Raw genomic sequence first — 93,575 nt, 5'->3', positions numbered from 1 at the left:
AAGACCTTTTAGTCTAACACTCTGATTCTATTGATTCGGTCCCTTCAAAATCGGCTCAATCGGCGAAGACGGGTTAGCGCCACCGAAACGCCTGCCGTCATGTTGGACAGGAGTGGCAACGTATTCCGGTCCAATGCTTCGGCGGAAAGGCTTCTGGGGCGAGGCCTGCAGATCACGCGCCGGCGTTTGGTTTCCTTTGACCGAACCGCGACCGATGCTCTCGACCGATCGCTGAAAGCGCTGCTGTGTTCGCCGGACACGGCCGCATCGATGCCACCCGTGCCCCTGCCCAGACTCCAAGGGCGGCCGCTCCTTGCCTATCCGTTGCGACTGCCGAAAGTCTCCCACAACGCGCTGGCGCCGTGCCAGGCAATCGTCATCCTCATTGATCCTGACGCGAGACCTGCTCCTCCTGAAGCCGTGCTGCAGTCCTGCTTCAGGCTGACAGCGTCCGAAGCAAGGCTGGCGAGAAAGATTTGCTCGGGACACGGCGTTGAAGCGGCAGCCGACGAACTTGGCGTTTCCTATGAGACCGGGCGCAACCAGCTGAAATCGGGATTCGCGAAGACGCAGACGCATCGGCAGTCGGAGCTGGTCGCGCTTCTCACAAGGCTCTCGAACGGCCGATAGTTCGCGCATGAGTAACGGCCTTCACGCGAGCGAACCCGCCGCGCAGGCCACACCATCACATACGCCGGCCGGTTTTCGCGTCGAACAGGTGGGCGCAGGCGCGATCGACTTCGATCCGTATCGGCGCGCCCTGCTTGAGCGGCAGCCGCTCGCGGAACAGGCAGGCAATTTCCTCGCCGGCGCAGTCGACCTTGGCGAAGATTTCCGAACCCGTGGCTTCCAGAAGCGTGACCGTGCCCGGCATGCCCTGGGCAGTTGCGCGGATGTGCTCGGGACGGATGCCGTAGACAAGTTCGCGTCCTGCAGCGTCGGTCGGACGGGCGCCTTCCGGCAGCGGCAGGATCAGCCCGCCGGCGCTGCGGAACACGCCTTCCTCGATGCGGCCGGCAATAAAATTCATGGCGGGCGAGCCGATAAAGCCGGCAACGAAGAGATTGGCCGGCTGGTCGTAGAGGTCGAGCGGCGCGCCGATCTGCTCGACCAGGCCGTCATGCAGCACGACGATCTTGTCGGCCATCGTCATGGCTTCGATCTGGTCATGCGTGACGTAGATGGTTGTGGTGCCGAGCCGCTGGTGCAGCGCCTTGATCTCGCCGCGCATCTGGACGCGCAGCTTGGCGTCGAGATTGGAGAGCGGCTCGTCGAACAGGAAAACCTGCGGGTCGCGCACGATGGCGCGGCCCATGGCAACGCGCTGGCGCTGGCCGCCGGAGAGCTGACGCGGGTAGCGCTCAAGCAGTTTTTCCAGGCCGAGGATGCTGGCGGCATTCCTGACGCGGCCAGCGGCATCGGCCGGATCGGCTTTCTTGATCTTGAGGGCAAAGCCCATATTGTCGGCCACGGTCATATGCGGATAGAGCGCGTAATTCTGGAACACCATGGCGATGTTGCGGTCCCGCGCCCGCAGATTGTTGACCATACGCTCACCGATGGTGATCTTGCCGCCCGAGATCGTTTCAAGGCCGGCGATCATGCGCAGCAGCGTCGACTTTCCGCATCCCGACGGGCCGACCAGGATGACGAATTCGCCGTCGGCGATATCGACACTGACGTCGTGAATGATCTTGGTGGCTCCGAAAGCCTTCTGCACGTTGTTGATGGTTACCGATGCCATTGGATTTCTCCGGGAGAAGAGTGATGTCGAGCTGGAATGCGTCTTCAGCCGCCCTTGACCGCGCCGGCGGTCAGTCCTGCGACGATCTGCTTTTGCGCGAACATGGTCAGCACCAGCACCGGCAGCGTCACCACCAGTGCGGCGGCGGCGAGCGGCCCCCAGCTCACCTGCTCATAGGAAAGCATGTTGTAGACGGCGACCGGCAATGTGCGCGTCTCGCGGCTGGCGAGCACCACGCCGAAGACGAAATTGTTCCACGAAAAGATGACCGACAGGATGAAGGCGACAACGATGCCCGGCTTGGCGATGGGCAGCGCGACCAGCCGGAACACCTGCCAGGAGCTGGCGCCGTCGATGTTGGCCGCCTCTTCCAGTTCCATCGGCGTGGTCTCGAAGTAGCCGATCATCACCCAGACCACGATCGGCACCGTCACCACCAGATGGATGATGATCTGCGGCCAGAGCGTTCCGAGGATCCCGATCCATTGGAACAGCAGAAACAGCGGGATGAGATAGGACAGCCCCGGCGTCATGCGGGCGATCATGATGACGACCGCCGATCTTTCAGCCTTGAGCCGCGCTATGCCATAGCCGGCCGGTACGCCGATCAGCAGCGCCAGCAGCGTCGCCGTGCCGGTCACCAGAACCGAATTCCAGAGATAGAGCAGGAAATTGTTCTCCTCGAACACTTTTACATAGTTCGACCAGGCGAAGCGTTCGGGGATCAGGATCGGCGGATAGGCGCCGTTGTCGATCTCGAATTTCAGCGACAGCGAGATCATCCAGAGGAAGAAAAGAATCGCCGGCGAGACGATAACCAGGGCCGCGAAAAACAGGCCGATCTGGTTGAGCAGACGTGAGCTCATCTATTTGCCCTCCGCGTCGTTCCACTGCGAGCGCTGGCGCAGCATCAGGAGAATGAAGGACAGCGCCACGATGACGATGAAGAACACCACGGCCATGGCCGAGCCATAGCCGATGTCGTAATAGGAGAAGGCGGTGTTGTAGAGATAGATATTGATGGTTTCGGACGCCGTGCCCGGCCCGCCCTGGGTCATCGCATAGATGATGTCAAAACTCTTCAGCGCATCGATGGTGCGGATGATCAACGCAATCATCAGGAACGGCGCGATCATCGGCAAAGTGAGGTAGCGGAATTGCTGCCAGGCATTGGCGCCGTCGATCTCGGCGCTCTCGAACGGCTCGCGCGGCACGGAGGCCAGCCCGCCCAGCACGATCAGCATCACCAGCGGCGTCCACTGCCAGGTCTCGACCGCGACCAGCGAAGGGATGACCGTGTTGGCGTTGAATATCCATTCCTGCGCCGGGATGCCGACCAGCGACAGAAGGTAGTTGAGCACACCGAGCTGGGGATGGAACATCATCGTCCAGACCAGCGCCACGGCAACCGGCGTTGCCATCATCGGCATGACGAAGACGCCGCGCAGCACGCCGCGCAGCGGAAACCTGGCGTCGAAGATCAGGGCGGCGACAGTGCCCAGGAACATCGGCGCTGCCACCGACAGTGAGGTGTAGGTCAACGTATGAACAAGCGATTCCCAGAATCGCGGGTCGCTGGCCAGACGGAGATAGTTTTCCATCCCGGCAAAGCTCCGCGACTGGCCGAGCGTCCAGCGGTTGACGCTCATCCAGAGCGTGAAAGCCCAGGGAAAGACGATCACGGCGCTAACGACGACGAGCGCCGGAACGACGAAGGGCCAGTAGTTGGGAGCTAGCCGGACCGACTGGCTCTCCTCGATGGCTTGCGTCGTCACCTCGGTGCGACCTGTCGTCACCCCGGTGCGTTCTGGGGCGATGGCGGACATCAGCCCTGCTCGCTCCTGTCGAGAACCGGCTGGAACTGCGCGGTGGCCTTCTTCAGTTCTTCGGCAGGATCGGCGCCGGCAATCATGTTGGTCAACGCCACGCCGTAGATGTCGCGGAACTCGGTGACCGGGATGATCACCGGCAGCGCCAGCCTGCTGATATTGCCGGACTGAACCACCGCATCGAGCCAGCTTGCAGGCATGGTGACGCCTTCGCGCACCTTGGGATCTTCCAGCACCGACTTGCGGAACGGCACGCCGGCGCCGGCCTGGAGCAGGCGTGCGCCCATCGCCGGGGAAACCGCCCACTGACAGAACAGATAGGCGGCCTCCTTCTTTTCACTGGAGGCGGTCACGCCGAGGCCGTCGCCAAACGTCCCGGAGGCATGCGCCTTGGGCCCCTTGGGCATGACGCCGTAGCCGACCTTGCCGACCACGCGCGACTTTTCGGGATTTTCCATCGGCGGGGCAAAACCGACGCCATCGAACCACATGCCGATCTTGCCTTGCAGGAAGGCGGACTGCGCTTCCGCCCAATTGAAGCCGGTGACGCCCGGAGGGGCGGACTTGGTCATCAGCCTCTGGTAGAGGGCAGCGGCCTCGATCGCCTCGGGCGTTTCGGTGCGCAGCTTTCCCTTGTCGTCGAGCGCCGTCATGTCGTAGCCGAGCATCAGCGACGTCCACACCGGCGTGTTGGCATTCTTCAGGCCGCGGGCGACGAAACCAAACGTATTGGTCGATGGATCGGTCAGCGCTTCGGCGGCGGCCACCAGCTGGTCGAACGATTCCGGGTATTTGAGGCCCTTGGCCTCGAACAGCTCCTTGTTCCAGTAGACGATCCAGTAGTCCACCGAGAACGGCAGCGAACGCAGCACGCCCTGGTTGTCCTTGGCGAAAAGCATGCCGGCCTCGGCGAAATCGCTTTCGACCAGGCCGGGATCGGTCAGGGTCGGATCGGCGAGATAGCCGGCAATGTCGGCCAGCCAGCCACCCTTTTCGAACTGGCGCTTCTGCACGTGATAGCTCAAATGCACGACATCGAAGCTCGGTCTGCCGGAACTGAGCTCGATCACTGTCTTCTGCCGCTGCTGCTGTTCCGGCGTCGCCTCGGCATTGACCTTGATGCCGGTCAGTTCCTCGAATTCGGCGATGTATTTCAGGATGGTGTCGCTGCGCGGGCTTTTCACCAGATTGACGTCGAGCGTGGTGCCGGAAAAGCGCTTCCAGTCGACGCTGGCGGAAAAGCTCGGGCGAAGGCCGGCCAGGCCCGCGGCGGCGAGCGCCGTGGTTCCTGCAAGGACTTGCCTTCTCGTTGGCTTGAACGGATTGGACGACATTTCTTCCTCCCTTGGGTTGCTGTCGTTGTGAATAGCGTCGCGGCTGCCGCGAACCATACGTCCTCAGATCTGGAGCGCCAACCGGCGCGCATTGTCGATATGCCGGCTGATCGCCTCGACCGCCTTTTGCGGATCGCGGCTCTCGAGCGCTTCGATCACCGTCAGGTGCTCCTGCATCACCGGCACGACGCGCCCATCAATGCGGAAACGCTCCTGGTGGATCAGCCTGATTTTTACCGAATTGACCAGATACGCCTTGGCGATGATCTCGTTGCCCAGCGCATCGATGAAGGTGTCGTGCATGGCCCAGTCGATGTTCTGGGCCCTGGCTTCCATTTCCGGCGTCGGCGTCTGCGACAAGGCTTGAGCCAGCATGTCCTCATGTTCGCGCCGCAGGCCGGCGATTACGGCGTCGGAGGCGTTGACGGTGAACAGCGCCACCGCCTCGCGCTCCATGAACAGGCGAAACTGGAAGGCCTCGCGGATCAGGTTGATGTCGATATGGGCGATCTGCATGCCGCGCTGCGGGATGGTCGTCAAAAGCCCTTCGGCCTCGAGACGCGGCACGATCTCGCGGATGGCGCCAAGCGGCAGCCCGGTAAAGGCAACCAGTTCGCGCTGCGACACGAACTGTCCCGGCCGCAGATCGCGGGCCAGCAAATGCCGCGTGAAGCTGGCATAAGCTCTTTCCCTGAGGGTTGCCGGTTCGCTGCTGTCGTCCATTTCAGCGCGCTTCCCTTTGCCGGTCAGGCCGGCTCTGTTGCAAACAGCGTGTCATAGGCGGCGGCAAGCTGTTGCCGCCCCTGCAAAGCGATCGGCTCCAGCGGCGGACGGACCGCCAGCCAGCGCTCGTCGCCGGTTTTGCGCGCCACCATGACCTTCACCGCCGGGATAACCGGAAATTTGAGCAATTCGAGCACGAAGCTCTCGACACGGGCATCATCGCGGCCGTCCTCGGCCATGGCGCGGATTTCGCCGCTGACGAAATTGGCCATGCCGGAAATGGCGCCCTGCCCGCCCTGGCGCACGCTTCTGGCCAGGTGCCGCTCGTCGCCGATCAGGATCACCATGTCGCCATGGGCCCTCAGCAGCGCCTCGCTGTAACTCCAGTCGCCACCCGAATCCTTGACACCGGCGACCACGCCGGGGAAGGCCGCACACAGCCGGCCGATCAGGGCAAGCGGCAGCGGCACCATGGTGACAGAGGGGATGTTGTAGAGGAGGATGCCGCGAGCCAGCGGGCCGAGCGCAGCGAAAACGGCAGAAAACCATCCGAACAGCCCGTCCTCGCCGACATTCTTGAAGTAGCTCGGCGGAGCCAGCAGGACGTTGCGGACGCCGCACTGCAAGGCATGTCGCGCCTGTTCGGCGGCGTCTTCGGCCGCATCGACCAGAACGCCGGCGACGAGCTGATGGGCCGGAATGCCGGAGGCCAGCATGGCCTCGGTAACAATCCGCCGCTCTGCCGTGCCTATGGAAGCGCCTTCCCCGGTGGTGCCGAACAGCGTGGCGCTGCTGCAGCCGGCGCCAAGACAAGCCCGGGCCTGCGCGATCATGGGAAGTATGGCGATTTGCCCGGACGCATCGAAAGGCGTGGCGAGGGCAACCGAAAGACCAAAACGCGAGACCACTATTCTCTCCAGATGTCGATGTGCAAGCAGTACTAGCACACTAACATGTTAGTTGTAAATTGCGGCGGCGCCCTTTTCGAAACGACGTCGACATCGCACGCATTTAAGAGGCGGATTTGGGCGAATGCCGACTTTCCGGCAGCGCGATCCCTATTGTCCCGTCGCGTCCGCGTAGCTATCGAGAACCCGGGTGACGCTGCCGATCAGAAGCTCGTGCGCGAGGGGCTTGACCCGGCCTGCCGCAATTTCGGCGTCGAGGTATCCGAGATGCTGGCTGATCAGAGGCCGGGGAATATCCTTGTCGGCCAACACGTCCAGCAGCGTCCGTGTTGCGCGCTGCGCCTCCGGCGTCGGCCAGTAATAGCGGATGCGGTCGCTCAACGAGAAATGCCGCTGCACGCGCTGCTCGTCCGGCGTGCCCGGATAGTATTGCTGCCAATTGTCGGGCGACGCCAGCATGATGCGTTCCATCGCGGCAGGCAGGCTCTCGCGCGAAAAGTCCGGCGCCAGGATATCGGCGATATGGCTGAGCCCATACAGCGCTTGGCGAAGCGCGAAGGTCAGCCAGGGGCCGACCTTGAGGATGGCAAAACCATCGCGAACCAGAGCATTGAGCGCCTCAGTCGGCTGGTAGTCGGTCGAATGCGCCTCAAAAACAAATTGCGGCATACGGTCGAGCACAGCCACCAGTTCAGTCGCCTTGGCCGGTGCATAGGGCACGATCTCGGTGTTGCCGAATTCGACGCCGGGTTGGACGACGACGCCGACCGCCCGGCCAAAAGCGGCTTCGAGGCCGGCGCGGGAAAACGCTCGCGCGTGGATCTCTATGGTGCGCAAGGCATCGCCGGGCGCCGTCACATGCAGGTGATCGAGCGCCTCCAGCGCCCCGCCCGGCACCGGCACTTCGGTGCCGATGACGTAGACCGGTTTTTCGCCGCCTGCCCGCTCGACCGCCGCCTCGGCGATTTCCGCAAGTTCGGCCGCGCGCGCGGCGATCGTTTCATCGGCAAGCACGGCTGGATCGTCGGCGCAGGCCATGCTCGTATCCAGATGCATCTTGGTGAAGCCGGCGCTCGCATAGGCATCGATCATCGCCGCAGCCTTCTGCATCGCGGCGGCGGCAGCCATGTGCTTCCACGGATTCGGCCCGAGATGATCGCCGCCGAGCATCAGGCGTTCAACGGGGAAGCCGACTTTGTGCGCATGCGCCTCGACAAAGCTGCGGAAGCCCGCAGGCGTCATCCCGGTGTAGCCGCCCTCGTGGTTGACCTGGTTGCAGGTGGCCTCGATCAGGGCATCCGCGCGCCGTGACACGCCGTGGCGCAGGGCGGCCTCGATGACCAGCGGATGCGCCGAGCAGACCGAGGCGATGCCGCTTTTCTCGCCTGCGGCGCGCCTGGCCGCAATGTTCGCAAACCTTCGCGTCGCGTCACTCACGGCGTGTTCCCCGTGGCAATGAAGGCCTCGACCGTTTTAAGCGCGAAAATGCCCTCCATCGGCCCCTTGCGGGTGACGGCGAGCGCACCGCAGGCATTGGCGATCCGCAGGGCTTCGGCAGGAGCCGCCTCGCGCAGCCAGAACGAGACGAAAGCAGCACCGAAACAATCCCCCGCGCCGGTCGGATCGACCTCGTTGACGACAAAGCCTGACGAGGCGACCGCACCGTGATGATCATGATAAACGGCGCCGGCGGCGCCCTTCTTCAGGACGATGCAGCACAGGCCGCGGCCCAACAGTTCATCGACTGCACCCTTCTCGTCCTTGGCTGATGAAAACAGGAAGAGCTCCTCGCCGCTCGGCAGGAAGATGTCGGCTTGCGCCAGCACCTGGTCGAGTGCTGCACGCATGCCGGATGCCTGCATGATCTCGCGGCGGATGTTCGGATCGAAGGACACGGTTCCACCCCGGGCCTTGACCGTCTCGATCGCCGATAGCGCCACCGCGATGGCGCGGTCGGAAAACAGCGACGAGCCCATGACATGGACATGATCGGCGCCGGCGAGCAGCTTTGTCGCCGCCGCGTCGGTCTCGATCAGGCCGGCGGCGCTGTTGCGGATGTTGAAGACGAAATGCCGGCTGGCGTCGGCCCGGTAGGTGACAAAGGCCGTGCCCGTCGCATGCCCCTTGTGAACCGCGACCGCCGACACGTCGGCGCCAAGCGTCCGCAGCCGCTCGATATTCAGCCTGCCAAAATCGTCGTCACCGACGGCGCCGATGAGGCCGGCCGGCTGGCCGAGCGCCGTCGCCTGGCCGATGAAGATGGCGGGCGCGCCGGACGGGTAGGGTCCAAGCAGCGGACCAGGCTCGAGAAAGCTCTGGCCGATCCGCTCGGCCATGATCTCGACCAGAATCTCGCCGGCACAGACCAGCTTCTTCATTCGCAGAATCCCTCCCGGCACGCCCCCTGCAAGTGAATACGGCTTGTGCTTTTTCGCGTCAATTAATAAATTTACGCATGGAAAATAAGCATTTTGCCTGTAAAGTTTCGCCTTGCATTGGAGGGCTTTGATGTCGATGACGCACAAGACGATGGAGGATTTTGCTCGCTCTTGCGGCGTCTCCAGGCCAACACTGTCGAAATTTTTCGACGATCCGACCAGCGTCAAGCCGGCGACACGTCAGCGGATCGAAGTGGCGCTGCGCGCGTCCGACTACCAGCCCAATCTCTTTGCGCGCAACCTCAACCGCAAGCGGACCCGCAGCATCGGCATTGTCGTGCCGACGCTCGCCGATCCCTTCTATTCGGAAATGGTCAGCCGCATCGAGCTCAGGCTGCGCGACGAGGGCTATTGGCCGATCGTGATCTCCTCGCACGGCTCGCGCGAGCTCGAAATGGAAGCGACGCGAACCATTCTTTCGCTAAAAGTTTCCGGCGCGCTGATCGCGCCGCTCGGCCTGCGCTCCGACCAACGGACGCTGGAGAAGCTGACACAGACCATACCGATCGTCTATTTCGACACTTATCTTGAGGGCGACACGCCATTCGTCGGCAACAACAACAGCCAAAGCGTCTCGACCATCGTCGACTATCTCTGCCGCTCCGGCGATGCCCCGGTCTATTTCGACATCCCGCACGTCAACCACAATTCGCGTGAGCGCCTGAGCAGCTACGTCGTCGCCATGCAGCGGCTTGGGCACGAGCCGGTGGTCATCGGCAACCCTTATGACTACAGCTGGGATTTCGAACGGATCGGCTTTGAGCAGATGGAATCAATGCTCGCCCGTGGCGGCCTGCCGGGCAAGACCATTCTTTGCGCCAACGACCGCCTCGCCTTCGGCGTGATGGCTGCCGCCTACGCGCAAGGCCGAAAGATCGGCCGCAAGGGCGATTGCGACCTGCGGGTCGCAGCCCATGACGACCATCCCCTGAGCCGCTACACCTGCCCTGCCCTCACCACCATGGCGCAGGACTTCGCTTCGATGGCCGGACGCAGCGTCGAGACGCTGCTGGCCTTGCTGGACGAGGACGACGCGACAGTTGCAGCCAAAGTCAAACTCGACGCGACGCTGGTCATGCGTCAGTCGGCCTGAGTCTTTCCAAAGACAGGATCGAAGCCGCGCCATGCGGCAACCGCCGCGCCGACCGCTTGCCGTGCCGCCGGGCCATGGCGGCCCATCGAAACGAAGCCGTGGATCTGGCCGGGCCAGCGCCGCAGGACGACCGGCACCCCGTCGTCTTCCAGACGCTTGGCGTAGGCCTCGCCTTCGTCGGCGAGAATGTCATGACCGGCGATTGCGACAAAAGCCGGCCCTGCGCCGGCAAGGCTTGCGGCCTTGAGCGGCGACACGCGCCAGTCATCGATATCGCCGGCATGGTTGACATAGTGGTCGCGGAACCAGGCCATGGTCGCCGAAGTCAGGCCATAACCGTCGGCAAAGCGGCGATAGCTGTCCGCCGCCTGCGAGGCGTCCGTGTTCGGATAGAACAGCAGCTGCGCCACCGGCGGCTTCTTGTCGCCGCGCGCAAGCAGGCAAAGCACGGTAGCGAGATTGCCGCCGGCGCTGTCGCCGGCGACAGCGATCCGTTTGGCGTCGATGCCGAGATCGCCCGCGCCGTCCTGCAAGAAGGAAAGTACGGCGCGGCAATCTTCGATGGCCGCCGGAAATTTGTGTTCCGGCGCCAGCCGGTAGCCGGGAGAGACGACGACGCAGGCCGCCATATTCGCAAGCCAGCGGCAGATCTCGTCATGCGACTCGAGATTGCCGATCACCCAGCCGCCGCCATGCAGATAGAGCAGCGCCGGGGCGGCGGCCCCGACCGCGCCCTGTCCGCGATAGATTCTGAGCGTCAACGGGCCGCCGGGTCCGGTGATGGTGCGCTCGGTCAATGAGCCGACCGGCTCGCGCTCGCCCTGGAGTGCCGGAAAGCCCTGCTCATAGGCGCGGCGCGCCTCTTCAGGCGTGCCGGCTTCGAATGGCGGGGCGGCCGCCTGCCGGTCAAGGTCGAGCATATGCCGGGCCTCCGGATCGAGCAAGGGTGAAAGCAATGTCGTCATCGTAAGCGCTCCGGTATCAGGCGAGCAGGCTCGCTGCTTCGTCGTCCTGGAAGAGCGGCGGCTGATCGACAGTTGCGTTGACGGCGACGGACTCGCGGCTCTCACCCGAAGCGAGGATCGCCTCCATGATCTCCAGCACATGAAGCGCAAGGTCGCCGGACGCCCGCGGCTTTCTTCCTGTTGCCAGCGCGCGCGAAAGATCGGCAACGCCGAGCATGCGGTAATTCGCCCGGTCGGGCGCGGCGAAGGGCCAATTGCGCGCGCCATAGAGTTCGCTCTCACTGTGGAAGTCGGCCCAGTCGGCCCCGCGTTCCGACAGCGAGACGGTGCCGCCGAACGTGTCCGGATCGGGCAGCCTAAGCGAGCCTTCGGTCCCGTGAAGCTCGATCGGGTGGTTGGAGTGCCTGAAGACATCCCACGAGGCACCGAAGGTGACGGTGGCACCGGAATGGAACTCCAGCAGCGACAGGATGTTGGTCGGCGTGCCGACCTTGAAGCTGGTGTTCTGGTAGGGGCCTTCGGCGGTGATCAGCCGCTCCTCCTGGCCCCGTGTCGCCATCGCCATGACGCGCTCAACCGGTCCGAGCAAATTGACCAGCATCGTCAGGTAGTAAGGCCCCATGTCGAAGACCGGACCGCCGCCGGGCTGATAGTAGAACTGCGGATTGGGATGCCAGTGCTCCATGCCGCGCCCCATCATGAAGGCGGTGCCGGTCACCGTGCGGCCGATGGCGCCGTCGTCCATCAGGCGGCGGGCGCGGCGTCCAGCGGCCCCAAGGAAGGTATCCGGAGCCGAGCCGAGCAGCAGCCCGCGCTTCGCAGCCTCGGCGACAAGGCGGCGGCCGTCGGCAGCCGAGGTCGCCAGCGGCTTTTCGGTAAAGACATGTTTGCCCGCCGAAAGTGCGGAAAGCGAAATGTCGAAATGCGCCGCCGGTATGGTCAGGTTGAGGACAAGGTCGATGTCGGGATCGGCCAGCAGCGCATCGACGCCAAGCGTGCGGATGCCATATTCCTTGGAGCGGAGCGCGGCGATGTCGGCCGAAATGTCGGCACAGGCTCGCAGCTCGACCCCGCCGAACAGAGCCGCATTGCGCAGGTAGGTCATCGAGATGTTGCCGCAGCCGATGACACCGATGCCGAGCTTCGTCTTTGATTTTCCGTGCATTTTCGATCGTACCTCCCAATGCGGCAATGTCTCGCTGAGCCATTGCGCCGGCAACGGATCACAGTCGAAAGCCCCTATACAACATTTTAAATATTGACGCGCGTAAAATTATTATAGAACATGCGAAAATGCTGGCGCAAGATCGGGAGGCTGCCAGCCTTAGGAGGAGAAAATGACAGACATGAAAAAACGGCCGACCGCCGCTACCGAGCCTGTGGGTCATGCGCGCATTGGATCTTTCCGTCGCGGTCAGGGACCGAGACGGGTTCAGGCATAGATCACCTTGGCCCCGATCCTATCAAGCTCGCTGCGTATTGGAACGGGCAGGCCATCGTCGGTGATCACCACATCGACGGCCGACAGCGAAAATGCCTTGGAGGTCCCGCTGACGCCCCATTTGCTCGAATCGGCGAGGAGGACAACGCACCGGGCCATGCGAACGAGGTTTCGCTTCGTTCGCGCCATGTCTTCGTTCACGTCGACCACATCCAGTGACGAGTCTATCGCATGCGCTCCAACAAAGACCTGATGCGCCACCAAGCCGCCGAGAGCCGTATCGGCATCGGTGATCAGCGTGCTCACCGTGTCGGGATAGACCCGGCCGCCGATCATATGAACGTCGAGCCCGGGACGATGCATAAGATGCTGCACGATATTCATGGCCGTGGCCGCGACCACGACATTGCTGAGCGGCGGTAACTGCATGGCAACCTGCATCAACGTCGAGCCGCCGTCGAAGATGACCGATTGGTTGTCCTCGAACAGGTCTCCCGCCGCCCGGGCGATGCGCTTCTTTGCGTCGAGGTTCGTTTGCATCCGCCGGGCGAACGCGGCCGTGGTCGAATCGGCGGTCCGGGTCACCGCCCCTCCACGGGTCTTGGTCAGCAGTCCCTTGCGGTCCAGTATCTCGAGGTCGGAGCGCACCGTGACTTCCGACACGCCAAACCCGTCTGACAGGTCCTTCGTGCGAACCTGTCCGCTGCGTTGCACCTCACCCAGGATCGATTGGCGTCTCTGCTCCGACAACATTGCCCTGCCCTTGCCTCCCTGCGCCAAGCAACCGCTCTGGCCTCGGCTCACCTTATCAAAAATACGCAGATTCGAAAGCTTTCGAAAGATTGTATTTCACATTTCTTTCGGAAACACTGGGTCCAGGATTTCGAAATCAAACGATTGGGGAATTTTGCACTCATGAGCCTAGGAACCAAGGTGCGTCTTGCGCGCCTCTTCTCGCATCCATCGGGGAAACTTTTTGGCGGCGCGGTCGACCACTTCGTCGGCTATGGCGACGTGCGCAAAGGCGGCCTTGCCGACCTGCCGGGTGCGCTCGCACGCGTTATGGTGGGCAAACCCGACTACGTCAGCATCCAGCCTGGCACCGCGCGCCATCTGTGGCCGCAATATGCGGGCAAAGCTTCCCTGGTGATTCAGGCGGGCTGCTTCACTCCGGACGATCGCATCAGCGAGTTGATCGCAACGCCCGAGGATGCGGTGCGCGCGGGGGCCGATGCGTTGGCCGTGGCCATTCCGGTACGCGGCGCGACCGAGGGCAAATACATACGCTGGCTGACCGATTCGGTAAATGCAGCGGCCCGCTACGGCATGCCTGTGGTGGCGCATATCTACCCTCGCGATTTCACCGACGGAGCAAAAATCGTCTTCACCCCCGACGAGATCGCCTATGCGGCGCGCATCGGCTACGAGTCCGGCGTCGACGTGATCAAGATCGGCTACACGGGCGATTTCGAGTCGTTCCGAGAGACCGTCCGGACCTGCCCGGTGCCGGTTGTGATCGCGGGCGGTCCAAAGACCGATACGCTGCTCGGCGCGCTTCAGCAGACGGCGGACGCCATCCGTGCCGGCGCACGCGGCGCTGTGGTAGGCCGCAATCTCTGGGGGCATGGCGATCCGGAGAAGGCAGCGCTTGCCTTTCGGGGCGTCATCCATGACGGCCTTTCAGCGCAAGACGCCCTGGCGAAGGCGGGTGCCTGAACGATGCCCACCGTCCCCGCGATCCTCGGCTTCGGCGCTATTGCGATCGACGACATCGTCTACGTCGATCAGCCGTTGTCGGCGGGCAAGGGGAAGGTTCTGCAAAGTGCCCGCGCTTTCGGGGGAAATGTTGCGACGGCGCTGGCCGCCGTCGTGCGACTCGGCGGAACCGCCGGGTTCGCCGGATGGCTGGGCAGTGCCGCGGACGACGCCGTGCTGCGCGATCTCGTTGCGAGCGGTGTTGAAACCGCATTCGCGCCGCGCCATCCCGACGCGCGCCCGGTGCGCTCGCGGATCACCGTCGGCTCGGATGGGGAACGGTTCATCGCGTATGACGACGATGTGATGCTGGGCACCGCTCCGGACTTTCCGGACGATATCCTCAGCCGCGCGACCGTTCTGATCGTCGATAGCTACGCGATCCGGTCGCTGGATGTCGTGGCTCGGGCTCGCGATCTCGGCCTTGCGATCCTCGGCGATATCGAATGGAGCAGCGGCCCAGCCACGGAGCGGCTGATCGCGCTCTGCGACCATCTCATTCTTCCGCTCGGCTTTGCGCGGACTGCCACGGGGTGCCGATCGCCCTCCGAGATGCTCGATGCATTGTGGTTGCCGTCGCGGTCTGCCGTGGTTCTGACCGATGGTGGCAGAGGCGTGTACTATCGCGGGCGTGAAGAGACAGGTCTCTGGCACCTGCCCCCGCACCGGGTCGTGGTCGTCGACTCGACCGGCGCGGGTGACTGCTTTCATGGCGCCTACGCCCATGCGTTGACGCGTGGAGCCGACACCGCAGGCCGGGTGGCATTCGCGGCCGCGGCGGCTGCCCTTTCGATAACGGGGCGTGGCGGGCGCGAGGCGCTTCCGACCGACGACCAGGTCACGGAACTCCTGGCATCGACGAACGCGCCGTCAGCAGTCGAACTCAAAAATTCTCATGCCGATACTGTAACATAGGCTGAAACTATCTGAGGAAATATTTCGCAGGCCAACATAAGTCGAGGATAATTAATAAGAATCAGTGACTTATACTTGTGGAGGGAGGAAGATGGCAGAAGTCATTCTTGAGAATATCTGCAAAACCTACGGGAACAATTTTCGCGCAATCGACCAATTGAACCTATCGGTCGAGGACGGCGAGTTCCTGATTCTCGTCGGGCCATCCGGCTGCGGCAAATCCACCGCGTTGCGAATGATCGCGGGATTGGAGGACATCACCAGCGGCAGCCTTCGGATCGGCGGAGTCGACGTCGTCGACATGCCGCCCAAGGACCGCGACATCGCGATGGTCTTCCAGAGCTACGCGCTCTACCCGCATATGACCGTGTCCGAAAACATCGCCTTTTCGATGCGGCTGGCAGGCAAGCCGAAGGCCGAGCGCAAGAAGCGCGTGGACGAGATCGCCAAAACCCTTCAGCTGACGTCTTTGCTGGACAGCAAACCCGCGAACCTTTCAGGCGGACAGCGTCAACGGGTTGCCATGGGCCGAGCCATGGTGCGCGAGCCGGCCGCCTTTCTCATGGACGAACCCCTTTCCAACCTGGATGCGAAACTGCGTGTTCAAATGCGCGCCGAAATCACCAGCCTGCAAAAGCAGCTCGGCGTAACGACCATATACGTGACCCACGACCAAATCGAAGCGATGACGATGGGGGACAGGGTCGCGGTGTTGAAAGGCGGCGTGCTGCAGCAGGTCGACACACCCAAGAGGCTCTATGAATCGCCGGTGAACGCCTTCGTTGCCGGCTTCATCGGCTCTCCTTCGATGAACCTTTTCGAGGCGACCCTGAGGGGCGAGGAACTGATGTCCGGCAGCTTCGCCATCCGGCTGCAGGATGCAGCCTTCGTGCGCAGGCCGGGCTTGCGGTCGTATGCGGGGCGCAAGATCGTGTTCGGGATCCGACCGGAGGATCTTTATGACAGCAGCCTCGAATCCGGTCGCAAGTATCAGACGATACCCGCAAAGGTGACTTCGATCGAAGAACTCGGCTCTGAACATATCGTCCACCTGAACATCGACGCGGTCCGGGTGGACTCCGGCGACCCGGACGCGGTGGACGATTTTGGCCTGGCATCGAACGCGGTGGCGAGATTCGAGCCGGTCAGCGCCGTCCACTCCGGCTCGGAAATCCGGTTGGCCGTGGATGATGCCAAGTTCCATTTCTTCGATCCCGAGACGCATCTGGCGATCTGAGGCAGACCGCAGGCGAGAGCGAGGCGCCTGCGAAAGATACTCGCAAGAAGGCTTCTGAATAAAGCAGACGATCGTCCGCATTGTGCGGTCGATCTTAAAGAAGGAGGAGAAAATGATGTTTCGGATACAACCCGCGATGCTGAAAATAGCCGCGGCCGCATGGTTACTTGGCGCAACCGGCGCCATGGCGGACACGACGCTGGAATTCACCCAATGGTGGGAGCCCGAATTGCCGGCCGGTTCGCTCAGGGCAATCATGAATGACTTCGAGGCTGCAAACCCCGGAATCAAGGTGACGCTGGTCAGCGGCCCCTATGCGACCACGCGAGACCAGATCTCGGTTGGTGCTGCAACTGGAACGCTTAGCGACGTCGTCGGTCTCGACGGCGCCTGGGTGAACAATCTGAACGCGCAGAATGCGCTGGCCGACATGAACCCGATGATGGATGCGAGCGGGTTCGACAAGACCCAGGTCGCGGATATCATCAAGGTGGACGGCAAGGCGGTGATGTTTCCCGTGGCTTCGTTCGTCTATCCGGTCTTCGTCAACATGGACCTCGCCGCCCAGGCCGGCGTGACCAAGCTGCCGTCGACCCGCGCGGAGTTTCTCGAAGCCGCCAAGAAGATGACCCATGCCGACAAGAACCAGTATGGCTGGGTGCTTCCCTTGTCGCTGCAAACGCCGTCCGGTGTCCAGAACGACCTGATGTCGTGGGTCTGGGCCTCGGGTCAATCGATGATGGCTGACGGCAAGCCGGCTCTCGAGGGCAAGCCGGTCGTCGATATGCTCACCTTCGTCAAATCGCTGAACGACGCCGGCGTCATCTCGCCCGGCATTGCCACCAAGACCGAACAGGAAAAGGTCGAGGAATTCGTCAACGACCGGGTCGGGATGATGATCGACTCGCTCGCGCATGTGAACCTCATCCGCGAACGCAATCCCAAGCTGAACTTCGACCTCATCCCGGTCCCGGTCGTGGAGAACTACAAGGGCAAGCGCGGCCTTCCCTACGCCTCTTGGGGCATCGGCATCTCTGCGGCCTCGAAACATCAGGAGGAAGCCTGGAAGCTCGTCCAATATCTGATGAGTGAAAAGGTGAACGCCAAGCTCGTGTCGCTTGCAAACGCCTTCCCGGGCAACGTCAACGCCAAGCCCGATTTCGTGACCTCGGACAAGGCTTTCGCCAAGGCTTTCGAAATCTACAAGACCGGCTATCTCGCCAACGAGTTCACCGGTCTGCCGGTGGCTGAAGACTTGATGACCAAGTTCGACGTGGAAGCCCAGAAGATGCTCGCCGGCGAGCAGTCTCCGGAACAAGCCGCAGCAAACGCTCAAAAGGGCTGGATGGCGAAATTCTGAACGGCCTGTTCCCCGTTTGCTATCTTCCACCGGGTGGCCTGACTTCGGGCAGGCCACCCGTCAACAACGGATCGGCAATTGAGATGGACCTGTTTCCGAAGCGCACCTTCCTCTTGAAGGCGTATCCCAAGGGTGGCACATGACTCGGCAGAAGCGCTCCCACCATAGACTGAAACGAGCGGTCGCACCCTATCTCTATCTGTCACCCTCGCTCCTCATAATCGGCCTCCTGATGCTGCTGCCGATGGTGACGGTGATTGGCTATTCGTTCCAGAACAGCGCGGTGCTGCGTCGCGACCCGACCTTTGCCGGACTGAAACACTACCAGGCGATCTTTGCCGATCCGGTGTTCTGGGCTTCGCTGTGGCACACGCTCTACTTCACATGCATGAGTGTCGTCTTCCACATGACCATCGGCATGGTCTTTGCACTCATGCTGAACAGCGACCGCATCAATCCGACGCTGCGCAATATTCTGCGCGTGCTCTACATACTGCCATGGCTGTTCACCGCGGTGATTATCGCCGTGATCTGGCGCCTCCTGCTCGAGCCGAACGGTGTCGTGAACAGCGTTCTCATGCAGATGGGCATCATCGGTTCCAAGGTCGAGTGGTTTTCCTCGCCCGCGACCGCGCTGCACGCCGTCACCTTCGCCAATATCTGGGCGGGCTACCCGCTTTTCATGGTCAGCCTGCTCGCAGGCTTGCAGGGCATTCCCAGGGATTTCTACGAGGCCGCCGATATCGACGGGGCGAAGGCCTACCAGAAGCTGATCTTCATCACCATCCCGCAGCTGATGCCGATCATCATCAGCATCTCGCTGCTCGACTTCATCTGGACCATGCAGGTCTTTCCATTGATCTGGATAACGACGGGCGGCGGTCCGATCTACTCGACCGAGGTCCTCAGCACCTACACGTATAAGCTGGCGTTTTCGAGTTACAACCTGTCGCAGGCGTCGGCGAGCGCCGTGGTCATCCTGCTGATCTCGCTCGGCCTGACGCTGCTCTACATCCGCTATCAAAAGGCTCGGTAGTCACCATGAGGAAAAGGCACACACCGAAAGACAGGCTGATCACCGTCGCGCTCCATGTCGCGCTTGCCGCAGGGCTCTTTTTCGCGGCCTTCCCGATCTACTGGATGCTGAGCAGCTCGTTCAAGTCGAATACCGAAATCTTTGCCCTGCCACCAACCGTCCTGCCGAAGGCCTTCACGCTGGAAGCGTATGCGGCCATCCTTGGCGACCCGGTAAAGCTGCGCTTCTTCTTCAACAGCTACTTCGTGGCCGGAGCGGTGACCGTGCTGACGGTGCTGATCGCCTTGCTGGCCGCCTACGGGTTCAGCCGTTTCAATTTCCGCGGCAAGGGCAGCCTCAACACACTCATCATCAGCACGCAGACGATCCCGCCGATCACGCTTTTGATCCCCTTCTTCGGGCTTGTCGTCTCGTATGGCATCTTCGACACCTACGTCGCACTGATCCTGACTTACCTAGTGTTTACGCTGCCCTACGCGATCCTGCTGATGACGGGATATCTGAACACCTTGCCCCGCGATCTCGATGAAGCGGTGGCTGTCGACGGCGGCACCAGCTGGACCGCACTCTGGCGGGTGATCGTCCCGATTTCACTGCCTGGTATCGTGGCGACGTCGGTCTACACTTTCCTGTTGTGCTGGAACGAATTTCTCTTTGCGCTGACGCTGACGAAGTCAACGTCCATGCGCACCGTCCCCATCGGCATCCAGCTGTTGATGGGGCAGCACGCCTTCGAATGGAACCAGATGATGGCGATGAGCGTGCTCGGCTCGCTACCGCTCTTGATCATCTACCTCGTTGCCCAGAGGTTCTTCCTCGCCGGCATGACCGCGGGCTCGGTCAAGTAGGATGTCCCTCCCACGGAGAACAGATGGAGTAGGCCGCGCATCGAAATCGATGGATTGGACCTTCTCTGCTGGCAGGCGATATCGCTGCGGCCTCGGCCGTTGTCACCGTACCCTTGATCGTGCCGGTGCTGTTCTTCCAGCGCCATATCATCGAAGGCCTGACCCAAGGTGGCATTAAAGAATGAGCGGCATCAAGGAATGAAAGGATGAACGTGAAAGACCTGAAAGTCGGTTGCCAGACCTTTACCTGGGAAATGCTTGGAGACCGGTTCACCGGCGGCCCCGACGATCTTCTGAAGGCGATCGCCGACGGCGGCTATGCCGGCATCGAGATCACCGACACGATGATCGGCCGCTATGCCGGCAGACCGGCGGAGTTCGCGACCGCGCTGAAGGCGTCCGGGCTGACGCTCGTTTCCTTCGCCTTCGGCTCGAAGAGCGGTTTTACGCTGAAGGACGAGATCGGCGCCGACCTCGAAACCGCGCAGCGCTGGATCGATTTCGCCGCTGCATTCCCCGGCGCCATCGTCTCCATGGGTTCGGCCACCGTCGTGTCCGACGGCCCGCGCGACGACAAGTTTGCCATCGCTGCGGAGTTCTACAACAAGGCCGGCGAACTCGGGCGCAAGGCCGGCGTCGACATTGCTGTCCATCCCAGTTCCCACCACAACACGCTGCTCTTCGACCGTGCCGACTATGACCGGATTTTCGCACTGATCGATCCCTCGCTTGTCGGCTGGGTGCCCGACACCGGCCACATATTGCGCGGCCATCAAGACATGATCGACACGCTCACCGCCTACCGCGACCGCATCCGCTACGTGCATCTGAAAGATGTCGACGCCAGCGGCACCTGGGCTGTGCTCGGCAAGGGCGTCTGCGACACCCAAGCGGTGATCGATATCGCCAGCGCCGCACCTCGTTTCAACGGCTGGCTGGTGCTGGAAGAAGAATCCGAAATCGCCGCCGCCGATCCGGCCGCCGCGGTCAAGACCAACCGCCAGACGATGCGCGACTACGGCGCGTGAGGAAGAGACCATGATCCGGAAGCAAGACCGTCGCCTTCGTGTCGGCGTGCTCGGCTGCGGGCCGATCGCCCAATTCGCCCATCTCGAATCCTGCGTGAAGGCCGGGAATGCCGATCTCTATGCGATCTGCGATGCCGCCCCCGATCTTCTGGCACGCATGGGCGCGACCTATGAACCCGAAAATATGTTTGCCGATTACGATGAGATGCTCGCCGACCCGCAACTGGAGGCGGTGATCGTGGCGACCTCCGACGCCTATCACGTGCCGATGTCGATCAAGGCGCTCGAGGCCGGCAAGCACGTGCTGTGTGAAAAGCCGATCGGCGTCTCGGTCGAGGAAGGCGAGATGCTCGCCGATGCGGTCCGGCGCTCCGGCAAGGTGCTGCAGGTCGGCCATATGAAGCGTTTCGACCCGGCGCTGGAAGCGGCGCGCGATTTCGTCCGCGACGAGATCGGCGAGATCCTGGCGCTGAAAGCCTGGTATTGCGATTCCACTCACCGCTACACCAACACCGACGCGGTCCAAGCGCTGCCGGTCACCAGCAAGCTGGCGCGCAAGCCGGGCGGCAATCCGAAGGCCGATCTCAAGCAGTATTTCATGCTCGCGCACGGCTCGCACCTCGTCGACACCGCGCGCTTCCTGTGCGGCGAGGTCGTTGCCGTGCGCGCCCGCCTCAACCAACGTTTCGGCGCCTATTGCTGGTTCGTCGAAACCGAGTTCGCCAATGGCGCGCTCGGCCATCTCGACCTCACCGTGGCTGTCCGCATGGACTGGCACGAGGGTTTTCAGCTCTATGGCGAAAACGGCTCGGTAATCGCGAAGACCTTCAACCCCTGGTATTTCCGGGCGAGTGAGGTCGATATCTTTCACGAGAAGGATGCAACGTCGCGAAGGCCGCTTGGCGCCGACGGGCATTTCTTCAGGCGCCAGCTCGAAGGCCTCGCCGAGACAGTCCTTGACGGCAAGCCGATGCGCGGCGCCAATGTCGAGGACGGCCTTGCCTCGATCCGTGCCATGGTGGCGATTGCCCGTTCGGTCGAAACCGGTGATCGCGTCGAGATCGCTTCCGTCACGGGAGCGGTCTGATGCAGATCGGGGTGTTCGCCAAGACCTTCCCGGGCAGCGAGCCGGCTGGCGTGCTGGCAGCGGTCCGCGACGCGGGATTTGCCGTCACCCAGTTCAACCTTGGCTGCGCCGGGCTGCCGTCGATGCCGGATGCCGTGCAAAAAGACGCCATTGATGCCATCGCGGCCGCGTCGAAGGCTTGCGGTGTCGCCCTGGCAGCGCTCTCGGGCACCTACAACATGGCCCATCCCGACAGAGCTGTGCGCGACGACGGCCTGCGTCGGCTTGGCGTAGTCATCAAGACCGCGGCAGAGCTTTCCGTCCCGCTGGTCACCTTGTGCACGGGAACGCGCAACGCCGACGATCAGTGGGCATATCATCCCGACAATAGCGAGCCCTCGGCATGGGACGACATGGCGAGCGAGATGGAAAAGGCGCTTCAACTCGCGGAGCGTCACGGCGTTGATCTCGGCATCGAACCCGAACAGGCCAACATCGTCACCTCGGCGTCGGACGCGATGCGCCTCGTCGCCGAGATGGGCTCGAAACGGCTGCGCATCGTGCTCGATCCGGCGAACCTGTTCGAGCAGGCGAGCCCCGACGAAGCACGCGCCATCGTGGCCGCTGCGGTCGAAACCACGGCGGGCCACGTCGCCATGGCCCACGCCAAGGACCGTTTCGCTGACGGCCGCTTCACCACCGCCGGTCGGGGTGTTGTCGACTTTGCGGATTTCGTCGCCAGGCTGAAAGCATCGGGCTTTGACGGGCCGCTGGTCACGCATGGCCTCTCGGCCGAAGAGGCACCCAGCGTTGCCGGCTTCCTCAAAGGGCTGGTGTGATGGCGCGCCTGGCCACGCTGCTTCGCGATGACGCCACGCTGCAAGTCTGCGACCGTGGCGACGGGCTTGCGGTCGTCTTTCAGCACGGGCTGGGCGGTGGCGAGGCGCAGGTCGCCCAGGCTTTCCCTTCCGGGCCCGAGTTGCGGCGCATCACGCTGGAATGCCGCGGGCACGGCGCCTCCGGACTGGGCAGCCGCCGGCCGTTCTCCCTGGGCATGTTCGCGCACGATGTTGTTGCCGCCGCCGATCAGGCCGGCCTCGACCGTTTCGTCGCCGGCGGCATTTCCATGGGCGCCGCGATCGCCATGCGCCTGGCCTGCCGTCATCCGGACCGCGTCGCGGGTCTTCTCCTGGTGCGGCCGGCCTGGATTTTCGACAGCGCGCCGGTGAACCTGCGGCCGATCGCCGAGGTTGCCAGGCTTATCCTCGATCACGGCCCCGACGATGCCAGGGCGATCTTCGCGCAATCGGAAACCGCCGCGCGCCTGCAGCGTGAAGCACTCGACAACCTTGCCTCGCTGTTCGGCTATTTCGACCGGCCCGACGCCGCGCCATTCGCGCAGGTCCTCGCCGACATTGCCGCCGACGGCCCGGGCGTTTCGGCGAGTGACGCCGCGGTGCTTGGCATTCCCACGCTGGTCATCGGCAATGCCATGGATGCGGTGCATCCGCTCTCGGCGGCCCATACGCTCACCGCAGCCATTCCCGGCGCGACCTTTGCCGAAATCCATCCCAAGGCGCTCGACAGCGTCAGGCATTTCGCCGAGCTGCAGGCCGAGATCACGACCTTCCTTCAGACCTGTTCGAACTCCCGGAGTCTTGTTCCGTCATGACCACCAAATCCCTGTCCGGCCCCGCTGCCATCGCCGCCCTGCCGCGCAACCGGCTGCTCGGCGAGTTTTCGCTGTGGTCGGCCGACCTTGCCAATATGGAGCGCGACCTGAAGCGCATAGAACCTCATGTCGACCTCCACCACATCGATGTCGCGGACGCCCGCTTCACTCCCGGCTTCCTGTTCTTTCCGGACCTGGTAGCGCGGATCGCCAGGCTGACGGCAAGGCCTATCCATGTCCACCTGATGGTCGAAGCCGAGATCGTCGAGGAGCAGACGCGACAGTTCATCGAGGCCGGCGCCGATCTGGTCAGTGTCCACGCCGAAAACGGCGAAGCCGGCCTGCGCGCCGTCCGGCTGGCGCATGCGCTCGGTGCCGAGGCCGGCGTGGTGCTCAGGCTGGAAACGCCGGTGGCCGCGGTCACGCCTTTCCTGTCGCAAGTGGCGTTTGTGACGCTTCTCGGCACATCCATCGGCGTCAAGGGCCAGAGCCTTTCCGAGCAGGCCTGCCCACGTTTGATCGACGCGCGCGCACTGATGAGAAAAGCCGGTCGCGAAACCGACGTCATCCTGGCTGCCGACGGCGGCATCCGGCACGAGACGGTGCCCCGCCTGCGCGCCGTTGGCGCCGAGACGGTGGTGCTCGGATCGCTGGCGTTCGGCGACCCCGACCTTGCGCAGCGCATGGCCTGGCTGCATGGGCTGAAGGTCGCCGCCTGATGACAAGACTGGCCCTCGCTTTCGATCTCGGCGGAACGGAGCTGCGCGGTGCGCTGGTCGAGAGCGGCGGCCGCGTCGTCGCGCAGGTTTCGGCGCCGACGATGGCGATCGCGGGATCGGATGCGGTGATCGGCCAGATCATCGCACTGGCCGGGGATCTTCTGGCACAGCGCCCACAAGCGGATGTCGTCGGCATCGGCATCGGCGCGCCGGGACCGCTCGATCCCAAGGCCGGGATCGTGATTGCCCCACCGACGCTGGCCGGCTGGCACGACGTGCCGTTGATCGACATTCTCGGCAAGCATTTCGGCCTGCCGGTGCGTCTGGAAAACGACGCCAACGCGGCCGCGCTAGGCGAATGGCGCTTCGGCGCCGGCCAGGGTACCGGATCCCTGGTGTTCGTCACCGTGTCGACCGGCATTGGCGGCGGCGTCGTTGCCGACGGCCACATCTATCACGGCCGGCGCGGGCTGGCGGCCGAGATCGGCCACATGACCATCACCGGCGAGGGCGACCGCTGTTTTTGCGGCGCCGTCGGCTGTTTCGAGGCGGTCGCCTCCGGAACCGCACTCGGGCGGCGTGCCACGGCGCTGACAGCACCGGGCGACGGCTCCCTGCTCAGGCGCCTTTCGGCCAACGGCGCCGTTTCGGCCAGGCACGTCGTCGAGGCCGCACGTGCCGGCGATATCAGCGCGCTCTCATTGATCGAGGCGGAGGCGAAATGGCTCGGCATCGGCTTCACCAACCTGCTTCACCTCTATTCGCCGGATCTGATCGTCATGGGCGGCGGCCTCGCCAATGGCTTCGACCTGTTGGTTCCGACCATCCGGGCGACCGTCGAGCAGCGGGCGATGCCGGCCTACCAGGATGTGCCAATCGTGCCGGCACAGCTTGGCGACCGCGCAGGACTGGTCGGCGCGGCCAGCCTGATTCTGTGGGAAGGCGAACCGGGCGCGCCATTGGCGATGGCACAGGACAGGGATAGCAAAGACGGCCCGACCGAACGTGCCGCCGGCAGGGAGGCAAGCCATCGCTGAGCCAAACTACGCGGCGCCGGTCACCGATGGCCCAGCACTGGCGTCTCTGCAATCGGCGTGAGCGGTGGGCTCGTAGTTTGAAACCGGACAACCACGAGGCCGGCATCAAGCCTGCTTCGACATCCCTGCAGTTGTCGATTTCTGTTGCACCGCAGCACATCAAAAACCACTGCACACCATTTTAAATCTTGACGCGTGTTAAATTTTTCTAAAACATGCGGAAATGCTGGCAGGCATCGGTCAGCGCTCTCGGAGGAGACATGCCTGACACGAAAAGTGGCCCGAACCGGGCGCGGAACCCGCAAGCCGTTTGGCAATCGCTGATCGGTCGGCAGCCTGGCATCGCAATCGCCGGGCAGGCCTTCGCCGGCACAGGCATTAGTTCGCAGAACAACGGGTCAATTGCGACACCAGCAACAAATTAGGAGGAGGAAGAGCATGCGTATGTTCAATTGCCTGACGCTTGGGGCAGGCCTGTTTGCAACCGTTATTTCAATGCCGGCCCAAGCCGAGGACGCGGCCCGCGTTGCGGCTATCGTCAAGGGTCTCGACAATCCCTTCTTCCAGTACATGCACCAGGGCATCGAAGAGCAGGCCAAGGCCGACGGCGTGGCGGTCACTATCCAGGCAGCCGCCAATATGGGCGACGCCACCGGGCAGGCCGATCGTTTGACCGCCATGGCCATGCAGGATTTCGATTGCTATCTGGTCAATCCGATCAGCGTCAGCAACCTCGTCCAGGCACTTGTGCCTGTCGCCCAGAAGAACAAGCCGATCGTAAACATCGACAGCACCATCGACCCCGAGCAGGCCAAGGCCGCGGGCTTCACCACCTCAACCTATATCGGCACCGACAACGTTGCCGCCGGCGTGCTGGCAGGCGAGGAGATGCTGAAGCTGGTTCCTGCAGGCTCCAAGGTTGCGCTGGTGGCCGGCATCGTCGGCGATGTCGGCAGCAACGCCCGCATCAAGGGCTTCAAGCAGGCTGTCGAAGGCAAACTCGAAGTCGTGGTGATGGTCAGTGCCGACTGGGATCGCGAGAAGGCGCTGACCGCGGCCACCGACATCCTGGCCGCGCATCCCGATCTCGCCGGCTTCTTCGCCGCCAACGACATCATGGCGCTCGGCGTCCAGCGCGCCGTCCAGACCTCGGGCAAGGACGTCAAGGTGATCGGCCTCGACGGCATCGTCGACGCGTTGAAATCGGTCGCGGCCGGCGACCTCGCCGCGACCGTCGCCCAATATCCCTATGTCGTCGGCGCCATGGGCGTGGAAGCCTGCAAGGCAGCGGCCATGGGCAAGCAACTGCCCGCCAACGTGCCGGCGCCGGTTCTATTGATCAACAAGGACAATGCCGAAGCCTCGCTGAAGAACTTCCCGCGTCCGGGCGGCGACTATCCCGATCCCTTCCGCGAGATGTTGAAGTGACCATTCCTGAACAAAACGCGCCCGTGCATACCGCGGGCGCGGCGGAGGAGTGCCGCCCCTCCCTGTCGGCTCTCCTCCTGGATCCTTCCTTCTGGGCCGACTGGGCATCGGTCGTCGGCCTTGTCGGCCTCGTCATCGTCTTCGGCATTAGTCAGCCGGTCTTTCTCAGCATCGCCAATTTGCAGGCCCTGCTGCTGGCCGCGGCGATCCTGGTCGTGCTGTCGATCGGACAGACCTTCGTCGTCGCGACCGCCGGCATCGATCTCTCCTTGGCGGCAGCCGTCATGCTGGGCGCCATCATCCTCGGCCTCGTCGATGCCGCGGGCTATGGCATCTTTCTCGCCTGCGTGCTCGCCGTAGCTGCCACGAGCGCGGTCGGTTTCCTTAACGGCGCGCTCATCACAGCCGGGCGAATACCCGACTTCGTGGTAACGCTCGGCACGCTTTCGGGCGTCACCGGGCTCGGCCTGATCTTGTCGGGCGGCGAGCCGATAATGGTCGGCTCGACTTTCCTGCTGCGGCTGGCCTCGGGCTCCTTTGGACCGTTCGGCTATCCCGTCTGGGTGGCGATATCAGCCGTTCTGGTGGCGCATATCGCGCTCTACCACACCCGCTTCGGCGTACATCTGCTGGCGACCGGCGGCCAGGTCGAAAGCGCCAGCGCGCTCGGCATCCGCACCAACCGGGTCAAGATCGCCGCCTATACGATTTCAGGCTTCTGCGCCGGCATCGCCGCACTGCTTCTGGTCGCGCGCATCGGCTCGGCCGAACCGCAGATCAATACCAGCCTTCTGCTCAATTCGGTGGCGGCAGTCGTCTTGGGAGGCGTCAGCCTGTTTGGTGGACGCGCCAGCATTCTCGGCCCGGCGATCGGAGCGCTGATGCTCACCGCTCTCGTCAACGGGCTGACGCTGCTCAGCGTTTCGGCCTTCTACCAGCCCTTGGCCGTTGGCGCCATCGTGGTGCTGGCGGCACTGATCATGCGGTATCAGAAATGAGCGCCGTCAATCACTCCCCGTCGGCCGACGCGATCCTCGCCTGCGAAGGACTGAGCAAGCATTTCGGCGGCATCCGCGCCTTCACCGATGTCGCCTTCCAGGCCCGCCGTGGCGAGGTCACCGCGGTGATCGGCGACAATGGCGCCGGCAAGTCGACGCTGATACGCTGCCTGGTCGGCGTGCATGTGCCGGACGCTGGAGACATTTTCTTCGACGGCCGGCTGCACCCCTTCGCCAATCCCGACGAGGCGCGCAAGGCCGGCATCGAGACGGTGCACCAGAACCTCGCGCTGATCGACGAATTGACAGTCGCTCAGAACCTGTTCCTCAACCGTGAGATCGTGCGCCGGATCGGCCCGCTCGCCCTGCTCGACCGCAAGGCGATGAAGCAGCAGGCGCGCGCCATGCTGTCGCGCCTGTCGATCAACATGCCTTCGGTCAGCCAGCGCGTGCGGCGCCTGTCGGGCGGACAGCGACAGGCGATCTCGATCTGCCGCGCCGCAGGTTCCGGCGCCAAGGTGGTGGTGATGGACGAGCCAACCGCAGCGCTCGGCGTGCAGGAGACGGCCAATGTCGAAGCCCTGATCCGGCGGCTGCGCGAACAGGCCGTCAGCGTCATCCTGGTCAGCCATAATTTCGATCAGGTGCGGCGCCTGTCCGACCAGATCTGGGTGATGCGAGCGGGACGGATGGTGGCGACCGTCCGTTCATCCGAGACCACCGGCAACGAACTCGTCGCGCTCGTCACCGGCGCTGCATGACGGACGGCCGGGTCGAGCCGCACCTGTAGCTATAACGAGCTGTTGGCTGAAACAATTGGTTTGCAAAGGGAGTGTGCCGTGGCGGTGATCCGTGTCGGGCTAGTGGGTCTTGGAGAGGTCGCGCAATCGATCCATCTGCCGGTGCTAAGCGATCAGCGCGACAGCTGGCTGGTATCAGGCATCTATGATGTGTCGCCGAGCCTAATGGCGCTGTGCACATCCGAATACCCGACCGCCAAAGCCTTCGAAACGGCAGAGGCGCTAATCGATTCGCCGGATATCGACGCGGTTTTCATCCTCTCGTCAGACGAGACCCACAGCCGTTTCGTCCGTGCCGCCGTCCAGGCGAACAAGCATGTTCTCTTGGAAAAGCCCGCCTGCCTGACGGTGCGCGAGATCGACGAGCTTCTGGCTCTGACGCCAAACTACGCCAAAACGATCTTCGTCGGCTACATGCGCCGCTACGCTCCGGCCTATCTGGCAGCGATAGAGGAACTGCCTGACTCCGCCGACATCACCCATGTCCGCATCTTCGACCTGATCTCCGAGGGCCGGCATTTCCTGAAGAAGAGCCAGAACGTCCTCTATCCCACCGACATCGATCCGGCCCTTTTGGCACGCGGCGCCGGGGAGCGCGAGGCGCTGATTCGCGAAGTGGTGGGCAGCGATGCGCCCGCCGATCTCGTACGCGCCTATCGCGGCCTGACGGCGCTGAGCTCGCACCATATTTCGGCGATGCGCGGGCTGCTCGGCGAACCAGCCCGTGTGCTGGCGGCGCACCGCACCAATGGCGGCGCCAACACCAGCGTGACCTTCGACTACGGCCACTTCGCCTGCTGCTACGATGCGGTCGTTGACGATCTCGGCCTATTCGATGCCATGATCGAGGTGCGCTCGAACACCAAACGGGTCCGCATCATTTACGACACGCCCTACATCCGCAGCCTACCGACGCGGCTCGAAGTGACGGAAGCCGGAGCAGCCGGCCCAGTGACGCGGACATTCGGGCCGCTGTATGGCGACGCCTTCTCCAACGAACTGGAAACCTTCCACCGCCACATCACCGACGGGACGAAGCCGCTGACCGACCTAGCGGACTCCCGCCGCGACCTGGCGCTGATGGCAGAGATCATCGAGCAGATGAAGAAGACTGTCAGGCGCTGAAGGCTGCTTACTTCCCGCAATGGTGATCGTTGATCTTGTTCAACGCATTCGCGTCGGGTCCGACCCTGTCGTAGGAGCAGGCTCCTGCGGCTGTCGTGAACAACTGCTGGTCATAGTAGCGCGGGCCGCCGAACAGAATGTCGATGATATTGCCTTCGGCGGGAACGTAGCGCTCGGGATCAGCCCGTTGGTCACGATTTCCAGCGAAGGCCGAGGCGGACATGCTGCAGCCCATCGCGAAAGCGAGAGCAAGAATCGCAAAGCGTTTTGTTGTCATTGGCAATCCCCTTCTGGCCGTTCGGCTTCTCACCATACATCCAAAATCGCGAGGCGGACAAAAGTTCCTCACCCTGGCCAGATCAGCTCAACCATATGGCCTGTCACAATAGCTTTATCCTGCAGCGCTGCGCGGCAATCTATCCCGCAATCTCCAGCAAGGACGATACCAGCAACCGACGTTCGTCCTGTGAGAGGACGTCCGAGTCGAAGAGATTCATGCTGCGAAGTCCTTCGATGGCGAGGTAGCAGACCAGCAGCGCCTTGAGGTCCGGCGTCTCTCCCTTGAGCCGTTCGAAAACCTGCCGCCTGAACGCTTTTATCGGCGTCAGGAAATCGGGATCCTCGGCGATCGCCGAAAATATCCAGGAAGCTGACGGTTTCGATTCCGCGGCATGTTCGGCCGAAAGCTTGATGTAGGTCGCAAGCGGGCTCTCGCCGCTAACGCCGGCAGTGCGAGCGGCGTCCAGCGCCTGCTCGAAGGCGCGCAGGTACTCCTCAACCAGCGCCTGCATCAGTTTCGCCTTGGTCGGAAAATTGTACAGCAAGCCGCCTTTCGACACGCCGGCCCGGCTGGCGACGGCGTCCAGCGACAGGCTGCCGGGCCCTGTCTCGCGTGCCACATCGGCGGCGGCGGCGAGAATTTTATCACGCGAATTTGCTCTGCGGGCTTTCATCAATCGCTCCCCATACATTAGCCTATGCGGAATTGACAAGACCGTCCAGACGGTACAGTAAAGTCGCCGTCATTTGAAATCGGGACCAGTCACAGGTATGTGTTTGGCTCATCCGACTGTTGTGCCGGGCCATGGCCAAGGGGACTGTTCGTGATCAAGCGTTTCATCATTGCCTTCATTCTGCTCGTGCTGGTCTGCGGCGGCATCGTCGGTTTCAACTTGTTCCGCGACAATGCAATGCAGCAATTCTTCGCCACCATGAAGCCGCCGGCCACGACCGTGTCGACGATGATCGTCAAGCCGACGGAATGGACGCCGGGCGTCGAGGCGATCGGCACTGTCAGTGCGGTCCGCGGCGTCGATCTGACCGTCGAAACCGCCGGCATCGTCAAGGACATCCTGTTTCACGCCAATCAGAAGGTTGAAGCCAACGCGGGTCTCCTTCAGCTTGACGATGCCGCCGAGCGCGCCGATCTCGAGGCGACGAAGGCGCAAGCTGCACTCGACCAGACGGCGTTGACACGCGCCCTTGAATTGCAGAAACGCGGTGTCGGCTCGGATTCGACGCTCGATACGGCGCGGGCAGCCGCATTGGCTTCCGCTTCGCGGGTCAACAGGCTGCAGGCGGTGCTCGAGCAGAAGCTGCTGACCGCGCCCTTCAGCGGCACCGTGGGTATCCCCAGGATCGATCTCGGCCAGTATCTCTCACCCGGCACTTCCGTAGCGACCCTGCAGGATCTGGAGACGATGCGGGCCGATTTCTCGGTTCCCGAACAGCAGCTTCCGCTGCTGAAGATCGGCCAGACGGTGCGGCTGGGCGTTGGTGACGGCGAGTTGCCTTTCACCGGCACTATTCGGGGCATCGACCCCAAAATCGACCCGGCCAGCCGGCTGGTGACGGTCAGGGCCGAGGTCGCCAACCCCGAAGGCAAGCTGACCCCTGGCCAATTCGTGCAGGTGCGCGTCGAACTGCCCGAGGAAAACAACGTGCTGACGGTGCCGCAGACTGCGCTGACCTCCAGCCTCTACGGTGACTTCGTCTTTGTGGTGCGTCCGGCAAAGCCCGCCGCGGCCAATGGCGCCGCCCCTGCCGCCGCGGCCAACGCGGAAGAAAAGCCGGCCACGGATAGTGCGAAGCCCGCGACTGAAGCGCCCGCGGCAAAACCCGAGGAACAACCGGCTGCTGCGCCAGCCGAGCCGACGGCGCAAGAGCAGAAGCCGCAGCTCGTGCTTGCCCAGGTGTTCGTCAAGCCAGGCCGCCGTAATGCCGGCCTGGTTGAGATCCTGGAAGGCATCGCGCCCGGCGACGAAGTGGTTACCGCCGGCCAGAACCGCCTTTCCAACGGCATGTCCGTTGCCGTCGACAACACCATCGATCCGACCAAGCCGGCAAACCAGCAGGCAGCCCAGAAATGAGCTTCTCCGACATCTTCATTCGCCGTCCGGTCCTTTCGACCGTGCTCGCCTTGATGATCCTGCTTCTGGGTTTCCAGGGCATCTTCAGCCTCTCGATCCGGCAGTATCCGGAGGTCGAAGAAACGGCCATCACGATCACCACGGCCTATCCCGGCGCCAGCGCCGACCTGATCCAGGGGTTCATTTCCGCGCCGATCGCCCGTGCCGTCGCTTCGACCGAAAACATCGATTATGTCACGTCGGCGAGCCGGCCGTCCTCAAGCACCGTGACGGTGCAGATGAAACTCGGCTCCAACCCCGACGTCGCGCTGAACGAAGTCTTGTCGAAGGTACAAAGCGTGCGCGGCGACCTGCCGGACGAGTCCGAAGACCCGGTGATGGTCAAGGGCACCGGCGAGCAGTTCGCGATGATGTATATCTCGATGCAGAATCCGAACATGACGCCGGAACAGCTCACCGAATATATCGAGCGCGTCGTGCGGCCGCGCATGTCGACGGTCGAGGGTGTCGCCGACGTGCAGATCTTCGGGGCCGCAGAATATTCGATGCGCGTCTGGATCGACCCGATCAAACTGGCGGCGCGCGGCGTGACGGCGTCGGAAGTGCTGACCGCCATCAACGAATCGAATTTCCTGTCAGCACCCGGCAACACCGAAAACGAATACGTCGCCTCCTCGATCACCGTTCGTTCGACGCTGCAGACGCCGGAGGCTTTCGCTGCTCTTCCGCTCCGTTCGAAAGACGGCAATGTGGTGCGATTGCGCGACGTGGCGCGCGTCGAGCTCGCCGCGGCGAGCACCGACACCAGGGTCACTTTCAACGGCAAGCCCGGCATCTTTCTCGCCATCTTCCCGACTCCGGCTGCCAATCCGCTGACGACAGCGCAGGCGATCCACGAAATCGTGCCGACGATCCAGGAGACGCTGCCGCAAGGCATGACGATCGAGATCGTCTACGATTCGACCGAGCAGATCAGCGCATCGATCGAGGAGGTGTTCAAGACCATCGGCGAGGCAGTCATCATCGTCATCGTCGTCATCCTGCTCTTCCTCGGCTCGTTCCGCTCGGTGCTGATGCCGATCGTAACCATTCCGCTGTCGCTGATCGGCGTCTGCTTCCTGCTGTTTTCGCTGGGCTATTCGATCAACCTTTTGTCGTTGCTGGCCATGGTCCTGGCGATCGGCCTCGTCGTCGACGATGCCATCGTGGTGGTGGAAAACATCCACCGCCATATGGAGGAAGACGGTTTGTCGCCGATGCAGGCGGCCTTCAACGGCATGCGGGAGATCTCGTCCGCCGTCATCGCCATGACGATAACGCTGGCCGCCGTGTTCGCGCCGCTGGCCTTCACCGGCGGCCTGACCGGCGCACTGTTTCGCGAATTCGCGGTGACGCTTGCCGGCTCGGTGGTGCTTTCGGGTGTCGTTGCCCTCACCGTCACGCCGATGATGTCGGCACGCATCCTCAGGCCAGGCTCGCACAGCCGCTTCCAGCGTATTGTCGACAACACGTTCGGGCGCGTCGAAAACATCTATGAGCGGTTGGTCAGCGGCTCGTTGAAATATCGCCCGGTGACGCTGATGATCGTCATCGCACTGATCGCCACGACCGGCTTCATGTTCACCAAGACCGCGAGCGAACTGGCGCCCGAAGAAGACCAGGGCTTCCTGCTGTCTATTGTGAATGCGCCGCGCTATGCGACGTCGGACTACACCGAGACCTATGTGAACCAGATTCTCGGGCTGATGAATGACATCCCCGAAACCAGGGCGCGGTTCTCCGCCGTTGCGTTCCAAGGCCCGACGAACAACGCCTTCGTCGGCTTCGCATTCAAGGACTGGGCCGAGCGCGCGCGCAGCTCGAAGGAGCTTCAGGAAGACATCACCGCCCGCCTTGCCAAGGTGGCGGGCGTCGAGGCTTTCGTCTTCGCCCCACCGACGCTGCCCGGCTCCGGCGGCGGCCTGCCGATCACAATGGTGGTGCGCTCGACCGGCGATGCCTCCCAGGTGTACGAGGCGGCCGAGGACATCAAGAACAAGGCGCAGGCCTCCGGCCGCTTCCTCGCCGTGCAGAATTCGATGTCCTTTGACGCACCGCAAGTGACGGTGACGATCGACCGCGACCGCGCCGCGGCGCTCAACCTGCCGATCGCCGACATCGGCCGGACGCTGACCCTCCTGGTCGGTGGCGCCGAAGTGGCGCAATTCGACCGCGAGTCCAACAGCTACGACATCATCCCGCAAGTGCCGCAGCAATTTCGCGACAACCCTGAAAAGCTGGCCGAGTATTTCGTGCGCAGCGCTTCGGGCGACATGGTGCCGCTCTCGGCGGTGGTAAAGATCTCGACCAACGCCTCGCCAGCCGTGATCGAGCAGTTCAACCAATTGAACTCCGCCACGATTTCTGCTCTGCCATTGCCCACCGTCACCACCGGCGACGGGCTGAGGACCATCGAGGATATCGCCAGGGAAAGCCTGCCCGACACGTTCTTCATCGACTATACCGGCCAGTCGCGACAGGAGAAGGAACAGGGCTATACGATCATCATCGCCTTCGCGGCAGCCGTTCTCGTCATCTATCTGGTGCTGGCGGCGCAGTTCGAAAGCTTCCGCGATCCGCTGATCATCATGATGTCGGTGCCGCTGTCGATCTTCGGCGCGATCGTGCCGCTCAATCTGGGGCTGGGAACGCTCAACATCTACACGCAGGTCGGACTGATCACGCTGATCGGCCTGATCACCAAGCACGGCATTCTTCTGGTCGAGTTCGCCAACCAGCAGCGCGAGCTCCACGGGATGCGGCGGCGCGATGCGATCGTCGCCTCGGCCAGGGTGCGGCTAAGACCGATCCTGATGACGACGGCGGCGATGGCGCTCGGCGTGGTGCCGCTGATCATCTCCAGCGGCGCCGGCGCCGCGGCGCGCTATTCGATGGGCCTGGTGATCTTCACCGGCATTCTGGTGGGAACCATGTTCACCCTGTTCGTGGTGCCGATGTTCTACACCTTCATCGCCAGCAAGGACCTGCCGCATCACGCCGAGAAGCCGGACCCGAAGCTGATGCCGGTGCCGGTCGATTGATTGACAAAAAAGGCCGGAAATCTCCGGCCTTTTTCTTGGGCAGTGATGTCCGACCGCAACGCATTTATGAAAGCGGATCGTCTTGCTTATCTATTTGACGATGACGATTTTGGTGTTGGTCGGACCGAAAATTTCGACAAGCTGGTAGAAGTCGGCGGCGTTGTCCGGATGCAGCCGCACGCAGCCATGCGAGGCCGGCTGGCCGAGGCGCTTGACGAAATTGGTCGCATGCACGGCGTAGCCACCCTTGAAGAAGACCGAATGCGGCATCGGCGCATTGTCGTACTTCCTGAGAATACCACATCTGGTGCATGCGGGTCGGCTTGAACGAGCCGGTCGGGGTGACATGCCCCTTGCCGCCGGTCGAGACTTTCCACGCGAAGGTCGGCCGGCCGTCGACGAGGACTTCCATCGTCTGCTGCGAAAGCGAAATCCGCGCCACGATCTGATTGGCGGCCCGATTGGCGGCATGGGCAACGCCGTTGCCGACGCCGAACAGAAGAACCGTGCCCGCGGTGACGGCGGCGGCGATGTTGATGAGCTTGGCGGAAATGGCAGTGTACATGATGTCCCCCTGTCTGCCGGGTATGGCCGGCTCCAATTCAATGAATGGCTTGTCATTGGATCACGTTTCGAATTGATTTCGCACGGCGGATTTTTCTGTTTCGAATCTGTTTCCTCTGGTTAACGGCCGGAGGCCCATCCGAGGCATTTGCAGGGGTGAAACCAAGGACAGGACGGTTTGCCTGGTCGAGCCCGGACCCGCGAAAGGTACTGCCGTCTCCCGGGAAAGTGCGGTATTCTCTCACATGAAAGAAACTTGACTTGGCTCGAAACCAATCGGCAACAAAGCGCGGACTCGAGCGGCATGATCTCGATACAGGCCACCCGCAAAGTTGACCCAACGAAACAGCCGGCACAAACGAAGATGAACATGCAGTCGAACGCGATCTCCTGGCTGTTCAGGATAAGCATAGAAGCAGCGTTGATTGGCATGCCGCACTGTTTTCGCCACGGTCTGGATCGTGTCCAGCCTGCGCATAACCGGCTCAAGGCCCTCTGGCGGGTCGGTTTTGGGCTGAAGAAGATGCGCGGCACCTCCGGCAACTTGCAGCCGAGAGGACCGAAGGCCCGCGCCGCAACGGGGGGCTCCGCTGGCGGCGCGGGCACTTCGGGGTTTTCCCTGAAGCGAACCTGAAACCAAATTTGGGGGACGAAAACGATGAACACGAAATTTGCAGCTTCGGTGCTTACCGCACTGCTCTACGCACAGGGCCTGCTCGGCTTTGCCGGCCTCGCCACCGTGCTTCTTAGGGATCGTGCTCATGCGAGCGAATTCGTCACGGCCAGCGAAATGCCGTCAGGTCCATCGCTTCTTGTGGTGCGCTGAGCGCCTGTGCCTGTGGACTGTACGGTGAGGGGCTCGAAGGTGAGGGACTGGGCCTCAGTCGGCGAACTGCGTCGGCGGATCGAACCGGTAGCCGGCACCCCTTATCGTGGTGATGGTTTCGGTGTCGAGCTTGCGGCGCAGTCGCACGATGCGCGAATCGATCGAGCGATCGAAGGCATCGGCATTTTCGGCGGGCGCGGCGGCAATGATGTCGTCGCGCGTCAAGACCTTGCGCGGACTGGCCAGGAACAATCTGAGCAGCGCCACCTGACCCGGCGACAATTGTTCTTCCGTACCGGAGCGATGCATGACCATGGCCGACCGGAGGTCGACCGTCGCGTTCTCCAGCACGACCAATTCCCCGGCGTTCCTGCCGCGCCGTGCCAGCAAGCCGCCGATACGGGCGGCGAGTTCCCTGACATTGAGCGGGCTCTCGACGACGTCGGCGGCGCCGAGCTCGAGCGCCAGCACCTTGTCGATGAGATCGGCCGGCCGGCAGATCAGGATGAAATCCGGCCCGCCCTCGCCGCCATGGCGCTTGAGCAGATCACGCCCTTCCGCCTGGCTGAGGCTGTCGCCGACGACGACGACATCGATGCCGTTTCCGGAAAGCAGGGATTCGGCCTCCCACGGCTGCCGCACTGCGCGCACGTCGTGACCGCGCCGTTCGAGATGATCGGCGAGATCGGTTGCGACCACTTCGGCGACGGAAACAAGCGCGATGATGGATCGTGCAGCCATTTTTTTCCCACCCTGCAACCGGCAACCCAAGATGAGTGCTGGACATGATGTTTATACCCAATCTACTTTCCGCTGAAAGTGGGAGCGAAAGCATCGTGCGGGCACGAATTGTCGTCGTCGAGGACGAGCCGGATCTGAGGGACGCGGTTGCCGAGTATCTCGGCGCCAGCGGCTACGATGTCGCCACGGCCGAGAGTGCCAGCGCTGCGCGAACTTTGCTGGAAACGCAGTCGTTTCACCTGGCCATCCTCGACATCGCCATGCCGGGCGAGGACGGCCTGTCGCTTGGCCGCTGGATGCGCTCGAAAACGCCGATCGGCATCATCTATGCCACTGCCGCCGGCACCGCGCTCGACCGCATCGTCGGGCTAGAACTCGGCGCCGACGACTACATCGTCAAGCCTTACGAATTGCGCGAGGTGCTGGCTCGGGTCCGCAGCGTGCTGCGCCGTGTGCCGCAGCCGGCCGAGCCGCAGGCGGCCAAGGCCGAAACAACTGCCAACCGCCGTTTCATGAGCTTCGGCCCTTTCCATGCCGATCTCGACGGTCGGTTCGTCACCGGCACCAATGGGACGGTCATCGACCTGGCCAAGAGCGAGTTCGACGTGCTGGAGGTCTTCCTGACGCGTGCCAACCGCTTGCTGACACGTGCGGCGATCTCCGAGGCGATCGGCTTCGTGGAAGATCCGGAATCCTCACGTGCAGTCGATATCCGCATCATGCGGCTGAGGAAGAAGATCGAGGCGGACCCGGCCAATCCGAAATTCCTGCGCACAGTCCGCGGCGAAGGCTATATCTTCTCGCTGCCGACCGGCGAAGGCAACTGAGCGGCACGACCACTGGTAACCACTCCCGGTGGCGCGACTGTGAAATGACGGCTGACCATGACGGCTGAAGCAGCACGCAGCGATAGGCACGGCGTCAGGCATGGCGCGGCGATGGCCGCTGTTCACGTCGTGCGCCGGCTTCGCGAAGCTGGCGACTGGCAGCGCGAGATGGGCAGCATCCTTGAAACGCTGTGCGGGCCCATGGATTGCCAGCGCGGCATCCTGTTCCGGCTGCGCGAGCTGCCCGGCCAGGGCTTTGCCCAGTCGGTGGCCGCCTACTGGATCGACCCCCGATATGGTGGCGAACTGGCATCGCCGACGGTGATCCTGCAGTCGGTTGTCAATTCGGACCCACTGCTGGAACGGTTGGCGGAGGACGAGCGGCAAGGCAAGATCTTCGCGGGACACACGCGCGACCTCGAAGGCTTTCTGAGAACCGACTTCGAAAAGCAGCACATCAAGTCGTTCCTGTCGGTGTCGGTCTTTGCGCACGGCCATCTGTGGGGCACGCTGGCGGTCAACGACTGCCTGAACGAGCGCGAATGGACCGACGAGGAAGAGGCAACGCTGCACATCGTGGCACTGGCCATCGGCGACGCCATCGAACGATCGCTTTCCGATGCCCACGCCAGCGAAGTCATCCGCCGCACCATGCTGCAGGCCTCGCTCGACGCCATCATCGTCATCGACGAGACCGGTTCGATCATTGAATTCAATCCCGCCGCCGAAAAGATGTTCGGCTACCAGCGCAGCGACATCCTCGGCAAGGACCTGCGCGACACTGTCGTTCCGGAATATTATCGCAAGGGCTATGTGTCGGGCGCCGAATACATGTCGGGCCGCGGCGCGCCGATGGTCGGCCAGCGGATCGAGACCGTCACCCAGAACGCGGCCGGCGAGGTCTTTCCGATCGAACTGACGGCGACCGAGATGCGGGTCGCCGACCGCCGCCTGATCTTCGGCTCGATCCGTGACCTGCGCGACAAATTGCGCGCCGAGGAAGAGATCGGCCGCCAGCGCGAAAAGCTGCACCAGAACGAGAAGATGGCGGCGATGGGCTCGCTGCTTGCCGGCGTGTCACACGAGCTCAACAACCCGCTTGCCGTGGTCGTCGCCCAATCGACTTTGTTGCACGAGTTCGCCTCTGACCCGCAGACCAAGGTGCGCGCCGAAAAGGTGCGCGCCGCCGCAGAGCGCTGCGGCCGCATTGTCAAGAGTTTCCTGTCGATGGTCCGCCTGCATCCGGCGACTCACGCCGAGACCGACCTCAACCAGGTGGTCCGCGCGGCACTCGAAGTGACCGCCTACGGCGCCAGGTCGACCGGCATCATTATCGACACCGAATTCGCCAGCGGCCCGCTGCTGGCCATGGCCGACGCCGACCATGTGACGCAAGTGGCCGCCAACTTCCTCATCAACAGCCAGCACGCTCTGGCCGGCATCGGTGGCGACCGGCTGATCAAGGTTCGCACGTTTCGCAGCGATCGCGGCAATCCCTGTTTCTCGGTCGAGGACAACGGGGCGGGCGTACCGGAAGCGATACGCTCTCGCATCTTCGAATCGTATTTCACCACCAAGCCGGTCGGCGTCGGCACCGGCATCGGCCTGTCGATCTCGAAATCGATCATCGAACGGCACAATGGCAGTGTCTGGTTCGAGGAAGCTGTGCCGAGAGGCGCCCGTTTCGTCGTCCAGTTGCCAGCGATCTCCGGCGGCGCGGCCGCCGCCGGCGAAAGCCCGTCGCGCTCGAGCGGATTGCGTCACGCGCTGATCATCGACGACGAGCCGGATGTCGCCGCCTCGCTGTCGGACATTCTGGAGTTGATGGGCATCAAGTCGCGGATCGTGCCGGCCTGGGCATCGGCCGCCGCGACCTTGTCGGGCCATATGCCGCCGGACATCGTCTTTTCCGATCTGCGCATGCCCGGCACCAGCGGCATATCGATCTATCGCGAACTGCTCGCCGAAAAGCCTGATCTGGCGCGGCGCTTCGTTCTGGTCACCGGCGACCTGATCGGCGCGAAGGCCGAAATCGAGGCATTGCCGGCGCCGCAGCGGCCGCAGATCCTGGAAAAGCCGTTCAGCACGCTGGACGTGCGCGGCGTGCTGTCGGCCATTGCCGAGCAGGCCGCATTGGGCAGCTAGAAATCCGATGCTCAAACAAAAGGGCTAGAGTCCAGAGAAAAAAGACTCCCGACCGATGCGGCGGGAGCCTGCTTGGAGCGCTGGAGGGGTCGCTCGGGCATCAAAAAACGTTCGGGGTATCGGTCAGCGGCGCGGCATTGGCGATCACGCGAACCGCGCGGGCCTTGTGACTGCCGGATTGCTCGGCAATGACGCGCAGGCAGTCCGCACTCTCGGCGCCCCAGGCCTGCCCCTTGCAGACAAAATCGATCTCCGGCATCGGCAGCCGCGCGGTCTTGGTCGTGGTCGGCGCGCCCTTGACGATATTTGCCGGCGGGTTCAGTGAAGCAAAGGCGGGACCAACTGTCGGCGCGAACGCCATGCCGGCGAACGCGGCGGCGCCCAGCACCACGAACAGCGCCATCGGATGGTTATTAGCGCGCTGGCGCAGCGCCAGCTTCGGCCGCCGATCGTTGCGCTCCGGCGCTTGCAAACGACGGTCATTGCAGGCAGTCCGGATTTTCGTATACATCGCGCTTCCCTTCGTCGATCTTCTTTTTCTGTTAAAGCGAACTTAGTCGCACGTTGTAACGGACGAACGACGCAGGCAAACTGGCCGTGTAACAGCTTTGAAACGGGAATTCGGCGGGCGGATCCGGTCATCGCCGGCGCGAGGCAGTTCGTTGCCGAACTGTTTTCGTCCAGTCGCATGTTCTACGGGATCAAATCACGCCGCCGCTCTGGCCCGGCGGCATCCGGTCGCCGGCTCGAGCGCCTCGCCTGCGACCATGAGGCGCTTGTGACTACTGCGGATTAAGTTCCGAGAGTATTTTCTGTGCCGCAATGCGCCCAGCCACGATTGCGCCTTCGACATAGCCCGGAAACGACGGCGACAATTCCGAGGATGCGAAATACACTGGCGGCGCGCCGGCCAGGATGGTTTGTTCGGCCTCGGTGGCACTCGTATCGATGATGAGATCGGCGTAGCCGCCGCCGCTCCAGCGATCATCGGTCCAGTCGCGATAGCTGAAATCGGTGAACTTGCCTGCATCGGTGCCGAGCGCCTGCTGCAGCCGCGCCGTAACCTCTGTGCGCAACGCGGCATCTCCCAGTTCCCGCCAGCGGAGGGCAAGCGGCCCGCCGACGAAGACGACCAACGCAGGGTGGCCGTCGTCCTTGCTGACGTCACAGGCAAAAAGTGCCGGCGGATCGCGCCACATCACCATGCCGCTCAAGCCCTTGGCGCGCCAAAAGGCTGTGGCATAGCGCACCTGTATTTTGATCACCACGCCGCTTTGCCAGACGCCGAGGGCCTTTTGCAAGGCAGCCGGCAGCGGCGGCGCGAAGTCCAGCTTCGAAGCCATCATCGGCGGCATGGCGATCAGCGATATTCGAGCCGTGATTGAGCCCGTCGTCGACGCCAGACGAACGCCTCCCGGTCCGCGCCCGATCCTTCTGACCGGCGCGTTCAATCGCAGACGGCCGCCGAGATCGCCAGCCAGATCATCCGCCAGCGACTGCATGGTCTCGTGCACGAAATACTGCAGCTCCGACACCTCATTGGTGATACGGCGGTCATTGTCGATGAGGTGCCAAAGCGGCAGTTTTTCGAGCGCCTGGCACCACAAGCCCTCGATCATCGAGCGGAAAGCCGCCTTGGCCTCGCCGGGATCGTTCTGGCGATCGAGCCATGTGGCGACGGTCAGACCGGCGATAGTCGGATCGCCCGGTGCGATCGCATTCATACGGTCGCGGATCGACCTCGAGGCGTGGTAGATTCGCTCGGCTTGCTTTGCGCCGATCAGCGGCTGGGCAATGACTTCGCCCTTGGCATAGGTCTCGACCAACGTCTTGCCGCGCGTTCGCACCAGGGCCATCAGTTCCGGCATGTCCTCGCACAGGAACTGACCGCCGCTGTCGATCCGCTCGCCAAGCCCGTTCCACTGGGACTCGACCCGCCCGCCAACCCGGTGGCGCGCCTCGAGCAGTGCAAAATCGATGCCGGCCTTGCTCAATTCATGCGCGGCTGACAGGCCGGTAAAGCCGGCCCCGACGATGGCGACATCGGTTGGTGCGGTCTGGCGCTTCAAGAGGCAGCCTTGAAGTTCTCGAAGCCCGCGATCATCCGCGGCTTCAGCTTCGGAGACAACGGTCCTGTCGAGATCATCGAAACCCCGCCCGATCGATATATTGCAGGTCGCCGGCTACTCTGCCGGGCGACCCGCTTTAGCCAATGGTCTTTTCCAGCATGCTTATCCAGTTGCGGTAGGCGATTTTCTCGATCAGCGCGCGACCGAAGCCGCGCGCGGCGAACGCGTCGAGCAGCTTCGGCAGGCCGGTGACGTCGCCGACCACAGCCGGGATCATGGCGCCGTCGAAGTCGGACCCGAGCCCGACGCCGTCTTCGCCCAGCGCCTGCAGCAGTGATTCGACGTGGCGCACCAGGACGTCGAGACTGGTATCGGCATTCATCCTGCCGTCTTCGCGCAAGAACCCGGTCGCGAAATTCAGCCCGACCATGCCGCCCGAGTCGCGGATCGCGCCGAGCTGCCATTCGGTGAGGTTACGCGAATGACCGCAGATCGCATGGACATTGGAATGGGTCGCGACCAGTGGTGCGTCGCTGATCTCGGCGACGTCGCGAAACCCCTTCTCGTTGAGGTGCGAAAGATCGACCATGACGCCGAGCTGGTTGCAGGCCTTGACCAGCGCCTTGCCGGCATCGGTCAGGCCAGGTCCGGTGTCGGGTGTCGACGGGAAACGGAACGGCACGCCATGGCCGAAAGCGTTCGGGCGGCTCCAGACGATGCCGAGCGAGCGCAAGCCGGCCGCATGCAGCACGTCAAGCATGGTCAGTTGGGGGTCGATCGCCTCGACGCCTTCGATATGGAACACCGCTGCGATCGAGCCTTGCGCCATCGCGTTTCGCACATCGCCGGCGCTGCGGCAGACGGTGAGCGCCGACGCTCGTTCCAGCCTGAACAGGATCGAGGCCATGGCGATGGTGGAAGCAAGCGCGTCGGCGCGCGGAATTTCGGGCGGCAAGGGCTCGATATCGCTCGGCGCCGGAGGAACCGCACTGCGCTTGGATTTCTCGACCGGCGGCGGAAAGATCGCGAACATGCCGCCGGCAAAGCCGCCCTGTTTCGCACGCGGCAAGTCGATGTGGCCACCCGATGTTCCCTCGATGAACAGCTTTTCGACATCCGCGTCTTTCGACTGATAGAGCCTGAGCAGCGTATCGTTGTGGCCGTCGAAGACGGGAACAAGATCGGTTTCGGTCATCAGGGGATCATTTCGGTTCGATTGGTCGGGCGGGCACCATACCTACTTAGGCAAGGCAATACCCACTAGGCAAGACAACCCATCAGGCAAGGCAGGTGATCTGCGCAAATGCCACAGCGACCCGGGCGATTGTGGCTGCCCGCCCTCAACCGTCATCGTGCGCCGAGACCTGTCGCTAGGACCGGCGCTATTGCTTCAGCACGTCGGCCCATTCCGGGTGACGATGGAACTGGGCGTTGGCGAACGGACAGAGCGGGATGATCTTCTTGCCCGCCGCGCGCGCGTCCTCGACGGCGCGGGTAACGAGCCTAAGCCCCGCACCCTGGCCGCGAAACGCATCCGGCACTTCGGTGTGGTCGATGATGATCTGGTGCTCGCCGATCTTGGTAAAAGTCATCTCCGCCTTGGCGCCGTCAGGCCCGCGCAGGAGATAACGGCCCTTGGAACCGCGATCCTCCAGTTCGATCTCCGGCAATTGGTCAGGCATTGCTTACGCTCCTTCTGCCGGCGCAGCGGACAGGAACCGCTGCGCCGCCTCGATCTCGTTCGACTGCACCTCATGGCCGCCATCGTGCCACTCCACTGTGACATCGGCGCCATCGGCGCGCAAATAGGCTTCGAGCCGCGACGTCAGGTTGGGCGGACAGATCGGATCGCGCCTGCCTGCGGTGACCAGGATGCGGCGGCCGGCGAGACTGCCCTTCACCTCCGGCTCGAATGGGATCAGGGGATGCATCAGCACCGCCGCCTCGAACAGAGAGGGTGCGGCGAACACCACCGAGGTCAGGATGTTGGCGCCGTTGGAATAGCCGAGGGCAAGCACCGACGCGGGCTTTGCCGCCTCGATATGCGCCTTGACGAAGCCAACCATCTTGTCCGTCGCCCGCGCCAGATCGGCCATGTCGTAGACGCCCTCGCCGGTGCGGCGAAAGAAGCGCGCCGCTCCGTGTTCCGAGACATCGCCGCGCGGCGAGACGATGGTCGCCTGCGGCGCGAGATCACGCCCGAGCGACAGAAGCTGGCTCTCGTCGGCCCCGGTGCCATGGAAGACGAAGAGCAGCGATCCATCAGGCGAACCAGGCAGTGTCTTGTAGGAGTAAGCGTCCTTGCTCATGGCCTTGTCCTTAATCTTCCAGCTTTTGCAGATGTTGCTCGATATAGGGCCGCAGGTGCTGGTGCTGCGACGGCAGCTTCAGCGCCTCGCCGAGATGGGCGGTATCCTCGTCGCGGTCGAAGCCCGGCTCGTTGGTGGCGACTTCGAACAGCACGCCGCCCGGCGTGCGAAAATAGATCGCCCAGAAATAATCGCGGTCGATCACCGGCGTCACCTGGTAGCCGGTGTCCATCAGCGCCTTGCGCACTTCGAGCTGCTTGGCGCGGTTTTCGACAGCGAAGGCGACGTGGTGGACCGAGCCGGCGCCGAGGTCGGCAAAAGCGGCGCCCGGCAGCGATTCGATATCGACGATGTTGGCGCCGTTGCCGTCCTTCACCGCCAGCCTTTTTACAGTGCCGGACGTGTCGACTTCCTCATAGCCCATGAATTTCAGCAGCTCTTCCGTGGCGCCGCCATCCTTCAGCCTGAGCGACACCGAGTGAAAGCCGCGGATCGCCTCGTCGGAGGGAACATTGCCCTTCGCCCATGGCGTACGGGTGTCGGCCTTGTTCTCGACCAGCGCAAACCCGTCGCCATCGGGACCGGCGAAGGCAAGACGCTTCTCGCCGAAGTTCTCTTCGCGCGACAGCCCCGTGACGCCCTCATCGGCAAAACGCTTTTCCCAATAGGCAAGCGTGCCTTCGGGCACCGAATAGACCGTGGTGCCGACCTCGCCAACGCCGTGGCGGCCCCTGCCGATATTGGGGAACGGAAAATAGGTCATCACGGAACCGGGCGTGCCGAGCTCGTCGGCATAGTAGAGATGGTAGACATCCGGCGCGTCGAAATTGACGGTTTTCTTGACCCGGCGCAGGCCGAGCTCTTTTGTGAAGAACGCGTTGTTCTGGCGCGCATCCCTGGCCATTGAGGTGACGTGATGTAGACCCTTGATCTGGTCGAGCATTTTCCTGCTCCTTCGCGTGTCCTGTGCGGCCCGTGCCGCGGTCCACGCCAATATGAGGACCCGCCAGCCGGCGGCAAAGGCCGCAAACACAGAATAGACTGTGCTCTATAAGTGAACAATAAAGCGACTTTTGTTCACCATTTAGCGAACATCTAAGGCTTGTGTCGCCACAAAAATTCGGCTCCCGTGACCGGCAGGTATTTGCGGCAGGTTTTCAATGAAGGACACTCGCATTGGTCAGAAAAGACAGACGCCCGAATGTTCTCCTGATCACCTGTGACCAGTGGCGGGGCGATTGCCTGTCGGCGGCAGGCCACAAGGTGGTGCGAACGCCGAATGCCGACGCGCTCGCCGCCGAGGGTGTGCTGTTTCGACAGCACTTCGGCGGGGCGGCGCCCTGCTCGCCGGCACGCGCCTGCCTCTACACCGGCCTTTACCAGATGAACAACCGCGTCTGCCGCAACGGCACGCCGCTCGACGCCCGCCATGGCAACATCGCGCTCTCGGCACGCAGTCTCGGCTATGATCCAACGCTGTTCGGCTATACCGACGTGTCGCCCGATCCGCGCACGCTGGCGCCAGGCGACCCGCGGCTGAAAAGCTATGAAGGCGTCCTGCCCGGCTTCACCGTGCGCCAACTCCTGCCGGAGCACCAGAAACCGTGGCTGTCATGGCTCAAGGCGCGCGGCATCGACAGCAGCGCCGGTTTTCCCGATATCCATCGCCCCGTCGACAAGCTTGGAGGCAGGGCCGACAGCGCGGTGACAGGCGCGCCGCCCGTCTACTCGAAGGACGAGACCCCAGCCGCTTTCCTGACCGGCGAATTCGCCCGCTGGCTCGGCGAGCAGGAGCGCGATACACCGTGGTTCGCGCATCTTTCCTTCCTCAGCCCGCATCCGCCCTTCATCGTGCCGGAGCCTTACAACAGCATGTATGATCCGGCCGACGGAACAGCCTTCCGCCGCGCCGCGAGCTGGCAGGCCGAGGCGCAGAGCCACCCCTACCTCGCCTATGAACTTGGCCAGCGGCAGCGGGCAAATTTCCGCCCCGGCGCCGAGGGCAAGGTGCGCGACTGGGGCGACGACAATTTTCGCCCCATCCGCGCGCTCTATTACGGCATGATCTCGGAAGTCGACGCGCAGCTTGGCCGCATCTGGCAGGCGGTCAAGGCGGCGGATGCCTGGGACAACACCATCGTCGTGCTGACCTCTGACCATGCCGAGATGATGGGCGACCATTTCATGCTGGGCAAGGGCGGCTTCTTCGACGGCAGTTATCATATTCCGCTGATCATCCGCGACCCGCGTCGCCGCAAGGCGGCCGGCGCCAGCGTCGACCGCTTCACCGAAGCGGTGGACATAGCGCCAACATTGCTCGATCTGCTTGGCGAGGTATCCCCGCCGCATCTCGACGGACAATCGCTGAAGCCGTTCCTGGATGCCCGGGAGCCGGGCAACTGGCGCGAGGCCGCGCATTGGGAGTTCGATTTCCGCTCGGTCGCCGACGGTGAAGCCGAGCGCCATTTCGGCATCGGTCCGCGCCAGTGCAATCTGGCCGTGATCCGCACGAAACAATTCAAATATGTACAGTTCGGCGGCGGCCTGCCGCCGCTGCTGTTCGACCTGGAGCAGGATCGGGACGAACTGACCAATGTCGCTGCCGACCAGGCCTATCTGCCGGTCCGGCTGGAGCTTGCCGAAAGGCTGCTTGCCTGGCGGGCCGAACATCTCGATCAGTCGCTGGCGCTTGCCGAACTGACCGAGGATGGGGTTGCCGGCCACGTCGCGGGCCTGCCACGTTTCCAGTCATGAAAAGAAAAAGGCCCGCGCCGTTGCCGGCACGGGCCTCTTTCGTCGTTAGAGCAAACTAGCGCATCATCATGCGCTGGGTGTCTCGGTTTTGCGTATATGTGGCCTTGTCATAGGGGGCCTGCGCCTCGAGCTGCTCCTTGGTGAAGTTCGTGTAGAGATAGCGCTTGCCATCCTTGTCGGTCATGAATTTAAGGTTTTCCATGCCGATCGCCACTTCCTTCTCGCCAACCCCGAGGAAACCGCCGACGTCGATGATAACGGCATCGACCTTCTTGTCGCCCGTCAGCACGACGTCACCAATCTCACCGAGGTTGACATCGTTGGCGCCATAGACGGTGGTTCCAACCAGGTCCTCGGAGCGGATTTTGTCGACCGGCATTTCGGTCAGCGCCGACTTGTCGATCGCCGCGGTCTGTGTCTGGTCGGGGGTTGCATCAGGCGTTGCTGCAGCCGGAGCCTCGGCTGTCTTGTCCATTGGAGCCGGAGCAGCGGTGTCAGGCGTTGCCGCCGGGGCCTCGGCCGTCTTGTCTGCCGGTGCCGGAGCAGCGGGTTCAGGCGTTGCCGCGGGAGCTTCCGCGGTCTTCTCCGCCGGGGCTGGAGTGACAGCAGGGGCGGTGGTCACCGGCGCAGGCGTCGCCGCGTCAGTCGATGCGGTTGTCGCCGGGGCGGGATCATAGGCCTCCCGGTCGAACTCCGGCAACGCCTCGAGGTCTTCCTTCGTGGTCTCGGCGACCAGCCAGCGGTCGCCGTCCCTCTCCGCCCACTTGGCCTTGTCGAACTGATAGGCGACATTCTTTTCGCCAACCTCAAGGAAGCCGCCGACGCCAATGATCAGCGACTCGGCCTTGCCATCCTTGGCCAGGACGATGTCGTTCACGTCGCCGATGTTTTGAGCATCGTCGCCGGTGCCGTTGTAAACGGTTTCACCGATGATGTTGGTGGCAAGGTTGCCATCAGCGCGCTTCACGGGTTCGGCCGGAACCGGTTCGACCGGAGTCGCCGGAGCGTTCTGCGCGGTCGTATCCGAGGTCGATGGTGCGGGAGCCGTAGCCGTGGCCGCAGGAGCCGGATCGTAAGGCTTACGGTCGAAGTCCGGCTGAGCCGTCAACTCGTCCTTGCTGGTCTCGGCAATCAGCCAGCGGTCACCATTCCGTTCGGCCCATTGCAGCTTGTTGTAGTCGAAAGCGACATTCTTGGCGCCGACGCCAAGAAAGCCGCCGACGCCGATGACGACGGATTTCACCTGACCGCTTTCATCGAAGACGACATCACTGATCTCACCGATGTTCTCGGCATCGTCGCCTGTGCCGTTATAGACCGATTCACCAATGATATTAGTCACCAGGCTGCCATCGGCGCGGGCAACAGGCGCCGCCGGAGCGGTCTCCTGGACCGCCGGGGCCTGGGTCGGCGCCGGGGTTGTGGCTTCCTGCGCATACGCACCGGTCGCAATCAACGCTGCCAGTGCGGTGGTGGATAAAAGGGTGCGGATCATCATAAATCCTCCTCGTTCGTTATCCCGCGCCACGAGCATGGGTCGGTCGTGGCGTTACACATTCACAACGTCGTGACCGCGCGGTTGTTCCGACAACATGGCGAGCGTCGTGCAAAAACCACCGAATCGCGCTCAGCCATGCGGGCCTGGCGCCGGCGAGATCTCGCCCCGAATTTCCGGCAAAGGTGTATTTTCGTCAAAGGTGTATTTTCGTCAATGCTGCGGAACTTTTTTTCAGCCGCCCCGTTCAGCCTATGGCTTGGTCTGTCCCGGCTGATGACTATCCAATGGTTGCCAAGAAAAATCGGAGCGGGGGAATGCGATTTGCGGCGGTGCTGAACCACGAGGGCGGCACCCTGCGAACGATTGATCTCTCCGCCTTCACCGACCGAATGCGCCAGACATTGGAGGCAGCAGGTCACCGCGTCGATATCGAAATCGTTGCCGGCAGGGACATCGTCGCAACGCTTGACCGCATCGCCTCCGGGCACAGTGTCGACATTGTGCTGGCCGGTGGCGGGGACGGCACCATTTCGGCCGCAGCGGCTCGGCTGATGGGCAGGAAGAAAGCACTTGCCATTCTACCGGCTGGCACGATGAACCTGTTTGCACGCGGGCTCGGCATCCCTCTGACCCTGGACGCGGCCATCAAATCCTTTGCCGACGGCGAGGTGATCGCAGTCGATTTGGCGACCGCCAACGGCCAGCCATTCGTGCATCAGTTCTCGATCGGCATGCATGCCAAAATGGTTCAGCTTCGCCAGAGCATGGAATTCGGCTCGCGGCTGGGAAAGATGCGGGCTTCGGTAAAGGCTGCCTGGGCGGCGATCAACAATCCGTCGGCGATGAAGGTGACGCTGACCATCGGCGACGCCGAGATCGTGACGCGCACCACCGGCATCGGCATCACCAACAACCTTTTTGGCGAGGGTCATCTGCCCTATGCCGACAATCCCGCCGGCGGCGTGCTCGGCATCTATGTCACGGTGGCGCGGCGGCGTGGCGAACTGGTCAGGTTCCTCTTCGACGTGGCGCGCGGCAAATGGCGCGACAGCGAGCACGTCGAAATCCACCAAGCCGACCGGGTCGTCTTGAAAGTCCACTCGGCCGCCAAAAAACTTCGCGCCGTCATGGATGGCGAGTTGGTCAGGTTTGACCGCGAAACCACGATCGAAATCCATCCTGGCGCGCTGAATGTTCTCGTTCCGGCGCGCGCTGTCCAGGCGAAGGCCGCGTGATGTATCCCGGCATAGTCGATCGGAAGCCTTCAGCCCCGGGGAATCTCGCCCTGTTGGTTCCTGGGGAGTTCGCCCTGTTCGGTTGTCGGCGTCCTGTCTATCATGTTGCCGTAAATCTCCGCGATGCCCCAAGCGATAAACGCCAAAAGCAGCGCGGCGATCAAGATGCGAAAAGTGTGCCACCCCAAGCGTCCCTGGCGGGCTTTGTCTTCAGGAACGATCCTGGGCATGATCGGCCTCCATGTCGTTTGGCGATTTCTTTTGGCGCCGGCGGGCGCGGCTGGCAAAATGTGGTTGGGTAACGGTTGCTCAAGGCGAAGGTTCCGGTTTCAGAGCCAGCAACTGGGCCTGGCGCGAATGGCTGCAAGCCGATGCATTTTTGTGGGGGGGGTAGCCGTGTGGATAGCAGGGTAGAGATGAAACCGAATCTGCCGGTCGATGTCCTTAGCGTGGTAAGGGCGCAGGACCGGCTTGCCGTACTCCACGGTCTCGGTGCAATCGACACGGCGGCCGATCCTGACTTCGACACTATCAGTGGGCTCGCCGCCGCGGTGATGCAAACGCCTGTCGCGCTGGTGACGCTGCTCGATATCGAGCGGCAGTGGTACAAATCCCATGTCGGCCTGGACGAGACCGAGGCCGCGACAGATAAATCTTTCTGCTCCCATACTATTGCCGCCGGCGACCAGCCGATGGTGGTGACCGATGCGACCACGGATTCACGCTTCAACGCCAGCCCGCTGGTCACTGGCGAGCAACATGTCCGTTTCTATGCGGGTGCGGCGATTGTGGTGGCCGGCGCCCGCATCGGCACGCTCTGCGTGCTCGACCGGAGGCCGCGCGCGTCGCCGTCTGCCGCCCAGCTCGAACAGTTGACGGCGCTCACCAGCCTGGCCGCCAGCCTGTTCGCATTGAAGCACGCCACCCGCAACGCCGCCGTCAGCGCCGAAGCGGCGCTGGCGCGCGAGGAAAAGCGGCGCGGCATCGCGCTCGATGCCGCCTCGCTCGCCAGCTGGGCATGGGATATCCACACCGATACGATCGAATGCGATGTCCGTTTGTCGGAGCTGTTCGATCTGCCGCGCTCAAACCGGCTGAGGGCGCGCGATATCCTTGCCGCCATCGACCCGCGTGATGCCTACCAGACCGAGACGCGCTTTCGCGACGCGCTGAGCGGCGGCGACGATTATTTTGGCGAATACCGCGTCAAGGGCTTCAGTCCGCCGCGCTGGCTCGCTACGCGCGGCCGGGTCATCGAGCGCGACGGCGACGGCAAGCCGACGCTGATCTTCGGCGTCAACTACGACGTCACCGAACGCAAGCTTGGCGACGAGCGGCAACGGCTCCTGCTGCGCGAGCTGAACCATCGCGTCAAGAACACGCTGGCCACCGTGCAGGCGCTGGCGACGCAGACAGTTCGCCATGCCCGCCAGCCGCGGGATTTCCTCGACGCATTCAGCGCCAGGCTGCAGGCGCTGGGCGCCGCCCACAGCCTGCTGTCCGACCGCGAGTGGCGCGGCATCGGCATTCGTGAACTCGTGCAAATCGAGGTCAAGCCGTTCGACACCGCCGAACAGCCGCGCATGACGATCTCAGGCGCCGATCTGCTGCTTTCGCCCGACCAGGCAGTCGGGCTCGGCCTGATCCTGCATGAACTGGCCAGCAACGCGCTGCAACACGGAGCGCTGTCGGCGGCTTCGGGCAACGTCGACCTCGACTGGAAGGCGCAGGGGCGCAAAGGCGCTCGGCGCCTGGTGCTGACCTGGCGCGAAAGCGGCGGGCCCGAAGTTGCCTCGCCCGAACGCCTAGGCTTCGGCTCGATCCTGATCCGCCGCAGCCTGGCCAAGATCATCTCCAGTGAAGTGACCCACGAATTCCGGCCGGAAGGCGTGTTCGCCGAAATATCGATGCCGCTGGAGGAGCTGCCGAAGTGATGGCTCGACCATGGATCCCGAACCGAAGGTGGAACCCGGTTTTTCGGATCATTGCCAAAAAAAGAACAACCGCTTCGAGCTATTTCGCTTCGCCGTCATCCGGATCGTCGGCATCGGCCCTCGTGTTCTCGCGGTAGATGGCGTAGGCGGCGAGTGCAATCGCCGGGGCGAGTATGGTGCCGAGGCCGCCTTTCCCCTTGAGCAACGCCGGCAGCGCGGCAAGCGCGGCCGTGATGCCGACCGCCTTGATATCGGCAGTGCGCCTCCGCGTTCGGCGTCGGGCGCGCGCGCCGGCCGACAGGCGATGGACGAGCAGGAGGAGCCCTGCGACCACCAGGAAGCCGACCCCGAAACCAAGGCAGGCTGCTATCGGCCCGTAGTGACCCGCCACCCAGACGTAGGCCGCTCCGAGGAGAAAAACGAGGCCGCACAGCGCTGCAAGTGCTGCGAGCCCATAGACGATCGCAGCCGTGCGCGCGCGGCGCAGGGCTGCGACGGCTTCACCCGAGGCGAGGCCCGACAGCAACGATGCCAGCATTCCCATCTGGGCTGAGACTAGCGGCGCGCAAGAAGCGCAAACAGAAAGCCAACGCCTGCCGCGATTGCCAGCGACGTCACCGGCTTTTCGCGCACGCTCGCCACCACTTGCGCTTCGATATCCTTGGCGTTGCTGCGCATATTTTCAAAGGCTGCTTCGCCTTGAACGCGCAATTGCTCGACTCCTTCCGCAGCGACGCGACGAGCAGCCCCGTAGCCATGTTGGCCGGTCTCGGCCAGCTGTTCAGTGAGTTTCTGAATGTCGACTTTCAGCTGCCTAATGTCGTCTTCAAGGTCCGAATTCGGCCGGCTTTCGTTCGGGGACTTTCCTGCGGCAGTCGCCATTGCTTGACTCCTTGCGTTTGCTCGGGTCGAAACGTCCGACCCACCCCAAGGTTCCGAAATCGGAACAACTGCCATGAAAGGGTGTTTGCGCGGCCGAGTCCAGCCCGGCACGTCTCCGCTAGCCGCTCAGATCAGCGGTCGGCGACCTTCGCTCAACCCTTCCCAGCGGGCGAGGTCCTTGAGCCTTTCGTTGTCGACCACCTCGCAGCCGCCGTCGCGCCAGAAGATAAGCTTGCGGTCGATCAGCTTGCGGATCGTCTTGTTGGTGTGGACCAGCGACAGGCCGAGCGTATCGGCGAGGTGCTGCTGTGTGATCGGAATTTGCACGGGCTTCCTGCCGTTCAACCCGACCACCCTGGCGCGACTGGAGATGAAGGCGATGAGATAGGCAGCACGCTCGAGCGCGGTGCGTCTGCCGATACTGAGCAGGTTCTCGTCCAGCATGCGCTCCTCTCGCGCGGCGATCCAGGTGATGTCGTAGGCGAGGCCCGGATGGCTGCGGTAGAGTTCGGGGAGGGCGTCCCGCTCGAAGAGGCAAAGCAGCATCGGCGACAGCGCTTCCACGGAATGCTGCATTTCGCCCATCAGACTGCCTTGCAGACCGATGAGATCGCCTGGCATGGAATAATTCAGAATCTGCCGGCGGCCATCCGACAGCAATTTGTAGCGGAAAGCCCAACCCGACAGCACTGTATACAGATGGGCACTGTGGCTTCCCTCAACCAGCACCGTGTCGCCCTTGTCGACGGCCAGTTCGCCCTTCTTGAAGCCATTGACGAAGACGAGTTCCTGCTTCTCGAACGCCCGGAACGCCGGCAACGGCCGCAGTGGGCAGTTCTCACATGAATATCGGCGGGCGGACAAGGAACGGCCGTTCTGGCCAGACATTTCAATCCCTCTCGAAGCCCTCTTCCGGAGGGCGATAGCAAACGCCCTGCAGGCGTCGAGGTTCCGCCATCTGCGGCGGCATGTCTTTTTTAAATGACAGGATGCGAAATAACTTTAAATGACAGGAAGCCAAATAGGGATCATGACTCCTCTATCCCTTGCGCTCCCTGTTCCCTGGCGCCCCACGGAGACATCGCCACGTGCCCCCATTGCTGGACGGATTGCGGATTCTTGTTCTGGAGGATGAATTCCTGATCGCCATGGATGTCGAGCAGCTTTGCCGCGACTATGGCGCCGGCGATGTTGTCGTCGCCCGCGATCTGGCTGAGATCGATCGGCAGGGCATTGCCTCGCGATTCGACGCGGCCATCGTCGACCTCATGCTGGGCGGCACTTCGACACTCGATTTCGCTTCGCGGCTGCGCGAATCGGGCGTGCCTTTCGTCTTCGCCTCGGGCTATTCCGACATGGACGAAATCAAGGTGTCCTTTCCGGATGTCAGGTTGGTCACCAAGCCCTATTCGGGAGACGATCTTGTGGAGGCAGTGGCGTCGGCGTGCGGGCGCGGACCTGTTGTTTGATGCCCGGTTGTTTGATGTCCGCAAACCGGAGCCCGATTACCGGGTCCCACATTACCGGTGATCCGTATTCAGGCGGCGTTCGACCCCGTCACCTGAGCCGAGATCGCATCCGGGCCAAACTCGTCGTCGCCGGAAATCTTCAGGATTTCCTGCAGCCGCGTGCGGGCGCGGCTGACGCGGCTCTTGATCGTTCCGACCGCGCAGCCGCAAATTTCGGCGGCTTCCTCGTAGGAAAAGCCCGACGCGCCGATGAGGATGATGGCTTCGCGCTGGTCCTCGGGCAATTGCTCGAGCGCGCTCCGAAAGTCCTTGAGGTCGAGCTGGCCGTGCTGGGCCGGATGAACGGCTAGTCTGGCGGTCATGATGCCATCGCTATCCTGCACCTCGCGGCCGCGCTTGCGCATCTGCGAATAGAATTCGTTGCGCAGGATGGTGAACAGCCATGCCTTGAGGTTGGTGCCCGGCTCGAAGCTCTCATGCTTGTCCCACGCCTTGACCAGCGTTTCCTGCACCAGATCGTCGGCCTTGTCGGCGTTTTGCGTCAATGACACGGCAAACGCCCGCAGGCTCGGAATCGAGGCAAGCAGATCCGTCTTGAAGCTCTGGGAGACGGCGGCCATGCCTCAGTCCTTTTTCCGTGCAGGTTGGGCCTGTTCCAACTGGCTGAGCAATTGGGCGAAGCGATCCGGCACGCTGTCGGAGACCAGCTCGTCGTAATATTGTTTGAGTTTGCGGCCGATTTCCGAGTTTGGCCCGAGCGGGTCGCCGGAAGCAGCCCGGCGCGTGTTGGTTGCAGCGCCAGCCGTGTTGTCTTTCCTCATGTCGTCATTTCGCCCTTCGTTCCCAGTACCCTGCCGCCCTTTAATACACGACGCAAAGCAGGCGGCCCCCTCGTCTGGTTGCCCGTCCCGACTTCAAACGCCTTCCTCCTGTATTAGTTCCAGGCCCTCGGAACTTTTTCGGTGAGCCGGCGTTTCTGTTTTCAGGGTTTGTTTTCGGGGCTTGTCATCAGCTTGGCTTCCAACATATGCAATTACGTCAGAGGGAGACGTCCATTATGAGCCTATCCGCAACCATCGCTCCACACCTGCCGTTCCTGCGCCGCTTTTCGCGGGCCGTCTCCGGATCGCAGGAGAGTGGCGACGCGCTGGTCGCCGCGATGCTCGAAGCCGTCATCGCTGACGTCGACATCTTTCCGAATGCGTCGAACGATCGCATCGCGCTCTACAAGGTCTTCGCCAGGCTGTTCACCTCGGTCGCCATCCGCGTTCCGCAGGAACACCCGCAGTCGGCGTGGGAACAGCGCGCCGCCGCCAATCTGAACGCGATCTCACCCCGTCCCCGCCAGGCCTTCCTGCTGGTCGCCGTCGAAGGTTTCAGCGAAGACGAGGCGGCGGAGATCCTCGACGTCGACGATCAGGAGTTCTCCGAACTTCTTGCCGAGGCCAGCAACGAGATTTCCCGCCAGGTGGCAACCGATGTGCTGATCATCGAGGACGAGCCCCTGATCGCCATGGACATCGAGCAAATGGTCGAGAGCCTGGGCCATCGCGTTGTCGGAACGGCGCGTACCCATGCCGAGGCGGTGGCGATGTTCACCAAGACGCGGCCGAAGATGGTGCTGGCCGACATCCAGCTTGCCGACGGCAGCTCGGGCATCGAAGCGGTCAACGAGATCCTGTCGACCACGCCGGTGCCGGTGATCTTCATCACCGCTTTTCCCGAGCGCCTCCTTACCGGCGAGCGGCCGGAGCCGGCCTTCCTCGTCACCAAGCCGTTCAATCCGGAGATGGTCAAGGCCCTGATCAGCCAGGCGCTTTTCTTCGACCGGCATGCGAAAGCCGCTGCATAGGGGTGGGTAGCCCGGCCTTGAGCGCCCTTCTCCACAGTTCCACTGATCGCCCGTTTTCCACAGCTGAGTAACGCTGGCCGCTTGTGGCCGGCGACCGCCACTTGCAACTCACCTGCGCATGACGATCCAATTCGAGCGGGCCAATTCGAGCGGGAAAGCTTTCCGGGGATCGTCTTTTTCGGGAAATGCTGGAACAAACGGCAGCGAAAGACGTTTTTGGCATACTATTTGAAGGAGATGGACCATGCTCTACTGGGCCCTCGTATTTCTCGTCGTTGCAATCATTGCAGGCGCTCTTGGCTTCGGCGGCATCGCCGGCACTTCGGCTGGTATAGCGCAGATATTGTTTTTCATCTTCCTCGCTTTCCTGATCATTTCGCTAATTGCGGGCTTGTTCAAACGCGCGTCCTGACCGATCGAACACTGGAGCCGCACCCCTCAAGCGGTTTCCAGCTACCGCCGGGCGGTGTCCTTAGCCGGACATCGCTCGGCGGACTTCTTTTGGGAACCCATTTTTCCGTCAGCCGTTCAGCACGGATGGGCGGATGAAGCTGACCGATGCAATCGAGGACCGGAGACATGAAAGACGGCGGACGGAGCGATGAGATCATCGCTTTACAGTCCGCTGAGAGTGGGATGCAGCTTGGCCGGGCCCTTCTCCATGCGCTCCACAATGCCGGTATTTCGGTTCTCTATCAGGATCGCGAGATGAAAACCGTCTGGGCCCGCAACATGCGCCCGCCCTGGATTTCCGACACGGGGGTTTCCGACACGGGCGACAGCAACGGCATCCTGCCGCTTGCGCAGGCGGAGCGCATCGGCGCGGCGAAACGCAAGGTCGTCGCATCCGGCAATCCGGAACATCTTGAGCTCAGCATTCCTGCCGACGATGGCGTCCGCTGGTTCCAAATATGGGTAGACGCAGATCATGACGACGGCGGCGCCGTGCAGGGCGTCGTCACCACCATGGTCGAAACGACCGAGCAGAAACGTCGCGAGCAAACCCTGAAGACGCTGCTGCGCGAGGTCAGCCACCGTTCGAAGAACCTTTTGGCCATCATCCAGAGCATCGCCACCCAGACCAGCCGTTATTCGGACACGCTCAGTGATTTCCTGACACGCTTTCGCGGCCGGCTGCAGTCGCTTGCCTCATCCCAGGACTTGGTGACCTCGTCCAACTGGCGTGGAGCGGCACTGCGCGAACTGGTGTCCGGCCAGGTCGGCCGCTATGGAGCCGACCCTGTGCGCAGCCTGCGTTTTCGCGGTGCAAACCCATACCTCAATCCCAATGCGGCCCTGCATATCGGCTTGGCCATGCACGAGCTTGCCGTCAATTCTGTCAGCTACGGCGCTCTGTCGCGAGCCGACGGATTCGTCGAGGTGACGGCCGACCTAAAGGCGGCTGCCGCTGGCGAGACAACGCTGTCGCTGACATGGGCCGAGGCCATCGGCGCCAATGACAATCAGCCCAGCGAGAAGCGCTTTGGCAGCGTCGCGCTCGAGCGCGTCGTGCCTGCGTCGTTGAACGGCACGGCGAAACTTGAAATCACCGGGGATCGTCTCGAATATCATCTCGTCGTTCCTCGCAGCAATTTCGAGACGGATTGAACGGGCAACAGCCGAGCCCAACAGGGCTGAGGCCAAGAGAGCTGGGGACCAAGAGGGCTGGGCCAAGGGGTTGGAATTGGTACCCGCCGCGCCGGCTTAACCATCTGTTCACCATAAGGTTCGATGCTGTTTTTCTCAGACACCACTCCGCATGACGTTTTCGATCGCAGTTGCTGCGCACGGGAGGAATGGCTTTGACGGTTGCCGACATCAACAGGCTGGAACAGGCCGCACGCGTTTCGATGAGCGGCTTTCAGGATCTCGAAGCGTCCGCAATGCCGTCGCCCGGTGCTTCCCTGCCGATCCCCGGCCTCGCCGCAATCGGGCTGGCTGCAGTGGCCGTCCTGGCCGCCGCGTTCCAGTTGGTCTAATGCATGTCGCGCAAAAGCATGCCCTCGGGCTTGAACCGAGGGTGCCCAGCGGTTTCGCGATAACAATTTAATGCAAAAGCGTCGGACGCAAAGCGGCCGGCGGCTCGTGCTTGCCTGATGCCGGCCTGTTCTCCAATGGTCGCGCCAGCCCGCATCGCAGGAACTTTGAGGGATGTGGCCCGTTCTATGGCGGGAGGACCGTCGCCATGGAACATATCGCTGCCGTTTTGCTGGTCATCGGCTGTTCGAACACGATGACCGAGTGCCGCGAACTGCCCGTATCGGTGAGCGTTTTCGAAACCGCTCAGGAGTGCACCGCCGCGCGTCCGTTTGCCTTGCACGATGTTCAGGGTCAGGCTCCGCGCATCATTGCCAAATGCCTTGCCGTCGATCCGGCGCTCGAGGATGATTACGACCAGATCGTCTGGAACGTGCGCCCGGACGGCACGCTCGACGCTTCCGTGGAGATTTCCGATCTTGAGGTTGCCTCGAGCGGCGCACGTCCGGAAAAAGACTCTCTTAGCCAACAATGAAATCGAGCAGGCAAAACGCTTTTTCGCATGATAAGTGACGAGTGGAGCTACAAGTGAGGACAAAGGCGAGGAGTGACCCTATGCGGAAGATGATTATTGCCATGGTTGCCGTGATCGCGGTCAGCGGTTGCAGCACCACCGAGCAGGATGTCGGCGTCGGTGCCGGTGTCGGCGCTCTGGCCGGCGGCCTGATTGACGGCGGCAAGGGTGCGCTGGTGGGCGCAGCCATCGGTGCCGGTACCGGCCTGCTGGTGCGCAACCTGCGCAATGGCTATTGCCAGTACCGCGACAACCGTGGCCGTCTGTTTACGGCGCGCTGCTGATCCGTTTCAAACGCAAGAGGCATTGGAAGCGGAGACCGGACGAGCCGGTCTCTGTTTACTTGGGCGCTTTATTGGGGGCGCTGTATTTGGGCGCCTTCGGAAACGGTCGGTTTGCGGCAGCGTTTCAGTCCGACAGCGGGATCCTGATTTCCACACTCAATCCGCCATTGTGAAAATCGCGATTGATCGTACCGCGCAATTCGCGCGTCACGTTCAAATCGATCAGCTTGGTGCCAAAACCGGTTTTGACAGGTGGCTCGAGCTTCTTCTTGCCGGCTTCGCGCCAGCTGAGAACCAGCGTCCGGTCGCTCCTGTGGCCTTCGACAGACCAGTCGACCTTGAGCGACCAGTCGCCGTTCCTGGTATTGGCCGAATTGCCGGTTTCGCCATATTTCAGCGCGTTCGTCGCCAGTTCGTGAAAGGTCAGGCCGAGCGCTTGCGTCGTCGTCTCGTCGAGCAACACCTCTGGCCCCGACAATATCCCGTCGGGAAGCTCCTTGCCGAACACCTGGCCAAGCTCGATGCGCAAGAGATCGCCAAGATCGGCCTTCTGCCAGCGCGAGCGCGTCAGCATGTCCTGGGAAGCCGCCATCGCTTGCAGCCGGGCCGAAAAAGAAGACGAGAACTCGTGGACGTCGGTGGCGTGCGATGCCGTCTGGCGCGCGATCGCCAGCACCCGCGTGATCGAGTTCTTGATGCGGTGCTTCATCTCCTGCAGCATCAGGTCTTTTTCGAGCAGGCTTTTTTCCGTCGTCTCATGAAGCAGCGAGACCGCGTCATAGGCCCGCTCCTGATAGCGGGCCACCAGCGCGATGGTTCCCGCGAGCAGCAGCCCGAACAGGCCGAGCATCACCGGAATGGCGCGCGAGGAAGGTTGCGAGAAGGCGCTTGTCGGCCTGAACAGGACGGTCCATGGACGTCCGGCGATGGTGAGCTCGCGAGAAACCAGCAACCTGTCGCCGAAGCTCGAGGCCGGCGGCGTTTCCGACTGGAACAAAAGATGGTCGGCGTCCACCTTGCCGTCATAGATTTCGATGTTGACCGGCAGCAGCGGCGTCCGGCTGAGCGCGGTCTGGAACAGGTCGCGGGCGCGGAAGGCCGCATATAGAAAGCCTGTTGTCGAGGATCTGGACGCATCGATGCCGTCCGCCGCGGTTTCGATGTTGAGCCGCACGAAGACCAGGAAGCCGGTGAAGGTCTGCGCAGCTCCTGTTTCCTGGCCTAGCTGCACGCGCCCGCTCGCGTGCTGCTGGTTGTCGGCCATCGCCCTTTCGATCGCCTCGCGCCGCACCGGTTCGGTGAACATGTCGTAGCCGATGCCGGATTGATTGGAAGGGTCCAGTGGCTCGAACAGCGTGATGGGCGTACGCCATGGCAGCGTTGTCGTGGCCGGATAGATCGCGTCGCTGACGCCATAGTCGTGCAGGATAGCACGCTCGACCGCTGCCTCGTCGCCGGCTCTCACCAGCCGGAGAAAGCCGATGCCGCGCAGGCCGGCGAAATTGTCGTTGATACCAAGCGCATCGAAGAACGCCTTGAACTCGCCCCGCGAAATGTCACCATTGCGAGCCTCGAACAGCGCATGTGTCGATCGCAGCAGTGACAGATGCAGGTCGATGCGGCTATCGATCCGGTTGAGGGCGTCGTCCGCCGTCGCCTCGAATTTGATGCGCGCCGCTTCCTGTGTGGCGAAATAGGCGAATCCCGCCATTGTCAGGCTGATCAGCGCGACGGCAACGAAAGCGACGATCGGGAAGAACTTCTTCAAGCTGCTGCTGCGACCCATGGTTCCCCATCTTATGGGCAAGTCCCCGTGGCAACACAATGGCGCGGCCAAACCATCATGACGGCTGGCATATCACATGACAGGTATTTGACGCTTCAGGCGGCGATCTTCAGTGCGCCTGGTCCCGGAATGGCGCCGGGCGGACACTTGCCCAGAATGATCATGCCGAGCACCTCGTCCTGGGTCACGTCGCCGGTGCGCGCCGTTCCGACGACCCGACCATTCTTCATGACGCAGACGCGGTCGGCAAGCTCGAACACATCGTGGATGTCATGGCTGATCAGGAAGATGCCGATGCCGTCGGCCTTGAGCTGCATGACCAGTTCGCCGACCTGCGCCGTTTCCTGCGGTCCCAGTGCCGCAGTCGGCTCATCCATGATCAGGATGCGGGCGTTGAACAGGATGGCGCGCGCGATCGCCACCGACTGCCGCTGGCCGCCCGAAAGCTTGACCACCGGCTCCTTGAAGCGCTGGAAACGGGGATTGAGCCTGCCCATCACCTTGCGCGCCTCGGCCTCCATGGCGCCATCGTCGAGCGTGCCCCAGCCAGTCATCAGCTCGCGGCCGAGGAACAGGTTGGCGGCGGCGTCGACATTGTCGGCGAGCGCCAGCGTCTGGTAGATCGTCTCGATGCCGTATTTCTTGGCGTCGCGCGGATTGGCGATCGAAGCCTCCTCGCCATTGACAAAGATCTGGCCCGAATCGCGCTTGTAGGCGCCGGACAGGATCTTGATCAGCGTCGACTTTCCAGCGCCGTTGTGGCCGAGCAGCGCCACGACCTCGCCCGGGAAAAGGTCGATCGACGCATCGTCGACGGCGCGAATGCCGCCGAAGGCAATCGAGATGCTGCGCATATCGATCAGTGGCGTGGGAGCAGTCGTGTCAGCCATGATCGTTCCTCTCTATGGTTTTGCCGAGCATGATGTTGGACCGAAACGGATGTCCACGTTTCGCTGATGCGGACCTTCGGCTCGGGATCATGCTCAGACCCGCTTGCGATAGACGGTGTCGAGCCAGACGGCGACGACCAGCACGGCGCCGACGACGACGCTCTGAAGCGGTGAATCGATGCCGAGCAACACCATGCCGGACTGCAGCGACTGCATCAGAAGCGCGCCCAGCATGGCGCCGAGCACCGTGCCGGAGCCGCCGGCCAGCGACGTGCCGCCGATGACGGCTGCTGCGATGACCAGGAGCTCGTCGAGCGTGCCCAGCGCATTGGTCGCCGCGTTGAGGCGGGCCGAAGCAATCGCCGCGCTGATCGCGGCCAGAACGCCCATGATCATGAACACTTTCATGGTCACCCAGCGCGTGTTGATACCGGCGAGTTCCGCCGCTTCCGGGTTGCCGCCGATGGCAAAGACGTAGCGGCCGAAACGGGTGCGCCTGGTGATGAAGGTCATGACGATGCCGACTGCGACGGCGATCAGCACCGGTATGGCGATGCCATGGGCGATGAACAGCCCGCCTTCGGGGATGGTGATGCCGTTCCGCTGGGCGTACTGGCGAACGATGCCGATCGGCCACGGATAGGAATTGGCTATCCAGACGGCGCCGAGGATGGCGGCGCAGGCGACAACACCAAGCAAGCTCTCCGCCCAGACCGGGCGCAGCGGAAATTTGAAGCGCTTGCGCTGCGACCGGCCGTTGAGCAGCATCAAGGCGACGGCCACACAGGCGAGAATGCCGACGATCCAGCTTGCGGTCGCCCCGATCGAGCCACGCGGCCCGCCACCCATGAGCTGGAAGGTGGCATCGAGCGGCGCGACGGTGCGCCCGCTCGTCATCAGCCACGCCATGCCGCGCCAGATCAGCAGGCCGCCCAGCGTCACGATGAAGGCCGGAACCTCGAGATAGGCGATGATGAAGCCCTGAAGCGCGCCGATGATGAGGCCGAGCGCCACGCCGGCAGCCAGTGCGATGACCCATATCCAGGGATTTCCAAGCTGGAATCCCATGACGCGGATGAGGAATTCTGCTTGCGCAGCGCCCATCACCATGCCGATCACCCCTTCGACGGAGCCGACCGAAAGATCGATGTTGCGCATCACGATGACCAGCACCATGCCGGTCGCCATGATCGCCACCGAGGACGTCTGCACCGACAGGTTCCAGAGATTGCGCGGCGTGAGGAACAGCCCGCCCGACAGGATGTGGATTCCAACCCAGATGACCAGCAGCGCGCCGACCATGCCGAGCATGCGAATGTCGAGCTCGGTTGCCTTGAGGAAGCGGCCGAAGGGGCTGAGCTCGGATTCCCGCGCCCGATCGACAGCTGTATCCGTGGCCGGCGTGTTGGAAGTCGTTTCGGTCATGATGTCCTCCCACCGTTGCCGTCTGCCGCGGATGCCGGAAGCAGCTTAGAAATTACCCGCGAGACGCGGAAAAACAACTCTTTGAAAAAACGCCGCGGCGTGAAGCCGCGGCGTTTCAGGTTTTTTGGCGAAGGCGGATCAGTTGCAGACCGGGACAGTGCCCGCCGCCGCGCCGGCGCAGACCTCTTCCTGCTTGATCCAGCCGGCATCGATGACGACGTTGAGATTGTCCCTGGTGATGGCAATCGGCGTCAGGAACAGCGACTTGACGACATTGCCGCCCGGCGTGGTGAAGTCCTTGACGCCGGCAATGTCTGTCATCTGCTTGCCGTCGGCCAATTGCGAGGCGATCTCGGCGGCATTCTTGCCGAGCTCGCGCGCGTCTTTCCACACCGATACGGTCTGTGTGCCCAGCGCGATGCGATTCAGCGCGGCATGGTCGCCGTCCTGGCCCGAAACCGGGACGGATCCGGCCAGGCCTTGCGCCGTCAGCGCCGCGACGACACCACCGGCGGTGCCGTCATTGGCGGCAACCACCGCATCGACCTTGTTGTCGTTGGCAGTCAGGAACTGTTCCATGTTCTTCTGGGCGTTGGCGGGAAGCCAGCCGTCCGTATAAGCCTCACCGACATTCTTGATCTTGCCGCTGTCGATGGCATCCTTGAGCACTTCCATGGAGCCGGCGAACAGGAAATCGGCATTCGGGTCGGCGCCCGAGCCCTTGATGAAGACGTAATTGCCTTCCGGCGCCACCTTGAACACTTCGCGGGCCTGCATGCGGCCAACTTCCTGGTTGTCGAAGGTCAGATAGAAGACGTCCTTGTTCTCGATCAGCCGGTCATAGCCGACGACCGGAATGCCTTCGTCCAGCGCCTTCTGCACCGCCGGACCGATGGCCGAGGCATCCTGCGCAAGGATGATCAGCGCGTTGGCGCCCTGCGAGATCAGGCTCTCGACGTCGGTCAGCTGCTTGCCGGGATTGGACTGTGCGTCAGCGGAAATATATTTGTCGCCGGCGGCCTCGATCGCCGCCTTCATGGCGGCTTCGTCGGTCTTCCAACGCTCTTCCTGGAAGTTCGACCACGAAACGCCAATGACCTTGTCCTTGGCCTGCGCGGCCGACGCGAGCGTCAGCGACATGGCGACCCCCGCCAGAATGGCGGCTGCGAATCTCTTCATGATATTCCTCCCTGCGCCGCGTAGGGCGCGACCAACTGGCCCGAAGGCCGGCACAAAGGCCTCTATTTTTTCGAGCCTCGAAAAAATACTGGTCCAACGCCGAAGCCCTGTCAACACCAATTCTGGCGGATTTTGATGTCCTGTTTGGCTTTTTTTCGAGGCTCGGAATAAATAATGACAGGCCCTTCTGCTTCTGCCAGTATTTGTCGGACATTACCGACGGCTTCCGATTCATGAGCGGCCGCGGCGATGAGGAGAAGCAAAAATGTCGGTCGGAATCCGCCATGACGATCTGCGCCGGCGCAACCGGGCGATGGTGATTTCGGCGGTACGCCGCGCAGGCCAGCCGTCGCGGACCGAGATCGCCGCAACCACCGGCCTCAGCCATTCGACCATATCGGCGATCTCTTCCGACCTGATCCAGGAAGGCATCCTGGCCGAGAGCAAGGCGAGCGAGACGGTTTCGCTGAAACGCGGCCGACCGCAGGTCGGCCTCAGCCTCAATCCGCAAGCCGCTGCGGTGTTGACCGTCGTGTTGTCGCTGAATTTCCTGTCGGTCGCCGTCATCGATTATGCCGGACAAGTGGTCGCCGAGGAACAGCGCCGGCTGGACACGCTGACCATGTCGCGCGACGCGCTGATCGGCGAATGTGTCGCCATCGTCCGGCGCCGGCTCGAAGATCCCGACCTCGATGTCCAAAGCGTCGCCCGCATCGCGCTGGCGATCCAGGGCATCACCGATTCCCATGCGCGCGCCATGTTGTGGTCGCCGATCACGCCGCAGACGAACATCGCCTTCGCCGACATTCTGGAACGCGAGTTCGGCATCCCGGCCATCATGGAGAACGACAGCAACATGATGGCCGTGGCGCTGCGCTGGCGCCACCCGGATCGCTACCGCGATGATTTCATCGCCATCCTGCTCTCGCACGGCATCGGCATGGGGCTGGTGCTGAAGGGCGAATTGTTCACCGGCACCCACTCCTCAGGCGGCGAATTCGGCCACATGATTCATCGGCCGGGCGGCGCGCTTTGCCGCTGCGGGCGGCGCGGCTGCGTCGAGGCCTATGCCGGCAACTACGCCATCTGGCGCAACGCAAGGCAATTGAGCGAGAACGCAGAGCCGGTCGCCGATGTCAGCGACGCCGAGATGCGGGCACTGGCGGCCCGGGCGCGCGAGACGGACGGACCGGAGCGCGAAGCCTACCGCAAGGCCGGCGAAGCGCTCGGCTTCGGGCTCGGCAGCCTGTTCGCGCTGATCGATCCGGCGCCGGTGGCCATGGTCGGCGCCAGCGCTGCCGCCTTCGACCTGATCGAGCCGGCCCTGCGCGAGGCCATCGCCCAGACCGCCGGCGGCCAGCATTCGGGTTCGATTTCCTTCGACACCGAGCCGAACGAGCTGCCGCTGATCCGCGAAGGCTGCGCCATGCGCGCGTTGACCTTCGTCGACCAGGAGGTTTTTGCGCCCGGCGCACAAGGCAAGTCCGGCACGATCAGGAGAGACGTGGCCTGAGTCCGAACGAGGACTCAGCCATTCGCAGGCCGGCCTCACCTGAATATCAGCTAGTCTTCCCTGATCGCGTAGCCAGCGCCACGGATGGTGCGGATGACATCGGGCATGCGACCATTGTTGACCGCCTTGCGTAACCGGCCGACATGGACGTCCACCGTGCGCTCGTCGATGTAGATCGTCTCGCCCCAGACATTGTCGAGCAACTGACTGCGCGAGAAGACCCGGCCCGGGTGCCGCATCATGAATTCGAGCAGCCGGAATTCGGTCGGCCCGAGCCGGATCTCGCTCTTCTTGCGATAGACCCTGTGCGATTCACGATCGAGCATGATGTCGCCGACCTTGAGCACGCTGGACAGCACTTCCGGCTTGGCGCGGCGCAGCAGCGCCTTGACCCTGGCCATGAATTCCGGTGTCGAGAACGGCTTGACCAGATAGTCGTCGGCTCCGGTCGAAAGGCCGCGCACCCGGTCGCTCTCCTCGCCGCGCGCGGTCAGCATGATGATCGGCAGCCGCTCGGTTTCGGGACGCACCCGAAGGCGCCGGCAAAGCTCGATGCCGGAAACCGCCGGCACCATCCAGTCGAGCACCAGAAGATCGGGCACGTTCTCCTGCAGCCGGATTTCGGCCTCGTCGCCGCGCGTCACCACCTCGACCTGATAGCCTTCGGATTCCAGATTGTAACGGAGGAGGACGCCCAGCGGCTCTTCATCCTCCACCACCATGATGCGCGGCGCGATCATCGGCCGGTCACTCCTGTCATGTCGCCGGCGCCGACATCGTCGTTTCGTCGAGCTTCGGGCGATCCGCCGGCAATTGCTGCCCGGTCACGACAAAGTAGGCGTTTTCGGCGATGTTGGTGACATGATCGCCGATACGCTCGAGATTCTTGGCGCAGAACAGAAGATGCGTGCAGGCGGTGATGTTGCGCGGATCCTCCATCATGTAGGTCAGGAGTTCGCGAAAAACCGCCGTGTATTTCACGTCGATCTTCTGGTCGTCGGCGCGCAGTTCTTTCAACGCGCCGGCATTGCGCGACACATAGTGCTCGACCACGCCGCGGAGCTGCACAAGAACGAGATCCGCCATCGTGTCGATACCGTGCGACAGATTACGCGGCGTGGCGCTCTGCCCGACTGCGCTGACCCGCTTGGCTATGTTCTTGGCCAGGTCGCCGATGCGCTCGAGATCGCCGGCCATGCGGATTGCGCCAACCACGGCGCGCAGATCTTGCGCCATCGGCTGCCGCTTGGCGATCAGCGTGATCGCACTATCGTCGAGTTCGCGCTGCCGCGCATCCATGATGGCGTCGTCCGAGACGACGCGCTGCGCCATCGCATTGTCTGATGCAAGCAACGCGCGGATCGAGGCTGCGACCATCGCGGCGGCGAGCTCGTCCATATCGCGGATCAGCCTGTCGATGTGCTCCAGTTCCTCGTCGAAAGATGCGACGGTGTGTTCACCCATGATACTGTCCTCGTGTTCGAAATTCGCCGCCGGACCGCTCAGCCGAATCGGCCGGTGATGTAGTCCTGGGTGCGCTTGTCGTCGGGGTTGGTGAACATCTTGTCGGTCGCGCCCTCCTCGACCAGATAGCCGAGATGGAACATCGCCGTGCGTTGCGACACGCGCGCTGCCTGCTGCATCGAATGGGTGACGATGACGATCGTGTAGTTCTGGCGCAGTTCGTCAATCAGTTCCTCGACGCGGGCGGTGGCGATCGGATCGAGCGCCGAACAGGGCTCGTCCATCAGGATCACTTCCGGCGATACGGCGATGGCGCGCGCGATGCACAGGCGCTGCTGCTGTCCGCCGGAGAGACCGGTGCCCGACTCGAGCAGGCGATCCTTGACCTCGTTGAACAGGCCGGCCTTCTTCAGGCTCGATTCAACGATGCCGTCCAACTCGGCCTTGCTCCTGGCCAGGCCGTGAATGCGCGGACCGTAGGCGACGTTTTCATAGATCGACTTCGGAAACGGGTTCGGCTTCTGGAACACCATGCCGACGCGGGCTCGCAGCTCGACGACATCGATTTTCGGGTCGTAGACATCCTCGCCGTCGAGCGTGATCTTGCCGCTCACCCGCGCGATATCGATCGTGTCGTTCATTCGGTTCAGGCACCGCAAGAATGTTGACTTGCCACAGCCCGATGGGCCGATCAACGCCGTCACCTGGTTCTCGCGGACATCGATATCCACGTCGAACAGAGCTCGCTTCTCGCCGTAATGAACAGAGACCTTTTCGCCCTTCATCTTGATCGAAGGGGCATTGGTTCCGCTGCTCAGTTTCTGCTCAACGCCGGCTTCCGTCATGATGTTCATATCCTCTACTCCTTACCAGCGCCGCTCGAAGCGCTTGCGCAGTATCACCGCGATGGCGTTCATGATGACCAAAAACAGCAGCAAAATCAAAATCGCCGCCGAAGTCTTCTGCTGGAATCCAGCTTCCGGGAAATCCGCCCACATGAATATCTGCACCGGCAGGATCGTCGCGGGATCGGTGAAGCCGCCGGGAATGTCGACGATGAAGGCGACCATGCCGATCATCAGCAACGGCGCGGTTTCGCCCAGCGCGTGCGCCATTCCGAGGATGGTGCCGGTCATGATGCCCGGCATCGCCAGCGGCAGGACGTGATGGAATACGGTCTGGACCTTGGACGCTCCGATGCCGAGCGCCGCCTCGCGGATCGACGGCGGCACGGCGCGCAGCGAAGCGCGCGAGGCGATAATGATGATCGGCAGGGTCATCAGCGCCAGCACCATGCCGCCGACCACCGGGGCTGACCGCGGCATGCCGAAGAAATTCAGGAATACGGCAAGTCCAAGCAGGCCGAAGACGATCGAAGGCACCGCCGCCAGATTGTTGATATTCACTTCGATCATCGTCGTCAGCCGGTTCTTGGGCGCAAATTCCTCAAGATAGATCGCCGCTGAAACGCCGATCGGGAAGGCGATGGCCAGCGTTACGATCATGGTCAGGAACGATCCGACGACCGCGCCCCAGACACCGGCCAATTCCGGCTCGCGGCTTGCGCCGGTGAAGAAGAAGATCGAGTTGAACCGGCTTTCGATCAGGCCGGCGCTCTTCAGCGTGTCGAGCCAGACGATCACCTTGTCGGAAATCTTTCGCGATGCTTCCGGCGTCTCGATGACGCGCAGGAATGCCTGGCCGCTCGCGGCGGGCGCAGTGCTCTCCAGCGCCTCGATCACCGTACCCTTTGCGATCACCGTGCCGTTGGCCGCAGGCGACAGCGCGGTCAGCTTGACCGTGCCGCCATTGAACGCGACCAGCAGCGACGACGCGCCGCTCGTCAGCGTGAGCATGCCGTTTTCGCCCTCGGTCGCACCATGGCCGCGCGCCAGCGCCAGCATGGCATCGTCGCCGAAGGTCAGATCGATGTCGCCGCTGGTTTCCGAAGGCGTGACGCTTGTCGAAATCGCTTCGTCCGAACCGACGTCGGCAAGCAAACCCTTGAGGTAGAGGTCGGCAAAATCGTCAAGTGGAACCGCGTAGTCCACCGTTCCTCCGAGCATCCCCGGATCAGCCGCAATATCCTTGCGCAGGAACACGCCTGTGCCGGTGGAAATCAGCCCGCGCAGCAGGCGCTTGTCCTGGCGGCTCGTCACATCCGGAAATTTTGCCGTAAGCGCTTGCTGAGCGATGGCGTCGTAGTTCACTTCACCGAGTTTCGCCGGGTCGACCTTGGCCGCTGAAAGATCGATCGGCAGCGTCAGATAGTTCTGCCGCAGCGCCGGAATCGCCTGCGTGACGATCGTCGACAGGAGCAGCACAAGGAACAAGCCGGCCAACGCGACGGCTGCGGCGCCAAGCCATTTGAACCATGTTTCCGTGCGGTAGCGGCCCTTCAGCCGCGCCTTCGCGGCATCGTCGGTATGAATGCTGACCGGCCGTCCGACGGCGCCCAATGACGAGATCGCATCAGTCATATTGCTCTCGGTATTTCTGGACGACGCGCAAAGCGACGATGTTGAGGGAAAGTGTGATGCAGAACAGCACCAGGCCAAGTGCGAAGGCTGCAAGCGTCTTGGCGCTGTCGAACTCCTGGTCGCCCACCAGCAGCGTCACGATCTGCACGGTCACGGTGGTGACCGCTTCGAGCGGGTTCGCCGTGAGGTTTGCCGCCAGCCCCGCCGCCATGACCACGATCATTGTTTCGCCGATTGCGCGGCTGACGGCAAGCAGCATCGCCGAAACGATGCCCGGAAGGGCAGCGGGAAGGACCACCTTGCGGATGGTTTCCGACTTGGTCGCGCCGAGGCCGGCGGAACCGTCTCTCAGGGATTGCGGAACGGCGTTGATCACATCATCGGAAAGCGAGGAAACGAAGGGAATGATCATGATACCCATGACCACGCCTGCGGCGAGCGCGGATTCAGACGCGACGTTGAGGCCCAGGCTTTCGCCGATACCGCGGAAGTAGGGCGCAACCGTCAGCGCGGCGAAGAAGCCGTAGACGACGGTCGGAATGCCGGCGAGGATTTCCAGGACCGGCTTTGCGACCGCGCGGACGCTTTTGGAGGCGTAATCCGAAAGGTAGATCGCAGCCATCAGCCCGATAGGCGCAGCCACCAGCATGGCGATGAAGGTGATGAGCAACGTGCCGGCAAACAGCGGCACCATGCCAAAAATGTCCTCGTTGACCGCCCCGGCCTCCGCTCCCGCGCCGGTGAAGGCGCTCTGCGGCGACCAATGCGTGCCGAACAGGAACTTGTAGAACGGCACCTGTTGGAAGAACCGCAGGGACTCGAAGATAAGCGACAGGACAATGCCGATCGTCGTCAGGATCGCGACCACCGAACAGGCGATCAAGAATGCGCGAAGAATGCGCTCGACCACGTGGCGCGCCCGGTAGGCCTGTGCGATGCGCGAATGGGCCCAGTAAAATCCGGACGCGGAAAGCACGAGCGCGACGGTCCAGATGATCCAGCTGCTGGTCGCATGGACCGATTTGTAGAGGGCGGCGGCCGCCTCTTTCGTGGGATCGGCGAAACCGACAAGCCCGCCAAAGGCCATCGCGCGAGCATCGCGGATGAAAGCTTCGACCTGCGGGACGCCCATTCCCGACAATTCGGAAGAGAAGCGGTCGGCAATGATCGAAGATTCAATGCTCGGCGTCACCAGCGACCACAACACGATCGCAAGCAGCGCCGGACCGGCAGCAAAAAGCGCCAGAAACATGCCATGCTGGCCAGGCAGCGAATGCAATCGCGCGACGTCGCCGTTGACACTGGCAATTGCGCGTGTCCGGCCGATCCAATAGGCCGCAGCGGCCAGACCTAACAGTAGAACAACGAGATAACCGACCATCCAGGACGTCCCCTCGACCGCCGGTCATTCACCGGCTCAAAGCACGGGACCTTTGGTCCCGTGCTTTGGGCTTTTAGAGCATGAGGGGTCAGAGCTGATATACGCCCGGACCCCGAAACATCAAGAGCCCATGCCCTTCAGGGCCTTGGCGTTTTCGGCCCACTTGGCGCGCTCGGCGTCCGGCAGCGGAATCAGGCCCTTGTCGGCCAGATAACCATCAGGACCCCATGCACCCTCCGAGGTGTACTCGGCGATGAACTCCTGCATGCCGGGGATGACGCCGACATGCTCTTTCTTGGCATAGACATAGAGCGAGCGGGAAACGCCGTAATCGCCGGATGCGATGTTCTCGAAGGTCGGCTCGACGCCGTCGACCTTGTGGCCCTGCAGCTTGTCGGCGTTCTGGTCAAGGAACGAGAAACCAAAGATGCCGAAGGCATTGGGGTTGGCTTCCAGCTTCTGGACGATCAGATTGTCGTTTTCGCCGGCCTCGACAAAAGCGCCGTCTTCGCGGATCTCGCCGCAGCCCTTTTCATTAGCCGCCTTCACTTCTTCCTGACAGGCCGCGTCCATGACGAGCTCGACGAATGCATCGCGCGTGCCAGATGTCGGCGGCGGGCCAAGCACCTCGATCTTCGTCGCGGGAAGCGACGAATCGACATCCGACCAGTTCTTGTAGGGGTTGGGGACGACCTTGCCGTCAACAGCGACGTTCTTGGCGAGCGCCTTGAAAATCTGTTCCTTGGTCAGATCAACGACAGTCCCTGCCTTCGAGTTGGCCAGTACGATGCCGTCGAAGCCAACCTTGATCTCGACCGGCGTCACGCCGTTTGCCTTGCAGGTTTTAAGCTCGCTGTCCTTGATGGCGCGCGAGGCATTGGTGAAGTCGGCGGTATTTTCGCCGACGCCCTGGCAAAACAGCTTCATGCCGCCGCCGGTGCCAGTCGACTCGACGACCGGGGTCTTGATCTTTCCGCTCTGGCCAAGCTTTTCAGCGACAGCCGTCGTAAAGGGGAACACTGTGGACGAACCGACGATTTGAATCTGGTCGCGCGCGGCGGCATAACCAGCCGACGCGGCGAGCGCAAGCGCCGCGGCCGACGCCGTAAGGAGGAATTTTTTCATGTGGCCTGCTCCTGTTCGGAAAATGGTCTATCGGCGCCATTCCTTCGGCGCCCGCTGAGGCCATAGCCCCCGATTATTACAGTCACATGACAGTTTGATGTCAGCCCGGTAACCGCCGTACAGCCTGTCGAAAAGGAAGGGCCGCGGGTCTCGCCGCTACAGCCGTGGTTTGCCGCTGGAATCAGCAGCTTGCGCGATTTGCGGCCGGCATTTGCCTGGACAGGCGAACAATTGGCGCCGAAAAAGAAAATCCGGGCGGGAGCGCGTTGCATGCGGCCAAGGAGGTCATGGCCGTGCCATCGCCGAAGCAGGTCCGTTGGGGTAAATCTGACCCTGCTTCTTGCCGGCGGTCGCTGCTCCCGCCCGTAACTGGAGGAGCGGAACTCGAATGCGCTTATTGTTCCAACCGGACGCATGCTTTGGTATGGTGCGATCGCACCATAGTCTTGTCGCAAGGCGTCGCCGAATCGGCTGACGCTGTGGGCTGAAGTGGCTATCCTGCGTTGCGCGGGACTTCTCCCTCCGCGCCGAGCTCTTCGAGCTAAGCGCCCCTGGGCTTGGGGCTGATGGGCATGAGCTGACGGGGCTGACGGGCTTGGGCTGACGGGCTTGGGCCGCGTGAGGGACGCTGCGGCACTTTGATTTTGCGCATGATCCCCAGCGAAATCGATTCCGATTCTCTGGGTCATGCGCTAGCCTTGCCCGCAGTGTATTCCGACGGTTGTCGGTAGAAGCGAAGCCGCGTTATAAATCCCGCAAGGGTGTTGCCGATGTTGGGACGGATCCTGCCTTTTTTCGTGTGCCCGATGCTGCTGTTAGGGGGCGGCTGCTCGCGCAGCTACGACGGCACCGTCGTCATTCCAAGGCCGCTCGATGTCCGGCGGTTCTGGGACCGGCCGCAGCAGGTGCAAGCCGAACAGCCGCAGTGGCTGCAGACCGATGTCTTTCCTGCGGCGCCCGAAACGCCGGAAAGAGCGGCGGCCCGCAGAATCGACACCCCCGTTGCGCCGAGAAGGAAAATCGCCAGGACTTCCAAAGCGGCACCGACGCCGTCGTCCGAGCCGGCGAAACCGCTCACCTGCAGGAACGTCAGCCAACCCGGAAAACGGGTCCGCATGGTCTGCGAATAGCCCGCCGGGATTCAAGCGCTGGCAGCTAAAAAGATGCGCCGCCTTGAAAACGTTGCTGCGCAGCTGCCGCAGCGGTTCGGTCAGACGCACATGCCGAGAGCATGAGCCGACTGGTGGGTTTCGGGCTGCCTGATCGGCATTGCCGGCAGCCGGGTTGAACCTTATCCGGCCTTCGACGTTAAACGGCTATTGCAGCGCCGCGCGTGGCTTTGGACGCACAAAGCACGCTGTGGCGTTTGGATGATTTGGCGCATGGTCCTTTCCGAACCGATGGACAGCGGAGCAGAGATCGATCCCGATCCCTTGGGTGATGCGCTGGATGGTCAAAGGAGACCGAACACATGTCGATTCACTTCACTGTCTCGGACCTCACCAGAAATCTGTTTCACTTGCCCGGAAATCTGCTTCACTCGCCCAGAAATCTGTTTTACTCGCTGAGACTGGACCATGAGCGCGCGCCAAGACCTCTCAGTCCTGAGCAAAGTCTCTTGCTGGAATGCTATCTGGCCGGTCAGATTCCGGAATCGGCCTGGAGCGACTACGTCTTCGAAACGCCGGAATTGGCACGCCATGTCAATGCGAGACGCGGGCAACACTGATATCTGGACCGGGAACCAGTCCGATCGCTCGAGGTGACGCCACCGAACCACGCTTGGCTGAATCGGCGGCCCAATCAGCGTGCCATTGCGCTTGAAGCTGAGGGGGCCCGACGACAAATCGCCCTCGATACAAAAAGGCCGGCACATGGCCGACCTTTCCTTCCACCTCGATCGCGCCAGTACATCCGTGGTCACGAGTTGGAGGTGAATTGCCGACCAGTAGATAGGGATTTGGTTAACGAATCCTTAACCGACGGGAACTGCTTGTCGATGCGTCGTGGCCAATCTGCTTGGCGTTTTCGTGATCAGTGCGGAAAGTCCTCCTTGCAGCTGAAATGCCGAAAGCGAACCCCCGCCTCTCGGGGCGAGGTTCCATTTTTGAAACTACGATCTGCTACTGAGCAGGGGCGGCTGGCGGCGGGGTTGCAGGTGCCGGCGTCATCGTGTCGGCTGGAGGTGGCGGCAATTGGCCAGCGGTCGTCGCCTGCGTGCCTCCCGATTGAGTTTGGTCGCACGCCGCCAGGGCAGCAAGCGCCAGGCCGAACGCGGCGAATAAGGGTAGTTTGCGGGTCATACACAGTCCCTTGCATGGACGCCACCCGCGCAGGCCTGATCATCAGGACCGCTGCCTCCAGGTCAGCCGTCGCTTCACCGTCGACGCTTCAAACATTCTTGCGTCCCGTAAAAGGCGGCGGGCCTTCGGGCTCGGTTTAGGTCGGCCTGGGCAAGCAAAACCGCTAGAGCGAAAGCCTCACGCCCCGGCCTGCGACTTCACATGGGCGATATAGCCGCGCACGTCGGCAGCCGGCTCGGCATAGGCCTTGCCGAGCTTCTTCTCGATCGCCGCCATGTACTCCTTCGCCCATTGGGGCAGCGCGTAGTCGATGGCTGCCAGGAATTCGAGCGTCGCCGCCAGGCGGATGTCGGCGATCGAGGGGTTCTTGCCGCCGATGAACGGCTTGCCGTTCCTGAAGAAGCTGTGAAAGACCTCCAGCGGCTCGGCGATCGCTTCTATAGCGGCCTTCTGGGCTTCCGCCTTCTTGTCGGGATGAGCGTCGCTGTGGCCGACCTCGCCGGCATATTGCGGGAAATTCAGCGCAGGATAGGTGGCGCGCGCCACATAGGGGTAGAGCGTGCCGATCAGGTAGAACATGGCGCTGTCGATCATCGCCCGCTTGGCCGGCGCCCTGGGATATAATTTCTCCAGCCCGTGCTTGTTGGCGAGATACTGCATGATGGCGCAGCTTTCCCACAACACGCCCCTGGGCAGGCCCTTGTCCTCGATCATCGGCGTCAGATGGGCCGGGTTCCGCGCCATATACTCGGGCGAGCGCGTGTGGCCCCATACGTCAGTCTCGGAATGGTCGAGCCCGGCCGCGCGCGCAAACACCCGTACGCTCATATTGTTGACGCTCGGCTTCAGCATGCTGAGCGTCAGCGCAGGTTTTTTTCCTGATTTCGCCTTGGTCTTCCGCGCCGATTTCGCGGATGCCTTGCCTGCAGGTTTTGCGGCGGCTTTCGTTGCCGACTTGACGGAAGTGTTCGACACCTTAGCCGCAGGCTTTGTCGCGGCCTTGGCAGCCGGCTTGTTCGCACTTTTCGTGCTCGTCTTTGCCATGGTGTTCCTCCCTTTGTTTGGCCTGTCGTCAGTATGGATTTTTCGGCGTGCGGTCCTCCGACAAGGTTGCGCGGGAGCGCTCGACCAGCGCCTGGATCGCGTCGGCGAGATGCACTTCGGCGATTGCGTAGTCGCCGCGCGCGACGCGAAGCTTGTGCGCCTGCATCAGCACGTCGGCATGGGCAAATCCCGCCGGCGGCTCGAAACGGTAGGAAGCGAGTTCAATCAGCAGACCGAGCGGATCCTCGAAATAGATCGAATCCATGAAACCGCGATCCTTGACGCCGCTGTGCTTGATGGCGCGCTCGTCGAGCCGGGCGACCGCCTGCAGGAAGGTGACCCGCGACACCGCAAACGCGATGTGATGGACGCAGCCCGGATCGGTCGGCGTGCGCCGCTTGACCGGCGTGCGGCTCTCGTCGGTGAAGATGGTGATCAGCCGGCCGTCGCCCGGATCGAAATAGAGGTGGCTTTCGCTTGCCTTGTCGAGATTGGGCTGCTCGAAGATGAAAGGCATGCCAAGCACGCCCTCCCAGAAATCGATCGAGGTCTGGCGCCCGGCGCCGACCAGCGTGATGTGATGGACGCCTTGCGATTGCAATTTCTGCATTGGCCTTCCTCCCTGCGATCTCCCCGCCTCCAGGACGAGCGTCGATCTATTCGCTGCCGTTGCCCATGACGTTCGTTCGACTGCGGCACTAGCGGCCGCGCACGTCAGTGCGATTGGCATCTCTGGCAAATGCGCATAACCGTCTGTCGCGGCTTCTCGATCCGCATCCGTTCCCCGGCGTCTGCGCGCCGACTTGAGCCTTTGGCTCATAGCTTCATGACGCGATGCTAATTCAATCAGCTGCGCTGCGCTAGAAGCAACGAATCCAGCCGTGGTGGGAGAAAGCCACCTTGCTCCGGAGGTGGCGATGGAACGTCGAGGGGGGGCGTTGGGGCTGTAGGGCGCCGGCCGGCGGATTGGGGTCCGCCGTTGGAAACTACCGATCATTGCGATTCAAGCAACTTCCGTGATCGCGGAAGATCTAGGCGCTCCCGTTTGTTTCGCTCTCTTCATCGATTTCGCGCACTGGCAGATAGGCGTTGGTTTCCAGCCATTCGCGCAGCACGATCTGAATGAGGTCCGACCGGCCAATTTTCATTTCAGCCGCGATGGAGTTGAGAGCGTCCTCGGTTGCGGGCTCCAGCGGCACGCCGTCAGTTCGCACGGGGCGGGCGGTTTGCTCCAGTCCGGAATTCCGATTCGGAGGCGGCCATTGCACAGCTGCCCTGCGACATGCGAGTTTGTCAACCAAATGGCTCATCATGGGAGTCTCGTCATGTCCATTCGCCGGATTGCGTTGACCTCGGCAGCGGTCACGCTTGCCTTCACAACCCTCGCCCAGGCCAGGCCGGACACCCGCGCCATGACCTGCCAACAGACGCAGGCGCTAATCCAGAGCCATGGCTCGGTGGTGCTGACCACCGGCCCGAACACCTATGCCCTCTTCGTCCGCCAGTACAGCAATGCGTGCGACTGGTCGTTAATCCCAGCGGTAGGGTTTGTGCCGACGCGCGATGGCCAGTGCTTGGTTCATCGATGCAGAGAGCCGCTCTACACTCCTCCCGGCTGACGGTGACGAGCATAGCTATTCTGCTGCTCCCTTCGGCAGGAAGCCCTTGGCTCCAAATCTTCGACTATCAGTTTCTCGACGTATCCAGCGACCGTTCGCCTGTCTGCTTTTGGGTCCTTGGAACGGAGTCGCATCATTGGCGTTACCGGCCAACCAAACGCTGCCAACGATATGGGGGAACGGGCGTGATCGAGTTGACCGAGACGGAAAAGCGCTTTCTCAAGCGCGTTGACACCATCACTCACGTTCCCTGGTCGAACAAAGTCACAGCCGCAGATGCCAAAGGAAAGCCCATGCGTATCGCAAGGGCAACGTTTGTCCGATTAAGAGACGACGGAATCATCATCCGATCTACTAGCGATCTGACCTCGAACACCTACGTCATTAATCCTGCACCCGTGACGCCACAAGTCGAGGAAGTGCAGGAAGCGTCCTGATCGGGCGGGCACGGGCGGCGCGTCAATCCTTCTTCAGCCTCACGCCGGCGCCACCGCCATTTTCCGGGATGAACTCGACGCCGGCGGTTTCGAGGGCAGCGCGCATCTTGTCCACGCTGCTGACGCGGGCATCCTGACCAGCTTCAAAGCGATTGACAGTATTCCCTCCAACGCCCGCCGCTTTGGCAAGGTCGAGGGTGCTCCAATTGAGGGCTGCGCGCCCCATACGGCATTGAACTGGCTTCATGTGGTGTTTTTATCACCAAAAGGCATTGACAGCAACTTGGTTATGGCTTTACCGTTAATGGTGTGAATATCACCATTAGGAGGATAAGCCATGCCGAACATCACCGTTCGGGCAGCCGCCGAAGGCATGCCCGATGTCAACCGCCGCCGCGTTCTGCTCGGCCTCGCGGCTGCTTCCACCGCCGCTGCCGGTTCAACGATCGTCCCAGTGGTGGCGGAAAACTTTTCCGTTGCCTCCTTTGCCAAGAATGCATCGGGCCAGTTAGACGCCACTGCGATCCCATCTACGGGCAAAGAAAGTCTCGACGCATTGCTGCTGCAGCTGCCGCCGGAAGACGCGCACCGATTGAGGATAGAATTTATTGCGATCATCTCCACTGTCAGAGAGATGTGCGCCCGAGGCGAAGATCGCCAATCGATCAGGGATTTTGTCAGAACCCGGTGTCAGCAAAACGAGATGGACTGGAAGAGGGCACGGGGAATATGAGCACCGCACCGATCGAGATTGAACGGAAACCAACCTGATGCCCCGCCTTCGCGAATGCCCATTCGACAACAGCCGCGATCTCCAGGTCGAGCATTTCAACGGCGACGACTATCACGTCAAGTGCAAGCGCTGCGGCGCACAGGGCCCGACTGCCGACACATGGGCAGAAGCCGAACGGCGTTGGAATGCCCGCGGCAGCAGCGACAAGAACTAACCCGCACACACCAGCAAGCCCGCTGCCTCACGGTGGCGGGCTTTCATCATCTTGGCCTTTTCAGGACAAGAGAGGGATCGGACCCAAGGCGGTTGCCGACAAATCTAAGCTGCCGATCCGATCGGCCGAACGCCAATCGCGTGGCCTGGCTCACAACCTTCGTGTTGATATCAACGACGAGTGCGTTCATGGGAATCGCCTTGAACCGCTTGAACGTTTCATTGTTCTTGACGGCTGCGAAAAGCAGGCTTGGTCCGATGGGGAGCGCAATATGCGCAAATTGATGGTTTAGCCCCGTACGGACGACCGGACGATCAGACGTCAGAAATTCAAACTTCGCGTCGTCGGTCTTCGCGATGGCCCACTGCATCTGATTGATGACTGTGCCAATTCGCTCGTTGTCGACAATCGGCAAATAGGTCTCGAAGAGATATCGCTCCACTAGATGAATTGGCATTTTCGCAATGTATTCGCTGAACGTTGGAGGATCTCCATCCTCTCTGACTTTCGAGTACTCTTCCTCGCTTTCAACGTCCGTATCGGTGAACGTGTGTCCCCACTGAGCGCGTAGCGCCTGGATGTCCGGCGGAGTTCGCAGGAGTAGGGAGATGATAAATCTTGACCAAGCTGATCGGAGTTCCTGGGGCCATTCGCCATCGACTCCTTTAATCACCAAGCGTTCGAGCGCATCGGCGGCAAGCGAGTCAGTAAACTTGAAAAACCTCTCCTCGATTTGCTGCGCCAGTGACGGCTCAAAGCCTTGCATGGAGTAGAGGTTTTCCTCGTAACCTGTGCCGGCTGGACGGGTCATCCGTGGCTTTACGCGGTGATCATAGGGACGGCTGAATTCACATAGACGCCCATCCGTCCCGGCCCATCGTTTGAGGTAGAAGACCGGGATGTAATGGTGCTTTTTAGGCTTGTTGTCGTGCACCCATGCACCTCTCCCATGTCGCGTCCCTGTCGCGTGGACCTGGCCGCCGAGTGTGACAGGGAACCCTTGGAAAGCAACAAGGCGGTTCCGGCTCACGCCGAATCTGTTCACGGAAATTCGCGGGCGTTTATTCGATGCATATTCAACGCATCGACCCGAAATTCAGCTAAGTACTTGAAATCCTTGGTACGCCCAAGGGGAATCGAACCCCTGTTCCCGCCGTGAGAGGGCGGTGTCCTGACCGCTAGACGATGGGCGCGTTCAAGAACCGGCGATATAGGCTGACGGCCGGGAAAAAGCAACTGGGCTTCTGGCAGTCAATGATCCCGGCAAAATATCCGTTGCAGGCCTATCGTTTTGGCTCAATCAAGTCCCACAGATTTCCGTGGAGATCGGCGAAAACCGCCACAGTGCCATAGGGCTCAACGCGAGGTGCCTCACGGAATTCGACGCCCTTTTTGAGCATCGCCGCATGGTCGCGGACAAAATCGTCGGTTTCGAGGAACAGAAAGACGCGGCCGCCGGTCTGGTTGCCGATACGGCTTGCTTGCATTTCGTCCGACGCTTCGGCCAGCAGCAGCCGCGCGCCTTTTCCGTTGGCCGGCGCCACCGTGACCCAGCGTTTGCCGCTACCCAGATCGACGTCCTCGGTCAGCAAAAAGCCCAGCCTGTCGACATACCAGGCGATCGCCTCATCGTAATTGGCGACGACAAGCACGACGGTCGCGACGCGGCGATTTTCGGCGAAACCAGTCATTTGTTGCGGATCGAAAAGCGACCGATGATACGGCGCTCGGTGAAGTCGTAGACAAAAATGGCGCGGCTGCCGTCGGCAAGCTCCGCATCGATGGCGACGCGGTTGCCGGAGAGCGACTGGCTGATGACCTTGGCGCCGACCGGCAGCACGATGTCGCCGGTCAGCGGCTCGCCTGATGGCACCTGGATGTCGCCGGCAAGGGATGGGGCTGCCGGTGGCGCGGTGCGCGTTTTGTAGACAAGGGCTGCAATCACCACCATAAGGGCGAGGAACAGCAGGCCGAGATTGATGGCGACGAAGCGGACGAGCTTCTTGCGCACCTTTTCGACTTCGGGGTCGAGCGGCTTTTCCTCGTCTTCATCGACAGCAGCCATGGCAAAACATTCCGGAACGATTTTCGATGAGCGCTCATAACCAAGAGACCCCGATATTGATAGAGGATGGATTGAGCACGGGCGGAAACACTGGATCGCCAGACGGGGGATCAATAATACTGGAAGCAGGTCCCGATGCGGCCGGCCAGCGGCTCGACCAATGGCTGGCAGGCAAGCTCGGTCCGGACATGTCGCGCAGCCGGGTGCAGATGCTGATCAGACAGGGCGCCGTCAAGGTCGGCGGCCAGGCGGTCAACGAGACCAAACGCAAGATGGCGGCCGGTGAACGCGTATCGGTCGACATGCCGGAGCCGGAGCCGGCGGAGCCGCAAGGCGAGAACATCCCGCTCGACGTCCTCTTTGAAGACAATGAATTGATCGTCGTCGACAAGCCGCCGAGGCTCGTCGTCCATCCCGGCGCCGGCAACTGGACCGGCACGCTGGTCAACGCGCTGATCCACCATTGCGGCGACAGTCTTTCCGGCATCGGCGGTGTGCGGCGGCCGGGCATCGTCCACCGCCTGGACAAGGAGACCAGCGGCGTCATGGTCGTGGCCAAGACCGACCGCGCCCACAAATCATTGTCGGAGGCGTTTGCCGACCATGGCCTGACCGGCGATCTCAAACGCGCCTATCTGGCGCTGGTCTGGGGCATACCGACGAGACCGACAGGCACGGTCGACGAGCCGCTCGGTCGCGCCGCCGACCGCGTGCGCCGTGCCGTGGTGCCGGAGGGCCGCGACGATGCCCGCCACGCCGTCACCCATTTCACGGTGGTCGAGCGCTTTGGCGAGCAGCAAAAGCAGTTTGCCATGGCGAGCCTGGTCGAATGCCGGCTCGAGACCGGCCGCACCCATCAGATCCGCGTCCACATGGCTCATATCGGCCATCCGGTCGTCGGCGATCCCGATTACGGCCAGGCGTTTCGCACCAAGGCGAACCGGCTGCCCGAGCCGCTGAAAGGCCAGGTGAAGGCCTTTCCGCGGCAGGCATTGCATGCCCGCCTCCTTGAATTTCGGCATCCGACTACCCATTTACCGATGAGGTTCGAGGCGCCGCTACCGAGCGACATGGAGGAACTTGTGGACGGCTTCCGCAGACTCTGAACCGCTTCATCCATTCCAAAACCAGATCGGCAAAACCTGACCCACTTTGTTCACTTTGGCGTGACACACTGTTTCGTGTTGAACCAAATGCTGTCCTTTCTGGTTTTGTTCCTATATACATCCGCTGTCGCGAACGAGCCTTTTGGCGTTCGCGATATATGCCCGCCGCCTTTAGGGGGCACCACTCCAAGAGAGAGGGGCGCTATCATGGCCCAGTCACTACCCAGTATCGTTTCCGGCGAAGGCGGCCTCAGCCGCTACCTGGAAGAAATCCGTCGCTTTCCGATGCTTCAGCCGCAGGAAGAGTACATGCTCGCCAAGCGTTACGCTGAGCACGAGGACACCACGGCTGCGCACAAGCTCGTCACCAGCCACCTTCGGCTCGTCGCCAAGATCGCGATGGGCTATCGCGGCTACGGCCTGCCGATCGGCGAGGTGATCTCGGAAGGCAATGTCGGCCTGATGCAGGCCGTCAAGAAATTCGAACCGGAGCGCGGCTTCCGGCTCGCCACCTACGCCATGTGGTGGATCAAGGCCTCGATCCAGGAATACATCCTGCGCTCGTGGAGCCTGGTCAAGATGGGCACCACCGCCAACCAGAAGCGCCTGTTCTTCAACCTGCGCAAGGTGAAGGGCAAGATCCAGGCGCTCGACGACGGCGACTTGAAGCCCGAGCAGATCGCCGAGATCGCCACCCGCCTCAACGTGTCGGAAGCGGAAGTGGTGTCGATGAACCGCCGCCTGTCGGGCGACGCCTCGCTCAACGCGCCGATCCGGGCGAGCGAGGGCGAGTCCGGTGAGTGGCAGGACTGGCTGGTCGACGACCACGAAAGCCAGGAAGAGGCGCTGATCGAGCAGGACGAACTGGAAAACCGGCGCGGCATGCTGTCCGGCGCTCTTGCCGTGCTCAACGAGCGCGAGCGGCGCATCTTCGAGGCGCGCCGCCTGGCCGAGGAGCCGCTGACGCTGGAAGAACTGTCGGCCGAGTTCGACATCAGCCGCGAGCGCGTGCGCCAGATCGAGGTGCGCGCCTTCGAGAAGGTGCAGGACGCGGTCAAGGCCGCGGCCAAGCGCCAGATGCAGGCGCTGCGCACTATCGAGGCGCAGCCGGCGGCGTAAAACCTCCGGCGGAAACAAATAGCGGCGGCGTCAGGTAACTGGCGCCGCCGTTTTTTATGGTCCACCGGCTGCCGGGGGAACTGTCCCTTTGGTGTCGTATTCTAGCAAGTTGCCGGTTCCGCCGCACCTTCGCGAACGCCCGATCCGTCGCAAAACCGCTCAATCATCGGTGTGATCAGCCTTGCCGGCTCATAACCGCATTATAGCAATTTTCCCCAAGCCCTGGAAACCGCAACGCTACAAATTGGGGCGGCAATGTTCCGGCGCCGACACGGGCTTCCGTCGAAATTTCACAAGGTGGCGTTTGCGGCAAGCGGGCGCGACAATGGGCGCCGGGGCTGCGCTGGGCAGTTGAGCTCGCCTAATTGGAAACCAAAGGCAGTATGACGATGACGATTTCTCCGTTTCTCACCGCTCTCGGATCCGAAGGTCCTCCAGCCGACCGAGCGAAAGACATGGACCTGTATGGATGGCTAATTGGAAGCTGGGAAATGGACACGGTCCACTACCGCGATGACAGCAAAATCCAGAAATGGGATGGAGAATGCCATTTTGGCTGGGTGCTCGAAGGCCGCGCGATTCAGGACGTCTGGATCAGGCCCAAGCGCCCTGCGCCATCCACGATGTATGGCACGACTTTGCGCATCTTCGATCCTGGGATCGATGGCTGGCACATCATATGGAACGACCCGCTCAACCGAGATCACTCGCGCCAGATCGGTCGGGCCGAGGGTAAGGATATTGTCCAACTCGGCACTGACTCGCGCGGTCTGAAAACTCGATGGCGTTTCACTGAGATCACTGCCAACAGCTTCCATTGGATCGGAGAGGAAAGACCGTCGGAGAGCGGCCCTTGGCAAATCACGTATGAACATTTAGTCCGCCGAACAAAACCCTGAAGCTAGACTAGCTGGCGTCTGCGCTGCCCCTCATCCGGCTGCCGCCACCTTCTCCCCGTATAGTGTAGTGACGGGGAGAAGAGGCAGATCGCACCGCCGCCATTCTTTTTTGCAACGTCGAAAATTAGCGAAATCGTCAGTGAAAGCGTCTTTCTCCCCGTCACTATACGTCACTATACGGGGAGAAATGTCCGGTCCACCCTCCGCAGCTGCAGCGCAGCTGCTGCGGAGGACGGGCAGGACAATGAGGGGCGGCGCTGACTTCCGGAATGCGAGGTTCCGTCTGCCAACGACCCCTCAAAGGCAATCGAGCGGAAATTTCAAATAGCGGCGGCCGTTGGATTCCGGCTCAGGCAAGCGCCCGCCATTCATGTTGACCTGCAGCGCGTGCAGGATCAGCCTCGGCATCGGCAGCGTCCTGTCGCGCGCCTCGCGCAAGGCTACGAAATCGGCCTCTGTCCTGCAGGCGGCAATATGGGTGTTCCTGGATTTTTGTTCCGCGACCGTGCTCTCCCACAAGGGCTCGCGCCCCTCCGCCTGGTAGTCATGACCGACGAACAGACGTGTCTCGTCCGGCAGCGCGAGGATATTTTGGATCGAGCGCCAGAGTTGCGTGGCACTGCCGCCGGGAAAGTCCGCTCTCGCCGTGCCGCTGTCCGGCATGAACAGCGTATCGTGGATGAAAGCGGCGTCGCCGATCACATAGGTGATCGAGGCCAGCGTGTGGCCCGGCGAAAAAAGCACCTTTGCCGGAATGCCGCCGACCGAAAACGTCTCGCCGTCGGCAAACAGTCTGTTCCACTGGGATCCGTCGGCAGGAAACCCCGGCCAGTTGTAGATTGCCTTCCACAGTTTCTGGACGTCGACGACCTTCTCGCCGATCGCCGTGGGCGCTCCGGTCTTCGTGCTGAGATAGTGTGCCGCGGAGAAATGGTCGGCGTGCGGGTGGGTGTCGAGGATCCATTCGACAACCAGCCGTTGATCTCCAATGAAGTCGAGCAGGGCGTCGGCGTTTTTCGTGGCAGTGGCGCCGGACTTCTCGTCGAAATCCAAGACCGGATCGATGATTGCGCATCGTCGGGTCTGCGGGTCGGCAACGACATACTGGATGGACCCGCTCGGCTTGTCGTAAAAGCCTGCCACCTGCAGCTTGGCCGATGATGCGTCCAATCCCGGCTCCTCAACTCCCACCCGGCAGGAATGGTTTTCCCTGCCGGGGTAAAAGAAGAGCATGGTCATTCGCCAGCGCCCCGCCGTCAAGCACCGCATGCTTCGCGGAGGCAAAAAAGCCGAAAGTCCTTCCGTGCCGCAGTGGTCGCTCAGGCGGAGGGCTGCTTGGTCTTCCGGAGATACGGCAGGATCGTCTCGAAGGCGCCGAAACGCTTGATCGCGTCCTCATTGGAAACAGCGGCGGTGATGATGACGTCCTCGCCCTGCTTCCAGTTCGCCGGTGTCGCCACCTGGTGCTTGGCGGTCAGCTGTATGGAATCGATCGCACGCAGGATCTCATCGAAGTTACGGCCGGTCGTCATCGGATAGGTGAGAACCAGCTTGATCTTCTTGTCGGGGCCGATGACATAAACTGAACGCACCGTCGCGTTGTCGGCGGGCGTGCGCCCTTCCGAGGTTTCGCCGGCGCCCGCCGGCAGCATCTCGTAGAGCTTGGCGACCTTGAGGTCCTTGTCGCCGATCAGCGGGTAGTTAACCGATTGGCCGGTCGCCTTCTTGATATCATCCTGCCATTTGCCATGGCTTTCGACCGGATCGACGGAAATGCCGATGATCTTGACGTTGCGCTTCTTGAACTCGCCTTCCAGCCCGGCCATCGTGCCGAGCTCGGTCGTGCAGACCGGCGTGAAATTCTTCGGGTGGCTGAAAAGCACCGCCCAGCCGTCACCGATCCATTCGTGGAAGTTGATCGTCCCTTGCGTGGTCTCGGCCGTGAAATCCGGCGCGGTGTCATTGATACGAAGGCTCATGATGCGTCCCTACCCTGTGATTGCAGCCGGCATTGACCATCCACCGGCCCTGCTTCTGCCTTCTTACCACCACGGCGTCATCCTTCAAACGCCTGTTGCACCGGCACCGAGGCCAGCGGCGAAAACTTTTTCGCCTTTTGTCGTGAAAAACAGCATTCCCGCCCATTGATGCTGGCACAATAGGGCGTTGGGGCGCGACAGCAGTGGCAATCTAGGCCTTGTTCACCGCCAGCGTCGTCGCCAGATCTTCCATGCGCTGGGCGAGCGCGCCGAGCGCTTGGGTCAGCACGGAATCGTTCTTGTCGGCCTTGGTCAGCGCGTCGTCACGCGTCTTGCGCAGCGTCAGCACTTCGCTTTCCATGCCCTTGACGCGTTTTTGCAGTTCCGAAAGCTCGTCCATGACCATGATGCCGGCCATTACGGTCAGCCGCTGGTCGCCGATTTCGCCGAATGAGTCTTTCAGATGCGAGACATAGCGGTCGAAGCGCTCGGCAAGGTCGATCAGATGCTCTTCCTGGCCCTCGTCGCAAGCCATGCGATACTGCTTGCCATCGATGGAAACCGTGACTTGTGCCATTGGGCCAGCCCCTATCTATCCAACACGGCGCGGATGGTTTCCATGGCGGTCACCAGCCGACGCGACACTTCCTTGTTGGCGTCTTCCAGCCGTTCGGCGCGCGCTTCGGAATTGTCGAGTTCCTGCGCCAGCCGCGAGCGGTCGGCGTTCATGCGCTGCACCTCCGCCTCGGCTTCCGTATAGTCGCGCTCGTGCTCGAGCTTGGCCGCGACGGCGTCTTCCAGCCCCTCGATGGCCTTACCCAGCCTGGCGATGACTTCCTTGAGTGTCGTTTCCCCGGTCATGGCTTTCGTCCTGCGCCCTGCCCATCACCGAATCATCCACGTTCAGAACGCGTTATGTCTGAAACATTACGCGCCGTGTGAAGCCAACGTCAATAAAGCTCTCGCGAGTGTCCCCTACTAACGCTAATTTAGGCACCCAAAGCCCTTCCGGCGCCATCGCAAGACCGGCAAAAGCGTCGGTTTACTGACCAACAAGACCGGCAAATGCGCGCCGGTTTGTTGACTAAAAAGCCGCGCCTGCTATGTGTCGCGCACCCCTTTCCAGGGCTCTCCCAAGGCCCCGAACCCCGACACTGGAGGAAGCATGACCTCGCGTGAACAACATGACCGGATGGCCAATGCGATCCGTTTTCTTTCCATGGACGCCGTCGAGAAGGCCCAGTCCGGCCACCCCGGCCTGCCCATGGGCTGCGCCGACATCGCCACGGTGCTGTTCACGCGTTTCCTGAAATACGATGCGAAGAACCCGCATTGGCCCGATCGCGACCGCTTCATCTTGTCGGCCGGCCACGGTTCGATGCTGCTCTATTCGCTGCTCTATCTGACTGGCTATGAGGATATCACCCTCGACCAGATCAAGCATTTCCGCCAGGTCGGGTCGAAGACGGCGGGCCATCCCGAATATGGCCATGCCGCCGGCATCGAGACGACGACCGGCCCGCTCGGCCAGGGCCTTGCCAATTCGGTCGGTTTCGCGCTCGGCGAGCGCATCATGAATGCCGCCTTCGGCAACGACCTCGTCGACCACTACACCTATGTTCTGGCCGGTGACGGCTGTCTGATGGAGGGCGTTTCCCAGGAAGCCATCGCGCTTGCCGGACATCTCAAGCTGAACAAGCTGATCGTCTTTTGGGACAACAACAACATCTCGATCGACGGCCCGGTGTCACTGGCCGACAACACCGATCAGGTCGCCCGCTTCCAGGCGTCCGGCTGGAACGCCAGCCACATCGACGGCCAGGATCCGGAAGCGATCGCCTATGCCATCGAGGCGGCGCGCCATTCCGACAAACCGACGATGATCGCGTGCAAGACGACGATCGGCTTCGGCGCGCCGAGCAAGGCCGGCACCAACAAGGCGCACGGTTCGCCGCTCGGCGCCGAGGAAATCGCCGGCGCCAGAAAATTCTTCGGTTGGGATTATCCGCCTTTCGAACTTCCGGCCGACATCCTCGATGCCTGGCGCGACGCCGGCAAGACCGGCATCAAGGCACGCACCGACTGGGAAGGCCGCCTTGCCAGGGCTGACGCCCAATTGCGCAGCGAATTCGAGCGCCGCATCAGTGGCGCGCTGCCGGCGAATTTCGACGCCGTCATCACCGACTACAAGAAGAAGCTCAGCACGGACAAACCGAAGGTCGCCACCCGCAAATCGTCGGAAATGGCGCTCGAAATCATCAACGGCGCCGTGCCGGAAACCATCGGCGGCTCGGCCGACCTGACCGGCTCCAACAACACCAAGACCAGCCAGACCAAGAACATCACATCGGACGACTACGGTCAGCGCTACGTTCACTACGGCATCCGCGAGCACGGCATGGCCGCCGCGCTCAACGGACTGACGCTGCATGGCGGCCTCATCGCCTATGGCGGCACCTTCATGTGCTTTTCCGACTATGCCCGTCCGTCGATGCGGCTTGCCTCGCTGATGGGCATCCGCTCGATCTTCGTCATGACCCACGATTCCATCGGTCTCGGCGAAGACGGCCCGACCCATCAGCCGGTCGAGCATCTGGCCGCACTGCGCGCCATTCCGAACCACAATGTCTTCCGCCCGGCCGACGCGGTCGAGACCGCCGAATGCTGGCAGGTGGCCATCGAACAGGAAAAGACGCCTTCGACGCTGGCGCTGACCCGGCAGAACCTGGCAGCGGTGCGCAACGACTTCCTTGCGGAAAACCTTTGTCGCCAGGGCGCCTATGAGCTGGCCGCTGCCAGTGGCGATGCGGCGGTGACGATCTTCGCTTCGGGCTCCGAGGTCGAGATTGCGCTGGCGGCGCGCGAGGCGCTGGAGAAGCACGGCCATCCGACCCGCGTCGTCTCTGTGCCCTGCTTCGAATTGTTCGACAAGCAAAGTGCTGATTACCGCAACAAGACGATCGGCAACGCGCCGATCAAGATCGCCATCGAAGCCGGCATCCGCCAGGGCTGGGATCATTTCATCGGCATCGACGGCATCTTCATCGGCATGACCGGCTTCGGCGCCTCTGGCACGATCGAACAGCTCTATCCGCATTTCGGCATTACCGCCGAAGCGACGGTGAAGGCGGCGGAAGCCCGCCTGCACGGCGAGTAAATGTGCTGGTCTCCGGCGAAGCCGCACATGGCGGTTTCGCCGGCAGCCGCGACCTAGTGGACTTAAATCCAACCCATCGACGGCTGGATTCTTTGCCAGCCCGCCGTTATGAAGCTGCGGACTTGATCTTCGGCCTCCAACTCCCAGGGAGAGAAAAATGACCGTCAGAGTTGCCATCAACGGATTCGGCCGCATCGGCCGCAACATCCTGCGCGCCATCCACGAATCCGGCCGCAAGGACATCGATGTCGTCGCCGTCAACGACCTCGGCCCGGTCGAGACCAATGCGCATCTGCTGCGATACGACAGCGTGCATGGCCGCTTCCCGCATGAAGTGACGGTCGACGGTGACCAGATCACCGTCGGCAGCGAAAAATTCAAGGTCACCGCGATCAAGGACCCGACGCAGCTGCCGTGGAAGGATCTCGGCATCGACATCGCGCTCGAATGCACCGGCATCTTCACCGCCCGCGACAAGGCCGCCGCGCATCTGACCGCCGGCGCCAAGCGCGTCCTCGTCTCGGCGCCTGCGGAGGGCGCCGATCTCACCGTCGTCTATGGCATCAACCATGACAAGCTGACCAAGGACCACATCGTCATCTCGAACGCCTCCTGCACCACCAACTGCCTGGCGCCGCTGGCAGCCGTGCTGCATGAGGCCGTCGGCATCGAGAAGGGCATGATGACGACGATCCACTCCTACACCGGCGACCAGCCGACGTTGGACACCATGCACAAGGATCTCTACCGTGCCCGCGCCGCGGCGCTGTCGCAGATCCCGACCTCGACCGGCGCGGCCAAGGCGATCGGCCTGGTGCTGCCCGATCTGAAGGGCAGGCTCGACGGCATCTCCATTCGCGTGCCGACCCCGAACGTCTCGGTCGTCGATTTCAAGTTCATCGCCAAGCGTGCGACCACGGTGCAGGAAATCAACGAGGCGGTGATCGCCGCCTCCAGCGGCAAGCTGAAAGGCGTTCTCGCCGTCACCAATCATCCGAACGTGTCGATCGACTTCAACCACGATCCGCACTCCTCGATCATGGCGCTCGACCAGACCAAGGTCATGGACGGCAACTTCGTTTCGGTGCTGTCCTGGTACGACAATGAATGGGGTTTTTCCAACCGCATGGCCGACACCGCCGTCGCCTTCGGCAAGACCATCGCCTGATCGCAGAACCATCTTCTTGCGACTTGAAAGCGCCCGGCTCTGTCCGGGCGTTTTCATGAGAGCGCCCAGCGCCCTTTGGGATGCGCAAACGACGCTCTAAGGGTTTGTTTGGCAAAACCGCGCCTTGAGCGCCAAAACACTCAAAAACCAGCGGCATAGGGCAAAAAACACCCTCACGCCTTGCACCGGTCATGTCTTCGCCTCACTCTCCCGTAAAGCGAGAGGAACACGAATTCGCGGGGCAATTGGCGGATGGAGCATGCGATCTATCTCATGACGCTGGTCGGCGCCGCGCTCGTCGTCGCCGCCGCGTTTTCGAGCCTGATCGCCTTCCGCTTCGGCGCCCCTCTCTTGCTGCTGTTTCTCTGCATTGGCCTGGCCACGGGAACCGACGGCCTCGGCATCCCGTTCGACAATGCACGGCTGGCTTATTTTGCCGGCTCACTGGCGCTGGCGGTGATCCTGTTCGATTCCGGTTTTGGCACGCCGCTCAACGCCTTGCGCCAGGCGGCCGGACCGGCGCTGTCGCTGGCGACCATCGGCGTCCTTTTGACCACTGGCCTGTTCGGCGCCGTCGCCCACTATCTGCTCGATCTCAGCTGGCTGGAATCCTTCCTGCTCGGGGCCGCTGTCGCCTCGACCGACGCCGCAGCGGTGTTCTTCCTGTTGCGCGCAGGCGAGATCAATTTGCGCGAACGCGTGCGCTCCACGCTCGAGGTGGAATCCGGCACCAATGATCCGATCGCCATCTTCCTGACCATCAGCCTGGTCGAGATCATCGCCGCCAACGCCAATCCCGAGGCCAGGGTGCTGGTTACCGACCTGGTCCTCGGCTTCCTTTTCAACATGGGGCTTGGCGCCGTCGTTGGCATTTTCGGCGGCCTCGCCATCGTGCGGCTTGTCGACCGGCTCAATCTCGACCACGGGCTGCTGCCGATCTTCGTGCTGACGCTGTCGCTGATGGTGTTCGCCGCCGCTGGCGCCATTGGCGGCTCCGGCTTTCTGGCGGTCTATCTCGCCGGCCTCATCGCCGGCAATTCCGACATCCGCGCCGTCACCATCCTCAAGCGCTTCCAGGACGGCATGTCATGGCTGGCGCAGATCATCATGTTCCTGATCCTCGGCCTGTTCGCGACCCCTTCGCAATTTCCGGCGATCCTGCTGCCGGCGGTGCTGCTCGGCCTGTTCCTGATCTTCGTGGCGCGGCCGATCGCCGTCTGGCTTTGCCTGATGCCGTTTCGTCTGCCGCGCCCGGAAGTCGCCTTCGTCTCATGGGTCGGCCTGCGTGGCGCCGTGTCGATCCTGCTCGCCATCACGCCGCTGCTTGGCGGTCTTGAGAATGGCCGCCTTATCTTCAACACCGCCTTCATCGTGGTGCTGGTATCGCTGGTCATCCAGGGATGGACCGTCGGACCGCTGGCGCGCCGTCTCGGCCTGATCGTGCCGGCTCGCCTGGGTCCGTTGGACAAGGTCGAGCTCGAATTGCCTGGCTCCGCCCATCACGAGCTACTCGCCTACCGCGTAGCACCAGGCAGCCCGGTGGCGCGCGGCGAGCGCATCCCGCGCTGGGCGCGGCCGTCGCTGGTGCTGCGCGACGGGCGCTCGATGCGCTTCCAGGACATGGGTAGGCTCGCCGCCGGCGACCATGTCTACATCTTCGTGCCGGATCGCTATCCAGCCCTGCTCGACAAGCTGTTCGCCAGCCGCGCCGTGGTCGATCCCGAGGATGCCGACTTCTTCGGCGCCTTCGCCGTCGATCCGGCGCGCTCCGCCGCGGAACTGGAAGCCGCTTACGCGCCGGGCCTGAGCGAGGAGGAACGCAAGCTGACCGTCGGCGACCTGGTGACGGCGCGGCTCGGCGGCCATGCCGAATATGCCGACCGCGTGCTGATTGGTCCGATCGAGCTGATCGTCCGCGACGTCGACGACAAGGGCAGGATCACCGGTCTCGGTCTTTCCCTCGAGCCGACCGCGCCGGTGGCGCGGGTGCCGGTGTTCCTGAGTGCCGGCGAAATCGCCGACCGCATCGTTGCCTTTGTGCGCAATTGGCGCAAGCGGACAAAAAAGCAGGGTGCCGAGGCGCCGGACGACGCGGAGCCGGCTCCACAGCCAGTGATGGAAAAAGCAAACGGCGAGGGCTGACTGCTTGCGACCCGAGGCGTGGATCATATTTTCCGTGAACTCCCATGCAGGTCTTGCATCGTCGTTGATGCGGGGTAAGGTCCCCGCGATTTTTCGCGAAAGGGAACAGCATGGCCGGCTTTAAGACACTGGACGACATCGGCAATATCGACGGCAGGCGCGTGCTGGTGCGCGTCGACCTCAACGTTCCCGTCGCCGACGGCAAGGTCACCGACGCCACCCGCATCGAGCGCATCGCGCCGACCATCGCCGAGCTTTCCGGCAAGGGCGCCAAGGTCATCCTGCTTGCCCATTTCGGCCGGCCCAAGGATGGACCTTCGCCCGAATTCTCGCTTGAGCCGATCGCCAGGGCGGCCGCGGAAGTGCTTGGCCGCCCGGTCGGCTTCGCGGCGGATTGCATCGGCGACAAGGCGGCGAGCGCCGTCGCCGCCATGAACAACGGCGACGTGCTGCTGCTCGAAAACACCCGCTTCTACAAGGCCGAGGAGAAGAACGACCCGGCCTTCACCGAAAAGCTGGCCGCCAATGGCGACATCTTCGTCAACGACGCCTTTTCCGCCGCCCACCGCGCCCATTCGTCGACGGAAGGGCTTGCGCAGCTGCTGCCGGCCTTCGCCGGCCGTACCATGCAAGCCGAGCTCGACGCGCTGGAAAAGGGCCTCGGCAATCCCGTCCGCCCTGTCGTCGCCATCGTCGGCGGCGCCAAGGTCTCGAGCAAGATCGACCTGCTGATGAATCTGGTAAAGAAGGTCGACGCGCTGGTCATCGGCGGCGGCATGGCCAACACCTTCCTCGCCGCGCGCGGCACCGCCGTCGGGAAATCGCTGTGCGAGCACGATCTCGCCAACACCGCCAAGCAGATCATGATCGAGGCGGCCGAAGCCGGCTGCGCCGTCATCCTGCCGGTCGACGGTGTCGTCGCCAGGGAATTCAAGGCGGGCGCCGCCAGCGAAACCGTCGCCATAGCAGAGGTGCCGGCCGACGCCATGATCCTCGATGTCGGCGAAGACACCGTGAAGACCGTTGCCGACTGGATCGACCGCGCCGCCACGCTGGTCTGGAACGGTCCGCTCGGCGCCTTCGAGATCGAGCCGTTCGACCGGGCGACGGTGGCGGCGGCCAGGCACGCCGCGGCCCGCACCGAGGCCGGCAAATTGATCTCGGTGGCAGGTGGCGGCGACACGGTGGCCGCCCTCAACCATGCCGGCGTCGCCGACGACTTCACCTATGTCTCGACTGCCGGCGGCGCCTTCCTGGAATGGATGGAGGGCAAGCCGCTGCCCGGTGTCGATGTGCTGAAGCGCTGAGGCCCTCAGGCCCTGGGCGACAGACGAACGAGGGCGTTTGCGCGTTTCAATCGATTCGAGCTTTCCACTCGGAATGCAGGGCAACGAGTCCAGGTTAACGGAGTTGGAGAGCTGCCATCAGGTAGTCGGTATCCCAGGTTGCGAGTTTTCGC

Annotated in this window: 95 protein-coding genes, 1 tRNA gene and 1 pseudogene; 47 read left to right on the top strand and 50 right to left on the bottom strand. The window is 62.5% G+C overall.

The window, feature by feature from the left end:
• Positions 1–685 precede the first annotated feature (685 nt).
• The 8 genes from AC0L16_RS24325 to AC0L16_RS24290 all read right to left on the bottom strand — a co-directional run bounded on the left by AC0L16_RS24325 (position 686) and on the right by AC0L16_RS24290 (position 8,916).
• Positions 686–1,744, bottom strand: coding sequence for an ABC transporter ATP-binding protein (locus AC0L16_RS24325; protein WP_473623752.1), 1,059 nt, complete (start codon positions 1,742–1,744; stop codon positions 686–688).
• A gap of 44 nt (positions 1,745–1,788) precedes the next feature.
• The gene (locus tag AC0L16_RS24320; protein ID WP_077373101.1) at positions 1,789–2,610 is read right to left on the bottom strand and encodes a carbohydrate ABC transporter permease; all 822 of its coding nucleotides are present in this window, start codon (positions 2,608–2,610) and stop codon (positions 1,789–1,791) included.
• A complete protein-coding gene (locus tag AC0L16_RS24315) occupies positions 2,611–3,570 on the bottom strand; it encodes a carbohydrate ABC transporter permease (RefSeq protein ID WP_473623750.1) in 960 nt (319 codons plus the stop codon).
• Complete coding sequence (locus tag AC0L16_RS24310; protein ID WP_473623749.1) at positions 3,570–4,907, bottom strand: ABC transporter substrate-binding protein; 1,338 nt, start codon at positions 4,905–4,907, stop codon at positions 3,570–3,572. Before AC0L16_RS24310 ends, AC0L16_RS24315 begins: the two co-directional genes overlap by 1 nt.
• Positions 4,908–4,970: 63 nt before the next feature.
• Positions 4,971–5,630, bottom strand: a complete 660-nt coding sequence (locus AC0L16_RS24305; protein WP_473623748.1) for a GntR family transcriptional regulator — start codon at positions 5,628–5,630, stop codon at positions 4,971–4,973.
• 23 nt (positions 5,631–5,653) lie between these two features.
• Complete coding sequence (locus tag AC0L16_RS24300) at positions 5,654–6,538, bottom strand: dihydrodipicolinate synthase family protein (protein WP_473623746.1); 885 nt, start codon at positions 6,536–6,538, stop codon at positions 5,654–5,656.
• Between the two features lie 150 nt (positions 6,539–6,688).
• Entirely contained in the window at positions 6,689–7,975 is a 1,287-nt protein-coding gene (locus AC0L16_RS24295; protein WP_473623745.1) for a D-tagatose-bisphosphate aldolase, class II, non-catalytic subunit, read from the bottom strand.
• On the bottom strand, positions 7,972–8,916 hold the full coding sequence (locus tag AC0L16_RS24290) for a sugar kinase (RefSeq protein WP_473623743.1): 945 nt from the start codon (positions 8,914–8,916) through the stop codon (positions 7,972–7,974). Before AC0L16_RS24290 ends, AC0L16_RS24295 begins: the two co-directional genes overlap by 4 nt.
• Positions 8,917–9,046: 130 nt before the next feature.
• Here AC0L16_RS24290 and AC0L16_RS24285 point away from each other — a divergent pair, with 130 nt between their 5' ends.
• Complete coding sequence (locus AC0L16_RS24285) at positions 9,047–10,069, top strand: LacI family DNA-binding transcriptional regulator (RefSeq protein ID WP_473623742.1); 1,023 nt, start codon at positions 9,047–9,049, stop codon at positions 10,067–10,069.
• Here AC0L16_RS24285 and AC0L16_RS24280 read toward each other — a convergent pair.
• The 3 genes from AC0L16_RS24280 to AC0L16_RS24270 all read right to left on the bottom strand — a co-directional run bounded on the left by AC0L16_RS24280 (position 10,057) and on the right by AC0L16_RS24270 (position 13,228).
• Positions 10,057–11,034: an alpha/beta hydrolase gene (locus tag AC0L16_RS24280; protein ID WP_473623740.1), complete on the bottom strand. Its 978-nt coding sequence runs from the start codon at positions 11,032–11,034 to the stop codon at positions 10,057–10,059. The two genes, AC0L16_RS24285 and AC0L16_RS24280, sit on opposite strands and share 13 nt — an antisense overlap.
• 16 nt (positions 11,035–11,050) lie before the next feature.
• Positions 11,051–12,199 carry a Gfo/Idh/MocA family protein gene (locus AC0L16_RS24275; protein ID WP_473623739.1) on the bottom strand — a complete coding sequence of 383 codons (1,149 nt, stop codon included), beginning with the start codon at positions 12,197–12,199 and terminating at the stop codon, positions 11,051–11,053.
• A 267-nt stretch (positions 12,200–12,466) separates the two neighbouring features.
• Positions 12,467–13,228: a DeoR/GlpR family DNA-binding transcription regulator gene (locus AC0L16_RS24270; RefSeq protein WP_473623737.1), complete on the bottom strand. Its 762-nt coding sequence runs from the start codon at positions 13,226–13,228 to the stop codon at positions 12,467–12,469.
• A gap of 162 nt (positions 13,229–13,390) precedes the next feature.
• Between AC0L16_RS24270 and AC0L16_RS24265 the strand changes: the two genes are divergently transcribed.
• The 16 genes from AC0L16_RS24265 (at position 13,391) to AC0L16_RS24190 (ending at position 29,499) form a co-directional block, all read left to right on the top strand.
• Positions 13,391–14,191, top strand: coding sequence for a beta/alpha barrel domain-containing protein (locus AC0L16_RS24265; protein ID WP_023797149.1), 801 nt, complete (start codon positions 13,391–13,393; stop codon positions 14,189–14,191).
• A 3-nt stretch (positions 14,192–14,194) separates the two neighbouring features.
• Complete coding sequence (locus tag AC0L16_RS24260; RefSeq protein ID WP_473623736.1) at positions 14,195–15,145, top strand: PfkB family carbohydrate kinase; 951 nt, start codon at positions 14,195–14,197, stop codon at positions 15,143–15,145.
• A 91-nt stretch (positions 15,146–15,236) separates the two neighbouring features.
• On the top strand, positions 15,237–16,382 hold the full coding sequence (locus tag AC0L16_RS24255) for an ABC transporter ATP-binding protein (protein WP_473623734.1): 1,146 nt from the start codon (positions 15,237–15,239) through the stop codon (positions 16,380–16,382).
• Between the two features lie 112 nt (positions 16,383–16,494).
• On the top strand, positions 16,495–17,742 hold the full coding sequence (locus AC0L16_RS24250) for an ABC transporter substrate-binding protein (RefSeq protein ID WP_473623733.1): 1,248 nt from the start codon (positions 16,495–16,497) through the stop codon (positions 17,740–17,742).
• Positions 17,743–17,881: 139 nt separating this feature from the next.
• Entirely contained in the window at positions 17,882–18,778 is an 897-nt protein-coding gene (locus AC0L16_RS24245) for a carbohydrate ABC transporter permease (RefSeq protein ID WP_077373140.1), read from the top strand.
• A 5-nt stretch (positions 18,779–18,783) separates the two neighbouring features.
• Positions 18,784–19,626 carry a carbohydrate ABC transporter permease gene (locus AC0L16_RS24240; RefSeq protein ID WP_077373143.1) on the top strand — a complete coding sequence of 281 codons (843 nt, stop codon included), beginning with the start codon at positions 18,784–18,786 and terminating at the stop codon, positions 19,624–19,626.
• A gap of 206 nt (positions 19,627–19,832) precedes the next feature.
• A complete protein-coding gene (locus AC0L16_RS24235; RefSeq protein WP_473623731.1) occupies positions 19,833–20,654 on the top strand; it encodes a sugar phosphate isomerase/epimerase family protein in 822 nt (273 codons plus the stop codon).
• A gap of 10 nt (positions 20,655–20,664) precedes the next feature.
• Positions 20,665–21,741, top strand: coding sequence for a Gfo/Idh/MocA family protein (locus AC0L16_RS24230; RefSeq protein ID WP_473623730.1), 1,077 nt, complete (start codon positions 20,665–20,667; stop codon positions 21,739–21,741).
• On the top strand, positions 21,741–22,559 hold the full coding sequence (locus AC0L16_RS24225) for a sugar phosphate isomerase/epimerase family protein (RefSeq protein WP_473623728.1): 819 nt from the start codon (positions 21,741–21,743) through the stop codon (positions 22,557–22,559). Before AC0L16_RS24230 ends, AC0L16_RS24225 begins: the two co-directional genes overlap by 1 nt.
• Entirely contained in the window at positions 22,559–23,392 is an 834-nt protein-coding gene (locus AC0L16_RS24220) for an alpha/beta fold hydrolase (protein ID WP_473623727.1), read from the top strand. Before AC0L16_RS24225 ends, AC0L16_RS24220 begins: the two co-directional genes overlap by 1 nt.
• Positions 23,389–24,111: a ribulose-phosphate 3-epimerase gene (locus AC0L16_RS24215; RefSeq protein ID WP_473623726.1), complete on the top strand. Its 723-nt coding sequence runs from the start codon at positions 23,389–23,391 to the stop codon at positions 24,109–24,111. Before AC0L16_RS24220 ends, AC0L16_RS24215 begins: the two co-directional genes overlap by 4 nt.
• Entirely contained in the window at positions 24,111–25,148 is a 1,038-nt protein-coding gene (locus tag AC0L16_RS24210; protein ID WP_473623724.1) for an ROK family protein, read from the top strand. Before AC0L16_RS24215 ends, AC0L16_RS24210 begins: the two co-directional genes overlap by 1 nt.
• A gap of 438 nt (positions 25,149–25,586) precedes the next feature.
• On the top strand, positions 25,587–26,576 hold the full coding sequence (locus AC0L16_RS24205) for a sugar ABC transporter substrate-binding protein (protein WP_473623723.1): 990 nt from the start codon (positions 25,587–25,589) through the stop codon (positions 26,574–26,576).
• The gene (locus AC0L16_RS24200; protein ID WP_473623721.1) at positions 26,573–27,574 is read left to right on the top strand and encodes an ABC transporter permease; all 1,002 of its coding nucleotides are present in this window, start codon (positions 26,573–26,575) and stop codon (positions 27,572–27,574) included. Before AC0L16_RS24205 ends, AC0L16_RS24200 begins: the two co-directional genes overlap by 4 nt.
• The gene (locus AC0L16_RS24195; protein ID WP_473623720.1) at positions 27,571–28,335 is read left to right on the top strand and encodes an ATP-binding cassette domain-containing protein; all 765 of its coding nucleotides are present in this window, start codon (positions 27,571–27,573) and stop codon (positions 28,333–28,335) included. The genes AC0L16_RS24200 and AC0L16_RS24195 overlap by 4 nt, the downstream gene beginning before the upstream one ends.
• Positions 28,336–28,413: 78 nt before the next feature.
• On the top strand, positions 28,414–29,499 hold the full coding sequence (locus tag AC0L16_RS24190; RefSeq protein ID WP_473623719.1) for a Gfo/Idh/MocA family protein: 1,086 nt from the start codon (positions 28,414–28,416) through the stop codon (positions 29,497–29,499).
• 7 nt (positions 29,500–29,506) lie between these two features.
• On the opposite strand, the gene AC0L16_RS24185 is transcribed toward AC0L16_RS24190, so the two are convergent.
• Together AC0L16_RS24185 and AC0L16_RS24180 are read right to left on the bottom strand one after the other, a co-directional pair.
• On the bottom strand, positions 29,507–29,776 hold the full coding sequence (locus tag AC0L16_RS24185) for a hypothetical protein (protein WP_473623717.1): 270 nt from the start codon (positions 29,774–29,776) through the stop codon (positions 29,507–29,509).
• A gap of 139 nt (positions 29,777–29,915) precedes the next feature.
• Complete coding sequence (locus AC0L16_RS24180) at positions 29,916–30,452, bottom strand: TetR/AcrR family transcriptional regulator (RefSeq protein ID WP_473623716.1); 537 nt, start codon at positions 30,450–30,452, stop codon at positions 29,916–29,918.
• Positions 30,453–30,602: 150 nt separating this feature from the next.
• On the opposite strand from AC0L16_RS24180, the gene AC0L16_RS24175 reads away from it, so the two are divergent.
• Both AC0L16_RS24175 and AC0L16_RS24170 read left to right on the top strand, forming a co-directional pair.
• The gene (locus AC0L16_RS24175; protein WP_473623715.1) at positions 30,603–31,868 is read left to right on the top strand and encodes an efflux RND transporter periplasmic adaptor subunit; all 1,266 of its coding nucleotides are present in this window, start codon (positions 30,603–30,605) and stop codon (positions 31,866–31,868) included.
• On the top strand, positions 31,865–34,948 hold the full coding sequence (locus AC0L16_RS24170; protein WP_473623713.1) for an efflux RND transporter permease subunit: 3,084 nt from the start codon (positions 31,865–31,867) through the stop codon (positions 34,946–34,948). Before AC0L16_RS24175 ends, AC0L16_RS24170 begins: the two co-directional genes overlap by 4 nt.
• A gap of 90 nt (positions 34,949–35,038) precedes the next feature.
• Here the strand turns inward: AC0L16_RS24170 and AC0L16_RS24165 are convergent, their stop codons facing one another.
• Entirely contained in the window at positions 35,039–35,398 is a 360-nt protein-coding gene (locus AC0L16_RS24165) for a L,D-transpeptidase (protein ID WP_473623759.1), read from the bottom strand.
• Positions 35,313–35,513 (bottom strand): annotated as a pseudogene (locus AC0L16_RS24160) (hypothetical protein); the annotation flags it as partial. The gene AC0L16_RS24165 and the pseudogene AC0L16_RS24160, both read right to left, overlap by 86 nt.
• A 255-nt stretch (positions 35,514–35,768) precedes the next feature.
• Here AC0L16_RS24160 and AC0L16_RS24155 point away from each other — a divergent pair.
• Both AC0L16_RS24155 and AC0L16_RS24150 read left to right on the top strand, forming a co-directional pair.
• A complete protein-coding gene (locus tag AC0L16_RS24155) occupies positions 35,769–36,146 on the top strand; it encodes a hypothetical protein (RefSeq protein WP_473623712.1) in 378 nt (125 codons plus the stop codon).
• A 24-nt stretch (positions 36,147–36,170) separates the two neighbouring features.
• Complete coding sequence (locus tag AC0L16_RS24150; RefSeq protein ID WP_473623711.1) at positions 36,171–36,338, top strand: hypothetical protein; 168 nt, start codon at positions 36,171–36,173, stop codon at positions 36,336–36,338.
• 54 nt (positions 36,339–36,392) lie between these two features.
• Here AC0L16_RS24150 and AC0L16_RS24145 read toward each other — a convergent pair whose 3' ends face one another.
• The gene (locus AC0L16_RS24145) at positions 36,393–37,079 is read right to left on the bottom strand and encodes a response regulator transcription factor (RefSeq protein WP_292546813.1); all 687 of its coding nucleotides are present in this window, start codon (positions 37,077–37,079) and stop codon (positions 36,393–36,395) included.
• Positions 37,080–37,126: 47 nt separating this feature from the next.
• Here AC0L16_RS24145 and AC0L16_RS24140 point away from each other — a divergent pair, with 47 nt between their 5' ends.
• Both AC0L16_RS24140 and AC0L16_RS24135 read left to right on the top strand, forming a co-directional pair.
• A complete protein-coding gene (locus AC0L16_RS24140) occupies positions 37,127–37,906 on the top strand; it encodes a response regulator (protein ID WP_473623758.1) in 780 nt (259 codons plus the stop codon).
• A gap of 57 nt (positions 37,907–37,963) precedes the next feature.
• Positions 37,964–40,051: a GAF domain-containing sensor histidine kinase gene (locus tag AC0L16_RS24135; RefSeq protein WP_473623709.1), complete on the top strand. Its 2,088-nt coding sequence runs from the start codon at positions 37,964–37,966 to the stop codon at positions 40,049–40,051.
• A 100-nt stretch (positions 40,052–40,151) separates the two neighbouring features.
• On the opposite strand, the gene AC0L16_RS24130 is transcribed toward AC0L16_RS24135, so the two are convergent.
• From AC0L16_RS24130 to AC0L16_RS24105, 6 genes are all read right to left on the bottom strand, one after another.
• Complete coding sequence (locus tag AC0L16_RS24130; protein ID WP_473623708.1) at positions 40,152–40,562, bottom strand: hypothetical protein; 411 nt, start codon at positions 40,560–40,562, stop codon at positions 40,152–40,154.
• Between the two features lie 271 nt (positions 40,563–40,833).
• Positions 40,834–42,120 (bottom strand): flavin monoamine oxidase family protein, encoded by a 1,287-nt coding sequence (locus AC0L16_RS24125; protein ID WP_473623707.1) that lies wholly within the window; start codon positions 42,118–42,120, stop codon positions 40,834–40,836.
• 136 nt (positions 42,121–42,256) lie between these two features.
• The gene (locus AC0L16_RS24120; protein ID WP_473623705.1) at positions 42,257–43,315 is read right to left on the bottom strand and encodes a dipeptidase; all 1,059 of its coding nucleotides are present in this window, start codon (positions 43,313–43,315) and stop codon (positions 42,257–42,259) included.
• Between the two features lie 187 nt (positions 43,316–43,502).
• A complete protein-coding gene (locus tag AC0L16_RS24115) occupies positions 43,503–43,802 on the bottom strand; it encodes a GNAT family N-acetyltransferase (RefSeq protein ID WP_473623704.1) in 300 nt (99 codons plus the stop codon).
• A 3-nt stretch (positions 43,803–43,805) separates the two neighbouring features.
• A complete protein-coding gene (locus AC0L16_RS24110; protein WP_473623702.1) occupies positions 43,806–44,429 on the bottom strand; it encodes an alpha/beta hydrolase in 624 nt (207 codons plus the stop codon).
• A 10-nt stretch (positions 44,430–44,439) separates the two neighbouring features.
• Positions 44,440–45,372 carry a VOC family protein gene (locus AC0L16_RS24105; protein ID WP_473623701.1) on the bottom strand — a complete coding sequence of 311 codons (933 nt, stop codon included), beginning with the start codon at positions 45,370–45,372 and terminating at the stop codon, positions 44,440–44,442.
• Between the two features lie 233 nt (positions 45,373–45,605).
• On the opposite strand from AC0L16_RS24105, the gene AC0L16_RS24100 reads away from it, so the two are divergent.
• Positions 45,606–47,183, top strand: coding sequence for an alkaline phosphatase family protein (locus tag AC0L16_RS24100; RefSeq protein ID WP_473623699.1), 1,578 nt, complete (start codon positions 45,606–45,608; stop codon positions 47,181–47,183).
• A gap of 55 nt (positions 47,184–47,238) precedes the next feature.
• Here the strand turns inward: AC0L16_RS24100 and AC0L16_RS24095 are convergent, their stop codons facing one another.
• Positions 47,239–48,678 (bottom strand): PRC-barrel domain-containing protein, encoded by a 1,440-nt coding sequence (locus AC0L16_RS24095; RefSeq protein ID WP_473623698.1) that lies wholly within the window; start codon positions 48,676–48,678, stop codon positions 47,239–47,241.
• 317 nt (positions 48,679–48,995) lie between these two features.
• Here AC0L16_RS24095 and AC0L16_RS24090 point away from each other — a divergent pair, with 317 nt between their 5' ends.
• Entirely contained in the window at positions 48,996–49,916 is a 921-nt protein-coding gene (locus AC0L16_RS24090) for a diacylglycerol/lipid kinase family protein (RefSeq protein WP_473623696.1), read from the top strand.
• Positions 49,917–49,945: 29 nt separating this feature from the next.
• Here the strand turns inward: AC0L16_RS24090 and AC0L16_RS24085 are convergent, their stop codons facing one another.
• On the bottom strand, positions 49,946–50,146 hold the full coding sequence (locus tag AC0L16_RS24085) for a hypothetical protein (protein WP_473623695.1): 201 nt from the start codon (positions 50,144–50,146) through the stop codon (positions 49,946–49,948).
• Between the two features lie 186 nt (positions 50,147–50,332).
• Between AC0L16_RS24085 and AC0L16_RS24080 the strand changes: the two genes are divergently transcribed.
• Positions 50,333–51,850 (top strand): HWE histidine kinase domain-containing protein, encoded by a 1,518-nt coding sequence (locus AC0L16_RS24080; RefSeq protein ID WP_473623694.1) that lies wholly within the window; start codon positions 50,333–50,335, stop codon positions 51,848–51,850.
• A 79-nt stretch (positions 51,851–51,929) separates the two neighbouring features.
• On the opposite strand, the gene AC0L16_RS24075 is transcribed toward AC0L16_RS24080, so the two are convergent.
• The 3 genes from AC0L16_RS24075 to AC0L16_RS24065 form a co-directional block, all read right to left on the bottom strand.
• Complete coding sequence (locus AC0L16_RS24075; protein WP_473623692.1) at positions 51,930–52,394, bottom strand: hypothetical protein; 465 nt, start codon at positions 52,392–52,394, stop codon at positions 51,930–51,932.
• 11 nt (positions 52,395–52,405) lie between these two features.
• Positions 52,406–52,732 (bottom strand): ElaB/YgaM/YqjD family protein, encoded by a 327-nt coding sequence (locus tag AC0L16_RS24070; protein WP_473623691.1) that lies wholly within the window; start codon positions 52,730–52,732, stop codon positions 52,406–52,408.
• Between the two features lie 126 nt (positions 52,733–52,858).
• Positions 52,859–53,620, bottom strand: coding sequence for a Crp/Fnr family transcriptional regulator (locus AC0L16_RS24065; protein WP_473623690.1), 762 nt, complete (start codon positions 53,618–53,620; stop codon positions 52,859–52,861).
• A 260-nt stretch (positions 53,621–53,880) separates the two neighbouring features.
• Here AC0L16_RS24065 and AC0L16_RS24060 point away from each other — a divergent pair, with 260 nt between their 5' ends.
• On the top strand, positions 53,881–54,201 hold the full coding sequence (locus tag AC0L16_RS24060) for a response regulator (RefSeq protein WP_473623756.1): 321 nt from the start codon (positions 53,881–53,883) through the stop codon (positions 54,199–54,201).
• A gap of 68 nt (positions 54,202–54,269) precedes the next feature.
• Here the strand turns inward: AC0L16_RS24060 and AC0L16_RS24055 are convergent, their stop codons facing one another.
• Both AC0L16_RS24055 and AC0L16_RS24050 read right to left on the bottom strand, forming a co-directional pair.
• The gene (locus AC0L16_RS24055; protein ID WP_023797110.1) at positions 54,270–54,821 is read right to left on the bottom strand and encodes an RNA polymerase sigma factor; all 552 of its coding nucleotides are present in this window, start codon (positions 54,819–54,821) and stop codon (positions 54,270–54,272) included.
• Between the two features lie 3 nt (positions 54,822–54,824).
• Positions 54,825–55,022 (bottom strand): NepR family anti-sigma factor, encoded by a 198-nt coding sequence (locus tag AC0L16_RS24050; RefSeq protein WP_473623689.1) that lies wholly within the window; start codon positions 55,020–55,022, stop codon positions 54,825–54,827.
• Between the two features lie 236 nt (positions 55,023–55,258).
• Between AC0L16_RS24050 and AC0L16_RS24045 the strand changes: the two genes are divergently transcribed.
• From AC0L16_RS24045 to AC0L16_RS24020, 6 genes are all read left to right on the top strand, one after another.
• Positions 55,259–56,053 (top strand): response regulator, encoded by a 795-nt coding sequence (locus tag AC0L16_RS24045; RefSeq protein WP_473623687.1) that lies wholly within the window; start codon positions 55,259–55,261, stop codon positions 56,051–56,053.
• 244 nt (positions 56,054–56,297) lie between these two features.
• Complete coding sequence (locus AC0L16_RS24040) at positions 56,298–56,465, top strand: DUF1328 domain-containing protein (RefSeq protein ID WP_023797107.1); 168 nt, start codon at positions 56,298–56,300, stop codon at positions 56,463–56,465.
• 146 nt (positions 56,466–56,611) lie between these two features.
• A complete protein-coding gene (locus tag AC0L16_RS24035; RefSeq protein WP_473623686.1) occupies positions 56,612–57,661 on the top strand; it encodes a sensor histidine kinase in 1,050 nt (349 codons plus the stop codon).
• Between the two features lie 188 nt (positions 57,662–57,849).
• Positions 57,850–58,032, top strand: a complete 183-nt coding sequence (locus AC0L16_RS24030) for a hypothetical protein (protein ID WP_473623684.1) — start codon at positions 57,850–57,852, stop codon at positions 58,030–58,032.
• A 206-nt stretch (positions 58,033–58,238) separates the two neighbouring features.
• Positions 58,239–58,565: a hypothetical protein gene (locus AC0L16_RS24025; RefSeq protein ID WP_473623683.1), complete on the top strand. Its 327-nt coding sequence runs from the start codon at positions 58,239–58,241 to the stop codon at positions 58,563–58,565.
• Positions 58,566–58,645: 80 nt separating this feature from the next.
• Positions 58,646–58,888, top strand: a complete 243-nt coding sequence (locus tag AC0L16_RS24020; protein WP_254026783.1) for a YMGG-like glycine zipper-containing protein — start codon at positions 58,646–58,648, stop codon at positions 58,886–58,888.
• A 124-nt stretch (positions 58,889–59,012) separates the two neighbouring features.
• On the opposite strand, the gene AC0L16_RS24015 is transcribed toward AC0L16_RS24020, so the two are convergent.
• The 4 genes from AC0L16_RS24015 to xylF all read right to left on the bottom strand — a co-directional run bounded on the left by AC0L16_RS24015 (position 59,013) and on the right by xylF (position 64,168).
• Entirely contained in the window at positions 59,013–60,656 is a 1,644-nt protein-coding gene (locus AC0L16_RS24015; RefSeq protein WP_473623754.1) for a CHASE domain-containing protein, read from the bottom strand.
• 113 nt (positions 60,657–60,769) lie between these two features.
• Positions 60,770–61,564: an ATP-binding cassette domain-containing protein gene (locus AC0L16_RS24010; RefSeq protein ID WP_473623681.1), complete on the bottom strand. Its 795-nt coding sequence runs from the start codon at positions 61,562–61,564 to the stop codon at positions 60,770–60,772.
• A 93-nt stretch (positions 61,565–61,657) separates the two neighbouring features.
• Positions 61,658–62,989: a sugar ABC transporter permease gene (locus AC0L16_RS24005; RefSeq protein ID WP_473623680.1), complete on the bottom strand. Its 1,332-nt coding sequence runs from the start codon at positions 62,987–62,989 to the stop codon at positions 61,658–61,660.
• Positions 62,990–63,127: 138 nt separating this feature from the next.
• On the bottom strand, positions 63,128–64,168 hold the full coding sequence (gene xylF, locus AC0L16_RS24000; protein ID WP_473623678.1) for a D-xylose ABC transporter substrate-binding protein: 1,041 nt from the start codon (positions 64,166–64,168) through the stop codon (positions 63,128–63,130).
• A gap of 265 nt (positions 64,169–64,433) precedes the next feature.
• On the opposite strand from xylF, the gene AC0L16_RS23995 reads away from it, so the two are divergent.
• On the top strand, positions 64,434–65,681 hold the full coding sequence (locus AC0L16_RS23995; protein WP_473623677.1) for an ROK family protein: 1,248 nt from the start codon (positions 64,434–64,436) through the stop codon (positions 65,679–65,681).
• Positions 65,682–65,731: 50 nt separating this feature from the next.
• Here the strand turns inward: AC0L16_RS23995 and phoB are convergent, their stop codons facing one another.
• From phoB to AC0L16_RS23965, 6 genes are all read right to left on the bottom strand, one after another.
• Positions 65,732–66,421, bottom strand: coding sequence for a phosphate regulon transcriptional regulator PhoB (gene phoB, locus AC0L16_RS23990; RefSeq protein ID WP_031254097.1), 690 nt, complete (start codon positions 66,419–66,421; stop codon positions 65,732–65,734).
• A gap of 16 nt (positions 66,422–66,437) precedes the next feature.
• Positions 66,438–67,145, bottom strand: a complete 708-nt coding sequence (phoU, locus tag AC0L16_RS23985) for a phosphate signaling complex protein PhoU (protein ID WP_473623676.1) — start codon at positions 67,143–67,145, stop codon at positions 66,438–66,440.
• 38 nt (positions 67,146–67,183) lie between these two features.
• Positions 67,184–67,999 (bottom strand): phosphate ABC transporter ATP-binding protein PstB, encoded by an 816-nt coding sequence (gene pstB, locus AC0L16_RS23980; RefSeq protein WP_077373276.1) that lies wholly within the window; start codon positions 67,997–67,999, stop codon positions 67,184–67,186.
• Positions 68,000–68,011: 12 nt separating this feature from the next.
• On the bottom strand, positions 68,012–69,625 hold the full coding sequence (pstA, locus tag AC0L16_RS23975; RefSeq protein WP_473623674.1) for a phosphate ABC transporter permease PstA: 1,614 nt from the start codon (positions 69,623–69,625) through the stop codon (positions 68,012–68,014).
• Positions 69,618–71,006 carry a phosphate ABC transporter permease subunit PstC gene (gene pstC, locus AC0L16_RS23970; protein ID WP_473623673.1) on the bottom strand — a complete coding sequence of 463 codons (1,389 nt, stop codon included), beginning with the start codon at positions 71,004–71,006 and terminating at the stop codon, positions 69,618–69,620. The genes pstA and pstC overlap by 8 nt, the downstream gene beginning before the upstream one ends.
• A gap of 120 nt (positions 71,007–71,126) precedes the next feature.
• On the bottom strand, positions 71,127–72,131 hold the full coding sequence (locus AC0L16_RS23965) for a PstS family phosphate ABC transporter substrate-binding protein (protein WP_077373279.1): 1,005 nt from the start codon (positions 72,129–72,131) through the stop codon (positions 71,127–71,129).
• 806 nt (positions 72,132–72,937) lie between these two features.
• Between AC0L16_RS23965 and AC0L16_RS23960 the strand changes: the two genes are divergently transcribed.
• Both AC0L16_RS23960 and AC0L16_RS23955 read left to right on the top strand, forming a co-directional pair.
• Positions 72,938–73,261: a hypothetical protein gene (locus tag AC0L16_RS23960; RefSeq protein ID WP_473623671.1), complete on the top strand. Its 324-nt coding sequence runs from the start codon at positions 72,938–72,940 to the stop codon at positions 73,259–73,261.
• A gap of 341 nt (positions 73,262–73,602) precedes the next feature.
• Positions 73,603–73,860, top strand: coding sequence for a hypothetical protein (locus tag AC0L16_RS23955; protein ID WP_473623670.1), 258 nt, complete (start codon positions 73,603–73,605; stop codon positions 73,858–73,860).
• 751 nt (positions 73,861–74,611) lie between these two features.
• Here AC0L16_RS23955 and AC0L16_RS23950 read toward each other — a convergent pair.
• From AC0L16_RS23950 to AC0L16_RS23940, 3 genes are all read right to left on the bottom strand, one after another.
• On the bottom strand, positions 74,612–75,478 hold the full coding sequence (locus AC0L16_RS23950; RefSeq protein ID WP_473623669.1) for a glutathione S-transferase family protein: 867 nt from the start codon (positions 75,476–75,478) through the stop codon (positions 74,612–74,614).
• 28 nt (positions 75,479–75,506) lie between these two features.
• Positions 75,507–76,088: a VOC family protein gene (locus AC0L16_RS23945; RefSeq protein WP_473623667.1), complete on the bottom strand. Its 582-nt coding sequence runs from the start codon at positions 76,086–76,088 to the stop codon at positions 75,507–75,509.
• Positions 76,089–76,509: 421 nt separating this feature from the next.
• Entirely contained in the window at positions 76,510–76,791 is a 282-nt protein-coding gene (locus AC0L16_RS23940; protein ID WP_473623666.1) for a hypothetical protein, read from the bottom strand.
• Between the two features lie 12 nt (positions 76,792–76,803).
• Here AC0L16_RS23940 and AC0L16_RS23935 point away from each other — a divergent pair, with 12 nt between their 5' ends.
• The 4 genes from AC0L16_RS23935 (at position 76,804) to AC0L16_RS23920 (ending at position 78,481) form a co-directional block, all read left to right on the top strand.
• The gene (locus AC0L16_RS23935; RefSeq protein ID WP_473623664.1) at positions 76,804–77,097 is read left to right on the top strand and encodes a hypothetical protein; all 294 of its coding nucleotides are present in this window, start codon (positions 76,804–76,806) and stop codon (positions 77,095–77,097) included.
• 185 nt (positions 77,098–77,282) lie between these two features.
• Complete coding sequence (locus tag AC0L16_RS23930; RefSeq protein ID WP_128171165.1) at positions 77,283–77,534, top strand: hypothetical protein; 252 nt, start codon at positions 77,283–77,285, stop codon at positions 77,532–77,534.
• 337 nt (positions 77,535–77,871) lie between these two features.
• Complete coding sequence (locus tag AC0L16_RS23925) at positions 77,872–78,267, top strand: hypothetical protein (RefSeq protein ID WP_473623663.1); 396 nt, start codon at positions 77,872–77,874, stop codon at positions 78,265–78,267.
• 37 nt (positions 78,268–78,304) lie between these two features.
• A complete protein-coding gene (locus AC0L16_RS23920; protein WP_473623662.1) occupies positions 78,305–78,481 on the top strand; it encodes a hypothetical protein in 177 nt (58 codons plus the stop codon).
• Positions 78,482–78,527: 46 nt separating this feature from the next.
• On the opposite strand, the gene AC0L16_RS23915 is transcribed toward AC0L16_RS23920, so the two are convergent.
• From AC0L16_RS23915 to AC0L16_RS23900, 4 genes are all read right to left on the bottom strand, one after another.
• Positions 78,528–79,415 (bottom strand): DUF4238 domain-containing protein, encoded by an 888-nt coding sequence (locus AC0L16_RS23915; protein ID WP_473623660.1) that lies wholly within the window; start codon positions 79,413–79,415, stop codon positions 78,528–78,530.
• A gap of 184 nt (positions 79,416–79,599) precedes the next feature.
• Positions 79,600–79,674, bottom strand: a tRNA-Glu gene (locus tag AC0L16_RS23910).
• Positions 79,675–79,764: 90 nt separating this feature from the next.
• Complete coding sequence (locus AC0L16_RS23905) at positions 79,765–80,172, bottom strand: VOC family protein (RefSeq protein WP_473623658.1); 408 nt, start codon at positions 80,170–80,172, stop codon at positions 79,765–79,767.
• Complete coding sequence (locus AC0L16_RS23900) at positions 80,169–80,546, bottom strand: fimbrial protein (protein WP_473623657.1); 378 nt, start codon at positions 80,544–80,546, stop codon at positions 80,169–80,171. The genes AC0L16_RS23905 and AC0L16_RS23900 overlap by 4 nt, the downstream gene beginning before the upstream one ends.
• A gap of 26 nt (positions 80,547–80,572) precedes the next feature.
• On the opposite strand from AC0L16_RS23900, the gene AC0L16_RS23895 reads away from it, so the two are divergent.
• The 3 genes from AC0L16_RS23895 to AC0L16_RS23885 all read left to right on the top strand — a co-directional run bounded on the left by AC0L16_RS23895 (position 80,573) and on the right by AC0L16_RS23885 (position 83,670).
• Positions 80,573–81,652 (top strand): RluA family pseudouridine synthase, encoded by a 1,080-nt coding sequence (locus AC0L16_RS23895; RefSeq protein WP_473623655.1) that lies wholly within the window; start codon positions 80,573–80,575, stop codon positions 81,650–81,652.
• A gap of 207 nt (positions 81,653–81,859) precedes the next feature.
• A complete protein-coding gene (gene rpoH / locus AC0L16_RS23890) occupies positions 81,860–82,771 on the top strand; it encodes an RNA polymerase sigma factor RpoH (RefSeq protein WP_023797074.1) in 912 nt (303 codons plus the stop codon).
• Between the two features lie 383 nt (positions 82,772–83,154).
• A complete protein-coding gene (locus AC0L16_RS23885; RefSeq protein WP_473623654.1) occupies positions 83,155–83,670 on the top strand; it encodes a hypothetical protein in 516 nt (171 codons plus the stop codon).
• Between the two features lie 297 nt (positions 83,671–83,967).
• On the opposite strand, the gene AC0L16_RS23880 is transcribed toward AC0L16_RS23885, so the two are convergent.
• From AC0L16_RS23880 to AC0L16_RS23865, 4 genes are all read right to left on the bottom strand, one after another.
• On the bottom strand, positions 83,968–84,909 hold the full coding sequence (locus AC0L16_RS23880; RefSeq protein WP_473623652.1) for an MBL fold metallo-hydrolase: 942 nt from the start codon (positions 84,907–84,909) through the stop codon (positions 83,968–83,970).
• 80 nt (positions 84,910–84,989) lie between these two features.
• Positions 84,990–85,649 carry a peroxiredoxin gene (locus AC0L16_RS23875; RefSeq protein ID WP_473623651.1) on the bottom strand — a complete coding sequence of 220 codons (660 nt, stop codon included), beginning with the start codon at positions 85,647–85,649 and terminating at the stop codon, positions 84,990–84,992.
• A gap of 211 nt (positions 85,650–85,860) precedes the next feature.
• A complete protein-coding gene (locus AC0L16_RS23870; protein WP_023797070.1) occupies positions 85,861–86,226 on the bottom strand; it encodes a cell division protein ZapA in 366 nt (121 codons plus the stop codon).
• Positions 86,227–86,237: 11 nt separating this feature from the next.
• Positions 86,238–86,510: a DUF4164 domain-containing protein gene (locus AC0L16_RS23865; protein ID WP_128170608.1), complete on the bottom strand. Its 273-nt coding sequence runs from the start codon at positions 86,508–86,510 to the stop codon at positions 86,238–86,240.
• Between the two features lie 304 nt (positions 86,511–86,814).
• Here AC0L16_RS23865 and tkt point away from each other — a divergent pair, with 304 nt between their 5' ends.
• The 4 genes from tkt (at position 86,815) to AC0L16_RS23845 (ending at position 93,423) form a co-directional block, all read left to right on the top strand.
• Entirely contained in the window at positions 86,815–88,806 is a 1,992-nt protein-coding gene (tkt, locus tag AC0L16_RS23860; RefSeq protein WP_473623650.1) for a transketolase, read from the top strand.
• Between the two features lie 157 nt (positions 88,807–88,963).
• Positions 88,964–89,974 carry a type I glyceraldehyde-3-phosphate dehydrogenase gene (gap, locus tag AC0L16_RS23855; RefSeq protein ID WP_473623648.1) on the top strand — a complete coding sequence of 337 codons (1,011 nt, stop codon included), beginning with the start codon at positions 88,964–88,966 and terminating at the stop codon, positions 89,972–89,974.
• 252 nt (positions 89,975–90,226) lie between these two features.
• A complete protein-coding gene (locus AC0L16_RS23850) occupies positions 90,227–92,116 on the top strand; it encodes a potassium/proton antiporter (protein WP_473623646.1) in 1,890 nt (629 codons plus the stop codon).
• A gap of 110 nt (positions 92,117–92,226) precedes the next feature.
• On the top strand, positions 92,227–93,423 hold the full coding sequence (locus tag AC0L16_RS23845; RefSeq protein ID WP_473623644.1) for a phosphoglycerate kinase: 1,197 nt from the start codon (positions 92,227–92,229) through the stop codon (positions 93,421–93,423).
• Positions 93,424–93,575: the final 152 nt, after the last annotated feature.

The sequence above is a fragment of the Mesorhizobium sp. WSM4848 genome, from assembly GCF_055811375.1.
This window is presented reverse-complemented; position numbering and strand designations above follow the sequence as displayed.

Coding starts and splice junctions, on each gene's coding strand:
- AC0L16_RS23935 (WP_473623664.1), top strand. CDS start 76,804: ATGTCCATTCGCCGGATTGCGTTGACCTCGGCAGCGGTCACGCTTGCC.
- AC0L16_RS24045 (WP_473623687.1), top strand. CDS start 55,259: ATGAGCCTATCCGCAACCATCGCTCCACACCTGCCGTTCCTGCGCCGC.
- AC0L16_RS23850 (WP_473623646.1), top strand. CDS start 90,227: ATGGAGCATGCGATCTATCTCATGACGCTGGTCGGCGCCGCGCTCGTC.
- pstB (WP_077373276.1), bottom strand. CDS start 67,999: ATGAACATCATGACGGAAGCCGGCGTTGAGCAGAAACTGAGCAGCGGA.
- AC0L16_RS24235 (WP_473623731.1), top strand. CDS start 19,833: ATGAACGTGAAAGACCTGAAAGTCGGTTGCCAGACCTTTACCTGGGAA.
- AC0L16_RS23865 (WP_128170608.1), bottom strand. CDS start 86,510: ATGACCGGGGAAACGACACTCAAGGAAGTCATCGCCAGGCTGGGTAAG.
- AC0L16_RS24240 (WP_077373143.1), top strand. CDS start 18,784: ATGAGGAAAAGGCACACACCGAAAGACAGGCTGATCACCGTCGCGCTC.
- AC0L16_RS23945 (WP_473623667.1), bottom strand. CDS start 76,088: ATGCAGAAATTGCAATCGCAAGGCGTCCATCACATCACGCTGGTCGGC.
- AC0L16_RS24245 (WP_077373140.1), top strand. CDS start 17,882: ATGACTCGGCAGAAGCGCTCCCACCATAGACTGAAACGAGCGGTCGCA.
- AC0L16_RS24260 (WP_473623736.1), top strand. CDS start 14,195: ATGCCCACCGTCCCCGCGATCCTCGGCTTCGGCGCTATTGCGATCGAC.
- AC0L16_RS24315 (WP_473623750.1), bottom strand. CDS start 3,570: ATGTCCGCCATCGCCCCAGAACGCACCGGGGTGACGACAGGTCGCACC.
- pstC (WP_473623673.1), bottom strand. CDS start 71,006: ATGGTCGGTTATCTCGTTGTTCTACTGTTAGGTCTGGCCGCTGCGGCC.
- AC0L16_RS24280 (WP_473623740.1), bottom strand. CDS start 11,034: ATGACGACATTGCTTTCACCCTTGCTCGATCCGGAGGCCCGGCATATG.
- AC0L16_RS24110 (WP_473623702.1), bottom strand. CDS start 44,429: ATGAGCAAGGACGCTTACTCCTACAAGACACTGCCTGGTTCGCCTGAT.
- AC0L16_RS24035 (WP_473623686.1), top strand. CDS start 56,612: ATGCAATCGAGGACCGGAGACATGAAAGACGGCGGACGGAGCGATGAG.
- pstA (WP_473623674.1), bottom strand. CDS start 69,625: ATGACTGATGCGATCTCGTCATTGGGCGCCGTCGGACGGCCGGTCAGC.
- AC0L16_RS24030 (WP_473623684.1), top strand. CDS start 57,850: ATGGCTTTGACGGTTGCCGACATCAACAGGCTGGAACAGGCCGCACGC.
- AC0L16_RS24055 (WP_023797110.1), bottom strand. CDS start 54,821: ATGGCCGCCGTCTCCCAGAGCTTCAAGACGGATCTGCTTGCCTCGATT.
- AC0L16_RS24115 (WP_473623704.1), bottom strand. CDS start 43,802: ATGCCTGACCAATTGCCGGAGATCGAACTGGAGGATCGCGGTTCCAAG.
- AC0L16_RS24185 (WP_473623717.1), bottom strand. CDS start 29,776: ATGACAACAAAACGCTTTGCGATTCTTGCTCTCGCTTTCGCGATGGGC.
- AC0L16_RS24105 (WP_473623701.1), bottom strand. CDS start 45,372: ATGCTCGACCAGATCAAGGGTCTACATCACGTCACCTCAATGGCCAGG.
- AC0L16_RS24320 (WP_077373101.1), bottom strand. CDS start 2,610: ATGAGCTCACGTCTGCTCAACCAGATCGGCCTGTTTTTCGCGGCCCTG.
- AC0L16_RS24095 (WP_473623698.1), bottom strand. CDS start 48,678: ATGATCCGCACCCTTTTATCCACCACCGCACTGGCAGCGTTGATTGCG.
- AC0L16_RS24120 (WP_473623705.1), bottom strand. CDS start 43,315: ATGACCGAAACCGATCTTGTTCCCGTCTTCGACGGCCACAACGATACG.
- AC0L16_RS24210 (WP_473623724.1), top strand. CDS start 24,111: ATGACAAGACTGGCCCTCGCTTTCGATCTCGGCGGAACGGAGCTGCGC.
- AC0L16_RS24130 (WP_473623708.1), bottom strand. CDS start 40,562: ATGTATACGAAAATCCGGACTGCCTGCAATGACCGTCGTTTGCAAGCG.
- AC0L16_RS24180 (WP_473623716.1), bottom strand. CDS start 30,452: ATGAAAGCCCGCAGAGCAAATTCGCGTGATAAAATTCTCGCCGCCGCC.
- AC0L16_RS23905 (WP_473623658.1), bottom strand. CDS start 80,172: ATGACTGGTTTCGCCGAAAATCGCCGCGTCGCGACCGTCGTGCTTGTC.
- phoB (WP_031254097.1), bottom strand. CDS start 66,421: ATGATCGCGCCGCGCATCATGGTGGTGGAGGATGAAGAGCCGCTGGGC.
- AC0L16_RS23880 (WP_473623652.1), bottom strand. CDS start 84,909: ATGACCATGCTCTTCTTTTACCCCGGCAGGGAAAACCATTCCTGCCGG.
- AC0L16_RS24005 (WP_473623680.1), bottom strand. CDS start 62,989: ATGACCGAAACGACTTCCAACACGCCGGCCACGGATACAGCTGTCGAT.
- AC0L16_RS24195 (WP_473623720.1), top strand. CDS start 27,571: ATGAGCGCCGTCAATCACTCCCCGTCGGCCGACGCGATCCTCGCCTGC.
- AC0L16_RS23955 (WP_473623670.1), top strand. CDS start 73,603: ATGTCGATTCACTTCACTGTCTCGGACCTCACCAGAAATCTGTTTCAC.
- AC0L16_RS23895 (WP_473623655.1), top strand. CDS start 80,573: ATGAGCGCTCATAACCAAGAGACCCCGATATTGATAGAGGATGGATTG.
- AC0L16_RS24255 (WP_473623734.1), top strand. CDS start 15,237: ATGGCAGAAGTCATTCTTGAGAATATCTGCAAAACCTACGGGAACAAT.
- AC0L16_RS24250 (WP_473623733.1), top strand. CDS start 16,495: ATGATGTTTCGGATACAACCCGCGATGCTGAAAATAGCCGCGGCCGCA.
- AC0L16_RS24215 (WP_473623726.1), top strand. CDS start 23,389: ATGACCACCAAATCCCTGTCCGGCCCCGCTGCCATCGCCGCCCTGCCG.
- AC0L16_RS24290 (WP_473623743.1), bottom strand. CDS start 8,916: ATGAAGAAGCTGGTCTGTGCCGGCGAGATTCTGGTCGAGATCATGGCC.
- AC0L16_RS24305 (WP_473623748.1), bottom strand. CDS start 5,630: ATGGACGACAGCAGCGAACCGGCAACCCTCAGGGAAAGAGCTTATGCC.
- AC0L16_RS23900 (WP_473623657.1), bottom strand. CDS start 80,546: ATGGCTGCTGTCGATGAAGACGAGGAAAAGCCGCTCGACCCCGAAGTC.
- AC0L16_RS24145 (WP_292546813.1), bottom strand. CDS start 37,079: ATGGCTGCACGATCCATCATCGCGCTTGTTTCCGTCGCCGAAGTGGTC.
- AC0L16_RS24310 (WP_473623749.1), bottom strand. CDS start 4,907: ATGTCGTCCAATCCGTTCAAGCCAACGAGAAGGCAAGTCCTTGCAGGA.
- AC0L16_RS24220 (WP_473623727.1), top strand. CDS start 22,559: ATGGCGCGCCTGGCCACGCTGCTTCGCGATGACGCCACGCTGCAAGTC.
- AC0L16_RS24170 (WP_473623713.1), top strand. CDS start 31,865: ATGAGCTTCTCCGACATCTTCATTCGCCGTCCGGTCCTTTCGACCGTG.
- phoU (WP_473623676.1), bottom strand. CDS start 67,145: ATGGGTGAACACACCGTCGCATCTTTCGACGAGGAACTGGAGCACATC.
- AC0L16_RS24065 (WP_473623690.1), bottom strand. CDS start 53,620: ATGTCTGGCCAGAACGGCCGTTCCTTGTCCGCCCGCCGATATTCATGT.
- AC0L16_RS24060 (WP_473623756.1), top strand. CDS start 53,881: ATGGATGTCGAGCAGCTTTGCCGCGACTATGGCGCCGGCGATGTTGTC.
- AC0L16_RS24070 (WP_473623691.1), bottom strand. CDS start 52,732: ATGGCGACTGCCGCAGGAAAGTCCCCGAACGAAAGCCGGCCGAATTCG.
- AC0L16_RS23950 (WP_473623669.1), bottom strand. CDS start 75,478: ATGGCAAAGACGAGCACGAAAAGTGCGAACAAGCCGGCTGCCAAGGCC.
- AC0L16_RS24140 (WP_473623758.1), top strand. CDS start 37,127: ATGTTTATACCCAATCTACTTTCCGCTGAAAGTGGGAGCGAAAGCATC.
- AC0L16_RS24275 (WP_473623739.1), bottom strand. CDS start 12,199: ATGCACGGAAAATCAAAGACGAAGCTCGGCATCGGTGTCATCGGCTGC.
- AC0L16_RS24090 (WP_473623696.1), top strand. CDS start 48,996: ATGCGATTTGCGGCGGTGCTGAACCACGAGGGCGGCACCCTGCGAACG.
- tkt (WP_473623650.1), top strand. CDS start 86,815: ATGACCTCGCGTGAACAACATGACCGGATGGCCAATGCGATCCGTTTT.
- AC0L16_RS23870 (WP_023797070.1), bottom strand. CDS start 86,226: ATGGCACAAGTCACGGTTTCCATCGATGGCAAGCAGTATCGCATGGCT.
- AC0L16_RS24325 (WP_473623752.1), bottom strand. CDS start 1,744: ATGGCATCGGTAACCATCAACAACGTGCAGAAGGCTTTCGGAGCCACC.
- rpoH (WP_023797074.1), top strand. CDS start 81,860: ATGGCCCAGTCACTACCCAGTATCGTTTCCGGCGAAGGCGGCCTCAGC.
- AC0L16_RS23885 (WP_473623654.1), top strand. CDS start 83,155: ATGACGATGACGATTTCTCCGTTTCTCACCGCTCTCGGATCCGAAGGT.
- AC0L16_RS24265 (WP_023797149.1), top strand. CDS start 13,391: ATGAGCCTAGGAACCAAGGTGCGTCTTGCGCGCCTCTTCTCGCATCCA.
- AC0L16_RS23960 (WP_473623671.1), top strand. CDS start 72,938: ATGCTGCTGTTAGGGGGCGGCTGCTCGCGCAGCTACGACGGCACCGTC.
- AC0L16_RS24080 (WP_473623694.1), top strand. CDS start 50,333: ATGAAACCGAATCTGCCGGTCGATGTCCTTAGCGTGGTAAGGGCGCAG.
- AC0L16_RS24020 (WP_254026783.1), top strand. CDS start 58,646: ATGCGGAAGATGATTATTGCCATGGTTGCCGTGATCGCGGTCAGCGGT.
- AC0L16_RS24230 (WP_473623730.1), top strand. CDS start 20,665: ATGATCCGGAAGCAAGACCGTCGCCTTCGTGTCGGCGTGCTCGGCTGC.
- AC0L16_RS24205 (WP_473623723.1), top strand. CDS start 25,587: ATGCGTATGTTCAATTGCCTGACGCTTGGGGCAGGCCTGTTTGCAACC.
- AC0L16_RS23920 (WP_473623662.1), top strand. CDS start 78,305: ATGCCCCGCCTTCGCGAATGCCCATTCGACAACAGCCGCGATCTCCAG.
- AC0L16_RS24270 (WP_473623737.1), bottom strand. CDS start 13,228: ATGTTGTCGGAGCAGAGACGCCAATCGATCCTGGGTGAGGTGCAACGC.
- AC0L16_RS23875 (WP_473623651.1), bottom strand. CDS start 85,649: ATGAGCCTTCGTATCAATGACACCGCGCCGGATTTCACGGCCGAGACC.
- AC0L16_RS23845 (WP_473623644.1), top strand. CDS start 92,227: ATGGCCGGCTTTAAGACACTGGACGACATCGGCAATATCGACGGCAGG.
- AC0L16_RS24010 (WP_473623681.1), bottom strand. CDS start 61,564: ATGGCTGACACGACTGCTCCCACGCCACTGATCGATATGCGCAGCATC.
- xylF (WP_473623678.1), bottom strand. CDS start 64,168: ATGAAGAGATTCGCAGCCGCCATTCTGGCGGGGGTCGCCATGTCGCTG.
- AC0L16_RS24135 (WP_473623709.1), top strand. CDS start 37,964: ATGACGGCTGAAGCAGCACGCAGCGATAGGCACGGCGTCAGGCATGGC.
- AC0L16_RS24050 (WP_473623689.1), bottom strand. CDS start 55,022: ATGAGGAAAGACAACACGGCTGGCGCTGCAACCAACACGCGCCGGGCT.
- AC0L16_RS24025 (WP_473623683.1), top strand. CDS start 58,239: ATGGAACATATCGCTGCCGTTTTGCTGGTCATCGGCTGTTCGAACACG.
- AC0L16_RS24085 (WP_473623695.1), bottom strand. CDS start 50,146: ATGCCCAGGATCGTTCCTGAAGACAAAGCCCGCCAGGGACGCTTGGGG.
- gap (WP_473623648.1), top strand. CDS start 88,964: ATGACCGTCAGAGTTGCCATCAACGGATTCGGCCGCATCGGCCGCAAC.
- AC0L16_RS24285 (WP_473623742.1), top strand. CDS start 9,047: ATGTCGATGACGCACAAGACGATGGAGGATTTTGCTCGCTCTTGCGGC.
- AC0L16_RS23965 (WP_077373279.1), bottom strand. CDS start 72,131: ATGAAAAAATTCCTCCTTACGGCGTCGGCCGCGGCGCTTGCGCTCGCC.
- AC0L16_RS24075 (WP_473623692.1), bottom strand. CDS start 52,394: ATGGGAATGCTGGCATCGTTGCTGTCGGGCCTCGCCTCGGGTGAAGCC.
- AC0L16_RS24040 (WP_023797107.1), top strand. CDS start 56,298: ATGCTCTACTGGGCCCTCGTATTTCTCGTCGTTGCAATCATTGCAGGC.
- AC0L16_RS24225 (WP_473623728.1), top strand. CDS start 21,741: ATGCAGATCGGGGTGTTCGCCAAGACCTTCCCGGGCAGCGAGCCGGCT.
- AC0L16_RS23940 (WP_473623666.1), bottom strand. CDS start 76,791: ATGATGAGCCATTTGGTTGACAAACTCGCATGTCGCAGGGCAGCTGTG.
- AC0L16_RS23995 (WP_473623677.1), top strand. CDS start 64,434: ATGTCGGTCGGAATCCGCCATGACGATCTGCGCCGGCGCAACCGGGCG.
- AC0L16_RS23925 (WP_473623663.1), top strand. CDS start 77,872: ATGCCGAACATCACCGTTCGGGCAGCCGCCGAAGGCATGCCCGATGTC.
- AC0L16_RS24150 (WP_473623711.1), top strand. CDS start 36,171: ATGAACACGAAATTTGCAGCTTCGGTGCTTACCGCACTGCTCTACGCA.